The organism is Exiguobacterium sp. s146 (assembly GCF_018618415.1).
Taxonomy (GTDB): domain Bacteria; phylum Bacillota; class Bacilli; order Exiguobacteriales; family Exiguobacteriaceae; genus Exiguobacterium.
Map to the genome: position 1 here is coordinate 1 of NZ_JACSMA010000004.1, position 115,343 is coordinate 115,343.

Consider the following 115,343-nt stretch of genomic DNA (forward strand, 5'->3'; position numbering starts at 1 on the left):
CCGCCAGCGTTCGTCCTGAGCCAGGATCAAACTCTCCAAAGAATTTGATATAGCTCTTGAAAATGACGAAGCTTGCGCTTCATTCAAAATTGTAAAACTTTTTTTGCCTCATCGTTCAGTTTTCAAAGTTCGTCTGTCGCGCTTGGCGACTTCATTAATTTATCACGTTGCTTATCTCCGCGTCAACAACTTTTTTCACAAATTGTTTTACTGAAATAATCTTTCGCTGTGACAACGTTTATAACTATAATCTCTATTTACCACTTCGTCAATAGAAATATTACAAAAAAATAAAAAAGGTTGAGCCCCTGATGAGGCCCAACGCTTCAGTCTTTCGCTAGCGGCACATAGCCCGTCCGCTCTACCAATGTCTGTCCTTCTTCAGATGTCATCCAATCTAGAAACGACTTGTATGTTTCATACTGTTCTTCTGTTGTGATGGCATAGAATTCAGAAGTGATTGGATACGTCCCGTCAGCGATTGTCTCGACCGTTGGCGCAATCCCATTCACTTGAAGTAATTTAATATCATAATCTTCAACCATCTCGGTCGCATAGAAGCGGAAAGAGAACCCGATCGCATTTTTATGATTTGTGTATGCGGCTGTCTGTTCGATGATACCACCCATACCCTCCGGGACATCTTCAACAGGTGCATCCATTAATTGACGATCGCCCATTACCCGCTGCAAAGCCGTCTGACTCCCGCTTCCTTCTGGACGTTGGAATGCTCGAATCGGGTCATTCTCGCCTCCGACCTCACTCCAATTATCAATATCTCCGGCATATACTTGCTGAATCTCGTCTAATTTAAGTGAGTCCACCGGATTGTCTTCATGTACAAAGAAGACAAACGCTTCACGCCCAATCGGTGTCATGTTGAACTTCACATCAGCCTTCTCGGCCGCGGCCACTTGAAGATCGGACGGTCCGGCAACAAAGATGATGTCCGTCTCCCCTTGAATCAACCGATCGTACGCCTCTCCCGTCGTCGTTGAGACGACCGAACTTTCCTCCGTACTATACGGATTATATTCGTCAGAAGGATAAACCGCTTCGACAAATGACGCATACAGTGGATAGAGCGCCGTAGCACCATCGAGACGTGGGAGATTTGAATCGATTTTAAACGAAGATGCGCCGTCCAGTTTCGCTAGATCCGATTCCTCATTAAACGGTTGATAGTCAAACAACTCAACACCGCGTTCTTCGATCCGTAAACTTTCCGTATACGCATAATAGCCTTTTACGGAACTAAAGAACACGATGCCAATTCCAGTCCCGATTAATGCGACTCGTTTACGTTGGCCTTTCGTCAATTGTGAAAAGTCATATAGCGCCATAATGACAATCAACAGAGCCACCACGTACCAAATCGTCCAAATGATCGGGCGCCCCGATCCAATCGGGTCACCCATCGTGAACAGTGCTACAAAGACTGAGACGACCGCAGCAATCAATATAATGAATATACTACCTAGTATAAATTTGAATAGTTTCATGACTTCATTGAACTCCATCCTGATTTCGATTATGAGATTTCATAGGCGATCGCTTCCACTCCGACACCCTTCGTTGGCCGTGAGACCGAACGAACGTATCCTTTGCGTACAAGGAACCCGACGATACTTCCAAGGTCGACTTTCAACTCTTGTAAATTCGGGTGCTCCATCAATTCAGAAAATGGCCACGGTTCCTCCCTTTGTTGCATCGTTTGTAATAGAAGGAGCGTGCCCGGTAACACTTTTGATTGAATCAAATGTTCCATTCCGATAATCACTAAGTGAATCCGCTGTTCGAGCGACTCTTGTCCGCTCACGAGTTCCTCATGCAGTTTATATATTTCTAAGTCAAGGGTACGTACTTGTTTCCACAATACAATTTCAGGATGAATCCCGGCTTCCAAGACCGATAGTCTGGCCAAATGGGTCAAGGCATGATGGATTTGGGTGAAAGCGTCCTGATATTCTTCTTGTAAAAATAAACTTCTACCGTCTTCAAAGCGGCGCAACAACTTCGCAAACGCGAGCGATAGTTGAAGGCGTTGCTCATCGTTCGAGAAATTACGTAGGCGTTGTCTCAAATCTAATAAAAACGTGTTTCGTTCGAACAAGACCATCCCATCTTCAATCCAGTGGATGGCCCGGCGATTCTCATTCATCAAAATCCACCGATCCATCATCGAGTCACTCACCAAATGGAGAATGATTTTTTCTTGTCCGATCTGATAGTGCTTCACCGTCCAGAATGGCTCTTCTTTCGCTTCAATCACAATCAACAATCGGTCCGATTGATCGGTCAGCGGATCGCGTGGTCGTTTCTTCTTCACTTCGATGATGCCAAGTGTCGTCTTCAAGGCTGCATATTCCGAATAGATTGTGCGTGTGGCATACTCCATAGTCACCTTGATACCTTCTTTCTATATGATGAACTTCAAACGTTCACCCAATGATCTGATACGAAAATGATTCGCCTTCTTTATAAAATTCTCCTGCCAGCGATTGTATGAACTTCTCACAGTCTTGCAGATGAGCTATAGTAAAGACAGACATGGAGGGATTACGAAATGAAAAAACGGGGGAATAAAATCAACCGCGCTCGAAACCTTGCGTTGTTGCTCGTCTTTGCAGGAATCGGGGTCATGTATCTCGGCTTACTGGCGAAAAACATCACATGGCTGATGATTATTTTCATGTTGCTTGGCTTCGTGATGGTGTTATCGAGTTCAGCGCTCTACTTCATCATCGGGATGGCATCGACGAAAGCCATCGTCGTCACTTGCCCGAACTGCGAGAAACAGACCAAGATGCTCGGACGAGTCGATTTATGTATGCATTGTGACGAACCGCTCACGATCGATCAATCGCTCGAAGGCAAAGAGTTCGACGAAAAATATAATAAACGTCAATCACATTCACACGAATAAAAAAATCATCCTCGCCTCCGAGGATGATTTTTTAATGTTTATGCGCTTGTTCAGTTTGGCACGCCGGACATGTGCCGTATACTTCAAGACGGTGGCGATCAACTTTGAATCCTGTCAATTGAGATGCGACCGATTCGATTTCATCGAGGACCGGGTAGTTGAAGTCGACAACTTTGCCACACGCATCGCAGATGATGTGGTAGTGACGCGACGTCACGAAGTCAAATCGGCTCGATGCGTCGCCGTAATTCATCTCTTGGACGAGACCGACTTCCTTAAAGACGCGCAAGTTGTTATAGACGGTAGCGACACTCATGTTCGGAAATCTCGCCGAAAGTGCCTTATAAATGTCATCCGCTGTCGGGTGACTGTGCTCCGTGACGAGGTACTCCAAAATGGCCTGGCGCTGAGGCGTCATTCTGACTCCATGTTCTCGGAGCGACTGAACAGCATGGTCAAGCATTTCGCTTCCCACGTCAATCCCTCATTTCTTCTATAGAATTCATACGAAGTGTTAGTTAGAATTAACCTATTTCTTACATAGTAATCTTTATAAATAGTGTACTGATTTCTAGAACAGTCGTCAAACGTTGAGCTTAAGCGGTTGACGGCTATGATACAATAAGTGCGAATTTGTAAAAGGAGGCAATACATATGGCAACACCATCTACACGCAACAATTCAGACATTTTGTATACCGACGCCTTGACGCATATCGTCGGCGGGGTCAACAGCCCTTCCCGCTCATTCAAGGCAGTCGGCGGCGGTGCACCCGTCTATATGGAACGAGGAGACGGCGCCTATTTCTACGATGTTGACGGCAATCGCTACATCGACTATTTGGCGGCATACGGCCCGATCATTACCGGCCACGCCCACCCGCATATCCATAAAGCGTTAATTGAGGCTTCGTCTAAAGGTTTGCTTTACGGGACACCGCATGCGCTTGAAGTCGAGTTCGCGAAAAAATTAAAAGCGGCCATCCCGTCAATGGATAAAGTCCGGTTCACGAATTCAGGAACCGAAGCGGTCATGACGACCGTCCGTGTCGCCCGTGCCTATACCGGTCGTGAACTTGTCGTCAAATTCAGCGGTTGCTATCACGGCCACTCGGACTTGATGCTCATCGCCGCAGGGAGCGGACCGGCCACGCTCGGTTCACCTGACTCGGCCGGCGTCACACGGGCCACGGCGAAAGAAGTCATCACCGTGCCGTTCAACGATGTCGAGGCGTTCCGCGACATGATGGCCGAATGGGGCAGTCAAATCGCCTGCGTCCTCGTCGAACCGATTGTCGGCAACTTCGGCATCGTCGAGCCAAAACCAGGATTCCTTCAGGCCGTCAACGATATCACCCATGAACATGGCGCCCTCGTCATTTACGACGAAGTCATCACGGCGTTCCGCTTCACGTACGGCAGTGCCCAACAAGTATACGGTATCGAACCGGACATGACCGCCCTCGGCAAAATCATCGGCGGAGGATTGCCAATCGGTGCCTACGGCGGTAAAGCCGAAATCATGGAAACAGTCGCGCCGCTCGGGCCAGCCTATCAGGCCGGGACGATGGCCGGTAACCCAGCATCGATGGCAACCGGGATCGCTTGCCTTGAAGTACTCGAACAACCGGGCGTCTATGAACAGCTCGACGCGCTCGGTGCCCAGCTCGAGGCCGGGATTCGTGAAGCTGCCGCAACCCATGACGTGACGATCACGCTCAACCGCTTAAAAGGTGCGCTCACAGTCTACTTCACGGACGAGATCGTGACCGATTATGAGGGCGCAGAAAAGTCGGACGGCGAAGTATTCGGACGCTTCTTCAAATTGATGCTCGAGAACGGCGTCAACCTTGCCCCTTCGAAATACGAGGCTTGGTTCTTGACGACCGAACATACCGAGCAAGATATCGAAGAGACGATTGCTGCGGTCAACCGCGCGTTCGCTCAACTATAAGCAAAGGAGATGCCGCGGCATCTCCTTTTTATGATAATGCGGGACGGATCCACAGCTGGTCGTAACGCGGGTGCCCGAACACGTCGAGCGGCACATCTCCGAGAAAACTCGGGAAACGCCGTTCACGTGCGACATGATACAACGGGATGACGAGCGCCGCCTCGGTCAAATACCGTTCGACGTCACGGTGCAGCTTCGACCACTCATCCATCTCCGTATGCTGATAGCGGTCCATCAGTGCGCGGAGTTCCGTCTCTCCCGCGACCAACTTACCGACAAGTGACAACTCACTCGTCAAAAAGGCAAGGAACGCCAAATCGAGATCTTCGTTCATCATCTCCCCACATAAAATCAAATCGGCATCACGGAGCGTCTCTTCTTGCAGTAAAGCACTGAGCGCATATGTCTCGATTTCGACGAGAAAACCGGCCGCTCTCAACTGTTCGGCGATGAGTTGCGCATCTTGCGTGGCCCCTTCAAACGGTAAATGAAGCAATCGCAACGGACGGTGGCACATCGTCCCCGTTTCAGACACCGGGACAAAGCGGCTCAATTCCGGGAAGAAACCGTGGGCCACTTGATGCCGCTCGCCGCCCAAGTTTACGAGCTCATCTTTTTGGATCGCATGTTGAATCGCGAGACGAGCCTCCACATCGTCCTTGAGCCAAGAGTGCGCGAGATTGAACATGAGATAACGTGCCCCGGCCTCGGCAATCCATTTGACGACGCTATGGTCATCCCCTGTCGTCCAAGTGACATAGTCCGTTTCGGAGAACGTGACGAATTCAACGACGTCGAGCGACGGGCGAGGCCGCATACCGCGCTCGAAAGCCCGTAGTCGCACGATTTCTTCTGACGTTTCCTCCAATTTGAACGGTCCGGTCCCGATTCTCCCTTCCGCGCCTTCATATGTGATGGAAGCCGGGGTTTGGGCGAGCAACCGCTCGATGTAGGCCCGGTGCGCATTCGTGTGGATATCGACGACAAATGGCGCCGGGGTCTCGACCCGCTCAATTGGCGCAAACAACCACACCTGCTTCCCGCGCGCTAATAATCGGTTCAGTGAATACACGACATCTTTGGCTGCAAGTGTCACTCCATTATGGAACATGACCCCTTTTCGGATGTAACACCGAAACCCGAACGGCATCGCTTCCATATGATGAGCGAGCGATGGTTCAACCGATGTCCCATTCCATTCAAATAAGCGGTCGAAGACGTGACGCGATAAGGAAGCTTCCATGGCAATATGGATATCGAGTGGATCAAGCGATTCAAGCGTACGGATGCGTGGAAAAATGAAGCGATCCTCTTCCGTCTGTTCGAAACCAAAACGGTTCCAGATAAGTGCTTGAATGACTTCTCGTAAAGCCGGAGGCCAGTCCCACTCCAACCATTTGGCTGTATCGGCCATTGTGGCCGTTAAAAACGTTGTTTCGACCCAATCGTTGAGGGCCTGGACAAAATCTGGCTGAATCCGAATCATCGATTCATGACCGCGCCCTTTACCGGCTTGATAGGTCACCCATCCCATCGTTTCCCACGCCTTGATATCGCGCTTCACTTGTTTCTCGCTATAACCGACCACCTCGACGGCTTGCCGGAGTGTCACGTCCATTCTGTCCGCCTGTAACGCATAGCGATAAATGGCCACTAGTTTTGCATTCATGTCATTCCCCCTAAAAGTGGACATGTCCAAATAATTTGTCTCTTTTTACCAAGTGTAGTCCACGTTTAAAGTAGTGACAAGGAGGTGCTCACATGAAATTCAAAGATTTTCCAACCAACGTCCGACTTCGACTCGTCTGTGGATTTTTCATCCGCATCGTCGGCTCGGCCATCTTTCCATTCATGGCTTTATATTTTTCGGAAGAACTCGGCAAAATCGCTGCCGGGATCATCATGACGTCATTCGTCATCGTCGGGTATGTCACCGGCTTGTTCGGTGGGTACTTCTCGGATCGCTTTAATCGCAAGCACGTCTTACAAATCGGCCAACTCATTCAAATCCTCTGCTTCGTGGGGATGACAGTGGCGATTCACCCATCAAATAACTGGGCATTCGTCGTGGCCATCCTCTATTTCGGTCACGCCATCGCGAACGGATTGAACTATCCGGCGCTCGAGGCAATCGTCATCGACTCGATGGAAGAATCAAATCGAAAAGCGATTTATGTATATGATTATTGGCTCGTCAATTTAGCGATTGCCGGCGGTGTCATGCTCGGCGGTGCATTCTATCGCGACTATCGCTTCGGCTTGTTCGTTGGGATGACGCTCGTCTTGAGCATCACAACGCTCGTCTTGCAACGCTACCTCATCGATTCATATCAAGGGAACCGGTCGACACCGGCGAACCCGCTTGTCGGTGTCATTCAAAACTATCGCATCGCTCTGGGCGACCGGCGCTGGATGCTCTTCGTGCTCGGCAGCATGCTTGTCTTCTCGACCGAGTTTCATATGGCAAACTATATCGGCGTCCATTTGGCCGAATCGTTCCAAGAACGTTCGATCATCGGTGTGCCGTTCGACGGTGTCCGCATGATGGCGTTCATGCAACTCGAGAACACGTTGCTCGTCGTCGCCATCACGTTCGCCGTCACCGCTTTTGTGAAACGGTACCGGGAAAAATACGTGTTCTTCATCGGCTTATCGCTCTATATCACAGCGTATGCGGCCATCACATCGATGAACTCCTTTCTGATTCTCGCCGTGCTGGCCGTCGTCTTCACAGTCGGTGAGTTGCTGTACTCACCAATCCGTCAAGTGAGGCAAATCGACCTGCTCGACCCGGAGCGACGCGCCTCTTACCTCGCTTTCGGGGGGCTCACGTTCCACGGGGCCAAACTTGTTGCCGCGGCCGGCATCGTCGTAGGGGCGTTCATCGGACCCATATTCATGAGCGGCTACATCTTCATGTTCGGGGCGCTCGGGGCGTATCTCTATTATGTGTCGCTCTATAAGATGGAGTCGATGCGCCAACTCGCCGCATGACGTTTGAACTGTCGTCGGAACGGAAACAGGCAAGAGTGAAGGAGGCGAATCCGATGTCAGCCATTGTCTTGTTTGATGGAGACTGTAACTTTTGTGACGCCAGCGTCCAGTTCATCTTGAACCGGGACACCGCAGGGAACTTCCACTTTGCCTCGCTACAAGGCGACGCCGGGAAAACGCTACGTGAACGTCACCGCATCAGCGACTCGGTCGACAGCATCGTCTTGATTCGCGACGGTGTGCCTTTTATCAAATCCGACGCGGCCATCCGCATCGCGGAAGGATTGGATGGGAACTGGCGTCTGCTCCGGTTCGTAAAAGTCGTCCCGAAGCCGCTCCGTGATTTCGGTTATGAGTTCATCGCCAAACATCGTTACGAATGGTTCGGGCAGAAGCAGACATGTAAACTGCCGACACCAGAAGAGCGTAGCCGTTTTCTTGATCAACAACCAAAACCGCCGACTCGATGAGTCGACGGTTTTTTTAGTCCATACACGTCAAGTACGTCCAGTGACATTCAGGCATCGGGTTGCCCATGAAACTGACACCGAGGTCATCGGCCCGGTGAATCGTCGTCCAGGGGGCGTCTCCGACTTGAAGATACACTTCATGGTGCGGCGATTGTGTATGACTCCCAGATAGTTTGAACGTGGCGTTGTCCTTCAATTGCGCGACAATCGTATACTTGATGTCCGGCGCAATGACGAGCGGATTGCCGACTGAATGTTGCAGGCGGTATGCGGTCCGCCCCCGGTCAATATCAAGATCATCGAGATACACTTGATCGACGGAAGCAACATCTTCCCCGGTCAGCTGATGACGGGCGTTATAGCCGCGGGTCACGCCCGCGTCTTTTTTGATGGAGACGATTGGAATATCACGCAGTCCTTCGACTTTCACTTCTGTACGTGTCCGATAGTCGGTCGCATGGACGTTATACGGTCGTCTATCCCCTTCAAAGTAAGGGTGCGGCGACAACAAGTTCGGGTTTTTAATCATCGGTGGACGAATGAACGTCTGGACGCGCAGCTGAATCCGATCGACCGTCTCCAAATCGGGACGAAGCGGGCTGACGAGAAAATACATGATGAACAGCTCCTTGTCGCGCCGCGTGTCCGTCTTCAGTTCTTTGGCGAGCGACATCGCTTTTCCGACTGCATGGATGAGCCGTGTCCCAGGTTTCTCATCCCGTTTGACAGGTCGAAGGGCGCGGACTTCATACATCGTCGGCTCATGGAGCGGTGTGTCGTCCAAATAGGCGTTCCCGACGACTTCTGCGATGCGTCGCCCTTGTCGGTAAATCGCGTACGTCTCGACGTCAGGAATTGGGTCCCACTGGAGATGGGTGCCGGTCGACGCGACGACGGCCGATGTGAGATGCCGATTCCAATACAAGTCATCGCTCGGGTCGACGGCGGCCGTATACACTTTCGCCACCTCCCCTTGCTCATCTGTGAGACGATAGGCGACTTGCTCCCCGGCGGCCGTCTCATGGTCGACATAGTGTCGGCCATCTCCTTCGTACACATACTTCCCGTTTCGCGTGAGTCGGACTTTCCCATCGACCGACCACGTCAGCTCGAGCGCGTCCTTCAACGGTTTTACAGTAATTAACCCTTCCCCGTTCATCATTAGACTCTCCCCCTTTTAGTTGTCGTTTCCTCATTCCCGTCTCACTGTCACGGAAAACAAAAAAAGGCCCCGAGTCTCCTCGAGGCCGTGTCTTATTCGACGACTGCCAAATCTTGAATCATATACAAATCGTAATAGGCGCCACGGCGACGCATCAGTTCTTCATGCGTGCCGGTCTCCATGATTTGTCCGTTATCCACGACGACAATCTTGTCGGCATCGGTGATGGTCGACAAACGGTGGGCGACAATCAGCGTCGTCCGCCCTTTCGTCAGTCGTGCGAGCGAATCTTGAATCATCGCCTCGCTCTCGAGGTCGAGCGCACTCGTCGCTTCATCGAGAATGATGATCGGTGGATGTTTCAAGAAGACTCGGGCGATGGCGAGCCGTTGTTTCTGACCGCCTGACAGTTTGACACCTTTTTCCCCGACCGGTGTGTTGTAGCCGTCCGCCAAGTTCGAGATGAACTCGTGGGCGTTCGCTGCTTTTGCGGCGGCGATGACATCTTCGTCACTCGCTTCCGGGTTCCCCATCCGGATGTTCATCGCGACCGATTCACTGAAGAGCACCGAGTCTTGCATGACCATCCCGATCTGATCACGCAACGCCCGCAGTTTGAAATCACGGACATCGGTGCCATCGATTTTGATGCTGCCCGACGTGACGTCATAGAAGCGTGGAATCAAGCTGACGAGCGTTGACTTGCCGCCACCAGACATACCAACGAACGCGACCCGCTCCCCGGAACGGATGTGCAGGTTGACGTCGCGGAGGGCACGAGTCCCATCTTTCTCGTACGCGAAACTGACGCGGTCGAGCTCGATGTCGCCTGCCGTTTTCACGGGAACGAACGCGCTCGGTTTCTCTTCGATATCATACGGTTCATCGAGGAACTCGAAGACACGGTCCATCGAAGCGACCGACTGGGTGAGCGTCGTCGCCGAGTTGACGAGACGGCCGAGCGGCGCGTAGAGACGATCGATATACGCGATGAACGCGACGAGCGTCCCGAGTGAGACCTGTTCTTGCAAGACGAGCCACGAGGCCGTCGTAAAAATCAAAATCGGGGCGATGTCGGTAATCGTCGAGACGACGACGTACGTCTTCGCGTTCCAACCGGTGTGGCGGAGCGCAGCTTTTAAAAAGCCACCGTTCTGTTCTTCGAACGCCTTGTTCTCATACGGCTCGAGCGCGAAACTACGAATGACGGCCATTCCGTTGACACGTTCAGTCAAATGCCCTTGCAAATCCGCGAGCGCGGCCGAACGTTCCCGTGTCAAACGACGCAAGCGTCCATAAAAGTAACGGACGGCGATGGCATAGAACGGGAGTGGCAAGATGGCGATGAGTGTCAGTTGCGGGTCAATCGTGTACATGATGGCGATCGCAATCAAGATGGTTACCATGTCGAGCCAAATGTTCATCAGACCGGTGATGACGAAGTCTTTCGTCTGTTCGACATCGTTGATGATGCGCGAGATGATCTGTCCCGTCTTATTGTTCGAATAATACCGGAGCGACAACTTCTGGACGTGATCGAACAACCGGTTCCGGACGTCGAATAAAATCCGCGTCGCCGCCCATTGCGCCAAATATTGGCGCAAGTACTCGATCGGCGGCTTCAAGACGAGGAAGATGAAGAAGACGATGCTGAACAGCCAGACGAGCTCGGTATAATCTCTCGCCGGTTCCGGGTCTGTCAAATAAGTATCGATCACATATCTATAAAGGAGCGGTAACCCGAGCGGGATGGAGAATTTCAAAATCCCGACGAAGATGGTCAGCGCGATTTGTTTCTTATACGGTTTAACGAACTTTAAATAACGTTTAATACTACCCATTAGTTCCTCCTTCAAGAAAAAAAGCGGAGATGAGCGATCATCTCCGGTAACGTGCTTCGTATTCGCGATACCATTCATCGACGAATGTTGGGTTGAACGGCCCTTTCCGTCCTCGAATCCAGTTAATAAGTTCTTGAACGTTCTGTTTCAAGATTCGATCAATCGCTTTCGGATAATTCATCTCGCGACGATGCCGCTCATATTCATCCTCATCTAAAATCGTGTACGACATATCCGGGAACACCTTGATGTCCAAATCGTAATCGATGTACTTGATGGCACGTTCTGCCCCATCGAACGTTGTCGGCGAACCTAGATTACAGTAGTAGTAAATCCCATCTTCGCGAATCATGCAGATGACATTGAACCAAAACTCAGATGAAAAGTAGCAAATTGCCGGCTCACGTGTTCTCCATTGCCGGCCGTCTGACTCACTGACCATGATGCGGTCGTTGAATCCGATCATATCCGTTTTTGACGACTGAAGGACGAGCGTTTCTTCCCAAACGCGATGCAAAGTTCCGTTGTGCTTGTAGCTCTGTATCTCGATCTTGCTACCTGCTTTGGGAAATAAGCTCATAAGCTCCTCCTTTCCGCTATGATGCTATACAATTCTCATATTTAATTATAGCGACTTTCAGAACCAATGAAAAAGGAAATCTCTTATTTTCACGAATTTAGTGTTTTTTGGAATGCCTCGGCTCGCGCTTTGAACATCGGCCGGAGCACGAAGGTTTCGACGAGGACAGCCGGCACGTAGCTGTCGAACGTGACCTCATCGACCATGACGGCTCGTCCGTCCACTTGTTCGACGCGGTGCACGTGACTGAAACGACGGAACGGGAACGGCAACTTCACGCCCTGGTCACAGAATGCATGATGTCCGGCGAGCGTGATTGCACTGTTCCACGATAAGGACACCGGCCCGATGCCGATGCGTAGCTGCACCAAGTTCCCTTCGACCGACGCACCGTCCCCAAGTAGCGTCACTTTTGGGAACGAAGTCAATTCAGATAACAACGAGGCATCTTGGAGCAACGTCCATAGCGTCTCAACGGACGTGTCGTATGGTGTTCGTACGTCAAACTGTCTCATCCTCGGCACCTGCCATTTTCTCTAATTTTTGTTGGGCGACCGATACCGTCACCACATCGCGCGCCTCATCGTCGAGCCAAGTCCATTCGCCATCCGGCAGTGTATCGACCTCGTATAGGTCGATGTACCAGACGATATGGGAAAACACATGTTTCACTTGTCCAATATAGGTTCCGTTTAACTGTTCCCCCGTTCCGCGGTCTGTAAGCGGATATTGCCACATTCCAGCGAGCAGACCGGCGTCCGGGCGTTTCACGTATGCCGTCCGACCGTCCTGACGACAGTAGAGCGCATCATACATCTCGATCCGGGCCGCCCCTTTTTTCGTCTTGACCGGGAGTTCATCTTGCACGTTATGGGTATAAGCATAACAATCGTCTTGAACAGGACAGAGCGAGCACATCGGGTTTTTCGGCGTACATACCGTCGCCCCGAGCTCCATGATGCCTTCGTTGAAGTCCGAGGCGTGCGTCGGATCCATCAGTCGGCGAACGACTTGCTCGAACAGTTTTCGCGTTTTCGGGACGGCGATATCGTCATAGATGCCGAACTGGCGGGACATGACGCGCATGACGTTGCCGTCGACGGCCGGTTCCGGCTGATTGTAAGCAATCGAGAGGACGGCACCGGTCGTGTATGGCCCGACCCCTTTCAGCTTCTCGAATCGTTCTTTCTCTTCCGGGACGATGCCGTCGTACACCGCGACAACTTCTTTGACGGCTTGATGGAGGTTACGGACCCGTGAGTAATATCCGAGTCCTTCCCAATATTTGACGACCTCGTCGGGTTCGGCCGCCGCCAACGCCTCAATCGTCGGGAACCGCTCCATGAAACGGTTATAGTACGGGATGACGGTATCGACGCGCGTCTGTTGGAGCATGACTTCGCTCACCCAGACCCGATACGGATTCTTGCCGTGACGCCACGGCAAATCCCGCTTCTCACGATTGAACCACGTCACTAAATTTGTGTTAAATTCTTGAATATTATAATTTGTGAACAATTTATCAACATCGAGCATTTTGTTTCTCCTCGTTTTAAAAATATTGTATGATGTAGTGGATTAAAATATGCGATTTTTCTACTTTTATGGAGGTGCTGAAGCACATTGGATACTGCTACTCACATTGGGATGGGACTCGGTTTAAGTGCAATCGCGACACTCATCCCTGAAGTGTCAGGCGACGCACAAATGTTTCTAGCCATGACAGCGACGGCACTCGTCGGCTCGCATGCTCCGGACTTTGACACGGTCTTCAAACTAAAAGGTAATAGCACGTATTTACGCCAGCACCGCGGTCGTTCACACGGAATCACCGCACTACTCGCTTGGCCGATCATCGTCAGCGCCGTCATCGGACTCGCGCTCGGCGTCAACCCTGCCTCATTATGGGTCATGGCACAAATCGCCGTGTTGTTACACGTCACGGTCGATTTGTTCAACGCCTACGGAACGCAAGCCCTGCAACCATTTTCGAAAAAATGGATTGGCTGGGGCGTCATCGGGACGTTTGATCCGTATTTGTTCTCGGCCTATTACGGGGCATATGTATTATGGCTTATCACAGGGGCGACTGTCCCGATTTTTGCATTGCTCACTGCGCTCGTCATCAGCTATTACGCGATTCAGTTCAAGTTGCGTAATCGCGCCCTCGCCACGGTCGCCCGTCACTTTGCCGGAGCGCACGAACTGTTCATCTCTCCGGGAATCGGTTGGGATGACTGGCATGTCGCCGTTCGTTTCCGCGACGGCTTAGGTGCCGTCAAAGTAAAAAAAGGGACGGTCATCGAATGCGGTCGTTTCCGTGACAAACCGATGCCGGGTGAAGATGACCTTCACTTCGTCGAAGCCCGTAAAAATGCGGATCTTCAATCGTTCCTCGAATTCTCGAAGATTCACACGTATACGGTCACACGCCATAACGGCATGATCGAGTATCGCTTCACGAACTTGCGTTATTTCGCGAAAGATATTTATCCGTTCGTCGCCGTCGTCATCGTTGACGAAGAGTCGAATGAGGTATTGTCTTCGTTCACCGGTTGGGTGTTCAGCGAAGAGAGCCTGCAAAAGAAATTGGCCTACGAATAAAAAAGTCGCTCCACGCGGGAGCGACTTTTTTCTTATGCCTCTGACTCCGTGAACTGGAGCTCAAAGTCAAATTTGACTTTTTTATCGACGAGAACGCCACCCGCTTCGAGCGCCTGGTTCCATGTCAATCCGTAATCTTCTCGGTTGATCGACCCGTCCCCGGTAAAGGCGTGTTTCATGTTGCCCCACGGATCCTTCGCGCTTCCCTCGTACTCGACTTCGAACGTCTCTTCGCGAGTCGTCCCGCGAATCGACAAATTCCCGGTCAATTCGAATTCACCGCCACCTTTTGAGCGGAACGATGTCGACTCGAACACGATGTCCTCGTGCTGCTCGACATCGAAGAAGTCTCCGGACCGTAAGTGGTTGTCACGGTCACTGTTGTTCGTATCGATCGATGCCGCCTTGATTGTCACCTTCACGCTCGCGTTCGCGAGATCATCCGGTTGCCCGTTCGCTTCGACGTGAAAATCTTTAAACTCCCCTTTTACTTTCGAAATCATCATATGCTTGACCGTGAATGTAACCGAACTGTGGGCTGGGTCGACTTGATATGTTTTTGCCATGAATACGTCCACTCCTTTGATTTGAAAGATTGATTCTAATATGATGTTTACCACAAATCTTGACTTCAAAACATTTACTTTCACATGTGACGAATTATTGTCGAAAAATTTTGACTTTTATCACACCGACCCGTTACGATGAAAAAAGGGAGTTGTTGACTTACAGGTAAATGTAAGCGCATACATAGAACTCTCTATACTTTACGGAAAAGGGAGGAACGACCATGATTTATGAAGTCCCAAACTCGACAGGCACAAAAGTACACTTTAAAGACCGCTATGAGAATTACATCAACGGAAAGTGGACCGCGCCTGCAGGGGGAGAATATTTTGAGAACACCTCTCCGGTAAATGGTAAAGTTTTATGCGAAGTCGCCCGCTCGACGAAAGAAGATATCGAGCTCGCGTTGGATTCGGCCCATGCCGCCAAAGACGCCTGGGGCAAAACGTCGGTCACCGAACGCTCTGTCATTTTAAATAAGATTGCCGATCGTATGGAAGCGAACCTCGAGATGCTCGCTTACGCCGAGACGTGGGAAAACGGGAAAGCCGTCCGCGAGACGCTCAATGCCGATCTTCCGCTCGCCATCGATCACTTCCGCTATTTCGCCGGTGTGATTCGTTCGCAAGAAGGCGGCATCAGTGAGCTCGACAATGACACGGTCGCCTATCATTTCAATGAACCGCTCGGTGTCGTCGCCCAAATCATCCCATGGAACTTCCCGATCTTGATGGCGGTCTGGAAAGTCGCACCGGCCCTCGCTGCCGGAAACTGTATCGTGTTGAAACCAGCCGAACAGACACCGGCTTCAATCATGGTGCTCATGGAACTGATTGAAGACTTGCTCCCGCCAGGCGTGTTAAATATCGTCAACGGATTCGGACTCGAGGCCGGCAAACCGCTCGCGTCGAGCGACCGCGTCGACAAAGTCGCCTTCACGGGTGAGACGACGACAGGCCGACTCATCATGCAGTACGCCTCACAAAATATCATCCCGGTCACACTCGAGCTCGGCGGGAAGTCACCGAACATCTTCTTCGCCGACATCATGGATGCGGATGATGATTTCTTTGACAAGTCGATTGAAGGACTCGTCATGTTCGCCTTGAATCAAGGCGAGGTATGCACGTGCCCATCGCGTGCGCTCATCCACGAGTCGATTTATGAGCCGTTCATGGAACGGGTGCTCGAACGGGTCAAAGCCATCAAGCTCGGCAACCCGCTCGACCCTGACGTCATGATGGGTGCCCAAGCCTCGAATGAGCAGATGGAAAAAATCTTGTCGTATTTGGAAATCGGGAAGTCGGAAGGCGCGGAATGCCTCATCGGTGGTGAGCGCAACGTGATGGACGGCGAACTCGCCGACGGCTATTATGTGCAGCCGACCATCTTCAAAGGCCATAATAAAATGCGCATCTTCCAAGAGGAGATTTTTGGACCGGTCTTATCGGTGACGACGTTCAAAGACGATGCCGAGGCGCTCGCCATTGCGAACGACACGTTGTACGGTCTCGGCGCCGGCGTTTGGACGCGTGACATGAACCGCGCCTATCGCTTCGGTCGTGAGATTCAAGCCGGTCGCGTCTGGATCAACTGCTATCACCAATATCCGGCCCACGCCGCGTTCGGCGGCTACAAAATGTCCGGGATTGGCCGCGAGAACCATAAGATGATGCTCAACCATTATCAACGGACAAAAAACATGCTCGTCAGCTATAGCGAACAAAAACTCGGGTTCTTCTGAGATGGTGAACCGCGTCGAGGCCACCCCCGCCACGCTCGCGCTCCTCGAACAGCTGAAACGAAAACATGGACCGCTCTTGTTTCACCAGTCGGGCGGTTGTTGTGACGGGAGCTCACCGATGTGTTTCCCGCAAGGCGAGTTCATGATTGGAAATCATGACGTCCTACTCGGCGAAATCGGCGGTTGTCCGTTCTATATGCACGAGAAACAATACGACTACTGGAAGCACACCCAGCTCATCATCGACGTCGTCGAGGGCCGGGGCGGCATGTTCTCGGTCGAGGGCGTCGAAGGAAAGCGGTTTTTAAGCCGTTCCCGCGTGTTCACGGACGAAGAATGGGCCGAGTTGCAACAGAGCTAAATGGAGAGGACCAGTCATCTCGATGGCTGGTTTTTTTTGCTCAAAGGGCACACTTTTCTCAAAATCACATTTCCAATTTAATCCAAAAATCAACCTAAAAATCTGCTCTTTTCGATATAGTGAAGAGAGACACGAGAGGAGGCAGCCTATGTCCGAGCTTTTAACGAGCATGCTTAACGGAATGTTGATTTCATTGGTCAGTCTATTCGGTCCTCTGTTCCTAGTGCTGGGCGGGGTCTTGTTTATGAAGGTCAAGCGCTATAAACGGAGTCGCTATTACGCCCAAACTGGACACAGCTATTTCAAAGTCGTTCAAGATACCGGTTTATACGGCGAGTATTTATGTGTCGCCGCCATCGAGGAGCGCGTCTCGAATCCCTTCATCTTGACGAACCTATATTTGCCCCATCCGAAGCATCGAGACCGGACGACTGAAATCGATGTGGTGTTCATCAACCAGAGCGGCGTCCACGTGATCGAGTCGAAAAATTATAGCGGTTGGATTTTTGGACATGAACAAGAACGGCATTGGACCCAATCGATGCCGAACCGAAAGAAATTCCGATTTTTCAATCCGATCAAACAAAACGAATTGCATATGAAAGCGATGGAACAAACGCTTGCCGTGGAACGGAATTTGCTCCATTCTTGGATCGTCTTCAGCGACCGGTCGACGTTGAAGCGCATTGACGTGGCCGACGTTCCCGTGCTGAATCGCAAGGCATGGAAACGACAGATTGCCTTACCGGGCGAGGACCGATTGACGTTGGCGGAACAGACGGCCATCTATGAGCACCTGCTCCAATTCGCATCTGCGGATGAAACCGTCAAGCAGGCGCATATCGCGGCCAAACAACGGGTAACATGACACGTCCGATTCAAAAAGTCCCGCTCACGATGAGCGGGACTTTTTTTATTTACTCTGCATTTTAAAGCGCAAGTATAGTTCGTTGTAGTATGCGTTCATGCGCTTGCCTAAGTTTTCATACACTTCGAGCTCGTCCGTCACGTCTTTCGTCGGATAGAAGCGTTCGTCTGACGTCACTTCTTCATCTAAGAATTCAAGCGCCGCTTCGTTCGGCGTCGAATAACCGACGTAATCGGTGTTGCGGGCCGCGATTTCCGCGTCGAGCATGAAGTCGATGAACTGGTGCGCGCCTTCGACGTTTTTCGATGTGTTCGGAATGACGAGATTGTCGAACCAAAGATTCGTCCCTTCTTCCGGGATGACGTACGTCAACTCTTCGTTCTCGTACATAATCTCGGAAGCGTCACCTGACCAGACGACGGCCGCAGCCGCTTCGCGATTGGCCATGAGCATCTTGATCTCGTCGCCGACGATCGCTTTGATGTTCGGCCAGAGCGTCTCGAGCTTCTCTTCCGCTTCGAGCAATTCATCTTTGTCCGTCGTGTTGAGCGAGTACCCGAGCGAGTTAAGACCAAAGCCCATCACTTCACGGGTCCCGTCTGCGAGCAAGATGTCATTCTCGAGCGGCATGTCCCATAAATCGTTCCATGACGTGATGTCGCCATCGACGAGCTCCGGGTTATACACAATGCCGACCGTTCCCCAGAAATAAGGGACCGAATACGTATTACCCGGGTCGAACGACTTGTCGAGGAAACGTGGGTCGATGTTATCGAAATTCTCGAGCTTGTCATAGTCGATTGGCAAGAGCAGGTCTTCTTCAATCATTTTGCTGATGGCGTAATCCGAAGGGACGGCGATGTCGAACGCCGTACCGCCTTGCTCGATTTTCGTGAGCATCGCCTCGTTCGAATCGAACGTCTGATAGATGACTTTCAGTCCCGTCTCTTCCTCGAACTCTCCAATCAAGTCTTCATCAATATAGTCGCCCCAGTTGTAGACGACGAGCGTGTTATCGCCGCCGAACCCTTGTGCCATATTGATTTGATACACCCAGAGCAAGAGGCCGAAACTGACGAGGACCGGTACCGTCAACATGATGACCAATTTCTTCATCGTCTTACCTCCTTCGCTTTCGCGCCGCGTTGGGCGAGCATATAATACCCAAGGACGAGAATGAGTGTGAACAAGAACAAGATGGCTGACAAGGCGTTAATCTCGAGCGAGATGCCTTGACGGGCCCGTGAGTAGACTTCGACGGCAAGTGTCGTGAAGCCGTTGCCGGTCACGAAAAACGTGACAGCAAAGTCATCGAGCGAATACGTGAGTGCCGTGAAGAAACCGGCAAAGATACCTGGCGTGATGTACGGCAAGATGACTTTCGTCAAGACGTCCCACGTGCTCGCGCCGAGGTCACGCGATGCATCGATGAGTGTCGGACTCATCTCCTGCAGCTTCGGTAACACCAAGATAACGACGATTGGTACTGAGAAGGCGATGTGCGCCAACAGTACCGAGTAGAAACCAAGTTGAATCCCGAGCATTGTGAACAAGATGAGGAACGACGCCCCGATGATGACGTCCGGGCTGACGATCAACACGTTGTTGAGCGACAAGAGCGACGTCTTCGTGAAACGTTGGCGCGCCGTATAGATGGCGAGCGCCCCGATCACGCCGAGCACGGTCGAAATCGTCGCCGAGAGCAAGGCGATGACGATCGTGTTCAAGACGATGACGAGTAAACGCGTATCGGTAAAGAGTGACTTGTACCAATCGAGCGTGAAGCCCTCGAAATTACTCATCGTCCCGCCGCTGTTGAACGAATAGACGACCAAGTAAAGAATCGGTGCGTAGAGGATGAAGAACACCGCCATCAAATACAGGTTGGCTAATTTAAATTTTTTCGGTCTCATCGACGCACCGCTCCTTTCGCGCCCCAGTCACGCGTGATGACCATGACGAGGACCATCGCCAAAATCAAGAACACGGCAATCGTCGAGCCCATGCCCCAGTTTTGCGTGACGAGGAATTGTTGTTCAATCGCCGTCCCGAGTGTGATGACACGGTTCCCAGCAATCAATCGTGTGATCATGAAGAGTGACAACGCCGGGATGAAGACGATTTGAATCCCTGACTTCACACCGTCAAGCGTGAGCGGGAAGATGACCCGGCGGAACGTCGTCCAGTTCGAGGCCCCGAGGTCGCGCGACGCGTAGACGAGCGACGGCGGCAGTTTCTCGATGGCGTTATAAATCGGCAAGATCATGAACGGGATGAAGATGTACACTGACACGAACACGAAACTGAAGTCCGTGAACAAAATCTGTTGCGTCCCGATGCCGATTGCTTCTAAAAACTGGTTCGTGATGCCGTACGTCCCGAAAATACCGAGGAACGCATAGGCTTTGAGCAAGAGGTTGATCCATGATGGCAAGATGATGAGCAACAGCCAAAGTTGCTTATGCTTCGTCTTCGTCAATAAATAAGCGGTCGGATACCCGATTAAGAGCGAGAAGAACGTGATCAGGAACGCATACCAGAAGGACGACAACGTCATCGTCAAATACGTCGACGTGAAGAACATCTGATAATTCTCTAAACTCAAGTTCCCTTCGATATCAAAAAACGAGTAGTAGACGACGAGCAGGAGCGGCGCGATGACGAACAACGCGATCCACAACCAGTAGGTCGTCAAATAGACCGTCTTCGCGGTTTGACTAGTTTGATTCATGAGCGACCTCCTCATAGGACTCGAGACGACGGTCGAACTCTTCCTCCGTCTCTCCTAAGCGCATGACGTGAATCGCCTCATCATCGAACGTGAGTCCGATTTTTGAGCCGACGACCGATTTCTTCGTCGAATGGACGAGCCATTCGTTGCCTTCTTGGTCATAGCAGCAAATCTCATAGTGGACGCCACGGAACAGTTGTGAATCGACATCGACGACGAGTTTCGCCGATTCGACCGACGTCATCTCCAAGTCCTCCGGACGGATGATGACTTCGACTTTCTCGTTGCGGTCAAACCCTTGGTCGACGCAATCGAACGTCTTGCCGGCGAACGTGACGACATTATCCTCTGGCATGACGCCCGGGACGATGTTCGATTCTCCGATGAAATCGGCGACGAAACGGTTGATTGGCTCGTCGTAAATATCGGTCGGTGTCCCGCTTTGGACGATTTTCCCGTTGTTCATGACGAAAATCTCATCTGACATCGCGAGCGCTTCTTCTTGGTCGTGCGTGACGAAGATGAACGTGATGCCGAGACGCTGTTGCAATTCGCGGAGCTCATATTGCATCTCGGTCCGGAGTTTCAAATCGAGCGCCGAGAGCGGTTCATCGAGCAAGATGACTTCCGGTTCGTTGACGATGGCACGGGCGATGGCGACACGTTGGCGCTGACCGCCTGACATCTCGTCGATTTCACGTGACTCGTACCCTTTCAAGTTGACGAATTTGAGCGCCTGTTCGACTTTCGTCTTCACGTCCGCTTCTTTCATCTTCTTGATGCGCAGACCGAACGCGACGTTCTCGAACACGTTCAAGTGTGGGAAGAGCGCATAGTCTTGGAACACGGTGTTCACTTGACGTTTGTTCGCGGGGACGTCGTTGATGCGCTTCCCGTTGAACCGGATATCACCTGCTGATGCATCCGTGAAGCCGGCAATCAATCGTAAAATCGTCGTCTTCCCACATCCCGATGGGCCGAGCAACGTGTAGAACTTCCCTTTCTCAATCTCGAAGCTGATGTTTTCTAAGACGACGGTGTCGTCGTAACGCTTCGACACGTTGTCAAAGCGAATAATCGTTTCTGGGTTCATTTCAGTTCCTCCCTTATAAATATGAATGCGTCGCGACGATTAAACATTCACTCTCGCCGTCATGATCGTTGACGAGCTGATGGGAATCAGAGGCGACGTAATAGAGTGTTTCTCCGGTCTTGGCGAAGTACGTATGATTGCCAAGTTTTAGCGCGATGTGCCCCGATAGGACATAGACGAGCGTCTCCGACCGTGACGGCTCATATCGTTTGAACTCGCCCTGCTTCGAGAACGTCAGCAAAATGGGTTCCATCTCTTTTTCATTCGATTCGGGGATGAGCCATTCGGTCCGATACTTCCGCTCCTCGTCGACGTAGACAGTCCGGTCGTCCTCGGTATAGATCACTTTTTGGTTCACGTCTTCATCAAAGAACTCTCTCGGCGAACACCCGAGCACTTCCAACAAGTCGAATAGCGTCTCAAGCGAAGGTGAACTTAAATCACGCTCGATTTGAGAAATATAGCCTTTACTCAAATCCGTACGCTCGGCCAACTCTTCTTGCGTCAGCCCTTTCTTGACGCGGAGCCGCTTGATTTTTTGACCGACTTCCAAGTCACAACCCCTCCTTTCGGCTTTGAATCAAGTTTAGTCAAAGATGATTCCAACTAAAGAAAGTTTATATATACTTAACTACAAAGCAAACTAATAGCGTCCTTTATTATAACGGATTGGATGCGGTTTGCAAGTAAAAAAACCACACCGGTTGCGGCGTGGTTTTCAATGGATGTCGCGCTGGGACATCAAGTGTTTGAACTTCTCGTTTTTCGTCTGGAACAAGTGGAGTTGCGGCCCGTACGCATCGATTTGTTGGACGACGTATTGGAACGATTTTGCTTCCCCTGGATACGGTTCGCCGGCACGGGCGAGCGTCGTCTCAAAATCTTCCCAGAGCACTTCGACCCACGTCAACGCCTCGAGCTCGCTCAAGACGTCGTTCTTCTGTTTCAAGATTTCGGCCAAGCGCTCGTATTGTTCGGTTCGGTTCATGCCTTCACCTCCGACAGCTCCGAGAGCGGAATCGCATGTTCAGCCGTTTCCCCTTCGAACGTTCCCCACCCCATGACACCGTTCACAAATTTCAAACGGAACGGGCGCTCATTATAGTTGACGACATACGTCGTCCCCGGCTTGAACGATTTCGGGTCAATCAAATAGCTCTCGGCAATCGCAATCCGTCGCAAGACGACCTCGATCTCACTGACCATCCCCATCTGCTCGGCTTTGCGCTTCCGTTCATGGAGCGCTCGAATCTCTTGTTCGAGCTCGTATTTTGATAAATCACTCAATCGTTTTTCCATTTCACTCACCTCCCTTGTAGCGTATCAGATTTTTCAAGGAAAAGAAAAAGGCGAATCTGAACGATGTTCAGTTCGCCTTGAAGTTGTACAGCGGTTTGATGATGTGATTGATGGTGACGGCCGGTTCGATATAACGGACGATCTCCTTCATCGACTTATAGACGAACGGTGACTCGTCAATCGTCGACGGTCGGACCGAGCTTGACCAGACACCGGTCATCGACTTTTTGAATTCGTTGAAGTCGACGCGTTTCCGCGCGGCCGAACGTGACATGACGCGGCCGGCACCGTGTGGTCCTGAGAAGTTCCAGTCCGGGTTGCCCTTGCCGGTACAGATGAGCGAGCCGTCGCGCATGTTCATCGGGATGATGACCCGCTCGCCGTCCCGTGCCGAGATGGCCCCTTTTCGAAGCATCATCGCATCATGGTCGATGTAGTTGTGGACCGTGTCGAATTGATCGACGATGTTCCAGTTCATCGCCTCGACGATGACGTCGGTCATGGCCAACCGGTTGGCAGCCGCATATTGCTGGGCGATGCGGACGTCGTGCATATAATCTTCCATCGCTTCCCCTTCGACGTAGGCGAGGTCGCGGAAACGTTTCCGTGCCTCGCGCTCCGTCTCGAGATAGGTCGCGATGTCCTGATGCCGTCCCGTTGCCTTCATCCGTTCAATCTCGTCTCGAATGTCGGTCGTCTTCATCATGTGCTCGACCGCCAACTGTTGATAGTGGTCAGCGATTTGGACCCCGAGGTGACGTGAGCCGGAATGGATGACGAGAAACGTGCGTCCGGCTTCGTCCCGGTTCACTTCGATAAAGTGATTGCCCGAGCCGAGCGTGCCGATCGAGCGGAGCGCCCGGTCCAGTTTATACGGCGCCCGCACGTCATCGAGCGGGAGCTCGGAGGCGTATGGGTGTGCCGCATCGCGGATGTTCATCCCGCTCGGTACGTATTGACGGATGATGTCGTCGAGCCGTTGAAAGTCGATTCGTTTCACCTTGATTTCCGTACAGAGCATGCCGCATCCGAGGTCGACGCCGACGAGATTCGGCACGACCTTGTCATGAATCGTCATCGTCGTCCCGACGACCGACCCTTTGCCGGCATGCATGTCTGGCATGATCCGAATCGAAGCACCTTTCGTGAACGGTTGGTCGACGAGCGTTTGGATTTGGGCCCGCGTCATATCGTCAATCCGTTCATTGAATACTTTGGCCCGGTTATGCTTTCCGATAATCTCCATATGACCTCCTCAACTGATGGCTTGTTGTTTACTTTGCAACTCATGCATCCGGGCGTAGACACCGCCTGCGGCGATGAGCGACTGGTGGTTCCCTCGCTCGATGATATGACCGTGGTCGAGGACGAGGATTTGATCCGCTTCTCGAATCGTCGAGAGACGGTGCGCGATGACGAACGTCGTCCGGCCGTACGTGAGCGTCTTGAGCGCCTCTTGGATGAGCGCTTCCGTTTCCGAATCGACACTTGCCGTCGCTTCGTCTAAGACAAGGATGGCCGGGTCGAACACGAGGGCACGAGCGAAGCTGATCAATTGACGTTCCCCGCTCGAGAGCGAGGCGCCACGTTCGATGACCGGCTCGTCTAACCCGTGTGGCAACTGTTTGACGAAACGATCAGCTCCAACCGCCGTCAATGCGCGCCATACCCGATTGTCCGAAATCGTCTCGTCCCCGAGCGTCACGTTCGTCCGAATCGATCCTGTGAACAAGAACGGGTCTTGCAGCACGATGCCGAGATGGGCGCGGACGGCTTGGGTCGGCAGTTTCGTCACGTCCATGCCGTCAATGTTGAGCGTCCCTTCGGACGGGTCATAGAAGCGCATGAGCAAGTTCATGATCGAACTCTTGCCGCTGCCGGTGTGACCGACGAGCGCCACCGTCTCGCCCGGTGCCGCATGGATGTCGATGTGTTGGAGCACCGGTTTCCCGGCTTCATAGCTGAATGACACGTCGTCGAACACGACCTCACCTTTGAAACGTGCGATGCGTTCTGACGAAACATCCTCTCCTTTCTCATCTAGCAGTTGGAACATCCGGTCTGCCGAGACGAGCGCCTGTTGGAGTGGAGACAGCTGATTCATGATTTGCGTCACCGGCTCGAAAATCCGTGACACGTAATCGATATAGGCGTACAAAATCCCGAGCGTGAGCACGCTCCCTGTTCCGAGCGTCTGCGCACCGACGACCCAGATGAGTAAGGCGAGCGCCATGTTGCGGAAGAAGTTGACCAAGTTGTGCGACATGAGCGCATCCAATTTGAGCAGCTTCCGCCTTGTTTGGAAGTTGTCGCTGTTTTTCTCGTTGAACTCGTCATAGACGAGATCTTCTTTGACGTACGATTGAATGATCGGCATTGTTTGAATGCTCTCATTCAATTGTGCGTTCATATCGGCGACGAGGGCGCGGACACGGAAGTTGTTCCGGGTCGAGAGGCGTTGGAACAGTTTAATCCAAACGATGACGACCGGGATGATGATGAGCGAGACGAGACCGAGGCGCACGTCCAAGAAGAACATGGCGATCAAGACGCCGATCATCATGACGACGCTTTGGAAGACGCGTGCGAGTACGCCTAAATACAAATCGCGAATCGTCTCGGTGTCGTTCGTGACCCGGCTGACGATTTTCCCGATTGGCGTCTGGTCGAAGTAGCGGACCGGAATCGTCTGCAAATGCCGCATGACGTCAAGACGCATCGTTTTGACGATGTTATGGGCTGAGCGTTGGAGCAGCATCTGTTGCCCCCAGTTTAATCCTGCCGCGATGAGGAGCAAGACGACGTACAGGCCAGACAGCAATAACACGGCCCGTAAATCTGTCTCGTAAAAGCGGAAGACGTCGGTCGATGAGAGTGGCACGATATTGTCATACGTCGCCGTCTCCTCGCTTCGCGTGATCGTGAGCACTCCATCTTCGACCTCACGGACACCCCCGCTCATGACGGCGTCAGGGACGAGATAGTAGCCGTCGGTCGTCTGTACGATTGAGACGGGACGGACGATCGTCTCTCCATCAATCCTCGTCTCTTTCTCATAGGAGTTCCCGTCAAAGGTGACACTTCCGCCTGACTCGACTTGTACCCAATCGCGCTCGATGGCGACGATGTGGTCGTCGATGATGATTTTGGCGATATACGGTCCGGCCAGTTCGGCACCGACCGCTAAAAAGAGTAACGTCAATCCTAGGAAAATCGAACGTCTCACTTGTTTGGCGTAGCCGACGAGTGAACGGATCGTTTTTTTCCTGCGGACTGGATCTAATTCATATTGATCGATCATGAGAGATTCCCCCTTTCCCGGATTACTCCGACTCTCCTTGTCGAACGTATTGCTCGTAATACCAACCGTGTCGTTCCATCAGTTGGTCGTGCGTGCCCCGTTCCGTCACGCGACCGTCTTGTAACACAAGAATCTGGTCGGCGTGGGCGACAGCGGACAGGCGATGCGCGACGATGAACGTCGTCTGTTCGGCCCGGCTCGTCCGGACCGAATCGATGATGCGCGCTTCCGTCTTGGCGTCGACCGCTGAAAGCGAATCGTCGAGCAAGAGGATCTCTGGATTTTTCAAGAGCGCGCGGGCAATCGAGAGCCGTTGTTTCTGACCACCCGACAGCATAACCCCTTGTTCCCCGACGACCGTGTCGAGACCGTTCTCCAAATGCTCGATATCAGTGTCGAATGCCGCGAGCCGGATCGCCGTCTCGAGGTCTTGTTCCGTCGCATCGTTTGAACCGAACAAGATGTTGTCGCGGACCATCTTCGAGAACAGTAAATGTTCTTGCGAGACGTAACCGCTCCACCCTCGTACCGTCTCGAGTTTGATGTCGTGAATCGGCACACCGTTGACGAGTAGCGAGTCGTCAATCGGATATTCCCGGAGCAATTGACGCAACAGCGTCGTCTTGCCGGCCCCGGTCGGTCCGACGACCCCAATCGTCTCCCCACGTGACACGTGCAAGACGATGTCTTCGAGTGAGGCACGGGTCGCACCTGGATATTGGAACGACAAAGATTTGAACGTGATTTTCTCCGGGACATCGATGTCGACCGTACCGGTCGAGACGACGTCCGGTGTCTCGTTCATCGTCGCCTCGATTCGTTCGAGGCTGGCCGTTCCCCGTTGCACGACGTTAATCAGTTCCCCGAACGCGTACATCGGCCAAATGAGCATCCCGAGATAGATGTTGAACGAGACGAGTTGACCGAGCGTGATGTCGTTCGTGAACACGAGGTACGTGCCGAACGACAACCCGATCAAATAGCTCAAGCCGACGAGCAGTTTGATGACCGGCTCGAACAAGACGTCGATTTTGGCGACGTGCATGTTTTTGGCCATCACATCGTCCGTGATCGTATCAAACTTCTTCGTGTCCGCCTCTTCTTGGACGAACGAACGGACGACCCGAAGGCCTGAAATCGATTCGACGACTTGGTCGTTCATCACGCCGAACGCGTCCTGCGCCGCTGTGAAGCGGGCGTGGATTTGACGGCCGAGCTTATTCATCGACCAGGCGAGGAGCGGCATCGGCAAGAGTGCCGCGAGTGTCAACTTCCAATCGATGAATACCCCCATAATCGTGAGGGCGATGAGCGTCATATTGAACGAGTCGACGAGCGTCATGACGCCGAACCCAGCCGTCCGTTCGACCGCTTTCAAATCGTTCGTCGCGAGCGCCATCAAGTCACCGGTGCGATGCTGTTGATAAAAGCGCGGTGTCTGCCGGAGCAAGTGCCCGAAGAAGCGGGCCCGTAATTTCTTCTCGAGCAGGAACGCCGTCCCGAACAGACGGGCAATCCATACATACGAGAGGACGTACGATAAAACCATGATGCTGAGCAATGACCCGACGATGAGAACGAGTCGCTCTGTCGTCAAGCTGCCTTCACGGATCGCATCAATCGCTTGCCCGATGATCCACGGCGGGAGCATATCGACGATCCCAGTGATAATCAACAAGATGATGGCGAAGATATACGTCCGCTTCTGTCGTTTAATAAACCAATCCAATTGTTTAATCAGTTTCATGACTGATTCCCCCTTTCGTCCTTTCCGTGCACGCAAAAAAAAGCGCACGTCACCTGATTGTGCAACCAATCGGATGAAGTACGCTTCTGAGTCTTCAGTCTTTTGCATGGTCAGGGAAAGGACACTACCCCTATCCAGCTGCCAACTTATGCAGTCAAATACGAGTAGCCATATGATGTTGTGTGTGTGCGTTGTAGTGTTGTGATGTACTTCATCATGCTGGCTCCTCTCTGTTCATAGTTTGAAAATCTACTAAAACCTTAGCAGACTGTTCAGAAAATTGTCAATATTATTGTCGTAAATACTTTGTAACTTTTTTACAAGAAGAACGCGGCCAAGATTAAACCGACAAGCCCGGTCGCCGTGACGTAATAAATCATCGGCATGAGCGTATAGCGGATAATCGTCCCTTCTTTTCCGAGGAGACCGGCCACCGAGGCGACCGCGACGACGTTCAAGACGCAAATCATGTTACCGGCGTTCGCCCCCGCCATCTGCATCGACAAGGCGAGCGTCTCATTGACACCTACCGACTCGGCGACGTTCGTCGTCAAACTCGAGAACATCATGTTCGAGAACGTGGCCGACCCGGAAACGAATGCTCCGAGCGCCCCGATCCACGGGGCGACGAGCGGCCAGACGCCACCGAACGTATCGGCCGCAGCCGTCGCGAGTTCAACCGGCATCGAAGCGAGTCCGGCCCCACCGTTTTCCGAGTGAATGAAAATTCGAACCATCGGCACCGAAGCGGCGAGCGTGATGGCCGTCCCGACGACACCGAGCGTCGTCGCTTTAAACACCGAGGTCACTTGCGACCAGCTCATGTTGTGCAGGAAGAACGTCGCAATCATCGTCAAGATGAACATGAACCCTGGTGAGTAGAACGGTTCCCATGACGTCGAGATTCCTTCGACGTTCAAAATGTTCGGCAAATCGATACGGACGCTACGTGTTAGTTCGTTCAAGAACGGTACGGTCCGTGTCAACACGAGGAAGAGCGTCAAAATCAAGTAAGGAGCCCACGCCTTCCATTGTGGAAGCTCGCGTTTGCCTTTGCCGACATTCGGTTTCTCGAGCGGTTGGTCGATTTCATCGACATACCCGTCAAACGTCCACAACCGTTTCGGCATGAGGATGCCCTTCCGTGCCATCGTGACGAGAATGATGAGACCCGTCAACGCCCCGAGCATACCGCCGAACTCAAATCCGAGAATGAGCGTCCAAATATAGGCCGGGATACTGTATACGAGCGCCGCGACGATGGCAATCGGGAACACTTCGAGCGCCGGTTTAATCGATTTTTCTTTGCTGAAGAATCGCGTCAGCATCAAGATTAAAATGAATGGGATCAAAAGACCGACGAACATGTCGATGAGCACCGTCTGCAACACGACGGTTGTCAAAAACTCAATCGTCTCGGGTTGGTTGACGTCAAGCGACAGCCCGTTTCCAATTCCGATTAAAGCCGGTGTCCCGACCGCACCGAACGTGACGGCCGATACATCAGCCGACAAGGCGATAACAACGGCAGCGATTGGCGGGAAGCCGAGTGCGATTAAAAGAGGTGCCGCAACTGTGGCCGGTGTCCCGAAGCCAGATGCGCCTTCAATGAACGAGACGAACAACCATCCGACGATGAGCACTTGAATCCGGGGATCGGGTGTAATATTGATAAAACCGGAACGGATGGCGTTCATGCCGCCGCCCTCTTTCATCGTATTCATCATGCCAATTGCACCGTAGACAATCCAGACCGTCGTGACGGCGATGACAAGCCCTTGTAACGTCGCCGCCATGATTCGCGTCGCGTCGAGCTGCCAGACGAAGAACGCGAGTCCAGCCGTCAAAACGAGAGATAGTGGCATCGCAACCGATGCCGGTAAACGCATAATGACCAATAAGATGAGCACTGCCACAATCGGCATCAGTGCTGTAATCCATTCAAAAATCGTCAATGTAGACCCACCTTTTCAGATTTTTCCCCTACCGTAAATGCATCTCCCATTACGACTCTTGTTCAGCGAGCCTCTCTAACGCCCGGTCAATCACCTCATACGGAAAACCTTTGCGTCGAAGCTGCATCTTCATCCGCTGTTTCCGCTCATATGGGGCATACCCGCTAAACTTTCGATTCAGTTTTTCGGCCTGTGTCAGACAAGCTGAAAGTTCAACGTCCTCATCCTCGTTCTCCCAAAACGTGAGAATCGCCTCTGAAATAATATCAAACGAAAATCCCCTTTGCATCAGGGTTTGTTGAATTCTTTGTTGCACTTCTGTGGCGGAACGGCGATTTGTTTCCATTTGTTTCCGATTTACGAACTTTCCGGCCTTTTCAAGCTGATCTTCGTGTGAGATGGCGGCGATGACGTCTTCGATAATGTCTGGAGCGATTTGAAGCTGAGCGAGCTCTCGTTTGATTTTGACGGGTCCGCTTGGGCTCGTATTGAACTTCGTCTGGGTGTAAGCTTTGGCAAACTCGGCATCGTTCAAATAGCGCTGTTCGATTAAGCGCTCGATGACGCGTTTGATGGCTGATTCATCTATCTCTTTCTTCACGAGGTAGTCACGCACCTCTGAGACGGCCCGCATTCGATACGATAAATAGTTGACGGCCGCTTTATACGCCTTCTGCTCTTCTTCCGCTTGAAGGACGTCCCGAACGAAATCGTCTTCGAGTTCCATCCCTTTCGTCAATCCGTATTTGATGAAGACGTCGAGATCGATGGCGAACGCGAACTCCTCACGTCCATCCTTTTCGACAAAGACGTTCAACCGGTCCTGATTTTTCTTTTGGGTCGTAAACTTGGCGATTTTCACAAAATCCCTCCATTTCCTGCTTCTAACATATCACGTTCCCCGTTTAGGCAGGATTTTTGATAAGTTAGAAGAAGGGGTATTATCTGTACAAGACATTCCTATAGTCCTCATACCCGTTTTGAAATCGCTTAAAGGATATTGGAGGGAGACCCATGAAAATAGCAATCACTGGTGGTACCGGATTGATTGGCCGCCCGCTCGTACGCGCGCTCGCCGAAGCCGGACATCAAGTCGTCGTATTGACGCGCCACCCACGCCCGCGGCAAGGAGGGATCTCGTTCGTCGAATGGATGACACCCGATAGTCATCCTGAATCCGAGCTTCAAGACGTCGATGCCATCGTCCATTTGGCAGGAGCCTCGATTAATGACGGCCGTTGGACACATAAACAAAAGCAAGCCATTCTTCAAAGTCGGATTGATGGGACGAAAGAAGTCGTCCGCATCATTAAAAATATGAAACGCAAGCCGAGCGTCGTCATCAGCGGGTCTGCCATCGGGATATACGGTGAAGATCGATCCATCACGTATTCAGAGGCGACACCGCTCCCCGACCGGACCAACTTCTTAGGCAACGTCTGCGTGTTGTGGGAGAAAGAGGCGCAACCCATCCAAGACATGGGGATCCGTCTCGTCACGATGCGGACCGGAGTCGTCTTATCCAACGACGGCGGCGCCTTCCCGCTCATGAAGTTGCCATACACGCTCGGTGTCGGCGGACGACTCGGTTCTGGCAAGCAATGGGTGCCATGGATTCATTTGGACGACCTCGTCCGTCTGTTCGTCCATATTCTCGAGACAAGTACGATCGAGGGACCCGTCAATGGGACGGCACCGACGCCCGTGACGATGGACGAATTCGGGAAAACGCTCGGCCGGGTGATGCATCGTCCCCATTGGGCGCCCGCCCCGGCGCCGCTCCTCAAGCTCGCACTCGGAGAGAAGAGCGTCATCGTCCTCGAAGGCGCAAAAGTCGTTCCGACGAAAGCGCTCAACCACGGTTTCCGATTCCGCTATGAAACGTTAGAACCCGCCTTGAAACAACTACTTCATTTGACTTGAAAGGAGCCAGCACGTGAGTAATTTGTTAATTCGTAACGCCCATATCTATCCGATCACCGCACCACATTTTTACGGGGACCTGCGCGTCAGAGATGGCAAAATCATCGAGATGGCGGACTTGTTGGACCCACTCGACGGAGAGACGGTCATCGAAGCCGAAGGCAACTTCTTGTTCCCCGGATTCATCGACGCCCACACCCATCTTGGGCTGTACGACGAAGGGACCGGCTCTGTCGGGAACGATGCGAACGAGACCGTCGAGGCGATGACCCCACACGCTCGGGCCATCGACGGCGTCTATCCGCTCGATGAAGGCTTCCGGGAAGCGCTCATGGCCGGGGTGACAGCTGTCCAAGTCATGCCTGGTAGTATGAACGTCATCGGCGGTGTGACGAGTGTCATCAAAACCCATGGCCGCTTCATCGAGGACATGGTGCTTCGCCGCTATGCTGGCCTGAAACTCGCGCTCGGCGAGAACCCGAAACGCGTCCACAGCATGGGCAAATCCGGCGAATTGACCCGTATGGGTATCATGGGCTTATTGCGAGAGGCGTTCCGGACCGTTGATTCGACGAAGACGATCGGCACGTTCGGCAGTCAGATGATTCAATTGGCGCTCGATCGCCAGATGCCGATTCGCGTCCACGCCCACCGCGCCGACGATATTTTATCGGTCGTCCGCTTCGCACAAGAGTTCAACCTCGATTATCGGATTGAGCACTGTACGGAAGGACATCTCGTCGCCGAAAAATTACGCGAACTTGGTGTCAAACACGTCACCGTCGGACCGACGTTCACACGCAAGTCGAAAATCGAACTTCAGAATAAGACGTGGGAGACGTACCGGATTTTGCATGAGCACGATATGATCGTCTCAATCACGACGGACCATCCGTATACACCGGTTCAATATTTGAATTTGTGCGCCGGTCTCGCTGCCCGTGAAGGACTCCCAGTCGACGTCGCGCTCCGAGCCATCACGATTCACCCGGCTGAGTCGCTAGGAGTGGACGACCGCGTCGGCTCACTCGAAATCGGCAAAGATGCCGACCTCGTCTTGTGGAGCCACTTCCCGCTCGATTACATGTCCAAGCCGATTATGACGATCGTCAACGGCCACATCGTCTACTCGACGAGTCGTTCGAAAACTCATCACGAGATGTGAGTGACACCAGTCGTGAAAGCGCTCTTATTATTTTTTTATGAAGTTGCATTTTATTTACTTGCTTTTTTAAAAAAACTCTATAAAATAATCTTGTAACTTCATAAAAGGGAGCAGCCAAGGCAAGTTCGAACAACGAAGCCAGAAGTATGCTTTCGTTACAACTATTCTTCAGCGGTCTGAAATAGGAGGAGGAATGTAAAGGTGCTCAAATTTCGTGAGCTTACCGACTGCGCGGAGTTGTTCGAACTGATGCAACACCCAGATGTCTTTCCATATGTCCGTCAAAAGACGGTCCACTTTGACGAGTTTTTATTTAGCACGAAGCAAATCATCGAGCTAGAAGAGCAAGGAAACATCATCTCACGCACCATCACGAACGAGTTTGGTACCCCAATCGGGACGATCAGCTTGTTCGATGTGGAATCCGGCTATGGATTCCTCGGGACGTGGCTTGGCAAACCATATCACGGCAAAGGTTACAATCAAGTCGCGAAAGAAGCGTTCTTCTCCGAACTCTTCTTTGAACTTGACATCGAAAGTGTATTTTTGAAAATCCGACAATCAAACGAGCGTTCGATTGCGGCGGCGGAAAAACTGCCGTACGCGTTCTGCGCCAACGAGATTCGGTCTGAATTACTAGCTGAAATCAATCAAGGTGAAATCGAATACGTTCTGTATGAAGTGTCGAAGTCGAGTTTCCAACTTTACTTGCACTCCCTCCATGCGCCTGAATTCGATCATACGTATGAAGCGCAGCTCGAAGCATAAGCCAATTCTGACAAAGAATTGGCTTTTTTGTGGCGTTTTTGTGTGGATTGCATGAGGACAACTTTACGGCAATGAATATTTCTGTTCTAATTCGGAGAGATAGGTATGATAGAAGTGTGAGGGAATTATCACACGTCCTCGTTAACCGTTTTGTAAAGGAGAATGCCCAATGTCAGAACCAACGTTTCGCATCTTAGTGACCGATGATGAAGAACAAATGCGGGATTTACTCGTTTCGAACTTAGAGAAGGAGGGATACGAGACCGTCACAGCCACGAACGGCCTCGAGGCGATCGACTTATTGAAAGAACAGTCGTTCCACCTCGTGCTGCTCGACGTGATGATGCCTGAACTTGACGGCCTTACGGCGTGCATGCGTATCCGCGAGTTCTCGAACGTGCCGATTATCATGCTCACGGCCCGCTCAGAAGAACTCGATCGTATCCATGGCTTGAAGATTGGTGCGGACGACTATATCACGAAGCCGTTCAGCCCCCGCGAGCTGCTCGCCCGAATCGAAGCGACGCTCCGTCGGACGCATAACTTCTCGAAAGAACAAGAAGCGACGTTCGATACCGGTGTCTTGTCCATCGATATCGATGGCCGTGCGGTCAGCGTGAAAGGAAAAACGGTCAATTTGACCCGGAAAGAGTTCGATTTGCTCTATTTGTTCATCACGAACGAAGAGAAAGTGTTCTCTCGTGAACAGTTGCTCGACCAAATTTGGGGTACCGAGTATCACGGGAACCTGCGGACGGTCGACACGCATATCAAAACACTTCGTCTCAAGCTCGGCGAAGCGGGTGGCTATATCCAAACCGTCTGGGGGATCGGCTATAAGTTCGAGGCGACCGTATGAAGCAATACACGATCCGGAAGCGGATTTGGATCACCATCTGGACCGCCAGCCTCTTCTCCGCGTTCGTGTTCATTATCATGACGTTTTACTTGTACGACAAGTTTTATATTCAGACGCAAGAAGAACTGCTTATCAACCGCGGCGAGAAGCTCGTCACCATCTACAAGGCGGACGGCTTCTCTGACGCGTTTTCCGACAGCATGACGTACACGAACGAACTGACCGAGACGAAAGTATTTCTGTCGTCCGTCCGAGAAGACAGCCTCGGTTCGGGCAAGACGTTTTTACGGGAACAGGACCTCGCCAAGCTTCAGGACGGCTATGCGATTTCCGTCACCCGCAAACACCCGACCGAGGATGTCGACATCCTCATGTCCGCTTTCCCGCTCATCCGGGACGGCGAGCTCGATAATGCCCTCATCCTGTATATGGAGCTGAGTAAAATCAGTGAGCCGTTCCAACCGATTCGGCTCATGATCACGTTCTTGCTCATTTTGATGATTGTGAACTTGCTCATCTTCGGCACCCAGATTATCGACACGATCATCCAACCGCTCATTCAAATGAAACGAGCGTCCCAAGTGTACGCCAAAGGGGATTTCTCCCACCGCATCCCGATTTATTACGATGACGAGATTGGCGAACTTGCCGAGACGCTGAACCGGATGGCCGAGTCACTCGGGCTCGTCGAAGAGCAACGTAAAGAGTTCTTGGCGAACGTCAGCCACGAGCTGCGGACACCGCTGTCGTACATTCGCGGTTATACAGAGATGCTCCAAGACCCGTCGCTCGATGAGAAAACAAAAAATCAATATTACGAGATTATCGAGAATGAGACCGAACGGTTACAACGGCTCGTCAACGATTTGCTCGACTTGGCCCAACTCGAGCGCGATTCCTATCCGATGACGAAAGAACCGGTCGTCTATTCGCAAGTGCTCGAAGACGTCCTCTATCGCTTCGAGCCAATTGCCCGGGCGAAAGGCGTCACCATCGAGACGGACCTCGACTTCGACTTGATTATTCTCGGGGATCACGACCGACTCGAGCAAGTCGTCGGGAATTTGCTCGACAACGCGCTCCGCTATACGGAAGCCGGCAAATCGATTCGCGTGAAGACGTATGCGACCGCGGACAACGCCGTCACCGAGATTCATGACGAAGGCCGGGGCATCCCGAAAGAGGACCTCGACCAGCTGACGAAACGATTCTATCGCGTCAACAAGTCGCGGACACGTGAAGACGGCGGGACCGGACTCGGGCTCGCCATCGCCAAACATATTATGGAGCGCCACGGCGGCTCGATGCACTTCGCCTCGGAAATCGGCAACGGGACGACCGTCACGCTCACGCTCCCGCTGCTACCGGACGAAGACATATAAAAAAAGACAGCCATCGCGGCTGTCTTTTTTTATATGTCCTTCCCTTTATAGGCGTCATCCGATTCGTTCATGAGACGCTCACGTTCGGCATGCGTCTGCGGATAGCCGTTCGCTTGCCACTCGGCCCGATAATTCGAATCGAGCTGCGTGAGACCCGCTTCCGCCTCATCTTTATCCGAATCGACACTTTCCATGCGATCCATCTTGCTCCATGTATCCTCATCGTGGTCTTGCGTCAAGAGCGCTGCCACTTTCGGTGCGACGAGCGCCGCCCCGGCCACACCGAGTACGATGCCCATTAATACTTTCTTATCCATCCGAATACCCCTCCTTAGTCACTATGTACCGATAATTCCACTGTTCCGCAAAATCGAAACCCGTGTCCTAAAGCGTTTACACACTTTCAGAGAGTGGAATAACAATAATCACATAAGGAGGCGATGAGGATGGAAAAATCACAGGATCCGTCAAAACGACCGTTCGATAACCCAGATGCCGTCGATACCGACAAAGAGAGCATCTTCGACCAGGAAGGCATGGAGACCGTTGACCCGATTCCCGTAGAAGAATTGAACGAAAAAGTGAAAGATGAGAAACAGAAACGCCACTCGAAGGACGATTCGGTCAGCGAGAAGAAATATGACGGCAACAAATAAAGATGCGGACGAGTGCGTCCGCACCTTTATGTTACGTTAAATCTTTTGGCGAGAAGCCGTATGGTAGCATCTCTTCTTTTGTCATCACTTTCGTCTCTCCCGCCATGTTCGCGAGAATCAACGTAAAGTCGTCACTCGCAAACTCGGCGATGACTTGACGGCAAGCGCCACATGGCGAGATCGGGCCGTCCGTGTCGCCGACGACGACGACCGTCTCAATCGCCTTACTGCCTTCCGACACCGCTTTGAAGATCGCGGTCCGTTCCGCACACATCGACAACCCGTACGAGGCGTTCTCGACGTTGCATCCTAAAATCTCCTTGCCGGTCTCGTCAATGACGACGGCCCCGACGTTGAACTTCGAATACGGTGTATAGGCACGCGATCGTGCATCAATCGCTTTATGGACAAGCTCGTTTACTTTTTCTTGTGGGATCATCTGATGTTCCTCCGCTTCTTAACGTTTATCAAAGAAGTCTGACATCTGAACTATAGCGTGAAATCGCTTCGGTTGCAAGCGTTTTCACAACCCCGTCAATACTTTTTCTTTTTCTTCTTCTCGAAGACGACGATTGACTCGACGTGAGCCGTCTGCGGGAACATATCGTATGGCTGGATATAGTTGATTTTATAGTCGGCTTTCATGAGCTGGTCCGCATCCCGTGCGAGCGTCTGCGGGTTACATGACACGTAGACGATGCGTTTCGCCTTCGATGAGATCATCGCGTTGAGAAGTTGATGATCGACACCTGTGCGCGGCGGATCGACGACGATGACGTCCGGAATCCATCCATCTTTCACCCAGCGCGGAATCCAATGCTCGGCCCGGCCTTCGACGTACATGGCATGGTTGAACCCGTTCTCGCGCATATGCGCGTTCGCATCTTCGACCGCTTCCGGGACGACTTCCATCCCGCGAATCTCTTTGGCGTGCGGCGCGAGCCATAGCCCGATCGAGCCGACACCGGCATACGCATCGATGACTCGTTCTTCACCCGTCAGTCCAGCCGCCTCGACGACTTCCCGATACATGACTTCCGTCTGGGCCGGGTTGAGTTGGAAGAAGGCCCGCGGTGACAAGTGGTAATGAACGTCATCAAGCTGTTCGTCCATCTTGTCTTGCCCGGCGATATGAACCGTACGGTAGCCAAAGATGACACCTGAACGGTTTGAGTTGATATTCAAGTGGAACGACACGACGTTCGGCAACGCCATGATTCGGTCACTCAATTCGTCCAAACGCGGGACATCTTCATTCCCGACGACGAGCACGACTTGGACGTCATCCGTCTTATAACCCGAGCGAACGATGACAGTACGGGCAAAGCCGACGTCACGGCGCGCATCGTAGACCGGGATGTCGAGTTCGTTTAAAATACGGACGATGGCGTTGTTGATGTTCGTCGTGTCTCGCTGCTGTACCATGCAGTGCTCAATCGGCACGAGCTCGTTCGTGTTCGGCTTATAGAGGCCTGACACGATTTCACCGCGGCGCGTCGATAGCGGGAATTGCGATTTGTTACGGTAATACCAAGGATTGTCCATCCCTTTCGTACCACGGATATCCGACTTGTCGACGTTCAATTTCGTCTTTTGGCGGAACGCGTTGCGGACGATCTCTTCTTTATAGTCCATCTGCAAGCGCGGACTCATATGTTGAATCTGGCAACCGCCACACTCGTCATAAATCGGACACGGCGGTTTGACCCGGTCCGGAGAATCGTTGTCGCGCTTGATGACACGTGCCTCGGCGTAGTTCCGCTCGACGCGCGTGATTTCGACTTTCGCCTTCTCTCCTGGCAATAAGTTCGGGATGAAGATGACCATGCGATCAATCGTCGCGATACCCTCTCCGTTAATGCCTAGCCGCTCGGCTTGGGCGCTTGTGTATTCTCCTACGATCAGTTTCAATGTGTTTCATCCTTTCGAGATACTTGTTCTAAATCTTTGGCGTAACGTACGACTTTCGCACGTAAGGAATCAATATCAGCTAACAATCGATGCAAATCCTCTGGCGTCGTGAATTCGTCCAACGTATTGACTGATAAGCACAGTAATTCCGTTCTCGATTTTAACACGTTCATTTTTCCTGCCGTATCTGTTCGTGATTTACCCATCTCGTGATCGCTCCTTTGGTTCGTGACAAAGAGTTGTTATTATAGCATACTATTTCGTGTGACTTGATGAAAAGGTGGAATTGATATGCAAAACATCTCGACAACGTTTGATCCATGGGAAGCCTACCTCGATCAAACCGAGTTCGGTCGCCTCGTCCTTTCGAACGTCGAAGTGACAACGACCAAGCTATGCAACATGCGCTGCGAACATTGCGCAGTCGGCTATATGCTCGACCAGACGGAAGAGCCTGAAGTACCGCTCGACTTATTGATTTCGCGTTTGGACGAAATCGAGCATTTACGCGCGTTCTCAATCACGGGCGGCGAACCGATGCTATCGATGAAATCGGTGCGCAACTATGTCGTCCCACTGTTGCGTTACGCCAAAGAGCGCGGGGCAAGGACCCAAATCAACTCGAACTTGACGCTCCCGCTCTCTCGCTACCATCTTATTACCCCTTACCTCGACGTTTTGCACATTTCGCATAACTGGGGGACGGACGCCGACTTCTTAGAGGGCGGTTTCGCGATGATGGATCGCAAACCGAGTGCCGAGGCACGGTTGAAGATGCTTCAGACGATGAAAGACAATGCCCGGGCCCTCACGGCCGAGGGTGTGATCGTATCGGCCGAGACGATGCTCAACAAACGGACGATCCCGCACTTGAAAGAAATCCATGAAGAGATCGTCGCACTCGGCTGTCAGCGCCATGAAGTGCACCCAATGTACCCTGCCGATTTTGCAAGTGCGCTCGAGTCGGCATCACTCCCTGACACCCGCCAGGCGATTCACGACCTGCTCGACGTCCGGGACGAGAACGTGTGGATGCTGTTCGGGACGTTGCCGTTTTATGCGTGTTCCGACTTGCCGGAAGACCGCGCTCTATTGAAGCGGCTCCACGAGTCGAAGAATGTGACCGTGCGGAACGACCCGGATGGACGGTCGCGCCTCAACACGAACATTTTCGACGGCAAAATCATCGTTACCGACTTCGGCGATGAGCTCGGCACGCTCGGCACCGTTTATGATACCTCGTTCCAAGACGCGTATGAGACATGGACGAACAGCAGTTTGAACGCAACGCTATCCTGCCATTGTCCGGCCGTCAAATGCCTCGGTCCGAACGCGCTCGTCAAACAAGCGTACTACCCTGACGTGAACTTCCAAGAACGCGTGGCCGAACCGTTTTAATTGCTTCAAATCGGGAAATGTTCAGTAAATAAACTGAATCGAGGTGTTTGAAGATGACTGCCATCTATGTATTTATGATCACCGTCATGGCCATCGTTATTTTCGGTGGTGTGCTCAGCATCTTATTGACAGCCGCATTCGTTTCAGACAAAGTAGACCGTGATGAAGTATTCAGTCAAGGCAGTTGGGACGATGAACTTTTACACTTGAACCATCGAACTCAACCGTTTGACGAATCAAAAAGCTGAGACGCTTCTCAGCTTTTTATTATGTCATGAATAATGAGGTGAACTATGCAACGCTTTCGATTTTCGATTTTATTACTCGTCGTCTTTATCTCCGGCTTGATTCAAGGTGCGCTCATCCCGCTCTTGTCGACGCTCATCGAACGGGACGGCAACCCGGCCTGGTTGAACGGATTGAATGCGACGATGCTCTATCTCGGGGTCATCGTCTCCGCCCCGCTTCTCGAACGGTTCGTCCGTAAGTATGGGTTCCGACCGACGATCGTCCTCGGCATCGCCTTGACGGCACTCGCCACGTTCTTCCTGCCGCTCTGGCCGTCCCTGCTCATGTGGGCGCTCATGCGTTTCGTCATAGGCTTCGGTGACTCGGCGCTCCATTACGGCTCGCAAGTGTGGGTCACGTCCGCGAGCGACAAGCGGAGCCTGGGCCGGGCGATGGCGTATTATGGGATGGCGTTCAGTCTCGGCTTCGCGGTCGGTCCGCTCATCGCCCCGCTCGTCGATCTCCATTTTTGGTTGCCGTTCCTCGTCTTGATCGTTTTCTGTCTCGCCTCCTTGTTCTTGATTTTCAAGGTCGATAACGAATATCCCGAGGCCGAAAAAGTGAAGACCGACTCGAAAGGACGCATTCGTCTCGTCCTGATTGGTGGCGGCTATACGCTCTTGCCGGCCTTTACATACGGGTTCCTCGAGGCGAGCTTGAATGCCAATTTACCGATTTTCACGGTTCGGAACGACATCGGGCTCACGCAGACGAGCACGCTCATCACGACGTTCATTGTCGCCTCGATTATCGTGCAGTTACCACTCGGTCGGCTCGCCGACCACTTCGGGAAGAAGCGGATTCTCCAAATCGTGCTGACACTCGGCACGCTCGTCTTCGCCATCGCCAACCTTGCCGTCGACCATTACGTCTGGCTCCTCGTCTTGTTCGCACTCGCCGGTGCCGGGCTCGGCTCGACGTATTCGCTCGGACTGGCCCATATGACGGAAGTGTTACCGCGATCGCTATTGCCGACCGGCAACATGCTCTACAGCATCTCGTTCAGTGTCGGTTCGATTAGCGGACCGATGATCGGCGCGTTTTGGATCGCGTTGCCGAAAGAAGTGTATTTCTTGATGTATACGCTCATTCTCGGGATTTTGGCCGTCAGTTTGTTCACGGCGAAAGCCAAGCCGATTGACGTCTAAATAAAAGGGAGGGTCTCCACGGAGACCTTCCCTTTTTCACGTTATTCTTTCACCGGACCGAGCCTGACATCGTTGCGTTCGAACGCTCGCATGAACACCTCATCGAGCGCGAACGGTTCCGTCTCGAGCGAGGCCAACACGTCAGACTTGAGCGTGACTTCAATGACCCGGTCATTGATTTGCCATTTCGTCTGAATGTCTTCCCCTTGCCTCATGGCACGCGCATCCACTTGCTCATGATGTTCCTTCAACCCGCGACTCACGCACTTCATCACGTATTTGACGTACTCGTCTCGTGGTTGACGAGAGATGAGTATGTTTCGGACGATGGGATTTCTTGCCACGGTAGCACCCTCCTTTCTTTTCGATTCGCACGCAAGTCTTTACAACGAAGACCGATTTCAACTGAAAGAATTCAGAATTTTTAATATATTTTGCCATGGGAACAAGATTCCGTCAACTGCGTCTCCGACTCGTTTCTTTAACGAGCCGGTTTATTCGCTCGACCTTGAAAATATGTCGACAGATAGATGCCCGCGATGACGAACAATAACCCGACGAGGGCGTTCCATGGAATCGTCTCCCCGAGCAAGATGCTCGATAAGACGACACCAAATAAGGGAACAAAGAACATATAGAGCGACACCCGGCTGACCGGATTATATTTCATGAGCGTATTCCATAATGTGAACCCGATCGCCGACAAGAGGGCGAGATACAACAAGAAGAAGAGGGTTGTCACGGTGTAAGGCAGGAACACATCTCCTGGTGCAAGCACGTAACCGACGACGAGCAAGCCGAGTGAGCCGATGACCATCGCCCAGGCCGTCATCGGTGCGACGTCATGCGAGCGCGAATAATCTTTGGCAATCAAATTTCCGAAAGCCCCTGACACCATCGCCATGATGAGTAGGATCTCTCCGATTCCAAATCCGACTTCCGCACTTGCGGTCGGCCAGTTGGCGATGACAATTCCGGAGAACCCGAGTGTCAGGGCGATACCTTTCAACCGGTTCAAGCGATCATCTTTATAACGGAAATGAGCGAGAGCCATTTGAAAGAACGACGTCGACCCCGCGATAATCGAGCCTTGCACCCCTGTCGAGATGGAAAGCCCGATATAAAAGAACAAGTATTGCAAAAATGTTAAAAATGCCCCTAAATGCGCATACGCCTTTAGCTTTTCGGCAGTTAAGCGAATCGGTCGTTTAAAGACGAGTCGACTGATGACGAGTAAGAGCAGACCGGCCAATAAAAAGCGTTCGCCGGCAAAGAACAGCTGTTGGCCGTATTCGTGTTCCTGAATATCGAGCGCTTCGTAGCTCAGTTTGATGAACGGAAAGGCGCTCCCCCATAAAAACGTGTTGAACAGGGCCAAGAACGTGACCGTCCAAGGGCGTTGAAATACATTCGGCATGACACAAAAACTCCTTAATCTTTTAGTTTGTGAGTTATTCCATTTGGTGCTAAAATAGACTTACATGATAATCATTATAAATAAGAGTTTCACACCAAATCAGGATTAAACCCTTTTATATCAACAATGGATAATGATAATCATCCTCAATCATTATCATTTAAATGATATATATTCTCAATTAGAAAGAGGTGCTCACATGAACACATCAACCGTCACGCACGAAAAAAGCCACGTCTTCAAACGGGCCAGCTGGATTGAACATATCGAGCTCATCATGGCGCTCATCAGTGGTGTATTGATTGTACTCGCATATCTCGCGGAAAGACAAGACGGAGCTCCTGCGCTCTATGTCACGCTTTATTTGACCGCCTTTTTAATCGGCGGTTACGCCAAAGCGAAGGAAGGCTTGACCGATACGTGGGAGACACGTTCTTTGAACGTCGAGCTCCTCATGATTATCGCCGCCATCGGCGCCGCCTCCATCGGATATTGGATGGAAGGCGCCATCCTCATCTTCATCTTCGCGTTATCGGGCGCCCTCGAGACGTACACGATGAATAAAAATGAACGCGCGCTCGAATCGCTCATGGAGCTTCAACCTGAACAAGCGACCCGGTTGGACAGTTCAGGTGGCCTCGAGGTCGTCCATATCGACGAATTGCGCGTCGGTGACCATATTTACGTCAGACCCGGTGAGCGCATCCCGGTCGACGGTCGGATTTTGAAAGGCAGCGCCTCGATTGAGGAAGCTGCCATCACCGGAGAATCGATTCCGGTCGACCGCAACGTCGGTGATGATGTGTACGGCTCTAGCGTGAACTTGAACGGTGTGTTGACGCTCGAAGTCACAAAGCTCGCCACCGAGACGTTGTTCCAAAAAATCATTCAAATGGTCCAGCAAGCACAAGAAGAAAAATCACCGTCCGCCCAATTCATCGATCGGTACGAGGGACGCTACGTCCAGGTCGTGCTCGCCTCCGTCACAGCGATTATCTTGCTCGGCCCGGTGTTGACGCCATGGTCGCTCGAAACGAGTATTTACCGTGGTATGATTCTCCTCGTCGTTGCTTCACCGTGCGCGCTCGTCGCCGCGATTACGCCGGCCGCACTCGCTGCCATCGCCTCATCCGCGAAACATGGGATTTTATTCAAAGGCGGTGTCCATATTGAAAACATGGGACGATTGAAAGCAGTCGCGTTCGACAAGACCGGCACACTCACTATCGGTAAGCCAGAAGTCCAGGCGGCGTTGATTCATCCCGAGCTGGCACAAGAACAGGTGTACCGCATCGTCAGCTTGATCGAGGAACATTCGATGCACCCGCTCGCCGAAGCGCTCGTTCAGTATACGGGCAATTATTCGGGCACGATGGAACACTTTAAAGATGTGACCGGGTCTGGGATTGAAGCGACGATCGATGGCGTCGCTTATCGGGTCGGTAAACAGAAGTTCGCCGATCGTAGCCACGACTTTTTCAGCGACGAAGTCGAGCGTCTAAAAGCGGCCGGCCATACACTCGTCTTCGTCAGTGACGAGGAGAAAACGATTGGCGCGTTCGCCCTGCGCGACACGTTACGTCCCGAGGCGAAGCAAGCGATTGAGCGACTCAACCACCTCGGTATCGCCACGATTATGATCACAGGTGACAATGAGGCGACGGCTCGTGCCATCGCGTCCGAGGCTGGCTTGACCCGCTATATCGCCGAATGCCTCCCGGAAGAGAAAGTCGAGCACATCAAACACTTGAAACAAGAGTATGGCAGCATCGGCATGATCGGTGACGGCATCAACGACGCCCCTGCCCTCGCGACAGCCGATGTCGGGATTGCGATGGGAGAAGGGACGGACGCCGCCCTCGAGACGGCCGACGTCGTCTTGATGAAGAATGACTTGAACCGCCTAAGTTCGGCCATCAAACAGTCTCGTAAATTGAATCGGGTCGTCCTTCAAAACGTCGTGTTCGCCCTAGGGGTCATCCTCGTATTGATTGCGACGAACATCTTCGAGCTGCTCGTCATGCCGTTTGCCGTCGTCGGGCACGAAGGGTCGACCATCCTCGTCATTTTGAACGGCCTGCGCTTACTCAGCACGTCATGGGACTGACAAAAATCGACACCGTCATTGAAAGCCGTTGGCGATTTCGCTATAATGGAAACAATGTGTCTAATTAGACCGGAACTGATAGGAAGATTGGCTAAAGGTGGTACAGTGTATGAATACGATTGCAGTAATCGGCAAGGTGTTTGTCGATATTAAAGGAACCTCGTTCGCCCCGCTCCATAAAGATGCCAAGAACGTCGGCGACATCGCGTTCTCAAACGGCGGGACCGGCCGGAACGTCGCTCAAAATTTAGGCGTCCTCGGCAACGATGTCCGTTTCGTGTCGACCGTGACGAACGATCAAATCGGGATGGGTGTCCTCGAGGAACTCCGCGGTTTGAACGTGAACGTCGATCACGTCGACTTGCTCGATGATAACGGCATGGGCATGTGGTTGGCCGTTATGGACAACAACGGCGATCTTCAAACGTCGATTTCGAAGCAACCGGATGAGGCGATGATGGAAGAATGTATCCTCCGTCGTATCGATACGGTGTTCGCTGAAAGTCAGGCGGTCGCCATCGACCTCGACTTATCGGTCAACGTGCTGAACGAGACGATTGAACTCTGCCGCGAGATGAAACTCCCGCTTTACGGCGTGTGCGGCCATCTGTCGGTCATCGAACGGAACCGCCACTTGCTTCAAGGCTTCACCGGTTTCATCTGTAGCCGTGAAGAAGCAGAGATTCTGTCTGATATGTCGATTGTCACGGTGGACGATGCGTTACGTGTCGCCGAAGTGCTCGCCATGAAAGGTGCCCCGCTCACCATCGTCACGATGAGTGAACTCGGTGCGGTCTATGTCGACTTGCGCACGAACGAACAAGGCCACGTCCCGACGACGAAAGTGAAAGTCGCTGACTCGACCGGTGCCGGTGACTCATTCTTCTCCGCTGTCATTTCCGAATTGATGAAACGTCATCCGATTGAAGATGCACTTCGACTCGGGATGCGCGTCGCCGGGAAAGTCATCGCCTCACATGACAACGGTCTGACGCCTGAGATGTATGCATCACTCGAACAACCCGCAACAGATTAACCAAAACGCATCGGCCGCGCGTCGATGCGTTTTATTCACGATTCAAAATCGAAAGGAACGATTCCATTGGTCAGAACGAAATTACGAAGTGCCGTCATCCTCGTGAACGAGCATGACGAAATCGCGCTCATTCGTCGAGAGAAAGATAACCTGTTGTATTATGTCTTCCCGGGCGGCGGCGTCGAATTCGGCCATACCGCAGAAGAGACGGCTGTCCGTGAGGCGTTCGAAGAACTCGGCGTCCACGTCGAACTCGAAGGGGTCGCCGCTCACATCGCTTTCAACGGCGAATTGAACCCGTACTACTGGGCCCGCGTGACCGGTGGCGAATTCGGGACCGGCACGGGCGAAGAGTTTCAAGCCGAACAAACGAACGGTTCCTACACACCGATGTGGGTGAAGCGCAGCGCGCTCAGCCACTTGCCGGTACGACCGCCGTCACTCGCCGACTTGCTCGCGAACGAGGCCGAGCGCTTTTTCAATAAAACGCTGGCCGAAGACTGATTTCATGTGTAGCCTCCTGACATTTCGGGAATAAAAGTTTCTAACGATAACGTTCAGGAGGCTCATATATGGATACTACAGAAGTGAAAGAAAAAAAGAATTGGTTCGCCTTCGGGAAAGAGCTGCTTCGTCGCTTTAAAGAACATGACGTTCAAGATTACGGCGCAACGCTCGCTTTTTTCTGGTTCTTATCGATTTTCCCCGGCATCATCTTCATTCTCGCGTTACTGTCGTTCTTCGACATCTCGCAGGCGTCGTTCCAAGAACAGTTGAACAACTTGGCGCCCGGGGCGGCCGCGACTGAATTTTTGACCGGGATTTTCGACGCGATTGGCGAGCCGCGCGGCGGACTCCTCTCAATCGGTGCGATTTTAGCGATTTGGTCGGCCGCCAAAGGGGTCGAACGCTTGATTAACATGGCGATTCATGCATACGGGGAAGACAACGAACGAAACTTCTTCGTCAGTAAAGGCATCGCGCTCGGCATGACGCTCTTGCTTGGCGTCGGCGTGCTGTTGCTCATCGTTTCGAACGTGTTCGGATCTCAAATCATCGACTTTGTCATGGACTTCATCCCGATCTCAGGGGCTGACGTCATCTTGATTAACGTCTTTCGCTACGTGTTGACGACACTCATCTTGATTTTGACGCTCTCGATTTTTTATAAGGTCGCCCCGCAGCAACATGTGTTTTGGAAGAGCACGATTCCAGGCGCCATCTTCGGCGTCATCGCCTGGCAACTCGTCTCACTCGGGTTCAGCCTGTATGTCTCGAACTTCGGCAACTACGATTCGACGTACGGTTCGCTCGGGGGGATTATTGTCACATTGCTCTGGCTGCAATTGACCGGTATGATCATTTTAATCGGGTCAGAAATCAACGCCACCTGGCAACGTTTCTTCCGTACACCGAGCGAGCGGGAGTACGAGAAAAACTTCAAGAAAAACAAAAAGTCCAAATCGAAAGATTCGGACGAGGACGAGTATAAAGACATTCCCGTCAACACATACGGGTAACGAAAAAAAAGGCGGTCTCTGCAGAAGAGACCGCCTTTTGCGTTATGCTTCGACGACATCGAGACGTCCCGTCGCCGGGTCGATGACAAACCCGTGGACGTTCGTGCCCGGTGGCAGAAGCGGATGGTTTTTGATGAGGCTGACCGAGTTGACGACGTTCGCTTCGACCGAATCGAACCCGTGCAACCACTTCTCCAAATCCATCCCTGACGATTTGAGCGTCTGGAGCGTTTGCGGTTCGATGCCACGACGTTCCATTTCGCCGATGACGGCGTTCGGGTCGATGGCGGCCATCCCGCAATCATAGTGCCCGATGACGATGACTTCTTCCGCTCCGAGCGCATACAGCGCGACAAGAATGGAACGCATGACCGAACCGAACGGATGCGACAGCACAGCACCCGCATTTTTAATGATTTTGGCATCCCCGTTTTTCAAACCGAGCGCTTTCGGCAGTAACGCCGTCAGCCGTGTATCCATACATGTTAAAATGACGATTTTCTTGTCGGGGAACTTGTCCGAGACGAACTCTTCGTATTGTTTCTCCGAGACGAATTTTTCATTGAACGCTAACATTTCTTGAACGACTGACATATGGTTCCCTCCTTTTATTTACGCGATGAATCGCGCGACCATCAAACCGATGACCATCCAGGCACCGAACAACGTGTTCACTTTGGCGGTCATCGCCATCGCCGGCATCAGTTGAGCCGGTTCCTGTTTGACCCAAAAACGTTTCACCGCCCGAATCATCATCGGGATGGTCAAGAGTGACAATAGCACCCAAGGCGTGACGCCAAACCCGACCACAGCGACGATAATACCGATCAATGCCGCGATAAAGAATCCGGCCAAGACGAGAACGGCACGCCGATGTCCGACGAGACAAGCGATCGTTTTTCGCCCGTTCACTTTGTCGTTATCTAAGTCGCGAATGTTGTTCGCGAGCAAGATGGCCCCGATCAGCAACGCCATCGGGAACGACACGAGCAACAGCTCCGTCGTCACTGTGCCGATTTGGATATATCCTGAAATCCCGATAATGACATATCCCATGAACAGACCGGCAACGAGTTCACCGAACGGCGTATAGGCGATTGGAAGCGGACCTCCTGTATAGAGGAATCCGACGACCATCGACAATAGCCCAATCCAAATCAAGTGCCAGCTTGTCGAAGCGGCGATGTAAAGTCCGAGCACGGCCGCTACCCCATACATCCCAAGGGCGATCCCAAGCACTTGGCCCGGCGTGAATCCGTCGCGTACGATCGAACCACCGATTCCAATCGACCCTTCATGGTCGAGTCCGCGCTTATAATCATAATACTCATTGAATAAATTCGTCGCGATTTGAATCAAGACCGAGGCGATGAACATCGCCAGGAATAATCCCCATTTCAATTCGACTTGCCCGAGGACGATGAACGTCCCTAGCAGCACCGGTATGAAGCTCGCCGTCAATGTGTGCGGACGAATCATGCGCCAATAGGCACCTTTCTCTCTCTTCTTCATGCACTTCCCTCCCTTCGTTAGTTTACGTCTCTTTAAAAAATTCTGTCAATGCCCGTCGCTCGAACGGCTCCCTTCACTTTCCCGAGCATTTGACGGCCAGTTCTGCCGTGAAGTCATGATACACTAAAGAATGAGAATTCCATTGGATTGAGGAGGCTTTTCTTACATGCCAGATACTCAAACACACATTAAACAACGAATCGAGCAAGCCCATAAACGGGCACGTGCTTGGCAACGGCCGGTCCTTGCCTCATACACGTGGGAAATCCCTTCGTTCGACGCGTTTCATATCATTCAAAACACAGAAACGTCCCATTATTATTTTTCGACGCCGGACCGGTCCCTCGAGATGCTCGGATGTGCCGATGCGCTCGTGCTGACAGCTTCTGGCCCAGAACGATTCCAACGGTTGCAATATGACTGGAGCCTGCACCGCCGGGACGTCGACGCGGTCATTCATGCGTTCTCGGGCTTCTCGTTCGACACGTTCGTCCGTCCCCAGAAAAATATGTGGGAAGCGTTCGGTGAAGCATCGTTGGTCGTGCCAAAGTTTTTATATCGCCGTTCAGGTGACAAGCATACGTTGACCGTCTCGACGCTCGTGTCGGCGAACCGTTCGGTCGAACAATATTTGATTCAATTGGCCGATCAGCTCGCGCAGTTCAACGCGCTACACGCCCCCGACGAGCAGGCACCCACCTACTCGCAAGTGAAAGACGGCGTCGACCACTTCAAGTCGAGTTTCCAACAAGCCAAACTGAACATCACGGAAGAACGCGTCGAGAAAATCGTGATCGCCCGGGAAGAGATTTATCAAACTTCAGAAGAACCGTTTCCGTTCGCGACGACGTTACGCCATTTGTCAGAACATCAAACGGGTAGTTACGTCTTCTTGTATCAACCGAAGCGAGACATCGGCTTTTTCGGGGCGACCCCGGAGCGCCTTGTCAAAAAACAAGGACCGTATATCGAAACGGCCGCGATCGCCGGGACGATTAAACGTCCGGACACAGAAATCGAGGTGGATGTAGCCAAACAGACGCTGCTACACGATGCCAAAAATTTAGAGGAGCATCAAATCGTCGTGAAGGACATTAAAAATGCCCTCACGCCCTACGCCGCTACCATCAAGGCTCCCGAAACGCCGCGTATCTTAGAGAATCGCTCGGTGTTCCATCTGCATACACCGATTCAAGCGACGCTCGACACGAATGCGTCCTTGTTGTCTATCATCGAGTCGCTCCATCCGACCCCGGCGCTCGGCGGTTCACCTAAACGGACGTCCGTCCGCTTGTTGCGTGAGATTGAGCGGTTTGACCGCGGATGGTACGGATCGCCGTTCGGCTGGTTGAACACGGAAGGGGAAGGCGAATTCGTCGTCTCGATTCGATCGGCCCTCGTGCATCACCAATTCGTGGCGCTCTACGCAGGCTGTGGAATCGTCCAAGAGTCTGAACTCGAATCGGAGCTCGCCGAGACGGAAATCAAGCTCAGTCCAATCAAGCAAGCGCTCGGATTGGACAAAGTAAGCGCAGGAGGCAATCAAGCATGAATGAAACGTTAACGGATTGGGTCTCCCAAATGATGAACCGGCTCGTCGAGCAAGGCGTCGAGGATATCGTCATCAGTCCCGGTTCGCGCTCGACCCCGCTGGCCATGGCCGCCTATCTTCATCCGAACGTCCGTCATCATATCATTGTCGACGAACGTTCGGCCGCCTTCTTCGCTCTCGGCTTGACCCGTTCCACCTCATCGTTGCGACCGGTCGCGCTCATCTGCACGAGCGGTACCGCCGCGACCAACTACTTTTCCGCCGTGGCCGAGGCGAATATTTCACAACTGCCACTCATCGTATTGACGACGGACCGCCCGCACGAACTTCGGAACGTCGGCGCTCCACAAGCGATCGATCAAGTCCGATTGTACGGCGAGCACGTCAAAGCGAGTATCGATCTCCCTGTTCCGGAAGCCGCCAGCCAGCGCTATATGGAACAAGCGGTGACACGGCTCGTCCGGACGAGCCTGCACGCCCCGTTCGGACCGGTCCATATGAACATTCCGTTCCGCGAGCCGTTAGTGCCGGATATCGAACGCTTAACGTCACTGCTTGACGGCCATGCCGAATCGTCTGAACCGGCCTATCTCAAGCCGACAAAAGGTGACATGAACCGGTTCAAACGAGAAATCGATGTCGACCGTCTCGCCTTCCTCGTCGGTCCTGGGACGCCGGCATCATGGCTCGAACCGATTTATGAGACGGCACGGACGTATCAGATTCCGATTTTCGCCGACCCGTTAAGTGGGATGCGCCGGTTTGACCACGTGCTGACGAACTATGACACGTGGCTCGCGAGTGAGCATCGTACGGAGTGGACGCCTGACGCGGTCGTCCGCTTCGGCGCCGCTCCTGTCTCGAAACGGTTGAATCAGTGGCTCGAGGACGTCCCGTGCGTCTTAATCGAACAGCCGGGCTCGTTCCGCGACCCGTCAAATCGGGCCACGGTCGTGTACGGTGATGCCATCGACTATTTGGCAGCCATCGATCAGTTATACGATCGCGACGTGGCCGAGCGGTTCAGATTGTTCGAACGAATCACTGAATCCGCCAAACCTGCCTTGACCGGAGAAAGTGCGTTGACCCGTCAAATGCTGGCGTCTCGACTTGAACGCGTCTTCGTCAGCAACAGCATGCCGATTCGTGATATCGACACGACGCTCTCTGCCGGCTGTTCGCTTGACGTCGTCGCCAACCGCGGGGCGAACGGGATTGACGGCATCATCTCAAGTGCGCTCGGCGCCTGTCACGATACGGACAAGGCCGCCCTCTTGATTGGCGACTTGGCGTTTTATCATGACAGTAACGCGCTCCAGCTCGTCAAATCGCACCCTGGTTCGTTCTCGATCGTCGTCGTCAACAACGACGGGGGTGGCATCTTCTCCTTCTTGCCACAAGCCTCGATCGCCCCACAAATGTTCGAGGACTTGTTCGGGACGCCGCTACAGTTGAATCTGCGCGGATTCGCCGATGCGTATGGGCTCAGCTACCAACGGCTCGAGCAGCCTGAAGACGTCACGGCCGCCATCGAAGCGGGCATCCAGCTCATCGAATTCCCATCAGACCGTACGGCGAACGTGGCCGAGCACCGGCGTTGGACCGCTTCCATCACGGACCGCTTGGCGACGGGGAATGAGTCGTGATCCGTTCGTTGCGAGGCGTCTCGTATGAGGTACTCGAGCGCGGCAGCGGTCGACCGGTCTTGTTGTTGCACGGCTTTACCGGAAGCGCGGGATGGCTTTCCCGCTTCCCGGAACTACCCGTCCGACTCGTCGCCCCGACACTGCTGCAACACGGCGCCACGGGCCATCAACCGGTCGAACGCGCCAAGATGAGTCAACAGGTAAAAGACTTGTCGGCGCTCCTCGATACGGACGAAGGTCCGTGGACGGTCGTCGGTTACTCGCTCGGCGGACGCATCGGGATGACACTCGCCGCCTGTGATGATCGCATCGACCATTTCATCGGCATCAGCACGACGCCCGGGCTCAGCGCGGCTGAACGGCGACAACGTCGGCTTCAAGACGAACAGCTCGCCGCATTCATCGAGCAAGCAGGGCTTGAGGCGTTCGTCGACCGGTGGGAACAGCTCCCGCTCTGGCATCAGACCGATGAGATGCGTGCCGTCCTCCGTCCTGAACGACTGGCCCAACATCCGTCCGCGCTCGCGGACAGCCTCCGCGCCATCGGGACGGGCAGCATGCCGTCGCTCTGGCCGCTACTCGACCGCTTACCGCGCACCGATTTGATTGTCGGGGAACATGATCTCAAATTCCAACAGATTGCCCGGAACATGCAGTTGATCCGGCCCGATATTGAAATTCACGAAATTTCGGGCGCTTCTCATGCTCCACATGTCGAGAATGCCCAACAATTTGGTACAATGATAGAGAAATTGATTTTAGGGGGAATTTAAATGGAATCAGTAGCAAACTGGACATCGGTCCGCACGTACGAAGATATCAAGTACGAGAAGTGGAACGGCATCGCCAAAATCACCATCAACCGCCCGGAAGTACGGAACGCGTTCCGTCCACTAACGGTCAACGAACTCATCGACGCGTTCGCACGCGCCCGTGACGATAAAGAAGTCGGCGTCATCATCTTGACAGGTGAAGGCGATCAAGCCTTCTGCTCAGGCGGCGACCAAAAAGTACGCGGCCACGGCGGCTACGTCGGTGACGATGACATCCCACGTTTGAACGTCCTTGACCTTCAACGCTTGATTCGTGTCATCCCGAAACCGGTCATCGCCATGGTAGCCGGTTACGCAATCGGTGGCGGACACGTCTTGCACGTCGTCTGTGACTTGACGATTGCAGCCGACAACGCCCGTTTCGGTCAAACTGGACCAAAAGTGGGCTCGTTCGATGCCGGTTACGGTTCAGGTTACTTGGCTCGCATCATCGGCCACAAGAAAGCACGCGAAATCTGGTACCTCTGCCGTCAATACGATGCGCAACAAGCGCTTGATATGGGACTCGTCAACACGGTTGTCCCACTCGAGCAACTAGAAGCCGAGACGATTCAATGGTGCCAAGAGATCTTGCAACACTCGCCGACGGCCCTTCGCTTCTTGAAAGCAGCGATGAACGCCGACACGGACGGACTTGCAGGTCTGCAACAGCTTGCCGGCGACGCGACGCTCCTCTACTATACAACTGACGAAGCGAAAGAAGGACGCGACGCGTTCAAAGAAAAACGCGACCCAGACTTCGGTCAGTTCCCGCGTTTCCCGTAAATCAACAAAGAGTAGCGACTTCGCTACTCTTTTTTTGGAGGTTCTGATGATGAATCGTTTTGTGACACAACATCGACGCGACGCCATGGCCCTCGTCACGGCATCCGTCAAGTTGACATGGGCCGAATTAAACGCCGAGAGCGCCCGCTTGGCCCACTTCCTCGAACGGGTCGCACCCGCAGCCCGCCATATCGGATTGCGCGCTGCGAACAGCGCGGATTACGTCATCGCCGTCTACGCTATCCAGTTGCTTGGGAAAGTACTCGTCCCACTCAACACACGGTTGACGATGAGCGAGCTGGCGGAACAAATCGAGACGGCTGATCTCGATGTATTGCTCGTCGATGAACCGATTGAATTGCCGATCGCACAGTTCAAGGTGACGGCACGAGATGAGACGTTACTCGCTACACCGTATGAGTGGAAAGATGACGAAGTCATGTCGCTCATGTTCACCTCGGGCACGACCGGACAGGCCAAGGCTGTCAAGCAGACGTTCGGCAATCATATCGCCAGCGCCGAGGCGGCCAAGATACGCCTCGGCTATGGGACGAGCGATCGGATGCTCATCGTCACGCCGCTCTTTCATATGAGCGGGCTCGCCCAAGTGTATCGGAGCGCCCGGTTCGGCTCGACCCTTTACGTCGAACCGAAGTTCGATGTCGTCCGGACACTCGAGCTGATTGAGACGGAACGAATCACCCACATCTCGCTTGTCGCCGTCATGCTGCAGCGTCTCCTTGACGCCGGTCTCTCCCGTCATCAGTTGCGACTCCTGCTCGTCGGCGGCGGTCCCGTGCCACGCCCATTGCTCGAAGAAGCCGAGCGGCGGCAGTTACCGGTCGCCCAGACGTACGGGATGACGGAGACGTGTTCGCAAGTCGCGACGCTCTTGCCATCCGATGCGCTCGCCCACATCGGCTCGAGCGGTCAAGCGATCGCGCCGACGCAAATCCGCATCAATGCGGATGGGGAGATTGAAGTGAACGGACCGACGGTGACCCCTGGTTACTATAAACAGCCTGAAGCCGACACCTGGACACCCGACGGCTATTGGCAGACCGGTGACCTCGGCACAATGAAAGACGGGTATTTGTACGTTCATGACCGTCGCAGTGATTTGATCATTTCCGGTGGAGAGAACATATATCCAGCCGAAATCGAGAGTGTGTTGTTGCGTTGCTCCGGTATTCAAGACGTCGGGGTCGTCGGCCGTCCCGATCCGACTTGGGGAGCGGTACCGGTCGCCTTCACCGTCGGCACGTTCAATTTGAATGAAGCGACTCAGCTGTTGCACGACCATCTGGCATCTTATAAACACCCGAAGGCATGGATTGCCGTCGACGAGCTGCCTCGTAACGCCAACGGTAAATTGATGCGCCATCGCTTAAAGGAGGCTGACCATGATTCGTCGCGCTGAACTGTATATCGTCCCGCTCACGTTCAAACATCCGATTGTCACGGCGCACGCCGTGTTGACGACGAGACGGACGGTCATCCTCCGTCTAGAGACGGTCGACGGTGTTGTCGGCTACGGGGAAGGTGTCGCGTTCGAGACACCTTGGTATACGTCCGAGACCGTCCGCTCCGTCATCGATACGTCCGCGTTGATCGTTCAACTGTTGAAAGGGATGACGTTGTCTGCTGCCTCGTTTGGCAACCACGTCAGTTCCATCATCGGTCATCCGATGGCGAAAGCAATGTGGGAGAGCGCCCTATGGGAAGTGGAAGCGGCTCGTGCGAATCAGACGATCAAACAATTCGTCCAAGCCGGCGACGCCGTAGCCTGCGGCCGGACCATCGGCATTGGTCTGCTCAGTCAAACGTTAAATGCCATCGAGTCTGCGCTCGCGTCCGGTTTCGACCGCATCAAGTTAAAAGCGTCTCCGCATGAACTGTTGCCAGCGCTCGGCGAGATTCGGAGCAATTTTCCGGACGCCCCGCTCATGATTGATTTGAACGGGAGCGGCTCCGAGCAACCACTCGATTGGTTCGAGGCGTTAGATGCCTATCGTCTCTTGATGATTGAGCAACCTTATCCGAGCACACACTGGGTCGAGACAGCGGATTTACAGGCCCGCCTCACCACACCGCTTTGTCTCGATGAATCGATCAGTTCGGCGCAGGACGTGGCGACGATGCGTCGGCTCCAAGCCGGTCGCATCGTCAATATCAAACCGGCCCGGGTCGGTGGTCTGACCGAAGCGCTCGCGATTCGCGATAGCGGCACGCCCTACTGGGTCGGCGGTATGTATGAGTCTTCAATCGGCCGGTATCATACGCTCTTATTCGCCTCTTTGAGCGGAGCCGCCTACCCCGCCGATATGGCCGGGACGAGCGCTTATTTCGAGACGGATTTGCTCGATACCCCGCTCGAGGTCGAGAATGGACAACTCGCCATCCCAGACAGTGTCACACCGGATTGGGAGACGATTCGACGGTTGAGCGAACAGACGATTCGACTGATATAAGAAAGCACCAGACCGCGGTCTGGTGCTTTTTCGTTAACGGAACGAGCCCGTCAATACTTCATAGCCGTCTTTCGTGACGACGACCGTGTGCTCGAACTGGGAGACGAGGCTGTTGTTCGGGGTGAACAACGACCAGCCGTCCTCTTCCGATTGATAGACGATTTCATCTTTTGTCGAGATGAACGTCTCGACGGCGATGACCTGTCCTTCTTTCAAGATGTCGTTCTCTTCACGGCTATAGTAGTTCGAGATCGTCTCAGGTTCCCCATGAAGAGTGCGCCCGAGTCCATGGCCTGCCAAGTTACGGATGACCGTGAAGCCGTTCTTCCGGGCGTCGGCATAAATCGCCTTCCCGATTTGGTTGACCTTGACGCCGGCCTTCACTTTACTGAGACCCGCTTCGAGCGACGTTAAGGACACTTCGACCAACCGTTCATGCGTAGGCGATTTCGGCATGCCCGCGATGACCGTACGCCCTGTGTCGGCATAATAACCGTCCTTCACGGCCGATACGTCGACGTTGACCACGTCCCCGTCTTTGATGACGAGGTCACCCGGAATCCCGTGGGCGGCGACGTCGTTGATGGAGATGCACGTGTACCCTGGGAACTCATACATCGTAATCGGAGCCGAGGCGGCCCCTTCCGCTTCCAAAATACGCTGGCCAATCTCATCCAACTGTTTCGTCGTCATGCCCGGTTTGACCGCTTTCGCCATCTCATCACGCGCCAAGGCGACGATTCGCCCAATCTCACGCAATGCATCGTAATCATAATCTAACATTCGTTTTCCCTCTCAATCTAATAATCGATTTTGATATAAGAACTCTTCAGATAAATCCGCAAACAAGAACATGCCGTCCGGTAACGGATAACTGAACGTCCGCGTCACTTCGTTCGAGCTGAAGTCACGATAGTCCTCGGACAAGTAGCCTCGTCCGCGCACGTCCATCGCAGCCATCGTTTGGATGAAATACGGCCGGAAACTCCAGTTATAGCCGCGATACGTATTGTCGACCGTCCAATTCGACTGCGTCTGATATACGTTCGCGCTCGTCTGGAACCCGGTTTGGTCCGTCAAATAGTACCGGACGAACGTCCCTTCGAGTTTCGGTGCGATGTGGAGCAACCACTCATCTTTTTTATCGCGTGACCATTTCCCGCTGTGGACGAAGTCGTGAATTTGTTTATGAAGTTCAAACTCGAGCTCATACAATCGCTTCAACCGCTCTTGGTCGTGCAAGAAGAACAATGGCACTTCTTGCGTCAAGACGCTCATGCCTTTCGCTTCGCGCGACGGCGTCGTGTCATGTTGACCGAGGAGCCCACCCATATAGTAACGTCCGCCGTGACGCCACGCATAACGCAACTGTCCGAGGTGATCAATCGATTTATATAAGAGCGGAGCCCCGAGACGGGAAGCGATATACTCCATCGTCTGCAGCATTTGCGGGTACGTGACCGATAACGTCTTCTTCTCGACCATCGTCGCCAAATCGACGAGCAGCATCTCAGGCGCCACCGTCATGATATCTTCGATGCTCGTCGATTCGGCGAAGTCGAGCGCAACTTTGACACCGGACGAACGGTAATATTGGACGACGCGTGATAAACGTGACACGTCGACGAGATCCGTCCCCTGAAGCGTCACATAAATGCGATGGAGCGGGAAGTTCAATTCTCGCAACGGGGCCAAAAACGCCTCCCCGCCCTGGTCGAGAATCCATTCCGAACGACATCGGAACGTGACGAATTGGGTTTCGTCCCGCAACTGTTCGGCCGCCAGACGCTCCATGCGTTTGGCGATGTCGAGCTGGTACTCGAGCGGAACGTCATCGTCATAAAAGAAAGAAGTGAGCGACTCGCCCCTAAACTGTCCATGAACCATATACCCTTCTACTTGAAAGGTAGCAGCCCCGAGAATCGGTTCAAATGTCACTTCGACTTCCTCTGGGTTCATCATCACATCCACTGCATCCACCTTGATCACCTCGTCTTTTTTTCTAAACACGAAAGCGAGCTGGGTTCAGCTCGCTCGTGTATGCACATACATATAGGCACCGAAACAAGCAATGAAATATACGATACTCATCACACCGTACCCGATTCCCATTTTCCCGCCGACGCCGATGGCCATCACCAGCCAAATCATCGCGCCGAACAAGAGCGTGGCGACCGGGATATATCGGAAATTCGGACGCTCGGTCCGCGTTATAATCGGTTTCAAAGCCAGGACGCACGCCAATAGTATGACGAGACCAAAACCTAGTTCAATCATCCGTTGACACCTCATTTTTCTGTCTCTACTCGTTTAGTGTAGCATGACACCAAAAAAAAAACCGCAAATCCACTTAGGGAGATGCGGTTTTGGGTTATTGATTAGTCACGCGGACGGCGTGGGCCACGGTCGTCCGAACGACGACGGTCGTCTCCACCCGTACGTTTGCCACGGTATCCACCGCCACCACCGCTGCGTCCACCACGATCGCCACCACGACGGTCTCCACCGCCACGGTTGCCACGGTATCCACCACGGTCGTTGCGTCCACCTTGACGTTTAACGCGAACTGGTTCTGCATACGAGATTTCAACCGGAGTTGAATCTGGCTCTTTCGTCAATCCACGAAGGGCTGCCGCAAGAATTTCAACTGCTTCGTACTCTTCAAGAAGCTCCGTCGCAAGTTGCGTGTAAGCTTTGAAGTCGCCCGCTTGAACGCGCTCAATCAATTCTTCAGCTGCTTGCTTTTGGTTACCTTCAAGCACTTCTGCGATTGTCGGAACGTGACGACGGTTCATCTTCTTGTTCGTTACACGTTCGATTGCTTTGACTTGACCGAATTCACGTGGCGTGATGAACGTAAGGGCTGTACCTGTTTTACCAGCACGGCCTGTACGTCCGATACGGTGTACGTAGCTTTCTGGATCTTGTGGAACATCAAAGTTGTAAACGTGTGTAACGCCTGAGATATCAAGACCACGTGCCGCAACGTCTGTCGCGACCAAGATGTCGATCGTGCCGTTTTTGAAACGACGGATGACTTGGTCACGTTTTGATTGCGTCAAGTCACCATGAAGACCATCAGCTGTGTAACCACGCTTGATGAGTGCTTCTGTCACTTCGTCAACACGCTTCTTCGTACGAGCGAAGATGATGCTGAGTTCTGGTGAGTCGATGTCGATCAAACGGCAAAGCGTGTCGAATTTTTGGCCTTCGCGCAATTCGAGGAATTGTTGGTTGATGTTTTCAACTGTCATTTCCTTCGCTTTGACTTTAATGATTGTCGGCGACTTCATGAAGCGCTCAGCAATCTTCTTGATTTGTGGTGGCATTGTTGCAGAGAAGAGAAGTGTTTGACGTTCAGCCGGAAGGCCTTTCAAAATCATCTCGATATCTTCAACGAAGCCCATGTTGAGCATTTCATCTGCCTCATCCAAGATCACCGTTTGGATCTCGTCGAGTTTAATCGTCTTGCGCTTCATGTGGTCCATAAGACGTCCTGGTGTTGCGACGACGATTTGTGGGTTCTTTTTCAAACCACGAATTTGGCGGTCGATTTGTTGGCCACCGTATACTGGAAGTGCGTAAACGCGCTTCGTTTCACCAATTTTATTCAATTCTTCTGCAACTTGAATCGCAAGTTCACGTGTCGGTGCAAGAACAAGTGCTTGGACTTGACGTGCCTTTGTATCGATTCGCTCAATTGTCGGAATACCGAAAGCTGCTGTTTTCCCTGTACCTGTTTGTGCTTGACCTAATACGTCCACTCCTGTGAGTGCGACAGGAATTGTCTCAGCTTGGATCGGTGTCGCTTCTTCGAAGCCCATCTTGAGTACACCTTTTACTAATACTTCACTTAACTGTAAATCTTGGAATTTTGTCAAATTATATTCTCCTTTTTTCATACAAAAAACGTCTGAGGTTTTGTTCTACAGACGTTTTTCCAATGTTTCCTCGTAGTCAACTTTACTAACTATAACGTATTCGTTTCTAAAATGAAAGAAATACATTCTAAAACTTTTCATACCCACCTGGACATGAGTTATCTTATTTCAATTTATAACCGTTGTCGAGTTTTTCAACTTGCTTTTCTTTCAGCAGTTTCCCAAGCGCCCGTTTGAACGCCGCTTTGCTCATCCCGAACTCCCGGTCGATGACGTCAGGTGCTGTCTTGTCACCATACGGCATCTGGCCACCACGCTCTTCAATGTAAGCACGAATGCTTTCAGAATCCGGGTCGATTGCCTCATATGCCCGAGGTTTCATCGAGACGAGTACCGTCCCATCTTGCTTCACTTGTGTCACCCGTACGTTCAATTGCTCACCGAGACGGGGCCAACGTGTCATCTCTGCTTCATGTAAGAAACCGAGCGACTCGTTCTCGACCCAGACGTTCACACCGACGTCGCGTCGATTGACGACGATCGCCTGCACATCTTGGTTGCCCCACTCTTCTTTGGCGGGACGCGCCAATAAGTTTAAGTACGCGTAATGCGCCGGTTCGCCGAGCAGACGGCTCTTTTGATCATACTTGAGACGAATGCACAGCTTGTCTCCTTCTTTCGGCCAATACGACCGGTTCTCAGGAAGATCATCTAATGAGACGAGCACGTCTTTTTGAATCCCGATATTGACGAACACACCCGTGTTATACCGGACCCCGGTCACTTCATACCACTCATAGTCATCGAACGTGACGCTAGGAATCGTCATCGTCGAAGCGAGACGCCCTTCCGAGTCGTGATAAAGGAAGACACGTACCGTCTGCCCGACCTCGACCTCTTCTGTTTGTTCTTTTCGATGAAGGAGTACCTCTTCGCGACCGTTTCCGATAAACACTCCAAAATCCGCTGAACGTTCCGCTACCAAGTCTACTACTTCGCCTGCACGTAATGCCATACACTCCACATCCTTTTTCATCTATTACTGTCAATATACCTACCTACACACGTTCCTAATCATATCACGTTCGATTTCACTGCCCCGTTCATTTGTGTCTAAATTGTGAACGAGAGCAGGATACTCATATGACCGGTTGACGAGGATTCTAACGTTCTTATTTCAAATTTTGTGACAATTTTGTGAACGTGCATTTTCCATCTAGTATCCACATTTTGAAAACGTTATTATTAAGGAAGTGTTGTTTAACGAATTAGGTTTCAGCCATGGCCGAACGGGGGATAATAAATGTTTGATGTTCAATCTCGATCATTTGCGAAGCGCTTTATGAAAGGCTTATTGATCGCTTTCTTCGCGCTACTCGCTTCACTTAGCTTCATTTTCTCAAACGGCGTCGATACAAACGTATCATCATCCGTCACAATGGTCCAAGAGTAAACGCCCTCTCCTGACAGAAGGCGTTTTTTTGTTTTGTTCCGACAAAAAAAGGGATTTTTTGTGCAACTGTCGAACGAACATAACGTTCGGCTTTTACTATTGAATCATCTGGGAAGGGAGAGCCACTCATGCTATTTTATTTTCTCACCACGATTCTTTCGGTCGTCGGTTTGTCCGTCTCGCTCCAAACCGGTTTTTTCAAAGACCCGATCGGTACATTCCTGTTCGCCGTATTGCTCGCCATGGGCTTATCTTCGTTTAAACAGTTAGTCGCACAAACGAACGTCTTATTGATTGAACGCCGCAACCAGAAAAAAATCAAACGCATCGTGGCACGTATGCACTCGAGTACACGTAAACGTTCTACATAACGCTCGTCTTCACCCTCCACTTTTGTTATTCTATTGTAGACAGAGAGCAAAACGGACTCAACCCGTAGGAGGCACAAACACGTATGAATGAAATCCCTTTATCGAACGAATGGTTATTGCGTTATTCACCTGTCATGGAGTTATGGCTGAAAGAAGATGGGATCTTGCTCGTCGATGATGACAACCGGATTCGACTCACCCTCGAAATCGGCACCGATCACGTCATGCAGTTCAAGAGCATCGATCAAGACGGAGCTTACTTTGCTGTGGACCCGGTGAACAAACGAATCACGTTCGAACTCGAGGAAGAAGAAGAGGAAAGCGAATCTCGCTTCTGGGAATAAGGATTCATGCCGAAGAGTCGGATTCTCGTCCAGAGAAGAAGACTCTTTCTTCGTGTCCAGACCAATAGTTGAACGATTGAAAGGAGAATGACTCATGATTCGCACCGCCATTTGGTTTATCACATTTTTTGCCGTCTTACCGCTGACGCTTCCCTTCTATCCGAAAGCGAAACGGCTGACGCCGCCTGAACGTTACGCGTACGTTCAAACCGTTGCCTATACATGGGCAAGTTTCCTGCTCCGCATCGCCGGCGCCCGCGTCCGCGTGCACGGCCAGGAAAATATCCCGAACGAGCCGGTCGTCTACGTCGCGAACCATCAAGGGAACTTCGATGTGCCGATCATGCTCACCGCTACGAAACATCCGAAAGCGTTCATCTCTAAAATCGAGGTACAAAAGTTCCCAATCATCCCACGCTGGATGGAGATGATGGGCTGTATCTTTATCGACCGCAGCGACCGTCGCCAATCGATTAAGGCCATCCGATCCGGCGTCGAGACGATTCAATCCGGCCAATCGATTATCGTCTTCCCGGAAGGTACACGCTCAAAAGGCGGACCGATTAAAGAATTCAAGGCCGGCAGTTTGACGCTCGCCACCTCAAGTGGCGCCAAGATCGTCCCGGTCGCCATCAAAGGCAGCCATCATTTACTTGAGACGAAAAATCGCATCACCCCAGGAACGGTCGACGTCACCTTTTTACCGGTCATCGATCCGGCCGACGTCCCGAACAAAGAAATCGCCGCGCTTGCGGAGACGATGATTCGCCGCGTTGTTGAAGGAGAAGAATCATGAGCTTATTAACGATTGAAGGTATTCATAAAGAATTTGCAGATAAAGTGTTGTTCGATGACGTCACGATGACGATTCATCCCGGTAACCGTATCGGCGTGATCGGCGTCAACGGCTCTGGAAAATCGACGTTCTTAAAAATTGTCGCCGGCGTCGAGACGGCAGACCGCGGTTCGATGCAACATCCGAACGACTATCGGATTCGCTATTTGACGCAAACGGTCGACTTCGATTCAGGTCAAACGATTTTGGACGCCTTGTTCACGAGTGACACTCCATCCGTTCAAGCGTTGAAGCAATATGAACTGGCCCGGCAAGCACTCGAGGCGAACCCGACGAGTGAGCAATGGCTGGCACGCTTCATGAAAGCCCAGCAGGCCGTCGATGCCGCCGATGCATGGGAGACCGAGGCCAAGTTGAAATCGATTTTGAACCGCCTCGGCCTTCCGGACGTGACGGCCGAAATCAGTTCACTCTCCGGCGGACAACAGAAACGGGTCGCCTTGGCCGCCGCCCTGCTCGACGAAGCCGACCTGTTGTTGCTCGATGAGCCGACGAACGAACTCGATGCCGATACGATCGCTTGGCTCGAGACGGTCCTCGCCGATTACCGAGGCGCCATCTTGCTCATCACTCACGACCGCTATTTCTTAAATCGGGTCACGAACCACATCCTCGAGATTGCAGATGGGACGAGTTATTTCTATGACGGAAACTACGAGCTCTTCCTCGAGAAACGGGCCGAGCGTAAGGCCCGGTCCCATTCGATGGAGCAGAAGCGCCAAAACATTTTACGCCGCGAGCTCGCCTGGTTGCGCCGCGGCGCCAAAGCCCGGACGACGAAACAAAAAGCGCGCATCCAGCGCGTCGAAGAATTGAAACATCAAGAGACGCTCGCCGAGGATGAGGCGCTCGAAGTGTCCGTCGGGTCACGCCGCCTCGGGAAGAAAGTGATTGAAGTCGAGAACTTGTCATTCGGCTATGACGACAAGCTTCTCATTCAAGACTTCACGTGGCTGTTCGGACGTCGGGAGCGATATGGCATCGTCGGACCGAACGGAAGCGGAAAGACGACGCTCATGAACCTGCTCGCTCATCGCCTTCAGCCGACGGACGGGACGGTCGTCCACGGCGAAACGGTCCATCTCGGGTATTACGGGCAACAAGTCGAATTTGAAGATACCTCACGCCGTGTCATCGATGAGATTGAACGTATCGCCCAAGTCATCTATACGCCGGATGGCGAGACGATCACGGCCAGTCAGATGCTCGAACGCTTCTTGTTCACCCCGGACGCGCAATATAAACCGATTGCCAAACTGTCAGGTGGTGAAAAACGCCGCCTCGTCTTGCTCCGCATCTTGATGGATGAACCGAACGTGCTGTTTTTGGATGAGCCGACGAACGACCTCGATACGGAGACTCTGTCTGTCCTTGAAGACTATTTGGAGTCGTTTCCAGGAACGGTCATCGCCGTCAGTCACGACCGCTATTTCTTAGACCGGATCGCCGAACAGCTCATCGCCTTCGAAGACGGGACGATTAACGTCTATCACGCCGAATATAGTGATTATTTGGCCACGCTTCAAGAACAGACGAAGCAACAAGTGAAAAAAGAATCAAAAGAAAAAAAAGAGCGCGTCAAAACCGATGTCGTCAAGTTCACCTTCAAAGAACAGAAGGAATGGGAGACGATTGAGGATGATATCGCGTCGCTCGAGTCTGAGATTGAGGCGGCTGAGGCACGTCTTGCCACGGCCGGAAGCGATCTCGGGAAAGTGAACGAACTGTACGCCGAGATCGCCGCCTTGAAAGAGGCACTCGATACGAAAATGGAGCGTTGGGAATATCTATCGGAAATCGACGAACAAATTCAAGCACAGAAGAAATGAAAAGAGGATCACGCGTCGGCGTGATCCTCTTTTGTCATGTAACTATATACATACACGTCGTGGGCAAGGTCTCCTTGGCGCATATAGCGTGCAAGCATCCCTTCCCGGATGAACCCGTTCTGTTCTAACATCTGTTGTGACGCGACGTTCCCGGTGAAGACGATGGCCCCGACCCGTTCCATCTCGCCTGTTTGCGCGGCATAGCCTAACGCGGCCTGGAGCGCTTCTGTCGCATACCCGTGACGCCAATGGTCTGGGTGAAGCTCGTAGCCCACTTCGGCACGGCGATGCCGCGGCGCCCGGTTGTGAAAACCGATCGTCCCAATCAACTCGGACGACTGTTTCGTCACGATGCCCCAGCGCATGACGGCACCGGACTCGATTCCTTCGAGCATCCCGGTAAGCATCTGTTCCGTCTCTGAAATGGACGCATGAGGCTCCATCCCATAATACTGTAAGACGTTCGGGTCTGAAAAAATGCTGAATAGCCGCTCGGCGTCGTTCACGTCGAGTTGTCGCAACCAGAGCCGGTCCGTTTCAATCGTTGGAAGCATGCTCTTCACCCTTTACTGACGATATTATGTTGAAATGCATAGACGACCGCTTGCGTCCGATCATAGACGTCGAGCTTCGTCAAAATGTTGGAGACGTGCGTCTTCACCGTCTTCAATGAGATGTATAGTTCGTCGGCGATGACTTGGTTCGACTTTCCTTCCGCCATCAATTGCAAAATCTCACGTTCCCGGGCCGTCAAACTCTCGTGCAACGTCTTTTCCGGATGACGGAGCCGTTCGAGCATCTTACCCGTCACTTGGGCGGCCATGACGGGATTGCCCGCTGCCGTTTGACGAATCGCATCGGCGATTTCATTGGCATTTGCCGTTTTCAAGACATAACTCATCGCCCCGGCCTCGATGACGGGATACACTTTCTCATCATCTAAGAAACTCGTCACGACCAAGATTTTAGCGTCTTTCCAACTCGCCTTGATCCGCTTGGTCGACTCGACCCCATCGACAGGTTCCATCACTAAATCCATCAAGACCACATCCGGCTTTTCTTGGATGGCAATCTCGGCCCCAGTCGCGCCATCCGATGCCTCTCCGACGACTTCGATGTCAGGTTGCGTCGACAAAAACGCCGACACGCCGGCCCGTACCATCTCATGGTCATCAATCAATACGACTCGAATCATTGTAACCCCTCCACTTGTTGTTTCACACGAACTTCAATCTGAGTACCGACGCCGGGCACACTGACGAGTCGTAACGTCCCGCCGACCTCAGCCGTCCTCTCTCTTATCGATTGTAAGCCATATGAGGCGACTTGTGTATCATCGACGTTAAAGCCGATGCCGTCGTCGTTTATTTTTAAGATGACCGTCTGTTGCACGGTCCGCATTTCGATTTCGAGTCGCTTCGCTTTCGCATGTCGAAGCGTGTTACTGATTGCTTCTTGCACGATACGGAACAGTTCGTTCTCGGTGTGACGCGACAACTCGACTTCTTCGAGCCGCCAAATGAGTTCGGTCGATTGTTTGCGCGACAGTTCTTCTAACAGTCGCTCGATCCCCGTCTTGAGCGTCATCCCTTCGAGTTCGACCGGGCGGAGTTGCAACAGTAGTGAGCGCATTTCGGCCTGGGCGGTTTGCGCCATCACTTCGACTTGCTCGATTTGTTTGGCGGCCACGTCCGGTTTCGCCTCGATCGTCTGCTTGGCGGCCGTCGTCATCATCGAGATGGCGTACAGTTGCTGGCTGACCGAGTCATGCAACTCTCGGGCGACACGTCGCCGTTCCTCAACTACGGCTTCGCTGCGCGCTTCCTCGACACTGACGGGCCGATCGCCGACCCGCTTTGCCATCTCGACCATTTCCGCGCGCTGTTTCGAGATGCGTGCGATTCGTTCGAGCGTGTCGCGATACGGCGACAACGGCCGGAACGTGATATCTTTTTGATTCTCGAGCTTCCATAAGGCGATGGCCACTTCACGGAAGTCACGGCGCAAATAAAAGTATGAGCCGACCCCGAACACGCTGCCGATCAAGACGGCGATGACGAGGATAGACACACCGAAAGGCAACCCTTCTTCACGTGTGAACAAATCTCGGAGTGAAGTCGAGTCACCTATTAGAAATGCAATCGTGACGAACAGTGCCGTCAACAGACTACTGAACAGCTGATGCCAGACGACGGTCCGTGGATACGAATCTTTCTTCATACGGTCATCACCTCGACACTTCCGCTCATGAGCACGATATGAATCCGGACTTTTCGTGTCGCCGCTGCATAATCGTCCGATGCCGTATAGAAGCGGCGATTGAATACGGGCGAGTAATTCGATTCGTCGACTTGAATCTTGCCGAAGCCGATGGAGGCGTCAATCGAATAATCGTAACCGGCCGGAATGAGGATTCGGATGTCCCCGGCGAGGCCATTCAGTAGTAAGAACGTCTCTCCTTCCGGGATGATGGCGCGTGACAAGTCGAGTTCAACGTCACGCAACAAGAAGAATTCATTCGTGTCTTGGAGCACGTAATGACCACTTTCTTTCGTCCCGAACGTAAACGCCTGTTCTTGCCGAATATGTGACTTGAACCGGCTCGATTCGAGCGGACGGTTTTTATACAGGCGATAGCCGAACATGAGCAGTAGTCCCGACAGCACAAACCCAAATGCCGCCGACGAAAAGATGAGTCCGACGAGCATGATGCCGCCAATCCCGTAAAAGATATAGCTGACCGGCTGATTGCCTTTGCGGCTGAAGCGCCGTCCGATATAAAGCAACAATAACGGAACGACCATGCTGAAGAGGACGCTGTTTCCACCCGTCACGATATCGATAAAGAGTCCAATGGCAAATAAAATAATCATGAATCCGATGATTTGGCGTGTGTTCCAACGTTCCACGTTGCTTCCCCCTCTCTGACAGTATGTACAATGAAGCAAAGAAGCGATGGCCCAACCATTCGTCGGACCATCGCTGAACCGTTGCGTCAGTCTTGTTTGAAGCGACGCTCGAGTTCTTTTAGTTTTGCTTCGAAATCATCTTCGTCCGCCGTATCGATTTTCTCTTCAGCGGCCGGTTCTTGTTTCTTCTCTTCTTCCGTGAACGGATGCGTCTTCGACGTCTGCGCGCCGAAGATTTGATCGAGCGCACCTTTCAATAAATCCAGGTTTTCTCGCATCGCGAATTCATAACGTTTGTTTTGCATCTCATCGAGTTTCAGTCGCATCTCGAGGGCACGGCGCTCGAGGGCATCGAGTTCACGCGCTCCTTCGTCGAGCAACCCTTCGAAATAGCGATACTGCTCGCCGTAATGTTTTGATTCAAGGGCGGCCCGTTCCGCAAGCTTCTCTTCGCCCGCTTGTTTGGCGAGCTCGGTCTGCTCGTAACGCTTGTCCGCCATCAGTTTGGCGTCATCACGTTTCGTCGCCAACTCATCGAGGAGCGCCTTTTGACGTTCGACGAGACGTTCGACCGACATCGCTTCTTTCTCAGCACCACGGATGTGGCGGTTTAACTCGGCTTCTCCGCTCGAACGCGGTGCCGAACGTGGGCCCTCTTTATCTTGGAACTTCTTCATCTCTTTCGATAATTCTTTCGTCAACTCGTTAGCTAAATCACGAAACTGGTCAAATGGTGTTTTCATCATAATATCCTCCTTGTGAAGCTTAGCGACGGTTTACAAATTTCTGCCACACTTGATCAAACGATTGAAAGCTGCTCCGGTTCGCACGCGAGCCGTCCGCATTCAAAATCTCGACGTCTTGTTTTTGGTTGGCATACATCATATACCCTTTAAACAATACCCATGCCACCACAATCCCGAGTAACGCCCAAATGTTCGATAAAATTGTGATGATCCCGATCACGGCAAGCGCACCGTAACCGATTTTAGCGCCGACATGTGTCACGGCCATGAATCTGACTCCAGCCCACAGTGCTAAGAGCGCCCCCAAACCGAACATGATCATATTCGGTAAAAAGCCGATTAGAACGAGAACTAAAGAGATCGCGGCCACGATGAACAACACTTGTTTCACCTGGCGATTCATCTATCATCCCTCCTCGTTAAGTACACTCTTATCATAATACGTTATTTTTTATGGCGCGACGAGCGCAAGGCCCGTTTTCCCTCAGTCTGTAGACCGAGATGAGAGCGTTCTCAAATCCTGTGCTATACTTGAGGCATCGAACAATGAAAGGATGATGTTTTATGAGCACCTTAGTCAACGCAGTACACATCTTGTCAGCCAATCGGAGGGCGACTGTCCTCCACCACTAAGAGGAGGATTCTATTTGAATCAAACAACAATCACAACGGGACGTGTCACAGCACAGTTCCAACATATGTACACGGTCACGACCGATAATGCAGCCTACACGTGTAGCGTCACTGGGAAATTTCGGCACGAGGCCGAAAGTGAGCGCGATTATCCGGTCATCGGTGACTTCGTCGAGTTCACCGTTCGTGAACACGGTCAAGGCGTGATTCGACGTCTCCTTGAGCGGCGCACTGTCCTATCACGGGCAGCGGCCGGCAACGAGACGCGTGAACAGCTGATCTGCGCGAACGTCGACTTCATCTTGATCACGATGGCATGCGGGCACGACTTCAATCTGCGCCGGCTCGAGCGCTATTCGCTCGCCGCGTGGGAAACCGGCGCCACGCCGCTCATCGTCTTGACGAAATCGGACCAAGTCGACAACGCGGATGCACTCGTCGACGAACTCACGTTGACAGTGCCTGGCGTCGACGTCTTCCCTGTCAGTTCAGTCACTGGGGACGGCGTTGAAGCGTTGCGAGCCGCACTGTCGAGCGGAAGCACGATCGTCCTCGTCGGATCGTCCGGTGTCGGGAAATCGACGCTGACGAACGCGCTCGCCGGGACGGACGTCGCCGAGACGCAGGCCGTCCGCGAGAGCGATGAGCGCGGCAAGCACACGACGACCCATCGGGAACTGTTCCAAATCGACGACTTGTTCGTCATCGATACACCCGGAATGCGTGAATTCGGTCTTTGGGACGGGGCCGATCACCTCGACGAGACGTTTCGGGATATCGAGGCGCTCGCCGAGACGTGTCGGTTCCGGGACTGTTCGCACGGCAATGAACCGGGATGCGCCGTCCGAGGCGCCATCACAGTCGGAACGCTCGACGCGAAACGCTATCAAAGCTTCGTCAAACTCGAGCGTGAGCTCCGCTATGCCGAGAAACGGCAAGCGGAAGCGGCACGTCTCGCCGAGAAGAAGAAACGAAAAACAAAAGCATGAACACGAGGGAGTCACGGAAACAGCCGTGTCTCCCTTTTTACACCGCATCATTTAGCACCATCTCCTATCACCAGTCCTTCTTTTGTGAACAATCGTTCAGAAATAGTTCGCCTAAATGCAGGTAAAACCCTCGAAAGTAAGCGGTTTCTCCGTTACAATGGACTCGTATTATCACAGATAAAATCGCTAGATATAGGGAGAGACTTATGAAAACATTGAACGAACGCGCACTCGAGATGCACGCCATGCACCACGGAAAATTGGAAACGACACCGAAAGTCGACGTCGACACGAAAGAAGCGCTCAGTCTCGCTTATTCACCAGGTGTCGCCGAACCGTGCCGCCGCATCGCTGAAGATAAAGAACTGTCTTACGACTATACACTCCGTGCCAACACGGTCGCCGTCGTCTCGGACGGAAGTGCCGTCCTCGGCCTCGGCAATATCGGTCCAGAGGCCGCGCTCCCGGTCATGGAAGGGAAAGCCGTCTTGTTCAAAAGCTTTGCCGGGGTCGATGCGTTCCCCATCTGTCTCGACACGCATAACGTCGACGAGATCGTCCGGACGGTCGAATTGCTTGCGCCGACGTTCGGTGCCGTTAACTTAGAAGACATCAAGGCGCCCGAATGTTTCGAGATCGAGGCGCGCCTGAAACAGACGCTCCCGATTCCTGTCTTCCATGACGACCAACACGGGACAGCCATCGTCGTCTTGGCCGGTCTCGTCAACGCGTTGCGTCTCGTCGATAAGACGATGCCTGAACTCCGTGTCGTCATGAACGGTGCCGGGGCCGCCGGCATTGCCATCGCCAAATTATTGAAGCGTTTCGGCGTCGAAGATCTCGTCATCTGTGATACAAAAGGCGCGATTTATGAAGGACGCGTCGAAGGGATGAACCCGTTCAAAGATCAAATCGCTAAAGCGACGAACCGGAAGCAACACGAAGGGTCGCTCGCCGACGTGCTTCAAGGGGCCGACGTCTTTATCGGTGTCTCGGCGGCTGGTGCCGTCACGGAAGACATGGTCCGCTCGATGGCCGTCGACCCGGTTATCTTCGCCCTCGCGAACCCGATTCCGGAGATTATGCCGGACCTCGCGACAAACGCCGGGGCGCGTGTCGTCGCGACCGGCCGTTCCGATTTCGCCAACCAAGTGAACAACGTCCTCGCTTTCCCAGGCATTTTCCGGGGCGCACTTGACGTTCGCGCCAGCGAAATCAATGAGGAGATGAAGGAAGCCGCTGTTCACGCGATTGCCGACTTGTTGACCGAGGAAGATTTGGCGAACGGCGTCGTCATCCCGAGCCCGTTCGATGAACGCATCGCACCGGCCGTGGCAGTTGCGGTCGCCAAAGCCGCCGTCGAGACCGGCGTCGCCAAACGTCCGCTCGATGAAGCCGCCATCCGCCAGCATGTGAGTCAAAAACATCTGTAATCCAAAAACTGCGCAGACCAATAAGGTCTGCGCAGTTTTTTTAGACGGTTCCTTGCAAGATCCCTTCCGCCCATTCGACTTCTTCCGTCGTCGGTGGTTTGATCCCTTTGAGCGGATAGTCGAGCCCGAGCGCCTCCCATTTATAGACGCCCATCTCATGGTACGGCAAGATTTCGACTTTCTCGACGTGGTCGAGCTTTTGAATGAACGCTGCCGTGCGACGCAGCGCCCCTTCATCGAGTGTCCATTCCGGGACGAGGACGTGGCGAATCCACATTTTCGTTCCGCGCTCGGATAAGTGTTCAGCGAGCGCGAGCGTGTTGACGTTGCTGCGTCCTGTTAGTTTCTTACACATCTCATCGTCGATATGTTTAATATCAAGCAACACGAGATCGGTATGGTCTAAAATGGCATCCAAGTTAGGGGGACGGAGTGCACCCGACGTGTCGAGTGTCGTATGGAGCCCGTGTTTCTTCGCTTCACGCAACAACGCCTCTAAAAACTCTGGCTGCGCGAGCGGATCGCCCCCAGAAATCGTGATGCCGCCTTTTGACGCTTCCATGAACGGACGATAGCTGAGCGCTTCCTGAATGACGTCCTCGGCCGAACGATGGTTATTCTTTTTGAAATCCCACGTGTCAGCATTATGGCAATACAAGCAACGAAGCGCACAACCTTGTAAAAAGACGATAAAACGAATTCCCGGGCCGTCAACGGTTCCAAACGATTCGACCGAGTGTACATATCCCATTGTCATCGAAATGACCTCCTAACGAATGAGCGGCCCTCAGGTGAAGGCCGCCAAGCCTTTGTTTACAATGAACCGTGGAACGTCCGGTTGATGACGTCGATTTGTTGTTCACGTGTCAACTTGATGAAGTTGACCGCGTATCCTGAGACACGGATGGTGAGCTGTGGATATTCTTCCGGATGTTCCATCGCATCGAGTAACGTCTCACGGTTGAAGACGTTGACGTTCAAGTGATGTCCTTTATGTTCGCCGCCCATATAGCCGTCAAGCAGTGCCGCCAAGTTGAGTTCACGGGCCACTTCTTCTTTGCCGAGCGCTTTCGGGACGATCGAGAACGTGTAGGAGATGCCGTCTTGCGCGTGTTCGAACGGAAGTTTCGCGACTGACGAGAGCGACGCGGCAGCCCCTTTCGTATCACGGCCGTGCATCGGGTTCGCGCCTGGTGCGAACGGTTCGCCGGCGCGGCGTCCGTCCGGTGTGTTTCCTGTCTTCTTGCCGTAGACGACGTTTGATGTGATCGTCAACACCGATTGCGTATGGAGCGCGTCGCGGTACGTTTTATGCTTGCGCACTTTTTCCATGAACGACTCGACGAGCTCGACAGCGATTGCATCGACACGGTCGTCGTTGTTGCCGAATTTAGGGAAGTCGCCTTCCGTCTCAAAATCGACGGCGATGCCTTGATCGTTGCGGATTGGTTTCACGGTCGCGTATTTGATAGCTGACAGGCTGTCCGCTGTGACCGAAAGGCCGGCGATGCCGCATGCCATCGTCCGTAAAATTTCAGGGTCGTGAAGCGCCATCTCAATCCGTTCATACGCATATTTGTCATGCATGAAGTGGATGACGTTGAGCGTGTTGACGTAAAGCTCGGCGAGCCAATCAAGCGTGCGATCAAAGTCGGCGTACACTTTGTCGTATGTGAGTACGTCTTCGGTGTTCATCTCCCACACTGGTGCGATTTGATCACCGCTCTTCTCGTCGCGTCCTCCGTTCATGCTATAAAGGAGTGCTTTCGCCATGTTGGCGCGGGCACCGAAGAACTGCATCTGTTTCCCGATTTTCATCGGTGACACACAGCAGGCGATGCCGTAGTCGTCGCCGAACTCTGGAAGCATGAGGTCGTCGTTCTCATATTGGATAGCAGACGTCTCAATCGACATCTTGGCACAATATTGTTTGAAGCCTTCTGGCAATCTTGTCGACCACAGCACGGTCAAGTTCGGTTCTGGTGCTGGCCCGAGGTTTGAGAGTGAATGCAAGAAGCGGAACGAGCTCTTCGTCACGTTCGAGCGACCATCCTCGCTCATCCCACCGATTGACTCGGTCACCCACGTTGGGTCACCCGAGAACAATTCATTATAGTCAGGTGTGCGCAAGAATTTGACGATTCGGAGCTTCATGATGAAGTGGTCGACGATTTCTTGGACGTCCGACTCGGTCAAACGACCGACTTCAATGTCACGCTCGGCGTATACGTCAAGGAACGTCGAGACGCGTCCGAGCGACATGGCGGCCCCATTCTGTTCTTTGACGGCTGCGAGATAAGCCAAGTACACCCATTGGTACGCCTCTTGTGTGTTTTCCGCCGGACGGCCAAGGTCGAACCCGTACGCCGCACCGAGTTGTTTCAATTCTTGCATCGCCCGGAGCTGTTCCGACATTTCTTCACGCGTCCGAATATCTGCCTCGGACAAGAAGCCGCCACGGTTTGCCAAGTCTTTTTTACGTGCCGCAATCAAGAAGTCCAACCCGTACAAGGCAACGCGACGATAGTCACCGATAATCCGTCCCCGGCCATAGGCGTCAGGAAGTCCTGTGATGATCCCTGATTTCCGTGCCGCTCGCATCTCAGGTGTGTACGCATCGAAGACACCTTGGTTGTGCGTTTTGCGAATTTCCGAATAAATCTTTGTGATTTCAGGGTTCGGCTCAAAGCCATACGATTCTAGTGCAGCGTCGACCATCCGAATACCACCGTTTGGATGGATTGAACGTTTGAACGGCTCATCCGTTTGAACGCCGACTACTTTCTCGAGTTCTTTATTTAAGTATCCAGGACCGTGCGAGACGATCGTCGACGGATTGTTTTGATCGACCGCCCAAACACCCCCGCGCTCCCGCTCTTCTTTCGTCAATTCCATCACTTGCGCCCAAAGCTGATTCGTCGCTTCGGTCGGCCCCGCTAAGAACGAATCGTTCCCGGTGTACTCGTGTCGGTTTAAACGGATAAACTCACCGACGTTCACTTCACTCGTCCACTGCCCAGGAACAAATCCTGACCAGGCTGATTTAATTTCGGTTGCCATTGTGGGTCACTCCTCATAGTTGAGATAACTGCGTGTTTGCTATACGTTGAGTGTACGTGAAAACGTGAACATTATGTTTTACATTATTGTGAAAGTTGTAACAATCTCATGAACGTTGGCGTAAAGCCGTTTTTGTAAGCGCTTTAAATTCTGTTATACTATATTTTCTTTGAACGATGAAACAGATAAATTACGTCACGACAGGATTTATCTCGATTCTGTATCATCTCAATTTGATTGTGACGATTTATACAGTTTTTAGTGTGATGTATATCACGACTCGGGGATAGAACTTGAATTTTTGCCTTACATCGGACACAATGAAGGCAGAACATTGTAGAAGAGGAAGGGGTTCTTCCCATGACGTACGAATTATTGACAGCCGATCACGACTTGAAAGCCGGTGACCGCATCTCCCTTAAAGTAGAAGCGAACGGTGAACAACGTGACGGATTTATCACAGAATTTGAAGACGCAGGTTTTTGGATTCGGTTTGACGACGATATCGAAAACGAGGATTTCATCGATTACCGCGACAATTTGCTCGCGGCGCTCATCTCGCGCCCGATTGACGTCGCAGCGACGTATCCAGAACTCGCCGCCTATGAGCGCTTGACGAAAGAATTGCAATATCGCGTGTATCAAGGATTCACCGTTGAAGGTGTTGAGGCAACGCCTGAGCAAATCGATGTGCACATCAAACTCATCGAAGACGGACAGACGTACACACAGACACTCCGCTCTTCATTCGACCAAGACACGGAACATGTTCGTTATATTTAAAACGGGGAGCACTTATGCTTCCTTTGTTTTTGCCCCACGATAAGGAGAAATGATATGAACTTTACAAAACCATTTATTAACGAAGCCTGGGATCGCCTCGGCTTCACTGAACCGATGCCGGTTCAAGCCGAAGCGTTCCCGCTTCTGTTAGACGGAAAAGACGTCACGATCGAAGCGCCGACAGGTACCGGGAAGACTCTTGCTTATTTGTTACCCGCCATTGAAAAGATCGACGCTTCGAACGATCGGATTCAAGTCGTCATCGTCGCGCCGACGCGTGAACTCGTCATGCAGATTCAGACGGTCGCACAACGCTTCACCGAGAAAGGTGACGTCCGCATCGCCTCGTTCATCGGTGGTGTCGAGTTGAAACGTCAAATCGACCGCTTGAAGAAAAAGCCGCATTTGATTGTCGGGACACCGGGCCGACTCGTCGAGCTCATCGACAAGAAAAAATTGAAGCTTCATGAGACGCACACGATTGTCCTCGATGAAGCCGACCAAATCATCGATAGCGGTTTGACTGAGGCTGCCGAGCGCATCATCAAACACACGGCGCACGAGCATCAAATCGCCCTCGTATCGGCGACGCTAACGGATACGCTCCAAGAATGGGCTGCCCCGTTCTTGAACGAACCAGGCCATGTGAAAATTGAACGGGCCGTAAGTGAAAAAGTGACGTACGGCTACATGTTGACGACGCGCCGCTATAAGCCAGAATTGCTTCGCCGTTTGTCACACGTCAACGGCGTCAAAGCGCTCGCTTTCATTAACAACCGCTCGTTCTTGCCGCCGCTCCGCGGCGAGCTCGACAAGATGAAAGTGAACTACCGCATGCTCGACAGCTTGAAAGGGAAACGTGAACGCGTGGAGACGCTCCGCGAGTTCCGCAAAGGCGATTATCCGCTCCTCATCACGACGGGTCTCGCCGCCCGCGGTCTCGACATCGAAGAAGTGACGCACGTCGTCCACTTCGACTTGCCGGAATCGATCGATGACTTCATTCACCGCTCGGGCCGGACGGCACGCGGCAATGCAGCCGGTACCGTGCTCTCGCTCGTGACGGAGGAAGACTTGACGCACTTGAAATCGTTCGCCCGCCAACTCGGCGTCGAATTGAAAGAACTCGAGATTTACCGTGGCGATGTCATCGAGAAACGCATCGAGGATAAACCGCCGGTCGTGAAGCGCCCTGCGAACAAACGAGGACCGCGCCGATGAAAAAAGACCGGAAAGTAATTCCATTCCCTTTGCTTGTAGAAGAGTCCGAATTGCTGGCCGAGCTAAAAAAGTTATATGAGCAAGCCGCGCTCGCGCGCAGCACACATTGGACAAACTATATTCAAGAAATCGCCTCGGAAGGCACGTGGCAGTTGAAAGACGCCGAGCTGTTCCGCGACCTGTTCATCGACTGGGCCGTCTTCTTCGAGACGGACGAGGACGGGATGACACCGCACGGCCGCTACTTGGCGGATCAAAAAAACGACATGTCCCCGGCCTTGTATCACGCACTACGTGGTTTGGCAGTCCCACGTTGCTCGGTGTTTGAAGTGACCGAGGACGACGGCTTACGCGACTGGGAGACGAAAGAGACGTATCGCGTCAACCTCCCGGAAAAACGTGAGGTCGGCGACATCATGCTCGGCAAACTGCTCGACATCCGTGGCAGCTGGCGTTTCGGATCGGCATTCCTCGCCCTTCCGGCGAAGATGGCCGGTAACGTGTCGGACCTGTATATCGACTTCACCGACGAGGTCGGTCCGGGTGCGTTCCTCGACCAGTTCCCAGAGTTCTGTGCAGAACTGATTGATATGTTGCTCGATTTAGAAGACGGGGTTATCGTCCCGAAACCATCAAAATAACCGAGAGGCGGCCGCCTCTCGGTTATTTGTTAGTCCACATAATATTCTGTGTTGGACACCAACGCTTTCGCCTCTTCGTTCGTCGCTTTCACGACAGCGCTCGAGATGGCTTTTCCGTCTTGATAGACGTCGATGACGGCCCCGTCTTTCGTCGGGCGCGCGTGATACAGTTGGTCACCGACATATGACGTCGTGCCAACCGAGCCATCGATGACTTGTCGCGTCGATTTCTTCCCCGTCTTCAAGTCGACGACGAGCTCGGTCCCATCTTCCTGCAAGGCGATCAATCGATCATCATAGACGGTCGAATTCCACATGTCTGCGTCCGGCGTCAATTCAATCACTTGCTTCGTGTCCACATCGTATGCATAAACTCCAACTTTGTCCTGCTCGCTAACATATGATTCTCCGCCTTCGGTGACGGTCGTCTGTTCGGTCATGTCAACTGGGATGAATCGATTGTCAGCGGCAATCGTCGCCATATAAGGACGGAAGGCCCAAGAAGTTCCTCTTACCGTGGAAATCGCCTCGTCTCCCAGCTCCAAACTTTCCATCGTGATCTGTTTCGCGTCCTCATCGAACTTGGCGATTTTCGTTTCTGCATTTCCCCCATATCCGTTGCGATAAATGACATGTATGTTTCCATCATGAACGAACAGACCCGCCCAAGGGCTATCCATGATTTCCGCCGAACCGTTGACGTCTTTACCGAAAACGTGTTTGGTCACGTCTTCTCCGTTCAATCGGAATACGATAATCTCTTTATTGCCATTCTGACCGACCCCAATATAGCCGTCAGGTGTCCGAATCGATTGTACGAACGTTAGACCCGAGAGCTGTCGATAAAATCCGCGAACGGAAGAATCGACCTCGTCTTCATACGCCAACGCCTGTTCGATATAACTCAAATTTGTCGTCACACGACTCCCATCGGTCGTCAAGTCAAAACGTTCCTTGTCTCCCTCTTCCGTATTGTAGTACAAGTTTATCGTCTGCTCTTCCCAAATCTCTGGATTCGACGTGACGGCCAACTCCCACTCGGCTTTTGTGTCCCGCATATCGACAGCAAACGTCCCAAGACCGATGATCACAACCGCTCCGAGCGCGGCCACATTCCACATTCGTTTCATACGTTTCACCTCACACACTTAGTTTCTTCGTCAAGTAACGACGAGCAATCCAGATTGCCGCAGTCATCCATCCAATCAAACCGAGCAAAATCAAAAGCATCAACTCGTCCATGAACAACCGGTTTTCTAGGAAATAGAACGTCAGCACAGGAACGAGAATCAGCGTCCCGAGAATCAACATCGCAAGGATAGGCGCCCATAATGTCCGTTGCCAAAGGCTCCGTTCCATCAATACGAACGCGAAAATGTATAAGATGACAAGCACAATCAGTACTTGATGAATCAGAAAATTGACGAATGAGGCGGGATACATGACGGAGAGCGCCCCATCGAAGCGAATCGCTTGTTCGAACGTCCCGCTCACCGGAATCATCTGGGAATCAAACCATCCGGTGAACGCTATGTACTGAAGTTTGAGCGCAATCCATTGAACCGATAAGAGACCGAGCACCATCAACATCATCGTTGCGAGCTTCGCACCAAAGACGAGCATCCGTTGTTGCGGCATGAGCAATAAGCGCATCATGAACGTCCCACGACCTTGGAAGTCGCGATACCAAATCCAAAAGCTATAGAGCAACATCGCAGCGACGGCCACCCCAATTGACAAAATGAACGGCACCCCACCAATATAATTGCCGAACGTCAAGACGTAATCCGGCGTACCGGTACGACGAATCTCTTCATACATGTTCGTCTCACTCCAAAGAAAGACCCCAAGCCAGGTGAACTGGGTGACGACGAGCAGTGTGATCAAGATGAGATACGGTTTCGTCATCCGCTCGACTTCCCATCCGAGTAATTTCAATAAGTTCATGCGCCGTACTCCTCTCTCATGACATCGACGATTGACTTCCCATGAATGAAGCGGACGTCCTCGACGTCGAACTCACGGACGATCCGACCGCGGTTCAACATAACGGCCTTGTCGACCAAGTATTCGATATCTTCAATCTCGTGCGTCGTAATCAAGACACCGCGGTCTTCCATGATGTCACTCGAGAACAACTCGACGATCTGTTCTTTCGAGAACACGTCGATGCCCGAGAACGGTTCATCGAGCAACAAATAATCCGGGTCTTGCGCAATCCCAAGCGCCAAATTCACTTTGGCGAGCGTCCCTTTCGACAGCTCGTTTAACTTGTCCTCCGGGAACAGCTTAAACTCATCGACGAGACGGGCGAACAAGTTCGGGTCGAACGTTGGATAAAAATCGCGCATAAATGCCTCGCACTGTTCAATCGTAAAATGAATCGGGAACGTCGAATGGTCCGGTACGAACGCGACGCGATTCAAATCAATCGGTTTGCCGTCGACGAGCACCGTTCCCTTGTCGAATGGCGTCAGTCCCATGATGCCTTTTAAAATCGTCGATTTCCCGGTACCGTTCAATCCGATTAAACACGTGATTTCCCCTTTTTGGGCCGTGAACGATACGTCTTCGATAACTTGCTTTTTGCGGTAACGTTTCTTAACTCCCAGTACTTCGATCATCGAGATTCCCCTCCCCGTATTGCCGTTTGATTTTATCGACAAGCTCATCCATCGTGACATCGAGTTCTTGAATCGATTCGACGAAGACGGCGACCGCCTCATCGACAAGTTCCGTCCGGATGCGTTTCAATACGTGTTCATCGGTCGTCACGCGGCTCGGACGGTTGCGTTCGGTCGTAATCAATTGTTGTTCCTCCATCTCCTTGAACGCCTTTTGGACGGTGTTCGGATTGATTTTCAGTTCGGTCGCGAGCTCGCGTCGCGACGGCATCTCTTCGCCCGCCTGCAGTTCACCAAGCGCCATCTTCTTTTTGAAGTAATCGACGACTTGCATATAAACCGGGGCTCTCGTGTTGAATTGTATGATCATGTTGTCACCTCTCTAAGTGTATGATGAGTCTAATACACTATCTAACTGTATTATCATCATAATACACTAACGAGTCAACAGTTTTTCCCAAAACAAAAACGCACCCGCCTATATATGGATGCGTCAACTGGATTGGACAATTCGATCAGCCTTATCTTTCGGGTTGATGGTCTTCAGATAATGCGCCTCCCCTAGCCAATACCGGCGTTCGTACTTGGCGAGCCGCTCCGCCAAGTCACCGATATACGTATCTCGATGCAGCACACGTTCATAACGGACCTCCTGCGGACAGTCGAGATAGACGACGTAATCGAAGTAAGCGTGCCATTCGTCACGGAGTAAAAAAATGCCTTCAATCAGGATGAGTGCATCGGCTGCGACCTCGAGTGGTCGCATGACGATTTCGTCCCGATCGCGCTCATAATACGGCAACGTCAGATTCGTCTGCCCTTCCCGAAGCGGTTTGAACAAGGTCTCCACGAGCAAGTCGACATCCCATTGGAGCGCATAATATTCCATCGCCTCTGACTGCCCCGTCGCGTAACGTCGGTGCCGCTCGACGATGAAGTCGTCTATATGGAACACCACTTCACTCGGTGCGGTCCCGCGCAGTTGTTCAACCAGTGTCGTCTTCCCCGCCCCACTCAATCCGTCGATGGCGACGAGGAACGGCCGGTCTGCCTTGCGTTCCGTATATGCACGGTGAATATCTGTTCGAAGTCGCTCCATTTTCCCATCTCCCCACATGAAAAAGTCAGCCCTAAAATACAGGGCTGACTTCAGTTTACCAGAGCACCCAACCTTTCGCTCCCGGCGGTGCACTCTCAATCAAGTGCCAAATTGGAATCGTATAAGCGAAGGCGATCAAGACGAATGTAACCGTGATCCAAAGCTTCCAGTTCTCGAAGAAACGCGGTGTCTCCATCGCCGCCTCTTCCGTCTCGGCGAGCGGGAACTCCTCTTCGCCTTTCGGCGCGAGGAACGACAAGTTGAACATCGAATAGACGAAGATGAGGACCGAGATCAACAGGATCGTTCCGCCGATCGCCATCGCGATGTGGTATGGGATCCATTCGTGCGTGAGCGCGTCCGAGAAGTACGTCGCCGGACCGGTCCGACGCGGGTTCCCTTGTAATCCCGAGATGTGCATCGCGTAGGACATGATTGACATCCCGAACGCCCACGTGCCCGCTTGAATCAATCCGAGGCGATTCATCGCTTTCGTGAGCGTGCGGCCGCGCAATACCGGCACGAGCCAATATGCCGTTCCGAAGAACGTCAAGGCGACGGCCGTCCCGACCGTGATATGGAAGTGGCCCGTGACCCAAAGCGTGTTGTGGACCATCGCGTTCAATTGGTGCGATGCGTTGATGATGCCGCCGGCCCCGGCCGGAATGAAGAACAACATGCCAACGAACGGAGCGAGGAAACGGACATCTCTGTACGGCATCTTCTTGACCCAACCAAAGAGACCGCGAGCTCCAAGGGCCCGACCGCGCAACTCAAACGTCGCGAAGAGTGAGAACGCCGTCATGAACGACGGGATGACGACGAGGAACGTCAAGATGACTTGGACGAACTTCCAGAACGGCTCAATCCCCGGTTCCGTCAATTGGTGGTGGAAACCGACCGGAAATGAGAATAACAGGAACAACAAGAATGCCATCCGTGCGAGCGCGTCCGAGAAGATTTTGCCGCCGATGACTTTCGGCACGACCGTATACCAGACGATATATGCCGGCATGAGCCAGAAATAGACGAGCGGATGACCGAAGTACCAGAACAGGGTCCGGCTCAACTCGATTCCGACCGTGTCTTTCCAGCCGAGGGAGAGCGGGAGCAGTTGAAATAAAATCGTCCCGGCGACACCGAGCGTGGCGATGACCCACAAGAGCATCGTCATGATACTCATATACGCTGGGAGCGGCGGATGAACGCCTGGATTCTCCCGTTTATAGTCCGCATACATCCGGAACATGGCGAACGCCGACAACCACGTCCCGACGACGAACAAGACGAGACCGATATAGAACACCGGGTCGGCCATAAGCGGTGCATAGAACGTGTAGAGCACGGTCGCTTTGTTGGCGAGCACCATGATCGTGACGAGCACGGCCCCGGCGATAATCATCCAAAATCCGAGCCAAGCGACTCGCGTCGGGAACGATTCAAAGCGTCCGAACGACTTGGCGAGGAGCGCGTAGAGCAGACCGATGATAAACATCGTCGTGAATACGAGGCCGAGCATGATACCGTGGGCCGTCAACAGTTGATAATAGCCGAATACTTCCGGGATGACCCCTGTCCGGATGAGCGTCTGCATGAGACCGGCTAATCCACCGATCAAGACGGCGAGGACCGAGATGACGACGTGCGCATAGGCAAGGCGTGCTTCTTTCGCACCGATGCTCGGCACCGGTACACCGCGTTCCATCTCCCACTGTTTTAATTTCGAGGCTACGTCGTTCATTTAGCCACCACCTTAATTTTTGTCGACATCATGTGATGTCCGGTCCCACAATATTCGTTACAAAGGATTAAATATTCGCCCGCTTCATCAAACGTATACGTGAGCGAGTTGATATGACCGGGTACGACCATCATATTGACCGGTGTGCCCGTCAACTGGAAACCATGGACGACGTCCGGTGATGTGACGAGAAACGTGACTTTCGCCCCTTTTGGAATCTCGACGTTGCCCGGCGTGAACGTGAACGCTTGCGCGACCATGACGAGTTCATATTCGTTATCGTCAATTTTATGAAGTCCCGGTTTGTCGAACGGGGCGGTTTGATGTACTTTCGCCGGATCGATCAAATCCGCGTCCGAGGCCGGTTGATTGCCTGCGGCAAAGGCAGAGATGCCAAGTACAGTCAAAAACACGCCTAATAGAATGATGCCGAATACAAGCCAATATTTCTCAAGTTTATGAATATGCATATGCTGCTCTCCTCCTGCTCGTTATCGCGTCACAAATAAGTAAAACACCGACGACCACATGGCAATGATGACGCCCGCGACAATCATGACCGATGTGAACGTGCCTTTTAAGTTCGGTTCTTGTCCATCGTTTTTCTCCACGTGAAGGACCCCTTTCCCTTTGATTTCCACTTTTATTGTATGAAATGGGATGAGGATTAATATGTGACATTTATCACTCCAAAAGTGACAATCACATCAAATTTGCGTAGTTTCCACACATAAAGTTCACATTTGATACAAAGCCATACAAAAAAGGCGATCGTCCCGACAGCGGTCGAGTCAATCACCTGTTCGTTTGCGCACACTGTGACAAGAAAAAATGTGGCAACACTTGAATATCAAAGCCGACAGATGCCGGCAGGACAGCCTTCACAATAACAGAGCTCTTTCAAGAAATCGATGTTATGCAAAATCATCTCGGTCCCCGTCGTCGTCAACATGCCTTCCTTCCGCCACTGGTTCATCATCCGATTGACCGTCTCGCGAGGTGCACCGATCAGCTGGCCGAGCTCCCCGTCTGACGGATGTTTCGGTACGATGATCCCTTCTGCTGACTCGACACCGTCCATCGCCGCCATGCGCAATAACGTGGAGGCGAGTGCACCCGGTTTTCCGTAAAGCAGCAAGTCACGTAGTTTCATCTCGGACTGCTTGCGCATCATCGACGTCCATCGTAGTACTTCAGTGGCCAACTGCGCATCGCGCCGCACGAGTTCATCCATCTCTTGCTTCGAGATCCAACCAATGACGCTGTCCGTTGTCGTCTCGATGCTATATGAGCTCGGGAACACCTCATCGATATCGAACTCCCCGAAGAAGTCGTCCGCCCCATACATGAACATGATGAGCGCGCTCCCTTTTTTCGTCAGCTTCGTGAATTTGACGGAACCGCTCTTCAAATAAAAGAACTTGTTGCACTTCTCGCCTTCCCAACAAACGATGCTCCCTTTCGAATGATCCTGAAACGTCATCATCTCGAGCAAGAGCTGTTTCGTCTCTTGCGAAAAGACAAAGCTGTTCGGTTTGGTCGTTCCGCATTTCATGGTCATGTTGTCTGCTCCCTCCACTAATCGTAGACCGATTAAGTCTCGTACGTCATGTGTATGGCTATATTATACAAGACGTCTAGAGCTAGTTTCATAAAAGTATGTGACATTTCAAACAATCTTCTTATTCTGTGGGCACAAAAAAGACTGCAGGCTCCCTGCAGTCTAGTCGAATCAACGGTAGACGAGTCGAATCAACTTCTCGGCCGCCTTGAAATTCGGGTAACGAATCGGTAAATCGAACTTCGTCGTATTTCGTAAAATCGATTTGGCGTGACTGAACGTCTCAAAGCTATAACGTCCGTGATACGAACCCATCCCGCTCTCACCGACGCCGCCGAACGGCAGGTTCGGGTTAGTCAAATGCATGAGCACGTCATTGACGCAGCCTCCGCCAAACGTGAGATGTTTCATCACGGTCTGCTCCACCGCTTTCGTCTCGGTGAACAAATAGAGCGCGAGCGGATGTGGGCGCGATGACACGAACTCAATCACTTCGTCGAGTTGCCGGTACGTGAGGACTGGTAGAATCGGTCCGAAAATCTCATCTTTCATGACGTCCGCACCCTCTTCGATGTCCGTCATCACGGTCGGGGCAATCTTCAATTGGTCCCGGTCCGTCTGTCCTCCGAAGTAAACGTTTCCTTCTGTCAAATATCCGGTCAAGCGGTCGAAGTGGGTCTCATTGACGATTCGTGTGAACCGTTTCGTCCCGACGCCGTTCCCGAACATCGTGAACGCCTCCCGTTTGATGGCCTCGAGGAACGCCTCCCGTTTGGATTCATGGACGAGGACGTAATCCGGGGCGACGCATGTCTGCCCGGCGTTCATCCATTTGCCCCAGGCGATACGCTTGGCCGCAATCTCGATATTGGCATCGTCATGGACGATGGCCGGTGATTTCCCACCGAGCTCGAGCGTGACCGGCGTTAAATGCTTCGCCGCCGCCTTCATGACGATTTTGCCGACCGGTGTCGACCCGGTGAAGAAGATATGGTCCCACTTCTGGGCGAGCAACTCGGTCGCCACGTCCTTATCCCCTTCGACGCTGACGACGTAGCGGTCGGTGAACGCCCGCTCGAGCACTTTCGTGATCATTTGGGCGACGTTCGGTGTCAATTCCGAAGGCTTCACGACAGCCGTGTTCCCGGCGGCAATCGCTCCGATGAGCGGCGCCATCGCCAGTTGAAACGGATAGTTCCATGGGGCGATCACGAGTACCGTTCCGTAAGGTTCATACATGACCTCACTTTGCGTTCCGAGATGGATTGAGGCGCCACGGACACGTTTCGGGCGCATCCAACGCTTCAACTCACGCATCGTCCGAGTGATTTCGTCATAGACGAAACCGATCTCAGTCGTGAACGCGTCGAGTTCTGATTTGTTCAAATCCTGCTCCAACGCTTGAAGAATCTCAGCTTCATGATGCTTGATCGATTCTTTCAAGAACGTCAACATGCTGAGTCGGAATGCGAGCGACTTGGTCGCTTGCGTCCGAAAGAAGCGACGCTGTTTACGAATAAGCTCTTCGATGGTCAACTGTTCGATTGGTGCGAGCATAAATCTGCCTCCCTTGGATGATAACGCTAGCTCCATCTTATCATCTTCACTCGGTCAGCGACCATTTTGAACCTTCGAGGCACGTCCGTCCTATCTGACAGGCACGTCCCATTTCTTCGTTTGTTGCATGACGACAAAAATCAAACCGGCGAGGAGCAAGATACCACCCGTCACCGTAAACTTTTGCGTCAGCGAAACCGGGAGCCAACCTAACAACGCCGATCCCGTCACCGTACCGAGCGAGAAGAACGCATAAAAATAGCCGTACGACTTGCCGCGATTGGTCTGATTCGTCGCTTTAATCAACATTGTGTTGACGGCCGGGAATAAGATGGCGAACCCGATGCCATACAAGGCGAGGACACCGTACAAGAGGAGCGACGTCTCAGATTGACCAATCAACAGTTGGCTCACCCCGAGAATCCCGACACCGAGCGCTGCCAATTTGGCCGGCTCGACTTGGTCGAACAAGCGGTTCGTCGGCAAGACGAACACGAGCACCGCCATGATGCCAAACGTGCTGAGCAACGTCCCGCTCAAACGGGAGTCGTACCCGAGCGATTGCACGTAAAGGGGAAGCAAGTACGCAATCGCCCCCTGTGAGAACATCAGGAGGAAGGCACCGATATACGCCTTCACCACGTCTCGCTCGAGCCGCGACGTCCCCTCCTCTGCACGATGCGACGTCTCAAGCATCAACTTCGACGGGCGCAAAAAGACGAGCGCGAGGAGCGCGACCGCCAACCCGAACAGCGCGACGTACGTGAAGACGACAGGGACCGTCGTCTGGCTAGCCATGATGCCGCTGAACGCCGGGCCGACGATGGCTGCCAAGCCGACAAAACTACCGGTCAACGCCACCTTTTTACCTTGTCGGTTCGCGGCGGTCAGATTGGCGGACAACGTGAACGCTGCCGGAACAATCAAACCGGCGACGAAGCCGTGCGCGACCCGGACAATCAACAGTGCCGTCGCCGTGTCGACGAGGTGGTACGACACGAGACTGAGGCTCGACAGCACGAGACCGACGAGCAAAATGACGATCGGACCGATCCGGTCGGTCCAGATGCCAGATAAAATGTTGCCGAACGTGTTCGACAACGAGTAGATGGCGATGACGAGCCCTGCGAGGAACGGTGTCGCGCCGACCGATGTCGCAAACGTGCTCATGACCGGTAGCTGGGCGAATAAATCAAAGAAGGCAAAAAAGACGATACTATAAATGACAAACGCGGACGCTTTATTCATGGTCACAACTCCTTGATCCAGCCCGCTGCGGGAACTGTTCGTTTCAGCTTCAGTCTAGCCTGCCGGTTTCACTTTGTATACACGGGAAGGCGCGCGGACACAAAAACGCCTTACAAACCAGTGGTCTGTAAGGCGCGCTCATTAATTTGTGACTTCGACCGCTGTGTCGAGTGCGACACGAATCATCTCGTCAAACGTCGACTGACGCTCTTCCGAAGTCGTCTCTTCCCCTGTCAACAAGTGGTCTGAGATCGTGAGAATCGTCAACGCGTTCACTTTATGTTTCGCAGCGAGTGTGTAGAGACCTGCCGCTTCCATCTCGATGGCGAGGCAACCGAAGTCGGCCCACTTCTTGAAATGGTGGAAATCATCTTGGTAGAACTGGTCGGCTGTAAAGATTTGACCGACTTTGACCGGGATGCCCGCTTTCTCGGCGTTCATATACGCACGATGTAGGAGGTCGAACGTCGCTGTCGGTGCATAGTCCATGCCGTTGAAACGAACCCGGTTTTGGGCCATCTCACTCGAGGCGCTCATCGCGATGACGACGTCACGTACTTTGACGTCCTCCTGAATCCCGCCGGCGGTACCGACACGAATCAAGTTTTTGGCACCGTATGACATAATCAATTCGTTCACGTAAATCGACATCGACGGAACACCCATCCCCGTCCCTTGAACAGAAATGCGCTTCCCTTTATACGTCCCAGTGAAGCCATACATGCCGCGTACTTCGTTGTATAACTCGACGTCCTCGAGGAACGTCTCCGCGATATATTTCGCACGCAACGGATCTCCTGGCAATAATACCGTTTCTGCGATTTGTCCTGCTTCTGCCCCAATGTGTACACTCATGATTAAATTCCTCCTTCAAGATAATCGTTGGCACTGCTCCCGATATTCATTCGGGGTGATGCCAATCTGTTTTTTGAAGACTTTCCGGAAATACTTATCATCCGAAAAGCCGACCGCTTGGGCGACTTCATAAATACGTTGTCTACTCGTCTCAAGGAGACGTTTCGCCTCGAGCATCCGGATCGACAGCAAGTAGTCGGATAAGTTGACGCCGTACTGCTGTTTGAAGCGACGCGATATGTATTCGCGGCTCAAGTAAAAGCGCTCACTCATCCCTTGTAAGCTGAGTTCTTCCGCATAATGGCGTTCGATGAACGCGCCAATCTGTAGAATCGGATCGTCTTCGTCAGGAGTGACGTCGGCGAGGGCACGTGCGAGCGTCTCGTTCAACACGTCCGGGTCAATCGGCTTCAACAAGTAATCGAAACTGCCGAGCTGAATTGCACGCCGCATGTACGAATATTCGTCATAGCCCGTCAAGACGATCAGTTTGACCGTCTCCGCCTCCGTATGGACCCATTCCATCAACTCGATGCCGTTACATCGAGGCATTTGCAGGTCCGACAAAATCAACGACGGTCGTTCTTTGGCGATGATTCGTTTCGCTTCTTCCCCGTCTTGTGCCTCCATCACTTTCGTGACGCCGAGCCGTTCCCACTCCCCGAGTAGTTTCACCGCTTCCCGTACCGGCGACTCATCATCCACAATCAACACTTTTGTCATGACGCATCCGCCTCCTTTACGGCCGGGAAACACATGACAATACGAAATCCGCCTGTCTCTGGTGTAGCCAACATAAACTGAGCCTCCCGATTATAGTTTAACATGAGTCGATCCCGAATGTTCTTTAAACCGGTGCCTTCCGCCCCATTCAATGGCTGGGTCGATACTTCGATCCGTTCTTTCAAAAGTGCCAACTCTTCCTCCGGAATGTCGCGTCCGCTATTCTCACAATGAATCACAAGATTTGGTCCCGCTTGATGAATTCGCACCGAAAAACGGTTGGCCGCTGTCGCACCGTCGCGCTCAAACCCATGCTTGAAAAAGTTCTCGGCGAGCGGTTGTAAAATCATCTTCGGGACAATAAAGTCATGGAGCGCGTTCGGCACATCGACCTCGACCTCGAATTGATCAGGAAAACGCACTTGCTGCAGCCGCACGTATGAGGTTAAATGGTCGACTTCCCGCTTCAGCGTCACGAGCGACTCGTCAGGATGCATCGTATAGCGCATCATCGAAGACAGTTGAGTGATCAACCGATACACCGTCTTGCCGTCCCCTTTCAGCGCGAGCGTCCCAATCGATTGCAGGGCGTTGAACAAGAAGTGGGGATTCGTCTGGGCTTGGAGCGCCCTTAGCTCATTCGTCCGATTCTCGAGCGCCAATCGGTATTCGCGTTGAATCAAATCATCGATTCGTTCAATCATCCGTTTGAATTGGCGTCCGAGCACGCCGAACTCATCATTTCCGAGGGAATCGAACGAGACCGTCATATCTCCTTGTTCGATTCGCCAAATGTTCGAAGTGAGCGTCTTAATCGGCGTCGTCAAACGCATCGAGGCGTAGGTCGCCCCAATCAATGCCAATATGAGCGACACCATCCCGACGACAAAGATGATGAATGACGTCCTCGACGCCGGCTCGGTCAACAGGCGATCCGGTATCGATTTCCCGACGTAGAACGTCTGATTCTCGAATTCGAACGATTTGACGATGCGATGATGCTTCCCATCGCTCGACAGCGAGTTAGTCGATCCATTTTGCGGGATGTCACCGTCACCGAGTTGCGCGAACACTTGATTGCCGCCCCCGACGAACCAAAGGCTCTCGCTCGGATTGTTCTGTAGCGAGGCGAGCTGACCGATGAAGACCTCTTCTGGGATATCAATCGACAAAATCGCGAGCGGTTGATCCGTCTCGATTTTATCGAGTCGGAAATGGAGCGTGACGACTTCCTCTTCTGAGACGAGCGGACCGAAATCATGATACGGCACGAGCGGATGTGAGGCCTCGAGCAAGACGCGACTCTCCTCGTACTTCAATAGCTGTTGTTGAATCGCGCTCGGCTCACGTTTCGAGCGGGGGGACACTTTCATCTTATAGGCGGCGAACGAGTCCATGTCCTCGAGCATGAGTAGTTGGATTTGGGCCACATCCTCACGGGATAAATACATCCCGAGCAGCGCCCGTCGGACCTCGAGTTCGGTCTGTTCGAGCGACAGTCCCGGCCCGTACTCGAGAATATCGAGCACGTCCCGATTCGCATACAGACTCGTCGGCAAACGGCTCAAATCCGAGACATATCGCTCCATTTGCAGCGTTCCACGTTCAAGTGACCATTCGGTGAGCTGAAGCCCCCTTTCCCGCTCCCGGTCTTTGATGTACCAAAACGAAATGATTGTCGCCAAAATGACGGGAACGATAATCGTCAGTGCGATCATTCCCGTCAGCTTCGTCCGAATGCTCATCCGCGTATCGCCTCCTCGTTGTCATTATATCACGGCTTATGCAAGCGTTTGCAACAATTGAAAATAAAAAGGTTTATGACCGTTGTTTCGGCCATAAACCTCGTTGGTTATTCGTATGATTGAATCAAGTCGATGATGCCTCTCGGTTGCCCGGAATCAGCTGCGAGTTCAGCCGGCGTCATGCCGTCCTGGTTCTCGAGCGAGACGTCGGCGCCGTTCTCAAGCAACAAACCTACCGTATCGATGTCGACGCCTTCATTGTAGAGCAAGTTATGAAGCGGCGTATCACCGTACAAATCTTGTGTGTTGACGTCGGCCCCTTCTGCCAATAGGACCTCGAACTCCTCATACGTTGCAGCATTATAGGCAAGCTCTTGAATTGGTTCTTCCGCGAAGCCATCCAGCGAACCAAACCCTTCCGAGAAGCCTGTCAATCCGTCGCTCGTGAACAACCAAGCGACAATCGCCACGTTGACAACGACGCTCAATACGATTGTCCCGATAATCGACCCTTTGACATACCCCGCCGTCTTGAAGACCGGAACGTTCGTTTCACCGGCGTTCGTCGCAATCGCTGCGATCCGTTTCGGAAGCGGTGGATGCGTGGATAACAGCTCACTCAACTTGGCAATAAATCCGTTCTCACGGCTCGCTTCATATAAGTAATCAAACTCACTCACTTCTTTTGCCAACTTTCCACCAATCGCAAGAATCGTGAGGGCACGTTTCGATGCCGAATGGTCTTGAATATGGTGGGCCGCCATGCGGTCACACGTAAACTCACACGCACGCGAATAGGCCGACCCTAAAAACGGAATCCAGCCGCCGAGCATCATCGCCCATTGTTTCTGGACATGGTTGCGGCGAATGTGCGCCAACTCATGCGCAATGACAAATTCGACTTCTTTAGCGTACCCTTCGCGTGACAATTCCACGACGTCCGAATAGAGGATGACCATGTTCTTTTGGAAGAAACGAGTCGCGAACGCGTTCAAGACGCCTCCGGCTTGAAGAATGTACACGTCCGGGAGTAAGCGAACTCCCATCTCCTGTCCAACACGCTGATACGTCTGGTACAGGTCGGCGAATTGTCGCTCCGTGACTTTGACGCCATTCGTGCGAATATATCCGATTTGGAGCCAATGTGTGAATAGAGACAGTGCTAAAATCGTTCCGATCACCCACAAAAAGATACCGAGCGAGGCAATCGTGAAGACAATCCCTAAAATAACCGTCAACACGCTGGCGGCGACGAGCAATCCAAAATACAATTTTTCATTCTTATGTACCAATTGCGATTGTTTCATGTAAAAATCCCCTTCATTTTCCATATGAAGTCCATTATACCGGATAAATGGATGTATTCAACAAAAAAAATAGAAACTGACACGGGCCTCAGTTTCTATTCAATCGTCAGGCGATATAGCTGGTCATCTCCACTTCCAGGGTTACCACGTCCGTCCGTATTGTTCGTGATGAAGTAAAGTCCATCATCCTCCAACCAAACGTCACGGATGCGACCTTTGTCTTCGACGAGCGGGATGACCTCTCGTGATTCCCGGTCGATGGCGACAAGGCGATTCCCACGAAGCGTCGCCATATAGACGTAACGGTCGTCGGCGACGATTCCCGACGGTGCCCACGACGTCTCTCCGACTTCGAACCATGGTATCTCAAGACCAGCTTGCGTCTGATCCGCCTCGATGAGCGGCCATCCATAATTGTTGCCTTCTTCAATGATGTTCACTTCATCATGACCGGACGCCCCATGTTCACTCGCATAGAGCGTATCCTCGATGTTCGTCAAGCCTTGTGGATTACGGTGGCCGGACGAATAAATCCAATCGACCGGTTCTCCTTCACCCGATAATGGGACACGAAGTATTTTCCCGGCAATCGATGTCTCGTCTTGAGCCAATTCTGGCACGAGCGCATCTCCCGTCGTGACCCAAAGCACGTCACCATCGAGCAGCAATCGTCCGCCGTTATGGAACTGGGCTCCTGGAATCTCATCAAGCACGACTGCCATCTCTTCGAACTGTTCCCCGTTCCACGTCAACTCGACGACCCGGTTCAGTACGTCACCAGGTGTCCCATACGTATGATAGGCGTATAGTTGGCGCGACGTCGCAAAATCTGCGGTCACGGCGAGTCCGAGGAGACCGCCCTCCCCGATTTCAAGTACGTCCTCGTCCAAGATGACGGGTTGTCGATCGAGATTCCCGTCCGCATCGATGACGGCAATCGTACCGCCGCGTTCTGAGATGAGCCATCCGTCTTCGGTGCGTGCTACCGACCATGGCGCGTTCAAGTCTTTAGCGACCGTTTCGGTTGCACCGAATGTCAGCGAATCGTCTGCTTCCGATGCCGGCTCATCGACCGGTGTCTCTTCCACAGGTGTTTCTTCGGTCGACTCTTCAACCGGTGCCTGTTCGGGTTCCGGCGTCTCGGTCGACTCTGACGTACAACCCGCCACAAAGACGAGCGACAAAATCAGCATCCATCGTTTCAAGAGAATCGCCTCCTTTTCCCCATCATACCGTGTCTTCAGTTATCGCGTGAAGGTTCGGGTGGGCTGGCCGGTAAACGGAGTGCAATTAAGAGTGCGATGAACGCGGCGAGTGCTGCGCCGATGAACACGGTATTCAATCCTGTGGCGATGAGTTGCTCCCCTTGTGCCCGGACGGTCGCGTTTAGCGCCTCGGTCATACTTCGGTTGAAGAACGATTCGAGGGAGACACCGCTTAACCCGGCCTCCTCACGGAAACCGCTGAGGACGATAAAGTTGAACACGGCACCAAACACGGCGACCCCTAGCGTCTGGCCTACGGTGCTCAAGAATGAGTTCGCTGCCGTCGCGGTTCCCCGTTGTCGATAAGACACGACAGTCTGTAAGACGACGATGAACATCGGCTGCGATAAGCCGAAACCGACCCCGATGATGGCCACGGCGAGATAGACGAACAAGTCCGAGCTCGATTGTGTGAGCAACGTCAAGATGATTGTTCCCATCAGCAACAAGCTCATCCCCGTCACAGCACGACGACGCGGTGAGGCTACACCAAGTGTGCGACCTCCGATAATCGACGTGAACGTCCAAGCGACCGAGAGCGGCATGAGCATGAATCCGGCTTCCGTCGCCGATTTACCAAGTACAGCCTGGGCCCAAATCGGGATATAGGCCGACATCGAGACGAGCACCCATGCCGCGAAGAAGACGGCACCATTGATGGACGCGATGATCGGTTGTTTCAATAAATCGAGTGGCAATAACGGTGTTTTCGCACGCCGTTCTGATAAAAAGAAACTGGTGAGCAACACGACACTGAACACGGCACTGACAACGATTGATGGCGTCCAGACGTTCGTCTCGCTGAAGGTGATCAAGCCGTACAAGAACGCCGTCGTCCCGAACGCGAACAAGAGCGCCCCTTTGACGTCGATCCGCTCCGTCGTCTCGGTCACCGTCTCTTTATAGAAGACAATGATCATGATGAACGATAACAGTGCGAACGGGACGTTCAAGAGAAAGACGTAGCGCCAAGACAATGTCTCGACCAAGAATCCGCCAATGACCGGGCCAAGTACACCCGATACACCCCAAACCGCGCTTAAGATGCCTTGAATCTTGCCACGTTCCTCATACTTATATAAGTCGCCGATGATCGTCATCGAAATCGGTAAGACCGCCCCGGCGCCAAGCCCTTGAAGCGCCCGGAAGACAATCAATTGCTCCATCGAGGTGGCGAGGCCGCAAAGAAGCGAGGAAATCGTGAACAAGCCAATCCCGAATAACAACACCCGTTTACGGCCGAACAAATCGGCCACTTTTCCGTAAATCGGCGTCGATACCGCCGTGAACAGCAAGAAGGCTGCGAACACCCAACTCACGAGGGCGGCCCCGTTCAATTCGCTCGCGATGACCGGTGTTGCGACCGAGACGACCGTCCCTTCAATCGCCGCTAAAAAAGTCGCCAATAACAATGCGACCGTGACATTCTTTCTCATTTGTTTCATCTCCCCAATAAAATAGTGGTGCCGGAAAGGTCCGAGCACCACTTCAACTGTCTATTATTTTGTGCGAGCGACGCTCGTTTGACAAGCCTCAACTTCGGTCCAGGTTTGTCATGACTAAAAAACACAAGCGGCGAAGGGGTCATTTCGCCGCTTGTGTTGCTGTTATTTCGCCTTATCGGCCCATACTTTCGTGAAGTCTTGGAGCATCTCGTCGCCGGTCTTTTGACCGCCAACGTACGCTTGCATCAACGCGCCGTACTCGTTGACCGCACCATCCGGATACTTGAACCAGTTCCATGAGATCGTCTTGCCTTCATTCGAGTAGGCTAAAATGTCATCAGCCAACGGTCCGAGGTCATTCGCTTCAATCGACTTGAACGCCGGGATGAATTTGAACTTATTGACAATGTAATCTTTTCCGGTGTCGGATGTCGCCATCCATTCGAGGAAGTCTTTCGCTTCTTCTTTATACTTCGAGTTTTTGTTGACGACCCAGTTGTTCGGGACGCCGACCGGGAGACGGTCCATCTTCTCTTTGTCATCGTTGATTGGAATCGGCACGAAGCCCATCTCGATATCCGGATTCACGTCGAGAATCATCTGTTGCGCCCAGTTCCCTTGTTGCAACATCGCCGTCTCACCTTGAGCGAACTGTGTGACTTGCGTGTTATAGTCCGTTGTGAGCGGATTCTTATTACCGTACTTAATTGTGAGGTCGAACAGTTTCAAGAATTGTTGGAACTGCTCATTGTCCTCGAATTTTTCTTTATTCTCGTTGAGCGCCTGGATGAACGCATCCGGGTCGTCTTGCTGTGCCATCGGAATGTTGAGCAAGTGAATACCCAGAATCCAGAATTCAGCGTATCCGACCGAGAACGGCGTGATGCCGGCCTTGTCCAACTTCTCCGCCGCATCCGTCAACTCAGACAACGTCTTCGGTAACTCACTGATGCCCGCTTTCTCGAACAGCTCCTTATTGTAGATGAAGCCGTATCCTTCCAAGTTCATCGGCATCCCGTACAGTTTTCCGTCCATCGTCATCGGTTCCTTGGCCACTTCCGTCAAATCACCGACCCATTTCTCGCCCGACAAATCTTCCAATTTGTCTTTCCATGTCTGAGCTTCGGTAAAACCACCGTTATTGAAGATATCCGGCTCGTTGCCCGACGCGAACTGTGACTTGAGCGCAGCGCCATAATCGGCTCCACCTCCGACCGTTTGGACAGTCACTTTGACGCCCGTCTCTTCCTCGTATTCTTTCGCCATCGCTTCGAGATCTTTGGCGATTTCCGCTTTGAACTGGAAGACGTTCAACGTGACGTCTTGCTTGTCCCCGTTATCCGCGTTCGCATCGTTTGATCCTTCATTTTCCGTAAGCGACCCGCCGCCACAGGCCGCAAGCGTCAATACCATCCCAGCCGTCATGACGGCGGTTGATAATCTCCATTTACGTTTCATTTCGCTTCCTCCTAAGTATAGAGTCGACAATCTTTCAACATTCGGTACACCCTAACTTTAGATGAAAACGCTTCCATTATATAGGTGTCAAAATTGACGTCTAGGGTGGAAAATGTTGCACAGAAAACCAGGACTTTCTTTATGGAAAAGAAAGTCCTGGTTTAGTTTCTTCTATATAATTACAACAGGCTGATTCCAGCTTCTTCACATGCTGTGACCATCTCGCTCGGCCAGACCGACGATTGAACTTCACCGATATGGCGGGCGCGTAGCAGGTACATCGCGATACGTGATTGTCCGATGCCACCCCCGATTGTGAGCGGGAGACGTCCTTCAAGGACCGCTTGATGGAACGGATACTTCCGTTTGTCTTCAGCTCCGGCTGTCACCAATTGCTCGGCAAGTGCCGTCTCGTCGACACGGATTCCCATCGACGACAGTTCGAACGCTGATTCGAGTTCCGGGTGCCAGACAAGGATATCGCCGTTGAGCGACCAGTCGTCATAGTCCGCCGCGCGACCGTCGTGCTTATCGCCTGAAGCGAGTGCGCCGCCGATTTGCGATAGGAAGACTGCGCCGTGCGCTTTACAAATCGCGTGCTCCCGTTCTTTTGGCGTGAGGTCCGGGTAAAGGTCTTCTAGCTCTTGGCTCGTCAAGAAGTGAATCGACTCCGGCAAGATTGCCTCAATCCCGTACATCGATTCGACCGTCTGTTCCGTCTCGCGGAGCGCCGCATAAATCGATTCGACCGTTGCCTTCAAGTACTCCGTCGTCCGGTGTTCCCGGGCGATGACGCGTTCCCAGTCCCATTGATCGACGTGGAGTGAGTGTGTCGCGTCGAGTTCTTCATCCCGACGGATGGCGCGCATCTGGGTGTACAACCCTTCACCGACTTCGAATCCGTAGCGGCCGAGCGCTTCGCGTTTCCACTTTGCGAGCGACTGAACGATTTCGAGCTCATGTCCTGGATACTGCGTATCGAACTGGATGATGCGTTCGACACCGTTCAAGTGGTCGTTGACACCGCTCGCCGATGTGACGAACAGCGGGGCCTGAACTTGTGTGAGTCCGAGCGCCGTGCTGAACTTGTCTTCGAATGTCGCCTTCACTACTGTAATCGCCTGTTGTTTTTCCTTCATCTTGCTCATTGCTGTTGTTGTCATGTTTTCTTCCTCCAATTGTGGGATTTCGGGATGGAGCAATAGAAAAAAGCCCTCCAATCCCATGGACTATGGGACGGAAGGCTTCAAGCTCCGCGGTGCCACCCAAATTAGTAGACGAATCTACTCACTTTTTCGAGACGAACATCTCGTAGTTCCGATAACGGGGAACGGTCCGGCTACGTCTACTTGCAAAGCGTTCGGGTAGCGACTCCAGGAGGTTCTTCGACAGAGATTTCAGTCCGGGCTCTCACCTTCCCCGGCTCGCTTTGCTTACGTCTTCTGTGTACTCGTCCTTTCAATGTCGTTCACAATTGAATTGACCCAATTATTATCAATATTCAGACGAATGTCAATCACTTTTTTTAAAAAAATTCTCCCCCGTGTAGCGGACGGGGGAGATCCCTTGGGAAGGGTTATTTGATCGAGCCGCTCGTAATCCCTTTGATAATATGCTTTTGCATACCGAAGAAAAAGACGAGGAGCGGAACGATCCCAAGGACTAAACCAGCAAGTGCCAAATCCCATTGTTTTGTATATTGTCCGAAGAAATAGAACGTCGCGAGCGGAATCGTCCGCAGCTCGATGTCTCGGAGGACAAGCGAAGGTAAGAGGAAATCGTTCCAAATCCAAAGACTGTTCAAGATGACGATCGTCACCGTGATCGGCTTGAGGAGCGGGAACACGATGCGCCAAAACACGCCCCATGTCGAACAACCGTCAATGATGGCCGCTTCCTCAATTTCTTCTGGGATCGATTTCATGAATCCATGATAGAGGAACACCGAGATGCCCGATCCAAACCCAAGATACATGACCATCAGCCCCCAGTGGCTATTCAACAGGCCGAGGATGCTCGACACTTTCACGAGCGGAATCATGATGGACTGGAACGGGATGACCATCGCCGCGACGAACAAGAAGAAGATAACGGTCGAAATCCAATGTTTCGTCCGAACGAGCTTCCACGCCGCCATCGAGGTGAACAGCACAATCAGAAGGTTCGCCCCGGCCGTGATGAGAAGCGAGTTCAAGAAGACACGTCCGTAGTTCATCGCCTCCCACGCTTCTGTATAGTTCGACGCAAGCCAAACGTTCGGCAAGGCGGACGTGTTCGTGTAAATCTCGGCAATCGATTTGAACGAGTTGACGATGACGTAATAGAACGGGACGAGATATAACAGTCCGAGTAAAATCGCCACCAGTTCGACGAGCCCGAGACCGGCCGTATACCCACCCGCCCGCAGCGGTTTTTGCGGTAACAATCGCTGTGGGGATGAGTCAACCTTCGCTTCGATGCGTTCAATTTTTTCTGTCGTCATGCCTCCACCTCCCGCTTTTTCGTCAAGTAGACTTGAGTGACGGTAATCGCTGCGACGACAAGGAAGAAGATGACCGCTTTCGCCGACCCGAGACCGTAATTGTTATTCACGAACGATTCCGTATAGATGTTCAAGGCGAGCATCTCGGTCGATTTGAACGGTCCTCCGTTCGTGAGCGACAAGTTCGTATCGAACACTTTGAACGACCAGGAAATCGTCAAAAATAGACAGATGGTAATTGACGGCATAATCATCGGTAACGTGATGTGACGCAACATCTTCAACCGGTTCGCCCCGTCAATCTTAGCCGCCTCCAGCAAATCCGTAGGCACGTTTTGGAGCGCCGCGATGTAGATGACCATGACGTAACCCCCGCCTTGCCAGATGGCGACGATGACGATGCCCCAAAAGGCGGTCTGGGCGTCACCGAGCCACGGCAGTTCAAACAGACTCCACCCGGTCAGTGCCCCAATCGATTCAAAGCCCTTCACATAGATAAACTGCCAAATGAACCCGAGAATGAGCCCGCCAATCAAGTTTGGCATGAAAAAGACAGTGCGCAGGATGTTGCGCGTCTTAATGTTCATCGTCAACAGTAAGGCCAGCAAGAAACCGACGACATTCGTCAAGATGACGGCCACAATCGTGTATTTCGTCGTGATCCAGAACGAGGCACGGAACTGTTCATCTTCGAATAAAATCCGCTGATAGTTGTCCCATCCGATTACGTTCAACTGACCCGTCACACCGTTCCAATCCGTGAAACTGTAATAAATTCCGTTTACGAACGGTATGAGCACAATCGCCACAAACGCCAAAAAGGCCGGACCGACGAATGCGATAAAACTCGCCGGCTTCTTCCAATTCCGTCTTCGCTTGTGTTGTTTTGATGTTTCTATCATGTTCATCGCCTCCACTATCAACTTACCTTCCCTAGACAAAAATGAAAACGGATACATTTGACGGAAAGGGTGGAATATATTGTACTCAATGGGTGAATTCTACGATACGATGCGTTATGATAAACTCAATGACAAACCGAACGAGTCTTTTTCAATCAATGATTAAATCTTGATTCTAAGTCGATTCACGAATGAAATGGAATAAATAGATCACAACGTTCGAAGGTGGAGGGATTTTATACATGACGACGATTAAACCGTTATCCGACCTAACGATTGCCCAACAAGCCGAGATGTTGCCCGTCAAACAGATTGCAGAAAAACTCGGCTTACAAGAAGATGACCTCGACCTATACGGGAAATATAAAGCCAAGTTATCATTTGATGTCATCGAGCGGATGACGACGCGCGAAGACGGGAAACTCATCCTCGTCACGGCGATCAACCCGACTCCGGCCGGCGAAGGAAAGTCGACTGTGACCGTCGGGCTCGGCCAAGCGCTCAACCAACTCGACAAACGAGCGATCGTCTGTCTGCGTGAACCGTCGCTCGGTCCGACAATGGGCTTAAAAGGCGGCGCCGCCGGCGGAGGGTTCAGCCAAGTGTTGCCGATGGAAGACATCAACCTTCACTTCACAGGCGATATGCACGCCATCACTTCAGCTCATAACACGATTAGCGCCATGCTCGATAATCATCTTCATCAAGGGAACGACCTTGGGATTGACGTCCGGAAAATCGTCTGGAAACGTGTGCTCGACTTAAACGATCGGGCACTTCGGCACGTGACGGTCGGACTTGGCGGTAGTGCCCATGGTGTGCCCCGTGAAGACGGCTTTGATATCACGGTCGCATCTGAAATCATGGCGATCCTCTGTCTCGCTGATTCCTTGACCGATCTCGAGGCACGCATCAAGCGAATCGTTGTCGCATACGATCGGGACAATGAGCCAATCACGGCCGAACAAATCGGTGCGGCCGGTGCCGCCACACTGCTGTTGAAAGAAGCGTTCAAGCCGAACTTGGTGCAGACACTTGAACAGACACCCGCCCTCGTTCACGGTGGTCCGTTCGCCAATATCGCCCACGGATGCAACTCGTTAATCGCGACGAAAACCGCGCTCAAACTTGGCGAATACGTCGTCACCGAAGCTGGTTTCGGAGCCGATCTCGGCGCCGAGAAATTCTGTCATATCAAGTCACGCATCGGAAAATTGAATCCAGACGCCGTCGTTCTCGTGGCGACAGTCCGCGCTTTGAAAATGCATAGTGGTGTCGCCAAGGACCAACTTCACGTCGAGAACGTCGGAGCTGTCGGAAACGGGTTAAAATTGCTCGCCAAACATGTCGAGACGATGGGGAAACTCGGCTTGCCGACCGTCGTCGCCCTCAACCGCTTCAATTCAGATACAGTCGAAGAATTGGCGGCCGTCCTCGATTGGTGTGAAGCGAACCACATTCGAGTGGCGCTCAGTGAAGTATGGTCGAACGGCGGACAAGGGGGCCGTGCCCTCGCCGAAGCCGTCATCGACACAATCGAGTCAAATGAGAGTGCGTTCACCCCGCTCTATGCGTTGACCGATTCAATCGAACAGAAGATCTTAACGATTGCTCGTGAAGTGTACGGGGCGGCCGATGTCACTTTTACCGCGACCGCGAAGAAACAGATGGCGCAAATCGAGGCAAACGGCTGGCAGCACTTGCCGATTTGTATGGCGAAGACGCCGTTCTCACTCTCGGATGACCCGACAAAACTTGGCTACCAACACGGCTTCACCGTGACGGTACGAGAATTGAAGCCGTCGGTCGGTGCTGGTTTCCTCGTCGCCTTGACCGGTAACGTCTTGACGATGCCAGGTCTGCCGAAACAGCCGGCTGCCTTGAATATGGGGATTGACGAGACCGGGAAAGCGATCGGTTTATTCTAAACGACAACGGAGGGATCGAGATGGACGTCACGGAACATACGTATGCGGACGGATATCGGACGCAATTACTGCACATCAAGGCCAGACAACCGATTGGAAATTGTTTTATTTTCCATGGGATGCTCGAACATCATCGACGTTATGTCGAATTCGCTGATTTTTTGTCAGAAATTGGATTCAACGTGTTCCTGTGTGACCTTCGTGGCGCAGGCTCCTTGGCCCGGACTCAGTCCACTTACGCCCACCTGTCGCCCCACGAAGGGTTTGAGCAAATGGTCGACGACGCCATCTCGCTCCTCGACCATTATCAAGATGAATTGCCGACCGTCGTTCTCGGCCATAGTTTCGGTTCGTTGCTCGCACGTCGACTCGGCCAACAGTTAGGTCATCGCTTGGCCGGCGTCATCGCCGTCTCCCCGCCTCCACATTCCGGATTGATTGGACGGGCCGGACTGTACGCGATTGATTTGGCCATCCGGTTCAAAGGGAGCACACATGAATCGCGCTTGTTCGAACGCTTGTTGTTCGGACGGTACAACTTGAAATTTTTACCCGCCACGACCGAGAGTGATTGGATTTCAAGTGTCCCCGAGGAAGTGGCCGCCTATGTAAATGATCCAGACTGTGGCGGGATTCCGACGCTCGGCTATTTACATGAGGTAGCAAAAGCTTCGCTCGATGTGACCTCTGTTGCCAGGATTCAGGAACATCCGAAAACACTCCCGATTTTGTTCGTCGTAGGCGCCGATGATCCCGTCGTCCATGACGGAGAAGGACTCGCAGGAATCGTCCGCAAACATCAGGCCGCCGACATCGAATTGACCGTGCTATCTTATGATCAGGCTCGTCACGAGGTGCTCCGTGAGCGTCAACGTCAAGACATCTGGACGGACATCGGTGACTGGATGCATCACACGATTCGAATCGCAAAAAGAACCTCCTAGGAAATGGAGGTTCTTTTTGTTTACCAAATTCATACATTGGATTTCTAATTCATTTACCTTTTTTGTAATTTAGATTCTTCTTTCCATTTTTTAAGTGCGCTATACTTAGACCGCACACTATAAAAATACATGTATTTTGATACGTATTCACCGAAAGGGGTAACACATTGAAGCCAACCATCACACGATTGAGCACAGCCGTCCTCATCTCTAGCACAGTGTTGAGTACGCTCGTTCCCGCTCACTCATATGCAGCAACATACGAAGGAACAGTGAATACATCCATTTTGAATGTCCGTTCCGCCACATCTACCACTTCGGATATTGTCGGGAAGTTGACCGAAGGCGAGACCGTTCAAGTGTATTCCACAAACGACACTTGGGCTCAAATTGAATTCGAAGGCGAAAAGCGCTATGTATCAACGACTTATTTGACGCTCAAATCGACCGTCGCGAAAACGGCGACGACCGCCTCGACGACCTCTGCTTTCAAAGCGGATGCGAACGTCAACTTGCGCTCATCGACCTCGACGTCGGCCACCGTCTTGACGACTATCCCGAAAGGGGCGACCGTCACGTACATCTCGTCACACGGGGCAACCGGCTCGTGGATGAAAGTGACGTACGGCAAATACACCGGCTATGTCGTGGCTAAGTATTTTACGCCGTCAGCTCCTGTTGAAACGCCATACTATGCGAACAAGACCGCCGTACTCTACAACTCAACCGGTTCGGGCGCAACGAAACTCGCGACGATTCCGGCTGGTGCCAAAGTGACGCATCTCGCCTCGCTCGGCGCGACAGGGTCATGGTTTAAAATCCAATACGGCACGAAAATCGGCTACGCGCCAGCCCGTAACTTCTCGACGTCACTGTTGACTCCGGAAACGTCGACACCTGAAACGACGACACCTTATTTTTCAATCACAAATGTCGCCCTTTATAACAGTTCGGCCTCTGGGGCGACGAAAATCGCGACCATCCCGTCAGGTGCTCAAGTCGAGCAAATCGCCATGGCTGGACTCAGTTCGTCGTGGTTCAAGATTCGTTACAATGGCGTCACCGGTTATGCCGCCGCCCGTAACTTCTCGAAGACGAAACCGGAAGTCATCGTCCGGACGCCTTATTACGCCGCTCGCGATCTCGTCTTATATAAATCGTCTGCCTCGGGTGCAGACCGTCTCCGGACAATCCGTGCCGGCAGCAAAGTGACGCAAGTGTCGGATTCTGCGCTTGCGAGCTCATGGTTTAAAATCGAGTATGACGGTGTCACCGGCTATGCCGCGGCTCGTAACTTCTCGACGACTCCACCAGAAGTGATCGTCATCAAGCCTTATTACGCGATTCGGAACGTCGCGATGTATAATTCGTCTGCCTCAGGCGCAACGAAAATCGATACGATTCCATTCGGTGCAAAAATCGAGCAAATCTCTCAAAGCGGTTTGTCGAGCTCATGGTTCAAAGTCCGCTATGACGGGAAAACCGGTTATGCTGCTTCACGTCACTTCTCAGTCGAAAAACCGGAGGTGATCGTCGTGACGGATTATTACACGACACAACGAGTCGTCCTCTATGACCGGTCCGCTTCACCGAAAACAAAAATCGCTGTCATTCCGACAGGGACAAAAGTTCAACAAATTTCGGAGGCCGGCTTGACCAGCTCGTTATATAAAATCAAGTACGGCACGCTCACCGGCTATGCGACCGCAAGTTATTTTGCGGACAAACCGCCAGTGCCAGAAGAACAGCTCGAATCAGAACGAGAAGTCGAGGTCGTCGTCGCCAACAACGGGACGCTGAACGTGCGCAATAAAGCAGTCGATGGCGCCGTCATCGGGACGCTCGCGAACGGGACGGTCGTCAAAGTGAAGCCGATCGTCGGCAGCGACTGGGGTGTCATTTCGTATCTCGTCAACGGTTCGCTCGTGAAAGGATATATCTCGCTGACATATACGAAACCGTATACGCCACCTGTCGCCGGCAGTAAAGAGATGGTCATCACAGAGACGCCTTACCCATACACGCTCGCGTCGATGGTGACGACGCAACGCAACGTGTTCGCCCAGTCGGACGCCTTCCGTGCTGCGAACGCCTATGTACCGAAAGCATTTATCACTCGTGCGACACCGACCGCCACGACGGGGACGATCAGCTCGACGGAACTGTTCACGACTTCATTCCAATATTTGAAGGCGACCGCGTCATCCGCCGCGGCTAACTTGAGCGGTTTATCGACGAATACGAAACTCGAGTACCTCGGGACAGAAAAAGTCGGTTCGACGACGTGGTATAAAGTGAAGTCTGGTCTATTGACCGGATACGTCAGCGCTGCCAACGTCGCTGGTAACGTCAACGTATTGAAAGACGCTTCCATGACATCGCACTCGTTCGGGGTGCTCAACCCAGGTGAGACGGTGACCATCACCGGTGAGCTCGGTCAGTATTACACGATCAGCTACTATCGCCCGAGTGGATACAACATTCGTGTCTATGACCGGAATTGGCGTCTTGCGACGGATGAGGAAATCACACGTCAGGTGTCTCCGTCTTCGTTCGCCACGACGTCACGGGAATATTTTCAGTTCCTCGATTTGTCGAAGGGGGCCGATTTGACGGCGCCTGTTTTGAACAAATCGCTCGTCGGCAAAGGAATTTTAGACGGCCGTGGTCAAGCGTTCATCGACGCCTCACGTACGCACAACGTCAACGACATTTATCTGTTGTCACATGCGTTGCTTGAGACGGGTCATGGCACGTCCGCTCTCGCCACCGGGATTCTCGTCTCGAGCGTCGACGGTAAGGCCGTCACACCGAAGACCGTTTACAACATGTACGGCATCGGTGCGATTGACGGAAACGCCCACGTCAAAGGTGCCGAGCGCGCTTATAAAGAAGGTTGGTTCACGCCGGAAGCCGCCATCATCGGTGGAGCCAAGTTCATCGGGGATTCGTATATCAACAATCCAAGCCGGAAACAGAATACGCTCTACAAGATGCGCTTTAATCCATCAAATCCTGGCACGATGCAATATGCCACGGATATTGCTTGGGCGACGAAACAGACGACCAACATTTACAACATGTATCAACAGCTCGAATCCTATACACTTTACTTCGATGTTCCAAAATTCCAGTAAGACACAAAGAGACACGCAGCCGACGATGGCGCGTGTCTCTTATTATGTCCATTCGATTGAGTCGACGATTGCTTCAATCTCTACTTTCTCATTCGTCACTTCATCGGCGACGTACGTCAAAAACAAAAGTCGTTTCCCGTCTGTAAGTGACCAGACGTCAAGATGCATCCCATCTTCGATTCCGCTCGCATAGGCCGTCGTCATACCACCTGCGTCTGTCGTGACACTCGGTGCGACTTTGACGTCGATTGGGAACTCGCCTAAAAACGTGTTTAACTCTTGGAGAGCTGCGTCACTCGGTGCTTGTTCTTCCTCTGCTTCATAGATGGACATTTGAAGCGTTCCTTGGGCGTCGGCCTCAACCGAATAAAAGCTGACGTGATCTTCTTCTTCATTGTATTCAAAGTGTTCTGGGTAGGATAGACGGATCCAACCGTCAATCTCGTATTCCTTCATGCTGTTTGCTCCTTCGTCTTCTTAAATGCTAGACCCGTCACCATCTTCGCTTGGAGCGCATATTTGAGGCGCTCGGTCACATAAAGACGTTGACTGTTTTGGTCCTGGGCAATCATGTGCCCGAATAAGTTCAGTCGTACAGTTTGTTGTGATAAAAAATAGAGTCGATTCGGGTCTAACGGTCGATATTCGCCTGAATCTTCGAGATGCTCAATCTCGAAGCGACGCAATACGTTGAGCGCGCAATATTGATCCGTTTTCCCGGTGCTCGTATGCACCTCGACTCGAACGAGCTGAATATCGTACGGGCATAGGTTCATAAAAATCGGACCGATTCGCTCATGGATGAGCAATACACCCATATCTGTCTCAATCAAATCAGGGAGCGCCTGCTTCTCTTGTGAGATGCTCAAGACGACATAAGGACGTTCTGTGGGTGCGAGCAATTCCCCTTTAAAAAAGCGGAATCGTTGGATGCCGGTCAATACACGGGCTCGCCAGGCACTGCCCCGAGCTTCCGCTTCAATCCGATATAGCCTTTCTCGACTCACGACTACTCCCCCTTCATTTGTTCGAGCGACGCGACGAATCGTTCCCACTCCTGGTCGTCACAGACGACCTTACTTTCAATTCCCCATTCTTCCTCGATCTTCAAACGTACTTCGTTCGTTTCGAGATGACGCGTGAGCTGTAGCGGTCCGATTTGAACGGATAGCGGTTCGACGATAAACTCCTTCGTCGCCGGACTGATCCATTTCAAGCGTTCCGTACGTAGAATCACTTGCCAGTCCGACTCATGGCTAATCGAAAACATCCATTGACGAAGCTTCGTCTCCTGGTTGGTCTGTTTGGCTTGTTTCATCATCCGAAACCCTTCGCTCATCATCTGTAAATAGGATTTTCGCTCACTCATGCCCCATCCACTCCTCTCCTCTATTATCTTAGCAAGACGACCTAGCCGCAACAACCAATGTTTTTTCAAAAAAGGGTTTGCAAAGCTAAAATCCTGTGCTATTATATTACCGTAACGTTAAGCGTTTCGCGGGTGTAGTTTAATGGTAAAACCTCAGCCTTCCAAGCTGATGACGAGAGTTCGATTCTCTTCACCCGCTCCATTTTAAAATTTCATATGCGGGTGTAGTTTAATGGTAAAACCTCAGCCTTCCAAGCTGATGACGAGAGTTCGATTCTCTTCACCCGCTCCAATTACCGACATATACGCGAGAATTTGCTCGCACACATAACCGCACGGGACACCGTGCAACCAGCAGAACGTCATTCGACGTTCTGCTTTTTTGTTTTTCGGCATAATAGCGTTGATTCCGACAACGCTTAAATGGTGTTAATTCGGGAAAAGGATGGAAGACAAGAAGGAGGGATTCCTGTGATTCAAGTACGTCTTCAACCGTTTACCGTATACGAGAGTGCTTTGATGCGCACGACTTCGACATTGATTGAGACGAACGAGAGCTTGATTGTCATCGATCCGACCTGGTTGCCCGAAGAAATCGCCACGATTCGCCGGGACGTCGAATTACGACGCCGAGGAAAAAAACTGTATGTCATCTATACACATCAGCACTACGACCATATCATCGGGGCTTATGCGTTCCCAGACGCTACCGTCATCGCATCCCAAGCGTTCGTCGAGACGGATGCGAGTTCTCAACTTGATGCGATTCAATCCTTCTACGAACAGTATTACATCGATCGTCCCATCGTTAAACCTGCTGTCGATATTATGATTTCGGAAGACGGCACCCTCGCCCTCGGCTCTACGCCGATCACGTTTCTATTGACGCCTGGCCATGAGTCGACCCACATGTCGTTAATTATCGAGCCGTTGCGCTTACTCGTGTGTGGGGACTACGCTTCCAATATCGAGCCTCCGTTCATCGAACACGATGCCGAGGCGTATTTGACATCATTGCAGAAGCTTCAAGCAGCCATTTATGAGTATGAGATTCGCTGGCTCATTCCTGGTCACGGTGACTTGTGTGACGACCGGAGCAAAATGATGGAGCGATTGAGCGCCGCCGAAGAATATATCCTCGCTTTACCAGAAGAACGCGTCTGGTCTCCACATTGGCCTGAACATGCTTTCTTCCAACGCGTCCATGAACGTAATCGGAAACACGTCGAGCAAAAAGCGAAAGATCGCGAGTCGCGACAACAAGATTATTGACGCAAAAAAATCGCAACGTCTCCCCAAGACGTTGCGATTCCCCCTATTATGTAGACCTATTTCTTTGTGACGCGTTCTGAACGGACCGTGAACATACGGTCAATCCCATAAATGGTCACGCCGGTGACAGCGAGCAATCCAATCATAGCTGATGAAAACATTGACCATACCCCCATTGTTCACAAATTCGTCATAATCACCCCGTGCCTTCATTATAGAAGAAACGTTTCTAAAAAGAAAGCGTTTTCTTATAACTTTCTTCACAATTTTGTCATGCCACTTCCTTTCCTTTTGCTTGTCTAGCCTTGCGCAAATATGTGTAGGTTTTGTGGAATCTGGGAATACACTCTATAAGAATAAAAGAGACAGAAAGCTGTTCGTTGAGGAGGAAGAGGCATGATCAAGTATGGCACGTTGGTGCGGGTCGAAGGGAAATACGCCGTGTTACGTTGGAACAACGGCTCAAGTTTTATCCCGAGACGATTCTTGCCATCAGAAGCACGTGTTGGCGATACCATCATTCGAGATAACCACCATTACTATCTCGAAGAAGACATGACACCGAATTTCGATGCGCTGATTAAACAACATTATAAAAAGTAGACAAAGACAGACCGGTCCTTATCCAGTCTGTCTTTGTCCGTTCATTTCGTTTGGTCATGCAACCAATCGAAATCGACCGGTCCGACTTGTTTGGCCGTAATCACGCCGTCCGGACCAATCACGTAGGTGGTCGGGAGCGCGACGACCCGATACGTTTTCTCCACCGAGCCCGTTTCATCTAATAGAATCGGGAAACTGACCGGCACTTCTTGTAAAAACGCATCGACGTCTCGTTTACCGAGCCGCTCATTTTTTGTCGCGTTCACCCCGAGTACCGGGATGCCTGTATCCTCGCCGAACTCAATCAATTCTGGCAACTCTTCCCGGCACGGTGGACACCATGTCGCCCAAAAGTTCAAAATGACTTGTTGCCCTTCATAATCGGCGAGCGACACCGATTGCCCTTCGGTCGTCTCGAGCGCGAACTCTGGCGCCCGCTGCCCGACCTCAAGACCGCCGAGCACGTCGTCGTCCGTGGCGACTTCGACCGGCCGTTCACTCTCTTGACTCGTCTTGTACTCGTCGTATCCTTGATAAGCCAATCCTGCGATGAGGCCTGCCATGATGAGACTGATCGCTAGTTTATGGAATCGCATGATTTACCCCTTGTTCTGTGGACTGTTCACTCCTAAACTTAACTTATCACATCATTCAAAGGAGAGTAACTATCTTGCAACTTCACAATGAGAAAGTTAGCGTCACCCTAAAAGCGCATGGTGCCGAAATGACGAGTTGGAAAGTCAAGGGAACGGAACTCCTTTGGCAAGGCGACCCGACGTATTGGGGACGCCAAGCCCCGATCCTGTTCCCTTTCGTCGGAAGGTTACTTGACGACCGCTACTTATATGACGGACTGACATACGCGATGAGCCAGCACGGATTTGCACGAGACGAACTGTTCGAAGTCGCCGAGGCAACGGACACACACGTCCGCTTCATTCTTCGTGATTCGATCGAGTCACGAAAACACTATCCGTTCTCATTCGAATTGAACGTCATCTATCGCTTGATTGGCGAAGAGTTGAGCGTGACGTACCGCGTCGTCAACCGGGACGACGTCGTCCTTCCGTTCAGTATCGGCGGACACCCGGCTTTCAACATTCCGTTCGCCGGAGGGACGTTCGAAGACTACACGATTGACTTCGGCGAGACGCGGACGCTCGACCGCTTGTTGCTCGAAGGGCCTTATTTGACCGGTGCTTATCAACCGCTCGGGGAACGTCGTTACATCCCGTTGACGCATCATTTGTTCGACCAGGATGCCCTGATCTTTGAGCAAATCGAATACGCGGCGCTTCGACATCAGCCGAGCGGTCGGGCGATTGTCATGGAGTCTCCCCAGTTCACCCACTTCGGAATCTGGTCACCACCGCATTCCGACGCCCCGTTCGCTTGTCTCGAGCCTTGGTTCGGACACGCCGACTATAAAGGACACCGGAAAGATATCCGGCAGAAAGAAGACATCCAACTGCTCGACCCCGGCGAATCGTTCGAGGCGACTTACACCTTGTATATGGAATAAAAAACGTGCTGACCGCATCGGTCAGCACGTTTTGTTAAAAGCGACTGTCTTGCTCCGCCTCATACTCTGAAGGCGGTTTTTTCATGACGATGGCAAGGACGATGTAAATCAGTATGCCCGGACCACCAAAGAGCGCGAAGACGACGAAGATGATTCGCATCAACGTCACATCGACCCCTAAATAATTCCCGAGTCCCGAACAGACACCAGCAATCATTTGATTAGACGGATCTTTATACAGTTTTCGTTCCATCAAGACACCTTCTCCTCCAGTTTCTCGTTAACGCTGTGGTCGACGGAGCGTCGTTCTGCCGCCTGTCGCCACTTCTCCGCGACTGTCAAAATCAAGTGCATCATTGATTGGGGTATTGCCTGATTTGACTTCAATCCGACGTCCGTATAAGCCTCGATTATCGAGCGAGGCGGCGATGATGGTCGCAACGTCCGTTTCAGAAATCGTTGCGCCACTCGCATCACTTAAATCTTCCGATGCCTCAATCGAGCCTTTCCCTGGACCATCTACGATTGTCACTGGGCAAATGATCGTGTAGTTTAAACCGCTATGTTCGATATACTCGTCGGCTGCATTGTTTGCCGACAAGAAGTTGAAATGTTCTTTTGGTGCAGCGTCCGGTTGATCGGCGCCATAAGCGCTGAGCAAGACGACGTGACGGACACGTTCTTTTTTAGCAGCATCGATGGCTTTCATGGCGACGTTGCGGTCAAGCAGTTCAATCTCCTTGCTCGATCCATCTGCCCCGGCCGTTGCTGCGATGATGACGGCATCCTGTCCGGAAGTCGCGTCATGGATTCCTTTATCCAGCTCTTTCTCGACGTCGACGGTGAGCACGCGCGCACCCATTTTCTCATACTCTGCCTGTAGTTCAGGATAACGAATTAAAGCGGTCACTTGATGCGTTTTCGCTAAACTTTTTAATACACGTCTACCGATCTTTCCTGTTGCTCCAATGACTAAAACTTTCATTCAAATTTCCCTCCTCAAAAGAGTAGTTCATTTGATTAAATTTCCTCTTTCGGGGTGGAATCAAACCCTTTTCGCAAAATTATCTCACGGTTCCCCACATTGTTAAGTCGAGGGCGTCGCGAACGGCTTGTACACTCGCTTCGGTCGGTTGGTAGTAGTAGACGTTATCGATATAGGCGTCTTCCCCTTCGATTTGCAATTTATCCACTTGTGGTTGTAGCGCCATCGTCATTCCGATCGATGCCATCTGCAACGGGTTCATCTCAAGTCCCATCTCATCTTTCATAAAGCGATACGTGGCCGGGATTTTCGTCCATCCCGTCGGACTGGCCAATTTATCGGCGACGGCCGACATGACCTCGGTCTGTCGGTTCGAGCGCGCCCCGTCCGTATCGGTTTTCCGATGACGGGCGTAGGCGAGCGCCATATCTCCGTCCATGGCGTACGAGACGCCTTCCGTATATTCGTACGTCTGATTGAAGCCTTTCTCACTGAATGAGTGGGTCGCCGTCACATTGACGCCGCCAACCAAATCAATCAGTTCCATGAACGTTTCGAACGTGATGACGACTTGACCGTCGACCGACGCCTCGGTCAATCCTTCTACCGCGCCAACGGTACAGTCAGCACCGCCATAGGCGAATGCATGGGTGATTTTATCACCTTCCCGTTCCGGTTCACACGGAATCGCCGTATACGTGTCACGTGGAATCGAGACGTTTTGGACGGTGCGGGAACGTGGGACAAATTCCATCAGCTGCAACGAGTCGGTCCGTGACCCGGATAACGATTCTCCGACACGGGCATCGCTACCCATGACTAAGAACGTGACCGGACTTGTCGCCATATAGCCGGCTACTAATCCGAGCAACAATAAAATTGCGAGCACTTTTCCTTTCCATCTCCGACGGTGCGGCTTCTCTTTCGGTGCAGCAGTGGCCGCATCGCGTCGCTCGTCTTTCCGTTTCGGTTCACGCGTATCTCGAACAGGTTCACGTCGTTCGTCTCGGCGCGGCTTCGCTTTGCGCTTCTTGCCGAACGGCAGACTGAAGCCACGGTTGCGTAATTTTGATGTTTTCCGCTTCGACTCCGCCTTTTTGTTCGAGGCATGCGCGGTCCGTGCGTCATCGGCTTGCCGATTCAAAAACGGATGCTCGCCCTGCTCTGTATCTGTCGAACGATTGGAATCATTCGTAAATCTGTCTTCTACAGGCCCTTGGTGCTGGGGCGTCTCGTGACGAGCGTCTTCCTCTAGTCGAGTTTGTTCGTCCAGCCGGGCTTGTTCGGTTAATCGTTCGCGTTCAAGCTCCCGTCGCCGGCGCTCGACACGTGATAAGTGTTGATCGTCATTCATATGCTGTACCTCTAGTATGGTTAGATTTTTCTACATTATCATCGACAATCGCTATTCTGACAACGGTTAGGGCAAAAATCCGTCTTAAGCATGAGACGGAAGGGTTGTTTTAAACCGAAACCGGGAAAGGAATAATAATTGGTGTCTGCCCATCTGTGGATTGGTAGATTGTTCGACGTCCTCTCGAAAGGAGGGAGAGCTAATGCGTATCGGGAAGTTACGGATGTTGTTGGAACAATACGGTGAAGCCACGCTTCGCGATGTAATTGTCGAGATGTATCGCAACATTCCAAAAAACGTGATTGAAGAGAAAGACATCGACTTTATGGTCAGCCAGTTCACGCGCTATAAAGAACAAAAGTCATCAGACGAACGGCATTCGCTCTCGCAAACCATCATCCTCGCTGAGCGCTTTGTCGAATTGGCATATGACCATCTCTATTTAGTGCCCAATCAAGTGATGAGCGAACGGGATCAAAAAAACTGGTACATTCACGCTAAAAAAATCATTCGTGACCTCGTCCATTATGCTGACGAGGAGCTTGAGGCTCGGACAATGTATGAAGAGATGTTCTTGTTGCTGTCATCTTCTGCTGGAGAAGAGCCCCTCTTCACAACGAGTGATCCGTTTCGGTTATTGAAGTTGTCTCAAACCACGATGTTATCCCAATTGATTCAGTATTATCAACTCGACGCTCCCGCCCCTGCCGTTTGGATTGATCGCGCTTTGTATACCGCACTCCATGTCCCAAAAGATGTCGATTCTACCCGGGTTGATTTACTTTCGACCCTCCTCGAGCAGTCATATAGCATAGCTGAATGGAACTTGCTCCATGAACGCCTCACCACATTGTGCGACCGTACGTTAGCGAAAGCCCAGACAGACGACAATGCACTCGCCAATTATCAGGCTTTAAAGATGCTCGAACTAGAGTTGCTCGTTGAACGTGGCCTTTTATCCGAGGCCGAACAAAAATTGTTCGCCGAATATATCCCCTTCTTCTCACATCGTTCCGAACCGTTCAAAGTGTATGTCAATATGCTCGAAAGCCATGGCCATACGGATGAGACGAAACGATTGCGACGTCTTGCGAAAGAAAAGCGCATTCAGTTGTAACCTCGTCCCACATACAAAAAAAGGAGTCAATCGACATCGTCGTTTGACTCCAATACATGATATGAACGAGGGGTGTTCATCTGAAAAGGAGGGGAAGTTGGTGCAGAACTTCCTTCCTACACGTTTAGTATAAATCAGATTTGAAACCGCTTCCGTTTTAGATATTGCATTTTTGTGAACGTTTTCACGTTATTCGATGGCGTTGATGATGCCAAGACCGATGACGGACAATAATACAATCAAAACAAAAATAAAAACCATCTCATTCGGGGATCGAAACCCTTCGTATAGCTCTACCGCCTCGTCGACGATGACATTCTCATGGACCACAATCGGTTCTGAGTCTGCTTGCGCCACGAGCGGTGTGCCCGCCAACAACACTACTATCAACCATAAGCCTGTCAAATATCGCATAATCGTCTCCTCGGTTCGTTTCTGTACGTCCAGTATAGCATGCCTTTTTTCAGAGCTATAATGCGATTTTTCTTCGAATTTTCCGCCGCTAAATAATTCTCACACTATGATCTTTCAGAAGACACACGATTATTTTTTTCAATTCACTATGACGTAAACCCATTACCCAAGCCATTTCTCTGCTTATTTTAAACGTGATGCTCAACATATCCCCTCAAAACCACCCCTATTTTAACCAAAAAATGTTCATCATTTTAATACAAGTATTTTTAAGTGGTAACGCTTACAATTTAAGGGTGTTCCAATAATTGTAGAAAGTAGGTTGCTTTCATGAAGCATACCTTTGTCGTCAAGGAAAGCCGACAGCTCAAACCACATGAACGGTCCATGCTCCACGCGCTCTATCCAACGGGTCAAATCCCACATCTCTTCTGTCTGCCAGTTGACCGTTACCACTATACGGGATGGTTTCGGAACGAACCGGTCGCCGCGGTCACAGTAGACTGCAAAGATTTTGAATCCTCCCACGTCATCCACTTGAGCGACATCATCGGTAAAAATCGGATGATGTTATGTGGTTTAATCGATCGGGTCCTGTTCCAAATTCGATTAGAGAGTTGTGATCGCACAACGGTTTCATTACATCTGCCAAGTGACGCGCCAGACGATTTGTTTAACAGTCTCAAGAATATCGGGTTTCTTCCCTGCCTTGAAGCGACGTCATACGAGTTCCCTTTCGTTCCGTATGAAAAAACAACCTTTGAACAATGGCAATTTTGTATCGAGTATCCGGAAACACATGGAGATTGGTTACGAAACCGAAATCAATATTTCTGGCTCTTGCCTGGAGCCACCCCACTTACGGTTCGGACACTTGATTTTCTCCATCGAAGGCAAACGATTTTTTACTCACTGAAATGGAAGGGCACCGTGGTAGGCACCATGTACGGTGAAATTAAGCAACGTCAATTGCATCTCCACGAG

Annotated in this window: 116 protein-coding genes, 2 tRNA genes and 1 other annotated feature (1 of these 119 running past the window's edge); of the genes, 46 read left to right on the forward strand and 72 right to left on the reverse strand. The window is 52.2% G+C overall.

Annotation, left to right across the window (positions count from 1 at the left end):
- Window positions 1-326: 326 nt before the first annotated feature.
- Entirely contained in the window at window positions 327-1,502 is a 1,176-nt protein-coding gene (locus KNP83_RS12125; RefSeq protein ID WP_214762703.1) for a PstS family phosphate ABC transporter substrate-binding protein, read from the reverse strand.
- Window positions 1,503-1,531: 29 nt separating this feature from the next.
- Window positions 1,532-2,398, reverse strand: coding sequence for a nucleotidyltransferase-like protein (locus KNP83_RS12130; RefSeq protein ID WP_214762872.1), 867 nt, complete (start codon window positions 2,396-2,398; stop codon window positions 1,532-1,534).
- 168 nt (window positions 2,399-2,566) lie between these two features.
- Here KNP83_RS12130 and KNP83_RS12135 point away from each other — a divergent pair, with 168 nt between their 5' ends.
- Window positions 2,567-2,926 (forward strand): YgzB family protein, encoded by a 360-nt coding sequence (locus KNP83_RS12135; RefSeq protein WP_214762704.1) that lies wholly within the window; start codon window positions 2,567-2,569, stop codon window positions 2,924-2,926.
- A gap of 31 nt (window positions 2,927-2,957) precedes the next feature.
- Here the strand turns inward: KNP83_RS12135 and perR are convergent, their stop codons facing one another.
- Entirely contained in the window at window positions 2,958-3,389 is a 432-nt protein-coding gene (gene perR, locus KNP83_RS12140) for a peroxide-responsive transcriptional repressor PerR (protein ID WP_214762873.1), read from the reverse strand.
- A 191-nt stretch (window positions 3,390-3,580) separates the two neighbouring features.
- Here perR and KNP83_RS12145 point away from each other — a divergent pair, with 191 nt between their 5' ends.
- Window positions 3,581-4,879 carry a glutamate-1-semialdehyde 2,1-aminomutase gene (locus KNP83_RS12145; RefSeq protein WP_214762705.1) on the forward strand — a complete coding sequence of 433 codons (1,299 nt, stop codon included), beginning with the start codon at window positions 3,581-3,583 and terminating at the stop codon, window positions 4,877-4,879.
- A 28-nt stretch (window positions 4,880-4,907) separates the two neighbouring features.
- Here KNP83_RS12145 and KNP83_RS12150 read toward each other — a convergent pair whose 3' ends face one another.
- Window positions 4,908-6,548, reverse strand: coding sequence for an ABC transporter substrate-binding protein (locus tag KNP83_RS12150; protein WP_214762706.1), 1,641 nt, complete (start codon window positions 6,546-6,548; stop codon window positions 4,908-4,910).
- A 92-nt stretch (window positions 6,549-6,640) separates the two neighbouring features.
- Here KNP83_RS12150 and KNP83_RS12155 point away from each other — a divergent pair, with 92 nt between their 5' ends.
- Both KNP83_RS12155 and KNP83_RS12160 read left to right on the forward strand, forming a co-directional pair.
- Window positions 6,641-7,873, forward strand: coding sequence for an MFS transporter (locus KNP83_RS12155; protein ID WP_214762707.1), 1,233 nt, complete (start codon window positions 6,641-6,643; stop codon window positions 7,871-7,873).
- 53 nt (window positions 7,874-7,926) lie between these two features.
- On the forward strand, window positions 7,927-8,343 hold the full coding sequence (locus KNP83_RS12160; RefSeq protein ID WP_214762708.1) for a thiol-disulfide oxidoreductase DCC family protein: 417 nt from the start codon (window positions 7,927-7,929) through the stop codon (window positions 8,341-8,343).
- Between the two features lie 13 nt (window positions 8,344-8,356).
- Here KNP83_RS12160 and KNP83_RS12165 read toward each other — a convergent pair whose 3' ends face one another.
- The 5 genes from KNP83_RS12165 to mutY all read right to left on the reverse strand — a co-directional run bounded on the left by KNP83_RS12165 (window position 8,357) and on the right by mutY (window position 13,462).
- Window positions 8,357-9,505 (reverse strand): DUF3238 domain-containing protein, encoded by a 1,149-nt coding sequence (locus tag KNP83_RS12165; RefSeq protein ID WP_214762709.1) that lies wholly within the window; start codon window positions 9,503-9,505, stop codon window positions 8,357-8,359.
- A 92-nt stretch (window positions 9,506-9,597) separates the two neighbouring features.
- Entirely contained in the window at window positions 9,598-11,346 is a 1,749-nt protein-coding gene (locus KNP83_RS12170; RefSeq protein ID WP_214762710.1) for an ABC transporter ATP-binding protein, read from the reverse strand.
- A 37-nt stretch (window positions 11,347-11,383) separates the two neighbouring features.
- The gene (gene ntdP / locus KNP83_RS12175; protein ID WP_021067741.1) at window positions 11,384-11,926 is read right to left on the reverse strand and encodes a nucleoside tri-diphosphate phosphatase; all 543 of its coding nucleotides are present in this window, start codon (window positions 11,924-11,926) and stop codon (window positions 11,384-11,386) included.
- A gap of 89 nt (window positions 11,927-12,015) precedes the next feature.
- Window positions 12,016-12,441: an SRPBCC family protein gene (locus KNP83_RS12180; RefSeq protein ID WP_214762711.1), complete on the reverse strand. Its 426-nt coding sequence runs from the start codon at window positions 12,439-12,441 to the stop codon at window positions 12,016-12,018.
- The gene (mutY, locus tag KNP83_RS12185; RefSeq protein WP_214762712.1) at window positions 12,428-13,462 is read right to left on the reverse strand and encodes an A/G-specific adenine glycosylase; all 1,035 of its coding nucleotides are present in this window, start codon (window positions 13,460-13,462) and stop codon (window positions 12,428-12,430) included. Before mutY ends, KNP83_RS12180 begins: the two co-directional genes overlap by 14 nt.
- A gap of 87 nt (window positions 13,463-13,549) precedes the next feature.
- On the opposite strand from mutY, the gene KNP83_RS12190 reads away from it, so the two are divergent.
- Window positions 13,550-14,530, forward strand: coding sequence for a metal-dependent hydrolase (locus tag KNP83_RS12190; RefSeq protein WP_214762713.1), 981 nt, complete (start codon window positions 13,550-13,552; stop codon window positions 14,528-14,530).
- Window positions 14,531-14,562: 32 nt separating this feature from the next.
- Here the strand turns inward: KNP83_RS12190 and KNP83_RS12195 are convergent, their stop codons facing one another.
- The gene (locus KNP83_RS12195; RefSeq protein WP_214762714.1) at window positions 14,563-15,096 is read right to left on the reverse strand and encodes a YceI family protein; all 534 of its coding nucleotides are present in this window, start codon (window positions 15,094-15,096) and stop codon (window positions 14,563-14,565) included.
- A 224-nt stretch (window positions 15,097-15,320) separates the two neighbouring features.
- On the opposite strand from KNP83_RS12195, the gene exaC reads away from it, so the two are divergent.
- The 3 genes from exaC (at window position 15,321) to KNP83_RS12210 (ending at window position 18,070) form a co-directional block, all read left to right on the forward strand.
- On the forward strand, window positions 15,321-16,841 hold the full coding sequence (exaC, locus tag KNP83_RS12200) for an acetaldehyde dehydrogenase ExaC (protein WP_214762715.1): 1,521 nt from the start codon (window positions 15,321-15,323) through the stop codon (window positions 16,839-16,841).
- A gap of 1 nt (window position 16,842) precedes the next feature.
- A complete protein-coding gene (locus KNP83_RS12205) occupies window positions 16,843-17,202 on the forward strand; it encodes a DUF779 domain-containing protein (RefSeq protein ID WP_214762716.1) in 360 nt (119 codons plus the stop codon).
- 148 nt (window positions 17,203-17,350) lie between these two features.
- Entirely contained in the window at window positions 17,351-18,070 is a 720-nt protein-coding gene (locus KNP83_RS12210) for a nuclease-related domain-containing protein (RefSeq protein ID WP_214762717.1), read from the forward strand.
- Window positions 18,071-18,115: 45 nt separating this feature from the next.
- Here the strand turns inward: KNP83_RS12210 and KNP83_RS12215 are convergent, their stop codons facing one another.
- The 12 genes from KNP83_RS12215 to recX all read right to left on the reverse strand — a co-directional run bounded on the left by KNP83_RS12215 (window position 18,116) and on the right by recX (window position 31,058).
- Window positions 18,116-19,186: an ABC transporter substrate-binding protein gene (locus KNP83_RS12215; RefSeq protein WP_214762718.1), complete on the reverse strand. Its 1,071-nt coding sequence runs from the start codon at window positions 19,184-19,186 to the stop codon at window positions 18,116-18,118.
- On the reverse strand, window positions 19,183-19,983 hold the full coding sequence (locus tag KNP83_RS12220; protein WP_214762719.1) for an ABC transporter permease: 801 nt from the start codon (window positions 19,981-19,983) through the stop codon (window positions 19,183-19,185). The genes KNP83_RS12215 and KNP83_RS12220 overlap by 4 nt, the downstream gene beginning before the upstream one ends.
- Window positions 19,980-20,801, reverse strand: coding sequence for an ABC transporter permease (locus KNP83_RS12225; RefSeq protein WP_034780994.1), 822 nt, complete (start codon window positions 20,799-20,801; stop codon window positions 19,980-19,982). The genes KNP83_RS12220 and KNP83_RS12225 overlap by 4 nt, the downstream gene beginning before the upstream one ends.
- Entirely contained in the window at window positions 20,788-21,894 is a 1,107-nt protein-coding gene (locus KNP83_RS12230) for an ABC transporter ATP-binding protein (RefSeq protein WP_214762720.1), read from the reverse strand. Before KNP83_RS12230 ends, KNP83_RS12225 begins: the two co-directional genes overlap by 14 nt.
- Window positions 21,895-21,907: 13 nt before the next feature.
- Window positions 21,908-22,447 (reverse strand): helix-turn-helix domain-containing protein, encoded by a 540-nt coding sequence (locus KNP83_RS12235; RefSeq protein WP_214762721.1) that lies wholly within the window; start codon window positions 22,445-22,447, stop codon window positions 21,908-21,910.
- 165 nt (window positions 22,448-22,612) lie between these two features.
- Window positions 22,613-22,882, reverse strand: coding sequence for a YfhJ family protein (locus tag KNP83_RS12240; protein WP_214754143.1), 270 nt, complete (start codon window positions 22,880-22,882; stop codon window positions 22,613-22,615).
- On the reverse strand, window positions 22,879-23,193 hold the full coding sequence (locus KNP83_RS12245; RefSeq protein ID WP_214762722.1) for a YfhH family protein: 315 nt from the start codon (window positions 23,191-23,193) through the stop codon (window positions 22,879-22,881). Before KNP83_RS12245 ends, KNP83_RS12240 begins: the two co-directional genes overlap by 4 nt.
- 67 nt (window positions 23,194-23,260) lie before the next feature.
- Window positions 23,261-24,439 carry an RtcB family protein gene (locus tag KNP83_RS12250; protein ID WP_214762723.1) on the reverse strand — a complete coding sequence of 393 codons (1,179 nt, stop codon included), beginning with the start codon at window positions 24,437-24,439 and terminating at the stop codon, window positions 23,261-23,263.
- Window positions 24,440-24,448: 9 nt separating this feature from the next.
- A complete protein-coding gene (locus KNP83_RS12255; protein WP_214762724.1) occupies window positions 24,449-26,494 on the reverse strand; it encodes an ABC transporter ATP-binding protein in 2,046 nt (681 codons plus the stop codon).
- A 22-nt stretch (window positions 26,495-26,516) separates the two neighbouring features.
- On the reverse strand, window positions 26,517-28,241 hold the full coding sequence (locus tag KNP83_RS12260; protein WP_214762725.1) for an ABC transporter ATP-binding protein: 1,725 nt from the start codon (window positions 28,239-28,241) through the stop codon (window positions 26,517-26,519).
- Between the two features lie 317 nt (window positions 28,242-28,558).
- The gene (locus KNP83_RS12265) at window positions 28,559-30,196 is read right to left on the reverse strand and encodes an L-lactate permease (protein ID WP_214762726.1); all 1,638 of its coding nucleotides are present in this window, start codon (window positions 30,194-30,196) and stop codon (window positions 28,559-28,561) included.
- Window positions 30,197-30,245: 49 nt separating this feature from the next.
- The gene (gene recX / locus KNP83_RS12270; protein WP_214762727.1) at window positions 30,246-31,058 is read right to left on the reverse strand and encodes a recombination regulator RecX; all 813 of its coding nucleotides are present in this window, start codon (window positions 31,056-31,058) and stop codon (window positions 30,246-30,248) included.
- 152 nt (window positions 31,059-31,210) lie between these two features.
- On the opposite strand from recX, the gene KNP83_RS12275 reads away from it, so the two are divergent.
- The 5 genes from KNP83_RS12275 (at window position 31,211) to KNP83_RS12295 (ending at window position 36,293) form a co-directional block, all read left to right on the forward strand.
- Entirely contained in the window at window positions 31,211-32,119 is a 909-nt protein-coding gene (locus KNP83_RS12275; RefSeq protein ID WP_214762728.1) for a TIGR01777 family oxidoreductase, read from the forward strand.
- Window positions 32,120-32,132: 13 nt separating this feature from the next.
- On the forward strand, window positions 32,133-33,284 hold the full coding sequence (locus KNP83_RS12280; RefSeq protein ID WP_214762729.1) for an amidohydrolase: 1,152 nt from the start codon (window positions 32,133-32,135) through the stop codon (window positions 33,282-33,284).
- A 201-nt stretch (window positions 33,285-33,485) separates the two neighbouring features.
- Window positions 33,486-34,052 carry a GNAT family N-acetyltransferase gene (locus tag KNP83_RS12285; RefSeq protein WP_214762730.1) on the forward strand — a complete coding sequence of 189 codons (567 nt, stop codon included), beginning with the start codon at window positions 33,486-33,488 and terminating at the stop codon, window positions 34,050-34,052.
- 169 nt (window positions 34,053-34,221) lie between these two features.
- Window positions 34,222-34,911: a response regulator transcription factor gene (locus tag KNP83_RS12290; RefSeq protein ID WP_021067764.1), complete on the forward strand. Its 690-nt coding sequence runs from the start codon at window positions 34,222-34,224 to the stop codon at window positions 34,909-34,911.
- Complete coding sequence (locus tag KNP83_RS12295; protein WP_214762731.1) at window positions 34,908-36,293, forward strand: sensor histidine kinase; 1,386 nt, start codon at window positions 34,908-34,910, stop codon at window positions 36,291-36,293. The genes KNP83_RS12290 and KNP83_RS12295 overlap by 4 nt, the downstream gene beginning before the upstream one ends.
- Before the next feature lie 29 nt (window positions 36,294-36,322).
- Here the strand turns inward: KNP83_RS12295 and KNP83_RS12300 are convergent, their stop codons facing one another.
- Window positions 36,323-36,610: a hypothetical protein gene (locus tag KNP83_RS12300; protein WP_029596026.1), complete on the reverse strand. Its 288-nt coding sequence runs from the start codon at window positions 36,608-36,610 to the stop codon at window positions 36,323-36,325.
- 129 nt (window positions 36,611-36,739) lie between these two features.
- Between KNP83_RS12300 and KNP83_RS12305 the strand changes: the two genes are divergently transcribed.
- Window positions 36,740-36,949, forward strand: coding sequence for a hypothetical protein (locus KNP83_RS12305; RefSeq protein WP_483297902.1), 210 nt, complete (start codon window positions 36,740-36,742; stop codon window positions 36,947-36,949).
- Between the two features lie 31 nt (window positions 36,950-36,980).
- On the opposite strand, the gene KNP83_RS12310 is transcribed toward KNP83_RS12305, so the two are convergent.
- From KNP83_RS12310 to KNP83_RS12320, 3 genes are all read right to left on the reverse strand, one after another.
- Window positions 36,981-37,388 carry a cytidine deaminase gene (locus KNP83_RS12310; protein WP_029596028.1) on the reverse strand — a complete coding sequence of 136 codons (408 nt, stop codon included), beginning with the start codon at window positions 37,386-37,388 and terminating at the stop codon, window positions 36,981-36,983.
- A 95-nt stretch (window positions 37,389-37,483) separates the two neighbouring features.
- Entirely contained in the window at window positions 37,484-38,860 is a 1,377-nt protein-coding gene (gene rlmD, locus KNP83_RS12315) for a 23S rRNA (uracil(1939)-C(5))-methyltransferase RlmD (protein WP_214762733.1), read from the reverse strand.
- A complete protein-coding gene (locus tag KNP83_RS12320; RefSeq protein ID WP_016510454.1) occupies window positions 38,857-39,066 on the reverse strand; it encodes a hypothetical protein in 210 nt (69 codons plus the stop codon). The genes rlmD and KNP83_RS12320 overlap by 4 nt, the downstream gene beginning before the upstream one ends.
- An 85-nt stretch (window positions 39,067-39,151) precedes the next feature.
- Between KNP83_RS12320 and yfkAB the strand changes: the two genes are divergently transcribed.
- From yfkAB to KNP83_RS12335, 3 genes are read left to right on the forward strand one after another with little or no spacing between them, the layout of a single operon-like run.
- A complete protein-coding gene (yfkAB, locus tag KNP83_RS12325; RefSeq protein WP_214762734.1) occupies window positions 39,152-40,258 on the forward strand; it encodes a radical SAM/CxCxxxxC motif protein YfkAB in 1,107 nt (368 codons plus the stop codon).
- Window positions 40,259-40,311: 53 nt separating this feature from the next.
- Window positions 40,312-40,506, forward strand: coding sequence for a hypothetical protein (locus KNP83_RS12330; protein WP_214762735.1), 195 nt, complete (start codon window positions 40,312-40,314; stop codon window positions 40,504-40,506).
- A gap of 45 nt (window positions 40,507-40,551) precedes the next feature.
- Window positions 40,552-41,694: an MFS transporter gene (locus tag KNP83_RS12335; protein WP_214762736.1), complete on the forward strand. Its 1,143-nt coding sequence runs from the start codon at window positions 40,552-40,554 to the stop codon at window positions 41,692-41,694.
- Window positions 41,695-41,735: 41 nt separating this feature from the next.
- Here KNP83_RS12335 and KNP83_RS12340 read toward each other — a convergent pair whose 3' ends face one another.
- The gene (locus tag KNP83_RS12340) at window positions 41,736-42,038 is read right to left on the reverse strand and encodes a hypothetical protein (protein WP_214762737.1); all 303 of its coding nucleotides are present in this window, start codon (window positions 42,036-42,038) and stop codon (window positions 41,736-41,738) included.
- Between the two features lie 137 nt (window positions 42,039-42,175).
- The gene (locus KNP83_RS12345) at window positions 42,176-43,111 is read right to left on the reverse strand and encodes a DMT family transporter (protein ID WP_214762738.1); all 936 of its coding nucleotides are present in this window, start codon (window positions 43,109-43,111) and stop codon (window positions 42,176-42,178) included.
- 199 nt (window positions 43,112-43,310) lie between these two features.
- Here KNP83_RS12345 and KNP83_RS12350 point away from each other — a divergent pair, with 199 nt between their 5' ends.
- From KNP83_RS12350 to KNP83_RS12365, 4 genes are all read left to right on the forward strand, one after another.
- The gene (locus KNP83_RS12350) at window positions 43,311-45,218 is read left to right on the forward strand and encodes a heavy metal translocating P-type ATPase (protein ID WP_214762739.1); all 1,908 of its coding nucleotides are present in this window, start codon (window positions 43,311-43,313) and stop codon (window positions 45,216-45,218) included.
- Window positions 45,219-45,327: 109 nt separating this feature from the next.
- Window positions 45,328-46,254 carry a carbohydrate kinase family protein gene (locus KNP83_RS12355; protein WP_214762740.1) on the forward strand — a complete coding sequence of 309 codons (927 nt, stop codon included), beginning with the start codon at window positions 45,328-45,330 and terminating at the stop codon, window positions 46,252-46,254.
- 66 nt (window positions 46,255-46,320) lie between these two features.
- Complete coding sequence (locus tag KNP83_RS12360; protein WP_251139364.1) at window positions 46,321-46,758, forward strand: NUDIX domain-containing protein; 438 nt, start codon at window positions 46,321-46,323, stop codon at window positions 46,756-46,758.
- Window positions 46,759-46,826: 68 nt separating this feature from the next.
- The gene (locus KNP83_RS12365; protein ID WP_214762742.1) at window positions 46,827-47,774 is read left to right on the forward strand and encodes a YihY/virulence factor BrkB family protein; all 948 of its coding nucleotides are present in this window, start codon (window positions 46,827-46,829) and stop codon (window positions 47,772-47,774) included.
- Between the two features lie 42 nt (window positions 47,775-47,816).
- Here KNP83_RS12365 and KNP83_RS12370 read toward each other — a convergent pair whose 3' ends face one another.
- Entirely contained in the window at window positions 47,817-48,368 is a 552-nt protein-coding gene (locus tag KNP83_RS12370; RefSeq protein ID WP_021067779.1) for a beta-class carbonic anhydrase, read from the reverse strand.
- 18 nt (window positions 48,369-48,386) lie between these two features.
- Window positions 48,387-49,286 (reverse strand): 1,4-dihydroxy-2-naphthoate polyprenyltransferase, encoded by a 900-nt coding sequence (locus KNP83_RS12375; protein WP_214762743.1) that lies wholly within the window; start codon window positions 49,284-49,286, stop codon window positions 48,387-48,389.
- A gap of 166 nt (window positions 49,287-49,452) precedes the next feature.
- Between KNP83_RS12375 and KNP83_RS12380 the strand changes: the two genes are divergently transcribed.
- The 6 genes from KNP83_RS12380 to menC are packed head-to-tail and all read left to right on the forward strand — an operon-like array spanning window position 49,453 to window position 56,553.
- Window positions 49,453-50,838: an isochorismate synthase gene (locus KNP83_RS12380; RefSeq protein ID WP_214762744.1), complete on the forward strand. Its 1,386-nt coding sequence runs from the start codon at window positions 49,453-49,455 to the stop codon at window positions 50,836-50,838.
- Window positions 50,835-52,484 (forward strand): 2-succinyl-5-enolpyruvyl-6-hydroxy-3-cyclohexene-1-carboxylic-acid synthase, encoded by a 1,650-nt coding sequence (menD, locus tag KNP83_RS12385; protein WP_214762745.1) that lies wholly within the window; start codon window positions 50,835-50,837, stop codon window positions 52,482-52,484. Before KNP83_RS12380 ends, menD begins: the two co-directional genes overlap by 4 nt.
- On the forward strand, window positions 52,481-53,257 hold the full coding sequence (locus KNP83_RS12390) for an alpha/beta fold hydrolase (protein WP_214762746.1): 777 nt from the start codon (window positions 52,481-52,483) through the stop codon (window positions 53,255-53,257). The genes menD and KNP83_RS12390 overlap by 4 nt, the downstream gene beginning before the upstream one ends.
- Window positions 53,258-54,082 carry a 1,4-dihydroxy-2-naphthoyl-CoA synthase gene (gene menB, locus KNP83_RS12395; RefSeq protein ID WP_214762747.1) on the forward strand — a complete coding sequence of 275 codons (825 nt, stop codon included), beginning with the start codon at window positions 53,258-53,260 and terminating at the stop codon, window positions 54,080-54,082. It abuts the gene before it with no gap.
- Window positions 54,083-54,131: 49 nt separating this feature from the next.
- Window positions 54,132-55,502 carry an o-succinylbenzoate--CoA ligase gene (menE, locus tag KNP83_RS12400; protein ID WP_214762748.1) on the forward strand — a complete coding sequence of 457 codons (1,371 nt, stop codon included), beginning with the start codon at window positions 54,132-54,134 and terminating at the stop codon, window positions 55,500-55,502.
- Window positions 55,486-56,553 carry an o-succinylbenzoate synthase gene (menC, locus tag KNP83_RS12405; RefSeq protein ID WP_214762749.1) on the forward strand — a complete coding sequence of 356 codons (1,068 nt, stop codon included), beginning with the start codon at window positions 55,486-55,488 and terminating at the stop codon, window positions 56,551-56,553. The genes menE and menC overlap by 17 nt, the downstream gene beginning before the upstream one ends.
- A 33-nt stretch (window positions 56,554-56,586) precedes the next feature.
- On the opposite strand, the gene map is transcribed toward menC, so the two are convergent.
- From map to KNP83_RS12430, 5 genes are all read right to left on the reverse strand, one after another.
- On the reverse strand, window positions 56,587-57,336 hold the full coding sequence (map, locus tag KNP83_RS12410) for a type I methionyl aminopeptidase (protein ID WP_214762750.1): 750 nt from the start codon (window positions 57,334-57,336) through the stop codon (window positions 56,587-56,589).
- A gap of 12 nt (window positions 57,337-57,348) precedes the next feature.
- Window positions 57,349-58,533: an EAL-associated domain-containing protein gene (locus KNP83_RS12415; protein ID WP_214762751.1), complete on the reverse strand. Its 1,185-nt coding sequence runs from the start codon at window positions 58,531-58,533 to the stop codon at window positions 57,349-57,351.
- A gap of 45 nt (window positions 58,534-58,578) precedes the next feature.
- Complete coding sequence (locus KNP83_RS12420; RefSeq protein WP_021067789.1) at window positions 58,579-58,830, reverse strand: hypothetical protein; 252 nt, start codon at window positions 58,828-58,830, stop codon at window positions 58,579-58,581.
- A gap of 101 nt (window positions 58,831-58,931) precedes the next feature.
- Window positions 58,932-60,434, reverse strand: coding sequence for a degradosome RNA helicase CshA (cshA, locus tag KNP83_RS12425; protein WP_214762752.1), 1,503 nt, complete (start codon window positions 60,432-60,434; stop codon window positions 58,932-58,934).
- Window positions 60,435-60,597: 163 nt separating this feature from the next.
- Window positions 60,598-61,449, reverse strand: a complete 852-nt coding sequence (locus KNP83_RS12430) for a CvfB family protein (RefSeq protein WP_214762753.1) — start codon at window positions 61,447-61,449, stop codon at window positions 60,598-60,600.
- Window positions 61,450-62,015: 566 nt separating this feature from the next.
- On the opposite strand from KNP83_RS12430, the gene KNP83_RS12435 reads away from it, so the two are divergent.
- The 4 genes from KNP83_RS12435 (at window position 62,016) to KNP83_RS12450 (ending at window position 65,287) form a co-directional block, all read left to right on the forward strand.
- Window positions 62,016-62,258, forward strand: a complete 243-nt coding sequence (locus tag KNP83_RS12435; protein ID WP_021067793.1) for a hypothetical protein — start codon at window positions 62,016-62,018, stop codon at window positions 62,256-62,258.
- Between the two features lie 83 nt (window positions 62,259-62,341).
- Complete coding sequence (locus KNP83_RS12440) at window positions 62,342-62,602, forward strand: hypothetical protein (RefSeq protein WP_029596043.1); 261 nt, start codon at window positions 62,342-62,344, stop codon at window positions 62,600-62,602.
- Window positions 62,603-62,696: 94 nt separating this feature from the next.
- Window positions 62,697-63,398 carry a lysophospholipid acyltransferase family protein gene (locus tag KNP83_RS12445; protein WP_214762754.1) on the forward strand — a complete coding sequence of 234 codons (702 nt, stop codon included), beginning with the start codon at window positions 62,697-62,699 and terminating at the stop codon, window positions 63,396-63,398.
- Complete coding sequence (locus KNP83_RS12450; protein WP_214762755.1) at window positions 63,395-65,287, forward strand: ABC-F family ATP-binding cassette domain-containing protein; 1,893 nt, start codon at window positions 63,395-63,397, stop codon at window positions 65,285-65,287. Before KNP83_RS12445 ends, KNP83_RS12450 begins: the two co-directional genes overlap by 4 nt.
- Before the next feature lie 8 nt (window positions 65,288-65,295).
- Here KNP83_RS12450 and KNP83_RS12455 read toward each other — a convergent pair whose 3' ends face one another.
- The 6 genes from KNP83_RS12455 to KNP83_RS12480 all read right to left on the reverse strand — a co-directional run bounded on the left by KNP83_RS12455 (window position 65,296) and on the right by KNP83_RS12480 (window position 69,345).
- The gene (locus tag KNP83_RS12455; protein WP_214762756.1) at window positions 65,296-65,841 is read right to left on the reverse strand and encodes a GNAT family N-acetyltransferase; all 546 of its coding nucleotides are present in this window, start codon (window positions 65,839-65,841) and stop codon (window positions 65,296-65,298) included.
- Between the two features lie 5 nt (window positions 65,842-65,846).
- Window positions 65,847-66,482: a response regulator gene (locus tag KNP83_RS12460; protein ID WP_214762757.1), complete on the reverse strand. Its 636-nt coding sequence runs from the start codon at window positions 66,480-66,482 to the stop codon at window positions 65,847-65,849.
- Window positions 66,479-67,507, reverse strand: coding sequence for a sensor histidine kinase (locus tag KNP83_RS12465; protein ID WP_214762758.1), 1,029 nt, complete (start codon window positions 67,505-67,507; stop codon window positions 66,479-66,481). The genes KNP83_RS12460 and KNP83_RS12465 overlap by 4 nt, the downstream gene beginning before the upstream one ends.
- Entirely contained in the window at window positions 67,504-68,196 is a 693-nt protein-coding gene (gene liaF / locus KNP83_RS12470; protein ID WP_214762759.1) for a cell wall-active antibiotics response protein LiaF, read from the reverse strand. Before liaF ends, KNP83_RS12465 begins: the two co-directional genes overlap by 4 nt.
- Window positions 68,197-68,282: 86 nt before the next feature.
- A complete protein-coding gene (locus KNP83_RS12475; protein WP_214762760.1) occupies window positions 68,283-68,939 on the reverse strand; it encodes a PspA/IM30 family protein in 657 nt (218 codons plus the stop codon).
- A gap of 22 nt (window positions 68,940-68,961) precedes the next feature.
- Entirely contained in the window at window positions 68,962-69,345 is a 384-nt protein-coding gene (locus KNP83_RS12480; protein WP_214762761.1) for a lmo0954 family membrane protein, read from the reverse strand.
- Between the two features lie 244 nt (window positions 69,346-69,589).
- Between KNP83_RS12480 and rsgA the strand changes: the two genes are divergently transcribed.
- On the forward strand, window positions 69,590-70,564 hold the full coding sequence (gene rsgA / locus KNP83_RS12485; protein WP_214762762.1) for a ribosome small subunit-dependent GTPase A: 975 nt from the start codon (window positions 69,590-69,592) through the stop codon (window positions 70,562-70,564).
- Between the two features lie 206 nt (window positions 70,565-70,770).
- Entirely contained in the window at window positions 70,771-71,997 is a 1,227-nt protein-coding gene (locus KNP83_RS12490; RefSeq protein WP_214762763.1) for an NAD(P)-dependent malic enzyme, read from the forward strand.
- 40 nt (window positions 71,998-72,037) lie between these two features.
- Here the strand turns inward: KNP83_RS12490 and pflA are convergent, their stop codons facing one another.
- On the reverse strand, window positions 72,038-72,754 hold the full coding sequence (gene pflA, locus KNP83_RS12495; RefSeq protein ID WP_214762764.1) for a pyruvate formate-lyase-activating protein: 717 nt from the start codon (window positions 72,752-72,754) through the stop codon (window positions 72,038-72,040).
- A gap of 56 nt (window positions 72,755-72,810) precedes the next feature.
- Window positions 72,811-75,057, reverse strand: coding sequence for a formate C-acetyltransferase (pflB, locus tag KNP83_RS12500; protein ID WP_214762765.1), 2,247 nt, complete (start codon window positions 75,055-75,057; stop codon window positions 72,811-72,813).
- Between the two features lie 360 nt (window positions 75,058-75,417).
- Between pflB and KNP83_RS12505 the strand changes: the two genes are divergently transcribed.
- The 3 genes from KNP83_RS12505 to KNP83_RS12515 are packed head-to-tail and all read left to right on the forward strand — an operon-like array spanning window position 75,418 to window position 77,702.
- Entirely contained in the window at window positions 75,418-75,840 is a 423-nt protein-coding gene (locus KNP83_RS12505; protein WP_214762766.1) for a hypothetical protein, read from the forward strand.
- A 54-nt stretch (window positions 75,841-75,894) separates the two neighbouring features.
- The gene (locus KNP83_RS12510; RefSeq protein ID WP_214762767.1) at window positions 75,895-77,061 is read left to right on the forward strand and encodes a DEAD/DEAH box helicase; all 1,167 of its coding nucleotides are present in this window, start codon (window positions 75,895-75,897) and stop codon (window positions 77,059-77,061) included.
- Entirely contained in the window at window positions 77,058-77,702 is a 645-nt protein-coding gene (locus KNP83_RS12515) for a hypothetical protein (RefSeq protein ID WP_214762768.1), read from the forward strand. The genes KNP83_RS12510 and KNP83_RS12515 overlap by 4 nt, the downstream gene beginning before the upstream one ends.
- 29 nt (window positions 77,703-77,731) lie before the next feature.
- Here the strand turns inward: KNP83_RS12515 and KNP83_RS12520 are convergent, their stop codons facing one another.
- From KNP83_RS12520 to KNP83_RS12620, 21 genes are all read right to left on the reverse strand, one after another.
- Window positions 77,732-78,832, reverse strand: a complete 1,101-nt coding sequence (locus KNP83_RS12520; RefSeq protein ID WP_214762769.1) for a hypothetical protein — start codon at window positions 78,830-78,832, stop codon at window positions 77,732-77,734.
- Between the two features lie 10 nt (window positions 78,833-78,842).
- Window positions 78,843-79,649 (reverse strand): hypothetical protein, encoded by an 807-nt coding sequence (locus KNP83_RS12525; protein ID WP_214762770.1) that lies wholly within the window; start codon window positions 79,647-79,649, stop codon window positions 78,843-78,845.
- Window positions 79,646-80,326, reverse strand: coding sequence for an ABC transporter ATP-binding protein (locus KNP83_RS12530; RefSeq protein ID WP_214762771.1), 681 nt, complete (start codon window positions 80,324-80,326; stop codon window positions 79,646-79,648). Before KNP83_RS12530 ends, KNP83_RS12525 begins: the two co-directional genes overlap by 4 nt.
- A complete protein-coding gene (locus KNP83_RS12535; protein WP_128123737.1) occupies window positions 80,304-80,696 on the reverse strand; it encodes a GntR family transcriptional regulator in 393 nt (130 codons plus the stop codon). Before KNP83_RS12535 ends, KNP83_RS12530 begins: the two co-directional genes overlap by 23 nt.
- 123 nt (window positions 80,697-80,819) lie before the next feature.
- Window positions 80,820-81,425 carry a kinase gene (locus KNP83_RS12540; protein WP_214762772.1) on the reverse strand — a complete coding sequence of 202 codons (606 nt, stop codon included), beginning with the start codon at window positions 81,423-81,425 and terminating at the stop codon, window positions 80,820-80,822.
- 55 nt (window positions 81,426-81,480) lie between these two features.
- Window positions 81,481-83,166, reverse strand: a complete 1,686-nt coding sequence (locus KNP83_RS12545) for a b(o/a)3-type cytochrome-c oxidase subunit 1 (RefSeq protein ID WP_251139365.1) — start codon at window positions 83,164-83,166, stop codon at window positions 81,481-81,483.
- Window positions 83,163-83,636, reverse strand: coding sequence for a cytochrome c oxidase subunit II (locus KNP83_RS12550; protein WP_214762773.1), 474 nt, complete (start codon window positions 83,634-83,636; stop codon window positions 83,163-83,165). Before KNP83_RS12550 ends, KNP83_RS12545 begins: the two co-directional genes overlap by 4 nt.
- Window positions 83,637-83,657: 21 nt before the next feature.
- Window positions 83,658-83,777, reverse strand: coding sequence for a cytochrome c oxidase subunit 2A (locus KNP83_RS12555; RefSeq protein ID WP_232819585.1), 120 nt, complete (start codon window positions 83,775-83,777; stop codon window positions 83,658-83,660).
- 239 nt (window positions 83,778-84,016) lie between these two features.
- Window positions 84,017-84,727, reverse strand: coding sequence for a Crp/Fnr family transcriptional regulator (locus KNP83_RS12560; protein WP_214762774.1), 711 nt, complete (start codon window positions 84,725-84,727; stop codon window positions 84,017-84,019).
- A gap of 171 nt (window positions 84,728-84,898) precedes the next feature.
- Window positions 84,899-86,284: an aldehyde dehydrogenase gene (locus KNP83_RS12565; protein WP_214762775.1), complete on the reverse strand. Its 1,386-nt coding sequence runs from the start codon at window positions 86,282-86,284 to the stop codon at window positions 84,899-84,901.
- A gap of 90 nt (window positions 86,285-86,374) precedes the next feature.
- Entirely contained in the window at window positions 86,375-87,532 is a 1,158-nt protein-coding gene (locus KNP83_RS12570) for an MFS transporter (protein WP_214762776.1), read from the reverse strand.
- Window positions 87,533-87,673: 141 nt separating this feature from the next.
- Window positions 87,674-88,387, reverse strand: a complete 714-nt coding sequence (gene deoD, locus KNP83_RS12575; RefSeq protein ID WP_214762777.1) for a purine-nucleoside phosphorylase — start codon at window positions 88,385-88,387, stop codon at window positions 87,674-87,676.
- Between the two features lie 15 nt (window positions 88,388-88,402).
- Complete coding sequence (locus KNP83_RS12580; protein WP_214762778.1) at window positions 88,403-89,110, reverse strand: response regulator transcription factor; 708 nt, start codon at window positions 89,108-89,110, stop codon at window positions 88,403-88,405.
- Window positions 89,107-90,855 (reverse strand): sensor histidine kinase, encoded by a 1,749-nt coding sequence (locus KNP83_RS12585; RefSeq protein WP_214762779.1) that lies wholly within the window; start codon window positions 90,853-90,855, stop codon window positions 89,107-89,109. Before KNP83_RS12585 ends, KNP83_RS12580 begins: the two co-directional genes overlap by 4 nt.
- A gap of 107 nt (window positions 90,856-90,962) precedes the next feature.
- Window positions 90,963-92,162 carry a M48 family metallopeptidase gene (locus tag KNP83_RS12590; RefSeq protein ID WP_214762780.1) on the reverse strand — a complete coding sequence of 400 codons (1,200 nt, stop codon included), beginning with the start codon at window positions 92,160-92,162 and terminating at the stop codon, window positions 90,963-90,965.
- A 95-nt stretch (window positions 92,163-92,257) separates the two neighbouring features.
- Complete coding sequence (locus tag KNP83_RS12595; RefSeq protein WP_251139366.1) at window positions 92,258-93,367, reverse strand: PQQ-dependent sugar dehydrogenase; 1,110 nt, start codon at window positions 93,365-93,367, stop codon at window positions 92,258-92,260.
- Between the two features lie 35 nt (window positions 93,368-93,402).
- The gene (locus KNP83_RS12600) at window positions 93,403-94,863 is read right to left on the reverse strand and encodes an MDR family MFS transporter (RefSeq protein WP_214762781.1); all 1,461 of its coding nucleotides are present in this window, start codon (window positions 94,861-94,863) and stop codon (window positions 93,403-93,405) included.
- Between the two features lie 171 nt (window positions 94,864-95,034).
- Complete coding sequence (locus KNP83_RS12605; RefSeq protein ID WP_214762782.1) at window positions 95,035-96,330, reverse strand: ABC transporter substrate-binding protein; 1,296 nt, start codon at window positions 96,328-96,330, stop codon at window positions 95,035-95,037.
- 179 nt (window positions 96,331-96,509) lie between these two features.
- Window positions 96,510-97,493, reverse strand: coding sequence for an aspartate--ammonia ligase (gene asnA / locus KNP83_RS12610; protein WP_214762783.1), 984 nt, complete (start codon window positions 97,491-97,493; stop codon window positions 96,510-96,512).
- 66 nt (window positions 97,494-97,559) lie between these two features.
- Window positions 97,560-97,801: a binding site (T-box leader), on the reverse strand.
- A gap of 105 nt (window positions 97,802-97,906) precedes the next feature.
- Window positions 97,907-98,812 (reverse strand): carbohydrate ABC transporter permease, encoded by a 906-nt coding sequence (locus tag KNP83_RS12615; protein WP_251139367.1) that lies wholly within the window; start codon window positions 98,810-98,812, stop codon window positions 97,907-97,909.
- Entirely contained in the window at window positions 98,809-99,714 is a 906-nt protein-coding gene (locus KNP83_RS12620; protein WP_251139368.1) for a carbohydrate ABC transporter permease, read from the reverse strand. Before KNP83_RS12620 ends, KNP83_RS12615 begins: the two co-directional genes overlap by 4 nt.
- A 242-nt stretch (window positions 99,715-99,956) precedes the next feature.
- Between KNP83_RS12620 and KNP83_RS12625 the strand changes: the two genes are divergently transcribed.
- The 3 genes from KNP83_RS12625 (at window position 99,957) to KNP83_RS12635 (ending at window position 105,723) form a co-directional block, all read left to right on the forward strand.
- On the forward strand, window positions 99,957-101,642 hold the full coding sequence (locus KNP83_RS12625) for a formate--tetrahydrofolate ligase (RefSeq protein WP_214762784.1): 1,686 nt from the start codon (window positions 99,957-99,959) through the stop codon (window positions 101,640-101,642).
- Window positions 101,643-101,662: 20 nt separating this feature from the next.
- A complete protein-coding gene (locus tag KNP83_RS12630; RefSeq protein ID WP_214762785.1) occupies window positions 101,663-102,586 on the forward strand; it encodes an alpha/beta fold hydrolase in 924 nt (307 codons plus the stop codon).
- Between the two features lie 272 nt (window positions 102,587-102,858).
- Window positions 102,859-105,723, forward strand: coding sequence for an SH3 domain-containing protein (locus KNP83_RS12635; protein WP_214762786.1), 2,865 nt, complete (start codon window positions 102,859-102,861; stop codon window positions 105,721-105,723).
- Window positions 105,724-105,765: 42 nt separating this feature from the next.
- Here KNP83_RS12635 and KNP83_RS12640 read toward each other — a convergent pair whose 3' ends face one another.
- From KNP83_RS12640 to KNP83_RS12650, 3 genes are read right to left on the reverse strand one after another with little or no spacing between them, the layout of a single operon-like run.
- Window positions 105,766-106,179 (reverse strand): hypothetical protein, encoded by a 414-nt coding sequence (locus KNP83_RS12640; RefSeq protein WP_214762787.1) that lies wholly within the window; start codon window positions 106,177-106,179, stop codon window positions 105,766-105,768.
- Window positions 106,176-106,730 carry a hypothetical protein gene (locus tag KNP83_RS12645; protein WP_214762788.1) on the reverse strand — a complete coding sequence of 185 codons (555 nt, stop codon included), beginning with the start codon at window positions 106,728-106,730 and terminating at the stop codon, window positions 106,176-106,178. Before KNP83_RS12645 ends, KNP83_RS12640 begins: the two co-directional genes overlap by 4 nt.
- 2 nt (window positions 106,731-106,732) lie before the next feature.
- A complete protein-coding gene (locus tag KNP83_RS12650) occupies window positions 106,733-107,092 on the reverse strand; it encodes a hypothetical protein (RefSeq protein ID WP_214762789.1) in 360 nt (119 codons plus the stop codon).
- 128 nt (window positions 107,093-107,220) lie between these two features.
- On the opposite strand from KNP83_RS12650, the gene KNP83_RS12655 reads away from it, so the two are divergent.
- The 4 genes from KNP83_RS12655 to KNP83_RS12670 all read left to right on the forward strand — a co-directional run bounded on the left by KNP83_RS12655 (window position 107,221) and on the right by KNP83_RS12670 (window position 108,967).
- Window positions 107,221-107,294: transfer RNA gene (locus KNP83_RS12655), tRNA-Gly, on the forward strand.
- Between the two features lie 16 nt (window positions 107,295-107,310).
- Window positions 107,311-107,384 (forward strand) — tRNA-Gly (locus KNP83_RS12660).
- Between the two features lie 179 nt (window positions 107,385-107,563).
- Window positions 107,564-108,364, forward strand: a complete 801-nt coding sequence (locus tag KNP83_RS12665; RefSeq protein ID WP_214762790.1) for an MBL fold metallo-hydrolase — start codon at window positions 107,564-107,566, stop codon at window positions 108,362-108,364.
- Between the two features lie 396 nt (window positions 108,365-108,760).
- Window positions 108,761-108,967, forward strand: a complete 207-nt coding sequence (locus KNP83_RS12670) for a DUF3006 domain-containing protein (RefSeq protein ID WP_016508383.1) — start codon at window positions 108,761-108,763, stop codon at window positions 108,965-108,967.
- Between the two features lie 41 nt (window positions 108,968-109,008).
- Here the strand turns inward: KNP83_RS12670 and KNP83_RS12675 are convergent, their stop codons facing one another.
- Window positions 109,009-109,563, reverse strand: coding sequence for a TlpA disulfide reductase family protein (locus tag KNP83_RS12675; RefSeq protein WP_214762791.1), 555 nt, complete (start codon window positions 109,561-109,563; stop codon window positions 109,009-109,011).
- A 74-nt stretch (window positions 109,564-109,637) separates the two neighbouring features.
- Between KNP83_RS12675 and KNP83_RS12680 the strand changes: the two genes are divergently transcribed.
- Window positions 109,638-110,489: an aldose 1-epimerase family protein gene (locus tag KNP83_RS12680; protein ID WP_251139369.1), complete on the forward strand. Its 852-nt coding sequence runs from the start codon at window positions 109,638-109,640 to the stop codon at window positions 110,487-110,489.
- A 34-nt stretch (window positions 110,490-110,523) separates the two neighbouring features.
- Here KNP83_RS12680 and KNP83_RS12685 read toward each other — a convergent pair whose 3' ends face one another.
- The 3 genes from KNP83_RS12685 to KNP83_RS12695 form a co-directional block, all read right to left on the reverse strand.
- Window positions 110,524-110,742: a PspC domain-containing protein gene (locus KNP83_RS12685; protein ID WP_214762792.1), complete on the reverse strand. Its 219-nt coding sequence runs from the start codon at window positions 110,740-110,742 to the stop codon at window positions 110,524-110,526.
- A gap of 27 nt (window positions 110,743-110,769) precedes the next feature.
- Window positions 110,770-111,474 carry an NAD(P)H-binding protein gene (locus KNP83_RS12690; protein WP_214762793.1) on the reverse strand — a complete coding sequence of 235 codons (705 nt, stop codon included), beginning with the start codon at window positions 111,472-111,474 and terminating at the stop codon, window positions 110,770-110,772.
- A 79-nt stretch (window positions 111,475-111,553) separates the two neighbouring features.
- Window positions 111,554-112,828 (reverse strand): LCP family protein, encoded by a 1,275-nt coding sequence (locus KNP83_RS12695; protein ID WP_214762794.1) that lies wholly within the window; start codon window positions 112,826-112,828, stop codon window positions 111,554-111,556.
- 202 nt (window positions 112,829-113,030) lie between these two features.
- On the opposite strand from KNP83_RS12695, the gene KNP83_RS12700 reads away from it, so the two are divergent.
- Window positions 113,031-113,945, forward strand: a complete 915-nt coding sequence (locus KNP83_RS12700; RefSeq protein WP_214762795.1) for a hypothetical protein — start codon at window positions 113,031-113,033, stop codon at window positions 113,943-113,945.
- Between the two features lie 189 nt (window positions 113,946-114,134).
- Here KNP83_RS12700 and KNP83_RS12705 read toward each other — a convergent pair whose 3' ends face one another.
- The gene (locus KNP83_RS12705) at window positions 114,135-114,359 is read right to left on the reverse strand and encodes a putative periplasmic lipoprotein (RefSeq protein ID WP_251139370.1); all 225 of its coding nucleotides are present in this window, start codon (window positions 114,357-114,359) and stop codon (window positions 114,135-114,137) included.
- 330 nt (window positions 114,360-114,689) lie between these two features.
- Between KNP83_RS12705 and KNP83_RS12710 the strand changes: the two genes are divergently transcribed.
- On the forward strand, window positions 114,690-115,343 hold the 5' portion of the coding sequence (locus KNP83_RS12710) for a hypothetical protein (protein WP_214762796.1). The gene runs 216 nt beyond the window's last position; 654 of the gene's 870 nt are visible here — the first part of the coding sequence; it begins with the start codon at window positions 114,690-114,692; its stop codon lies off the right edge, out of view.

Coding starts and splice junctions, on each gene's coding strand:
- KNP83_RS12125 (WP_214762703.1), bottom strand. CDS start 1,502: ATGAAACTATTCAAATTTATACTAGGTAGTATATTCATTATATTGATT.
- KNP83_RS12130 (WP_214762872.1), bottom strand. CDS start 2,398: ATGGAGTATGCCACACGCACAATCTATTCGGAATATGCAGCCTTGAAG.
- KNP83_RS12135 (WP_214762704.1), top strand. CDS start 2,567: ATGAAAAAACGGGGGAATAAAATCAACCGCGCTCGAAACCTTGCGTTG.
- perR (WP_214762873.1), bottom strand. CDS start 3,389: ATGCTTGACCATGCTGTTCAGTCGCTCCGAGAACATGGAGTCAGAATG.
- KNP83_RS12145 (WP_214762705.1), top strand. CDS start 3,581: ATGGCAACACCATCTACACGCAACAATTCAGACATTTTGTATACCGAC.
- KNP83_RS12150 (WP_214762706.1), bottom strand. CDS start 6,548: ATGAATGCAAAACTAGTGGCCATTTATCGCTATGCGTTACAGGCGGAC.
- KNP83_RS12155 (WP_214762707.1), top strand. CDS start 6,641: ATGAAATTCAAAGATTTTCCAACCAACGTCCGACTTCGACTCGTCTGT.
- KNP83_RS12160 (WP_214762708.1), top strand. CDS start 7,927: ATGTCAGCCATTGTCTTGTTTGATGGAGACTGTAACTTTTGTGACGCC.
- KNP83_RS12165 (WP_214762709.1), bottom strand. CDS start 9,505: ATGATGAACGGGGAAGGGTTAATTACTGTAAAACCGTTGAAGGACGCG.
- KNP83_RS12170 (WP_214762710.1), bottom strand. CDS start 11,346: ATGGGTAGTATTAAACGTTATTTAAAGTTCGTTAAACCGTATAAGAAA.
- ntdP (WP_021067741.1), bottom strand. CDS start 11,926: ATGAGCTTATTTCCCAAAGCAGGTAGCAAGATCGAGATACAGAGCTAC.
- KNP83_RS12180 (WP_214762711.1), bottom strand. CDS start 12,441: ATGAGACAGTTTGACGTACGAACACCATACGACACGTCCGTTGAGACG.
- mutY (WP_214762712.1), bottom strand. CDS start 13,462: ATGCTCGATGTTGATAAATTGTTCACAAATTATAATATTCAAGAATTT.
- KNP83_RS12195 (WP_214762714.1), bottom strand. CDS start 15,096: ATGGCAAAAACATATCAAGTCGACCCAGCCCACAGTTCGGTTACATTC.
- exaC (WP_214762715.1), top strand. CDS start 15,321: ATGATTTATGAAGTCCCAAACTCGACAGGCACAAAAGTACACTTTAAA.
- KNP83_RS12205 (WP_214762716.1), top strand. CDS start 16,843: ATGGTGAACCGCGTCGAGGCCACCCCCGCCACGCTCGCGCTCCTCGAA.
- KNP83_RS12210 (WP_214762717.1), top strand. CDS start 17,351: ATGTCCGAGCTTTTAACGAGCATGCTTAACGGAATGTTGATTTCATTG.
- KNP83_RS12215 (WP_214762718.1), bottom strand. CDS start 19,186: ATGAAGAAATTGGTCATCATGTTGACGGTACCGGTCCTCGTCAGTTTC.
- KNP83_RS12220 (WP_214762719.1), bottom strand. CDS start 19,983: ATGAGACCGAAAAAATTTAAATTAGCCAACCTGTATTTGATGGCGGTG.
- KNP83_RS12225 (WP_034780994.1), bottom strand. CDS start 20,801: ATGAATCAAACTAGTCAAACCGCGAAGACGGTCTATTTGACGACCTAC.
- KNP83_RS12230 (WP_214762720.1), bottom strand. CDS start 21,894: ATGAACCCAGAAACGATTATTCGCTTTGACAACGTGTCGAAGCGTTAC.
- KNP83_RS12240 (WP_214754143.1), bottom strand. CDS start 22,882: ATGAACCGAACCGAACAATACGAGCGCTTGGCCGAAATCTTGAAACAG.
- KNP83_RS12245 (WP_214762722.1), bottom strand. CDS start 23,193: ATGGAAAAACGATTGAGTGATTTATCAAAATACGAGCTCGAACAAGAG.
- KNP83_RS12250 (WP_214762723.1), bottom strand. CDS start 24,439: ATGGAGATTATCGGAAAGCATAACCGGGCCAAAGTATTCAATGAACGG.
- KNP83_RS12255 (WP_214762724.1), bottom strand. CDS start 26,494: ATGATCGATCAATATGAATTAGATCCAGTCCGCAGGAAAAAAACGATC.
- KNP83_RS12260 (WP_214762725.1), bottom strand. CDS start 28,241: ATGAAACTGATTAAACAATTGGATTGGTTTATTAAACGACAGAAGCGG.
- KNP83_RS12275 (WP_214762728.1), top strand. CDS start 31,211: ATGAAAATAGCAATCACTGGTGGTACCGGATTGATTGGCCGCCCGCTC.
- KNP83_RS12290 (WP_021067764.1), top strand. CDS start 34,222: ATGTCAGAACCAACGTTTCGCATCTTAGTGACCGATGATGAAGAACAA.
- KNP83_RS12295 (WP_214762731.1), top strand. CDS start 34,908: ATGAAGCAATACACGATCCGGAAGCGGATTTGGATCACCATCTGGACC.
- KNP83_RS12300 (WP_029596026.1), bottom strand. CDS start 36,610: ATGGATAAGAAAGTATTAATGGGCATCGTACTCGGTGTGGCCGGGGCG.
- KNP83_RS12305 (WP_483297902.1), top strand. CDS start 36,740: ATGGAAAAATCACAGGATCCGTCAAAACGACCGTTCGATAACCCAGAT.
- KNP83_RS12310 (WP_029596028.1), bottom strand. CDS start 37,388: ATGATCCCACAAGAAAAAGTAAACGAGCTTGTCCATAAAGCGATTGAT.
- KNP83_RS12320 (WP_016510454.1), bottom strand. CDS start 39,066: ATGGGTAAATCACGAACAGATACGGCAGGAAAAATGAACGTGTTAAAA.
- yfkAB (WP_214762734.1), top strand. CDS start 39,152: ATGCAAAACATCTCGACAACGTTTGATCCATGGGAAGCCTACCTCGAT.
- KNP83_RS12330 (WP_214762735.1), top strand. CDS start 40,312: ATGACTGCCATCTATGTATTTATGATCACCGTCATGGCCATCGTTATT.
- KNP83_RS12335 (WP_214762736.1), top strand. CDS start 40,552: ATGCAACGCTTTCGATTTTCGATTTTATTACTCGTCGTCTTTATCTCC.
- KNP83_RS12345 (WP_214762738.1), bottom strand. CDS start 43,111: ATGCCGAATGTATTTCAACGCCCTTGGACGGTCACGTTCTTGGCCCTG.
- KNP83_RS12350 (WP_214762739.1), top strand. CDS start 43,311: ATGAACACATCAACCGTCACGCACGAAAAAAGCCACGTCTTCAAACGG.
- KNP83_RS12355 (WP_214762740.1), top strand. CDS start 45,328: ATGAATACGATTGCAGTAATCGGCAAGGTGTTTGTCGATATTAAAGGA.
- KNP83_RS12365 (WP_214762742.1), top strand. CDS start 46,827: ATGGATACTACAGAAGTGAAAGAAAAAAAGAATTGGTTCGCCTTCGGG.
- KNP83_RS12370 (WP_021067779.1), bottom strand. CDS start 48,368: ATGTCAGTCGTTCAAGAAATGTTAGCGTTCAATGAAAAATTCGTCTCG.
- KNP83_RS12375 (WP_214762743.1), bottom strand. CDS start 49,286: ATGAAGAAGAGAGAGAAAGGTGCCTATTGGCGCATGATTCGTCCGCAC.
- KNP83_RS12380 (WP_214762744.1), top strand. CDS start 49,453: ATGCCAGATACTCAAACACACATTAAACAACGAATCGAGCAAGCCCAT.
- menD (WP_214762745.1), top strand. CDS start 50,835: ATGAATGAAACGTTAACGGATTGGGTCTCCCAAATGATGAACCGGCTC.
- menB (WP_214762747.1), top strand. CDS start 53,258: ATGGAATCAGTAGCAAACTGGACATCGGTCCGCACGTACGAAGATATC.
- menE (WP_214762748.1), top strand. CDS start 54,132: ATGAATCGTTTTGTGACACAACATCGACGCGACGCCATGGCCCTCGTC.
- menC (WP_214762749.1), top strand. CDS start 55,486: ATGATTCGTCGCGCTGAACTGTATATCGTCCCGCTCACGTTCAAACAT.
- map (WP_214762750.1), bottom strand. CDS start 57,336: ATGTTAGATTATGATTACGATGCATTGCGTGAGATTGGGCGAATCGTC.
- KNP83_RS12420 (WP_021067789.1), bottom strand. CDS start 58,830: ATGATTGAACTAGGTTTTGGTCTCGTCATACTATTGGCGTGCGTCCTG.
- KNP83_RS12430 (WP_214762753.1), bottom strand. CDS start 61,449: ATGGCATTACGTGCAGGCGAAGTAGTAGACTTGGTAGCGGAACGTTCA.
- KNP83_RS12435 (WP_021067793.1), top strand. CDS start 62,016: ATGCTATTTTATTTTCTCACCACGATTCTTTCGGTCGTCGGTTTGTCC.
- KNP83_RS12440 (WP_029596043.1), top strand. CDS start 62,342: ATGAATGAAATCCCTTTATCGAACGAATGGTTATTGCGTTATTCACCT.
- KNP83_RS12445 (WP_214762754.1), top strand. CDS start 62,697: ATGATTCGCACCGCCATTTGGTTTATCACATTTTTTGCCGTCTTACCG.
- KNP83_RS12450 (WP_214762755.1), top strand. CDS start 63,395: ATGAGCTTATTAACGATTGAAGGTATTCATAAAGAATTTGCAGATAAA.
- KNP83_RS12455 (WP_214762756.1), bottom strand. CDS start 65,841: ATGCTTCCAACGATTGAAACGGACCGGCTCTGGTTGCGACAACTCGAC.
- KNP83_RS12460 (WP_214762757.1), bottom strand. CDS start 66,482: ATGATTCGAGTCGTATTGATTGATGACCATGAGATGGTACGGGCCGGC.
- KNP83_RS12465 (WP_214762758.1), bottom strand. CDS start 67,507: ATGAAGAAAGATTCGTATCCACGGACCGTCGTCTGGCATCAGCTGTTC.
- KNP83_RS12475 (WP_214762760.1), bottom strand. CDS start 68,939: ATGAAAACACCATTTGACCAGTTTCGTGATTTAGCTAACGAGTTGACG.
- KNP83_RS12480 (WP_214762761.1), bottom strand. CDS start 69,345: ATGAATCGCCAGGTGAAACAAGTGTTGTTCATCGTGGCCGCGATCTCT.
- KNP83_RS12490 (WP_214762763.1), top strand. CDS start 70,771: ATGAAAACATTGAACGAACGCGCACTCGAGATGCACGCCATGCACCAC.
- pflA (WP_214762764.1), bottom strand. CDS start 72,754: ATGACAATGGGATATGTACACTCGGTCGAATCGTTTGGAACCGTTGAC.
- pflB (WP_214762765.1), bottom strand. CDS start 75,057: ATGGCAACCGAAATTAAATCAGCCTGGTCAGGATTTGTTCCTGGGCAG.
- KNP83_RS12505 (WP_214762766.1), top strand. CDS start 75,418: ATGACGTACGAATTATTGACAGCCGATCACGACTTGAAAGCCGGTGAC.
- KNP83_RS12510 (WP_214762767.1), top strand. CDS start 75,895: ATGAACTTTACAAAACCATTTATTAACGAAGCCTGGGATCGCCTCGGC.
- KNP83_RS12515 (WP_214762768.1), top strand. CDS start 77,058: ATGAAAAAAGACCGGAAAGTAATTCCATTCCCTTTGCTTGTAGAAGAG.
- KNP83_RS12520 (WP_214762769.1), bottom strand. CDS start 78,832: ATGAAACGAATGTGGAATGTGGCCGCGCTCGGAGCGGTTGTGATCATC.
- KNP83_RS12525 (WP_214762770.1), bottom strand. CDS start 79,649: ATGAACTTATTGAAATTACTCGGATGGGAAGTCGAGCGGATGACGAAA.
- KNP83_RS12530 (WP_214762771.1), bottom strand. CDS start 80,326: ATGATCGAAGTACTGGGAGTTAAGAAACGTTACCGCAAAAAGCAAGTT.
- KNP83_RS12535 (WP_128123737.1), bottom strand. CDS start 80,696: ATGATCATACAATTCAACACGAGAGCCCCGGTTTATATGCAAGTCGTC.
- KNP83_RS12540 (WP_214762772.1), bottom strand. CDS start 81,425: ATGGAGCGACTTCGAACAGATATTCACCGTGCATATACGGAACGCAAG.
- KNP83_RS12545 (WP_251139365.1), bottom strand. CDS start 83,166: ATGAACGACGTAGCCTCGAAATTAAAACAGTGGGAGATGGAACGCGGT.
- KNP83_RS12550 (WP_214762773.1), bottom strand. CDS start 83,636: ATGCATATTCATAAACTTGAGAAATATTGGCTTGTATTCGGCATCATT.
- KNP83_RS12560 (WP_214762774.1), bottom strand. CDS start 84,727: ATGACCATGAAATGCGGAACGACCAAACCGAACAGCTTTGTCTTTTCG.
- KNP83_RS12565 (WP_214762775.1), bottom strand. CDS start 86,284: ATGCTCGCACCAATCGAACAGTTGACCATCGAAGAGCTTATTCGTAAA.
- KNP83_RS12570 (WP_214762776.1), bottom strand. CDS start 87,532: ATGAATAAAGCGTCCGCGTTTGTCATTTATAGTATCGTCTTTTTTGCC.
- deoD (WP_214762777.1), bottom strand. CDS start 88,387: ATGAGTGTACACATTGGGGCAGAAGCAGGACAAATCGCAGAAACGGTA.
- KNP83_RS12580 (WP_214762778.1), bottom strand. CDS start 89,110: ATGACAAAAGTGTTGATTGTGGATGATGAGTCGCCGGTACGGGAAGCG.
- KNP83_RS12585 (WP_214762779.1), bottom strand. CDS start 90,855: ATGAGCATTCGGACGAAGCTGACGGGAATGATCGCACTGACGATTATC.
- KNP83_RS12590 (WP_214762780.1), bottom strand. CDS start 92,162: ATGAAACAATCGCAATTGGTACATAAGAATGAAAAATTGTATTTTGGA.
- KNP83_RS12600 (WP_214762781.1), bottom strand. CDS start 94,863: ATGAGAAAGAATGTCACGGTCGCATTGTTATTGGCGACTTTTTTAGCG.
- KNP83_RS12605 (WP_214762782.1), bottom strand. CDS start 96,330: ATGAAACGTAAATGGAGATTATCAACCGCCGTCATGACGGCTGGGATG.
- asnA (WP_214762783.1), bottom strand. CDS start 97,493: ATGACAACAACAGCAATGAGCAAGATGAAGGAAAAACAACAGGCGATT.
- KNP83_RS12615 (WP_251139367.1), bottom strand. CDS start 98,812: ATGACGACAGAAAAAATTGAACGCATCGAAGCGAAGGTTGACTCATCC.
- KNP83_RS12620 (WP_251139368.1), bottom strand. CDS start 99,714: ATGATAGAAACATCAAAACAACACAAGCGAAGACGGAATTGGAAGAAG.
- KNP83_RS12625 (WP_214762784.1), top strand. CDS start 99,957: ATGACGACGATTAAACCGTTATCCGACCTAACGATTGCCCAACAAGCC.
- KNP83_RS12630 (WP_214762785.1), top strand. CDS start 101,663: ATGGACGTCACGGAACATACGTATGCGGACGGATATCGGACGCAATTA.
- KNP83_RS12640 (WP_214762787.1), bottom strand. CDS start 106,179: ATGAAGGAATACGAGATTGACGGTTGGATCCGTCTATCCTACCCAGAA.
- KNP83_RS12650 (WP_214762789.1), bottom strand. CDS start 107,092: ATGAGTGAGCGAAAATCCTATTTACAGATGATGAGCGAAGGGTTTCGG.
- KNP83_RS12670 (WP_016508383.1), top strand. CDS start 108,761: ATGATCAAGTATGGCACGTTGGTGCGGGTCGAAGGGAAATACGCCGTG.
- KNP83_RS12675 (WP_214762791.1), bottom strand. CDS start 109,563: ATGCGATTCCATAAACTAGCGATCAGTCTCATCATGGCAGGCCTCATC.
- KNP83_RS12685 (WP_214762792.1), bottom strand. CDS start 110,742: ATGGAACGAAAACTGTATAAAGATCCGTCTAATCAAATGATTGCTGGT.
- KNP83_RS12690 (WP_214762793.1), bottom strand. CDS start 111,474: ATGAAAGTTTTAGTCATTGGAGCAACAGGAAAGATCGGTAGACGTGTA.
- KNP83_RS12695 (WP_214762794.1), bottom strand. CDS start 112,828: ATGAATGACGATCAACACTTATCACGTGTCGAGCGCCGGCGACGGGAG.
- KNP83_RS12700 (WP_214762795.1), top strand. CDS start 113,031: ATGCGTATCGGGAAGTTACGGATGTTGTTGGAACAATACGGTGAAGCC.
- KNP83_RS12705 (WP_251139370.1), bottom strand. CDS start 114,359: ATGCGATATTTGACAGGCTTATGGTTGATAGTAGTGTTGTTGGCGGGC.